Genomic DNA, 112,277 nt, shown 5'->3' with positions numbered 1-112,277 from the left:
CGCCGCCTCGCGCGCGGCGGCGACCGCCCGGCCGGGCGAATGCGTGCGGTCGAGCACCGCCAGCACGTGCGGCGCGGCCGACTGCATGCCCAGCGACATGCGGGTGTAGCCGGCGGACAGCAGCCGCGCGAAGAAGTCCGGTGACGTCGACTCCGGGTTCGCCTCGGTGGTCACCTCGGCGTCGGTTGCGAGGCGGAAATTGTCGCGGATCGCCGCCAGGACGGCGGTGAGGCGCTCGGCCCCGAGCAGCGACGGGGTGCCGCCGCCGACGAATACCGTGTCAACGGTGCGCGGGCCGACGTTCTCCGCGGCGAGCCGCAGCTCGATGCGCAGCGCGTGCAGCCAGGCGTCGGGATCGGCGCCGCCCAGTTCGGCCGGCGTGTAGGTGTTGAAGTCGCAGTAACCGCAGCGCGTGGCGCAGAACGGCACATGGACATAGATGCCGAACGGCCGACCCGTCATTCTGTGCAGTGTGCCGGGCCCGCGGGTTGTCATGCTCGCAGTCCGCCGAGACCGTTCAGGGCGGTGGCGATGCGACTGATGCCTTCCGCGTTGTCGACTTCGGTGGCTTGGTGGGCCTGGGCGGCGGCGACGATTTTGTCGCCGGTTTGCTGCAGCTCGTCGACGGTCGATGCGAAATGAGCCCGCAGATCGTCGTTGCAGGCGACGAGTTTCGGTCCCGTCGCGAAGTCGCGGTTGCCTGCGGCAGCCGCCTCTGCCGAATCGAATAGCGGTGCAACGGCTGATCGCGCCTCCTCCGCTTCAGCGGCAACGGTCGAACCCGCAGACGCGACCTGCTCAGGCGTAATCCGGATTTCGTCGCCGCTCATATCATCCGCCTCCGCATGAAATACCCGTTCCGTCGATGCCGTGTCCCATATCTATGTGTTGGGTGATCGTCTCGGTACTCGCCCACATGAGGAACATGATGACCGGTGTGAGGACCAAGGCGACGGTTGCGATGACCACCGTCGACCACCAACGTCCCCTCTCGGCCAGCAGGACGAGCGCCGACAATGCGCTGATCATGAAAGCGAATGACAGCACCAGAGCGATCCAGCCGAGGAGATGATTATCCGGCGCCGGAATATCATGTGCCGGGTGACACTTCTCGCGAACCACTGCGTCCACCCACGCTTGGGAGCGCTCCCCGGCAGTTCCCAGCGAGAGGTAGAGCCCAGCGAAGCTTCCGATGGCAATGAGACCCGCGAGCACTGCGAACCCATTACGGGTCAATTGGCGAGTCGTCTTCCTATCATTCATTTTCCGCCTTCGCATGAGTAATTTGTGGCGGTTGCTGGAAGCCGAGCACCGGGAGGTTCGCTGGCGTCAATCGCGCCAAAACCTCCAATCAACAACCCCATGACGGTCAGCATGCCGACGAGCAGAATCGCAGGCGCAACCAGCCACCATCGTCTCCTCCACACCGCCAGCGCGAGCGAACACCACACGCACAGGATGAAAAAATCCGGACAGTACGACCGTGAACCAGCCGATTACGTGGTTGTCGGGCGGTGGCAGTAGTGGGATGCGATGCCTGGCCCCCATGGCATCTTCCCAGGCCTGATATGGCTTCCCGGAAAATCCCGAGCGACAACCAGGCGCCAGCGCCATTAGCGATGGCAACGCAAGCCGATAGTGCTGCCAGCCGAATACGGGTCAGCTGGCTCACCACGCGCTCCTGCAGGGGACGCCTGACGAGTCGGCTGGAAAATGCGCGTCGCGCGGCTGGGAAGCTTCTAACGCACCGAAGCCCAGGAAGAAAAGACCGACTACCGTCAGAACAGCAGCAAGCACCAGGGCGAGCACGATGACCCACCACCGCCTCTTCCAGGCCGCCACACCGAGTGCCGCCCAGGCGCAGATGATGAAAATCGCAGATAACACGACGGCGAACCAGCCGACCGCATGATTGTCAGGCACAGGCGGCCAGGGAGGGTGACATTTTCGCCGGAGCATCTCGGCGTCCCAAGCATCGTTGTTCGCACCGGATATCCGTAGCGCTCGGTCGGCGCCGATGACGCAGGCGACGGCCACCACCCCCAGAAGTCCGGCGAGCCGGTTCCTGGTCAGCCAGCGAGCCGCTTCCGTGCCGCTCATCTCATCCGCTTCCGCACGGCAGACCACCGGTGTCCGCTGGAGCCAGGGCGTTGGCCGGATGAGTTACGTCGATTTGCCCGAATCTGACGAAAAAGAAGCCGATCAATGTGAGCACGCCGCACAACAGCAGGAGTGGAACCACTACCCACCACCGTCGCTTCCACATGGCCATGCCCAGTGCGCCCCACATGCACACGAGAAACACGCTCGAGGAGCCGATGGTGAACCATCCCATCGCCTGGTTGTCCGGAATAGGCAGTAATGGGTAGCAACGCCTGGCGACCATGGAATCAATCCATGCCCGATTACGCGTTCCTGTTACGTTCAGAGAGTACCCGGCGCAAGCACAACCGATGAGCGCTCCGAGGCTCAACAGCACAGCGAGGCGATTCCTGGTCAATCAGATCACCATGTTTGTTGCGGTCGCACGACTGTCACGGTTTGTGCGCCTTCCCCCTGCTCGATGATCGGCAGGCGGTCCTGGACATCGAGGTTGATAGCAGCCGGCGTGTGCTGGGTGTAGAGCACCTCGCCGTCAGGTAGGACAGCGGTGACGACGGCGGTACCGCCCTCGCCGAGCGCCTGGTCCTGCGCCGGGTTATTCGGTGCAGGGTCGCCCTGCGGATTCTGCTGCGCCGCCGGGTCACCCAGCGGCTGAGACCCACCGAGTACGGGCCAGACAGGTCCGCGGCTGGTGAATCCGATCGCCCGCAGTCCGGTAGCCGGATGCACGGGCAGGGTGGTGAGTAGTGACATGAGTTCTCCATCGCGGAGTCATCCGATCGGCCTCGCGCCGATACGGGGGTCTTTCGCCTTCAGTGGGGGCTGCAATCCGTCATCGACATGACGAAGCCCCGCTACCCGAACCGGGTGCGGGGCTTTTGCTGTGCCCGCTGTGGCTAGGTCGTTACGCTGCGGCGGAAGCTGAGATCAGCTTCTGGACGTCGGCTTTCGACGCGTCGCGGATGTGCGGATCCCAAACCATGTCGAGCGCCAGGTTGGGGTCGGAGATCCACTTAAGGCTGACCGCATTCCAGTACTCGACCACAGCATCAAGGTCGTCAAAGGGATCACCTGCAGAGCGGATCGCCATCGGGCAGTCCGCGTCGTGCTGGATCCAGTACTTCACGGCGCGATCATATCTCCGGCAGATCGTCGGGCCAAGGGACGGCGTCGAAGAGCTGCTCCTGCTGTCGGGCTAGCCGCTTGCGCTCAGAAATGCCTACGCCGGCCGCGCGCGCCCGCTCGTAGAGCGGATGAGCGCGCTCAGCGGCGTCGAGGCTCGCAGCGGTGTGCAACTGAACCTCAAACACCTGGCCGTCCTCAGATTGCAAGGTGACGTTGCGGCCTCGGTACCCACGACGGCGCCACCCGCCTGGATCGTCCACGATTCGGTTCCCCAACGCCGTCAGCGACTCCAGCATTGTGTTGCCGCCGACCCAGTAACCCTGGTCATTCAGCACCGCTGTGTATCGAAGGGCGTCCTCTATGAAACTGGCGGGACGGCCCCGAGCCTCGTTGCGCTGCGACGTTCGCTGAAGTTTCTCGGCAATCGAAGCGACAGTCTTGAGCCGCGTTTCGAAGCGCGTGAGGCGGCCGCCGGCCGCCGTCGCTGCAGCTGTTACCTGGGCGCTGACAACCGGCTCGTTCGCCGCCGCTTGCCTCCTGGAAGCCGATGACGGATTGGCGGGTGGCCGACCCGAACACGCCGTCAATGTCGAGGCCGTACGGGGTCGGGGGCCGGTTCATGGCGCGCTGCACGGCCGCCACCCGGCCGGGATCGTTGGCCGGATTCCCCTGGTAGGGCAGCCAGTCGGCGTACCGGTCTGGGTTGGTGCCGGGTGCCGGCACGGGCGGCAGCGGCGGCAGCGGCGGCGAGGCGACGCCGGTCAGCTCGGCGCTGATGTCGTCGAGGAACACGTTGATCGGGAAGTTCACGCCGGGGTCGGTGTGCCCGCCGCCCCACGCTCCGAAGTCGACGTGACCGCAGATGCCGTCGGCGCCCCACGGTGGCCGCCCGCGACCGCCGATCCATACCGCGGGGATGGGCCGGCCGAGGTCGTGTGACTTCTGAATCCAGTACGCGACCTGTTTCGCGCCCAGGCGTAGCGCCTCGCGCTCGTTGTAGCCGTCGGCCGGGTGCGGGTCGAGCCACTGATCCCGTGACCACGACGCGAACGAGGTGGCGAAGCAGTAATGCCAGGCGTACTTGTTCGCGCCGACCGCTGCCCACGGGGCATCGTCGTCGGCGACGGCCTCGATGATCTCGCGGTCGTCGCCGATCCGGTTGTAGGCGACCTCGTGAGCGCGGCAGCACTCGACCAGGCCGCGAGCCCTGTTGCGGCCCTCGCTGGTGTGGATACCGACCCACCGCGGGGACGGCATTTCGCGCGGGCGGTAGCTGTTCGGGATGATGATCGACGCCGACTTCGGGTCGGCCAATCTGCGCCCCGGAGCGTGGTGGCTCGACTCGCCGTTCCTGGGAGATTCGTAATTGGGGTACACGACATCGCCTGGCCGAGCGTTGGAGAGTCCGACGTCCGCGCCGCCGTTGTTCAGGAAAAACTCCCGCTGAGGGTCGGCGGCGGACCACGAATCTGAGTGCGTAGCCCGATCAGCATCGCGGCCACGAAATGTCAAATCCCGTGGGACATAATCGGATCCCGGCAGCTTGTACCACGCCTCCGCCTCACTGATATCGAACTTGCTGTCTAACCCGGCGGCCGCAAGTGTCTCCGACACAAAGTGAGCGCAGTTGAAAGGGAACCGGTCTATGCCTTCGTTATTCGCGTTTTGCATCGCCCACCGCACCGCCGCCAGAGGGTCGTAGCCCTGGCCGGTATTGCTCAGTTCGTCCTTGACCGCCTGCGGGATACCGGGCAGATCGTGCAATTCGACCGGCACGGCGCGCATCAGTTGCTGCTGCTGCTCTCTCGACAGCTTCGCCCACCAGGTGGCGACCTCGTCCGCGGGCAACCCATCGGGCAGCTGATCGCGCATCTCTTGGAGCGCATCCTTCACCGCCTGGGACTGCGCCGATTGCGCCTGATCGGTCGATACCGTGTCCGGATCGAGGCTCACCGTGTCGAGCGCATGGACGCACGGTTGGTCGGCCTGCGTGGCCGCCTCGACCGCGTCGTCGATCACCAGCTGAAGCTTCGCGGCCTTCAGCCCGTCTTCGACGAGGGTCAGCGAGTGCGGATTGAGGTGGATGCGTCCGTCGTCGCCCACCGTGAATCCGGCCGCGACCGCGTCGTCGACTGCGGCCAGCAGCTGCCGCTGCACCATCGCCACGGCGTCCTGCAGCGTGTCGACCGCAGAGGCAGCGCCGGAGGACAGCACGCCGATGTTCGTCATCCGATTGGCGTGCTTCACCAACTCGCCGCGCGCCAGGCTCCCGGTGCGATCCGGCCAACTCGAATCCAGCGGCTCCGCTCCGTTTGCGTGGATGTTGTCCGCAGTCCGATCCGCCTGCGACGCGACGGCCTTCAGATCATCCGCAGCAGTCTGCCAAAGGGCAGGTCGAGCGTCTCGCAACCCCGCAGATGAGACCACCCGACGACCCTAACCGGGTGTCGGGGCCGGGTCGGACACCAAAATCCGCAGGGCGTTCGGGCGCCGATCATGCGCACGTCGGACCCTTTCTGCTCAGCCTGATCGAAAATCTGGCCCGGTTAGGGACGCACCGGGGTTCGTGGCAGAATGGACAGGTGCCCGTCGCCAGCCCGCAGTTCAACGTTTCGTTGGTAGCGCGGCGGCATGTCGACTTCAAGCGCACCTGCAGCTGTTGCTGTCTGTCGTGAAGGCTTGATTTCGGAAGACCTGCCCACCTGTTTTCAGCTGGCAACCCGGGATCTGCGCCGCCGGACCAGCCCCCGGTGACATGCGCGCGGTCCTGCTGCCGGCTCCGTCCGAGGAGCATGACCGCCCCATGACCGAAACCCCGACCAAGCCCCGGGCCGTCAAGCGTCCGCGCGGCGAAGGCCAGTGGGCGCTGGGATACCGCGAGCCGCTCAACCCCAACGAGCAGTTCAAGAAGGACGACGACGCACTGAACGTGCGCTCGCGGATCATCGACATCTACTCCAAGCAGGGCTTCGACAGCATCGACAAGCAGGATCTTCGCGGCCGCATGCGGTGGATGGGTCTGTACACCCAGCGCGAGCAGGGCTACGACGGCACCTGGACCGGCGACGAGAACGCCGACCTGCTGGAGGCGCAGTACTTCATGATGCGGGTGCGCTGCGACGGTGGCGCGCTGAGCGCGCGGGCGCTGCGCACGCTCGGCGAGATCTCCACCGAGTTCGCCCGCGACACCGCCGACATCTCCGATCGCGAGAACGTCCAGTACCACTGGATCCGCATCGAGGACGTCCCCCAGATCTGGGAGCGGCTCGCTGAGGTCGGGTTGCAGACCACCGAAGCGTGCGGTGACTGCCCGCGTGTGGTGCTCGGCTCGCCGCTGGCCGGCGAGTCGCTCGACGAGGTGATCGACGGCACTCCGGCGTTGGAGGAGATCGTCCGCCGCTTCGTCGGCAACCCGTCGTTCTCGAACCTGCCACGCAAGTACAAGACCGCGATCTCCGGCCTGCAGGACGTGGCCCACGAGGTCAACGACATCGCGTTCATCGGCGTCAACCATCCCGAGCACGGCCCCGGATTCGACCTGTGGGTGGGCGGCGGCCTGTCGACGAACCCGATGCTCGCCCAGCGGCTCGGCGCCTGGGTGCCGCTGCACGAGGTGCCCGAGGTGTGGGAAGCCGTCACGTCGGTGTTCCGCGATTACGGCTACCGCCGGCTGCGCTCCAAGGCGCGGCTGAAGTTCCTCGTCAAGGACTGGGGTGTCGAGAAGTTCCGGCGCGTCGTCGAAGAGGAATATCTGGGCCGCCCGCTGCTCGACGGCCCGGCGCCCGAGCCGGTGAAGCATCCCATCGACCACGTCGGCGTGCAGAAGCAGAAGAACGGCCGCAATGCGGTCGGCGTCGCGCCGATCGCCGGCCGGGTGTCCGGCACCATCCTGCGCCGGGTCGCCGACCTCGCGGAGCGGGCCGGATCGGACCGGATCCGGTTCACGCCCTACCAGAAGCTCGTCATCCTCGACGTGGCCGACGACAAGCTCGACGAGCTGATCGTGGGTCTCGACGCCCTCGGGCTGCCGTCGCGGCCGTCGCACTGGCGCAAGAACCTGATGGCCTGCACGGGCATCGAGTACTGCAAGCTGTCGTTCGCCGAGACGCGCAACCGCTCGCAATCCCTGGTGCCCGAGCTGGAGCGCCGGCTGGAGGACATCTCAGGCGAGTTCGGGGCCCAGCTCGACGTGCCGATCACCGTCAACATCAACGGTTGCCCCAACTCGTGCGCCCGCATCCAGGTCGCTGACATCGGCTTCAAGGGCCAGATGGTGGACGACGGCAACGGCGGCTCGGTCGAGGGCTTCCAGGTGCATCTGGGCGGCAGCCTCGGCCTGGACAGCGGTTTCGGCCGCAAGTTGCGCCAGCACAAGGTCACCAGCGACGAGCTCGGCGACTACATCGACCGGGTGGTTCGCAACTTCGTGAAACAACGCGAGCGCGGTGAGCGTTTCGCCCAGTGGGCGATACGAGCCGACGAGGCGGATCTGCGATGAGCCGCTTGCGCGAAGAGAGAGGGCCGCGATGAGCCGCTTGCGCGAAGAGAGAGGGCCGCGATGAGCCGCTTGCGCGAAGAGAGAGGTCCGCGATGACAGATCTGATCTCCGAGACCGATCTACAGCAGCTGGCCGAGCGGGGGGCGGCGGAGCTCGGGCCGGACGCGAGCGCGCTCGACCTGCTGCGCTGGACCGACGAGAACTTCCGTGGCCACTATGTGGTGGCGTCGAACATGCAGGACGCGGTGCTCGTCGACATGGCGGCGAAGGTGCGCCCCGGTGTCGACGTCCTGTTCCTCGACACCGGCTATCACTTCGCCGAGACCATCGGCACCCGGGACGCCGTGGCGGCCGTCTACGACGTGAACGTGGTCAACGTCACCCCGGAGCGCACGGTCGCCGAGCAGGACGCGGTGTTCGGGAAGAACCTGTTCGCCCGCGAGCCCAACGAATGCTGCCGGATGCGCAAGGTCGAGCCGCTGTCCAAGGCGTTGCGCGGCTACTCCGCCTGGGTCACGGGCATCCGCCGCGTCGAGGCGCCCACCCGCGCGAACGCCCCGTTGATCAGCTGGGACAAGGCGTTCGGGCTGGTAAAGATCAACCCGCTGGCGGCCTGGTCGGATGACGACATGCAGGCCTACATCGAGGCGAACGGCGTGCTGGTCAACCCGCTCGTCGACGAGGGTTATCCGTCGATCGGCTGCGCGCCCTGCACCGCGAAGCCGCAGCTCGGCGCCGATCCTCGCAGCGGGCGGTGGCAGGGGCTCGCCAAAACTGAGTGCGGGCTGCACGCCTCGTAGTGTGAGCACTCTCGTCCTCACCGCGCACGGCAGCGCCGATCCCCGCGCCGCGGTCACCACCCGCGCGGTGGCCGACCGCCTGCAGGTCATGTCGCCGGGCCTGGACGTGCGCACCGCGTTCTGTGAGCGCACGGCGCCGGAGCTGCGGTCGACGCTCGCCGAGTTGGCCGTCCAGCGCCGGCGGGAGGCGGTCGTCGTGCCGTTCCTGCTGGCGAGCGCTTACCACGCGCGGGTGGACATTCCCCGGTTGATCGCCGAGTCGGGCGCCCGCGAGCGGGGGGTACGCATCCGCCGCGCCGACGCGCTCGGGGAGGACCGGGCGCTGATCCAGGTGCTGCGCGACCGGCTCGCGGAGCTGGGTACGTCGCGGCTCGACGGCGACCTGGGCGTCGTGGTGGTGGCGGTCGGCTCCTCGGACGCGGCGGCGAACGCCCGGACGGCACGGGTCTGCGAGGCGTTGGCGGCCGGTACCCGCTGGGCCACCGCGACCGCGTTCGTCACCGGGCCGCGTCCCACGCTCGCCGAGTCGACCGCCGTGCTGCGCGGCCAGGGCCGACGCGTGGTGATCGCGCCGTGGTTCTTGGCGCACGGGGTGCTGACCGATCGGATCGCGCGTTTCGCCGAGCAGCACGACCTGCCGGTCGCCGAGCCGTTGGGCGCGCACCGGCTGGTCGCCGCCACCGTACTGGACCGGTACGAAGCGGCACTGGAGGCCGGTTCGACGCTCCGGGCGTCCTGACCCGTCTGTGACATTCGGCTTGTCGGCGCGGCGCGTCGGGTAGCCGACAGGCCATGAGTGTTCTCGACCCCGCACGAAAGGTCGGCCAGTCGCTGGGCATGGTGGTGGGTGTCCGCACCGGCATCGAGGAGCCCGAGTACACCGTCATCGACCGGGTCGACGAGGTGGAGATCCGGCGCTACGGCGCCCGCATCGCCGCCGAGACCACGGTGGACGCCGACGCCGAACCCGCCCGCAACATCGGCTTCCGGCGACTGGCGCGCTACATCTTCGGCGGGAACCGGTCGCGCGACACGATCGCGATGACGGCGCCGGTCGCGCAGGCCGGCGACGGCCGGAGCTCGACCATCCGGTTCTTCATGCCGTCGACGTGGACACGCGCGGCGCTGCCCGAACCGAACGACGACACCGTGCGGCTGGTGGACGTCGAACCGGAGCTGATGGCCGTGCTGCGCTTCACCGGCGACCGCAGCGCCGACGCCGTCGACCGCAAGGTCGCCTCGCTGCGGAAGATACTGTCGCGCAGTCGGTTCGAGATCATCGGCGAGCCGGTTGCCTGGTTCTACGATCCGCCGATGACGCTGCCGTTCCGTCGTCGCAACGAAGTGGCCGTGCCCGTCGCCCGAAAGGACCAGTGAACACGATGGCAACCCTCGACACCCTGACCGCCGCGGTGACGTCGTCGCTACGCGCCGCCGTCGGCAGCCCGGGCGACCTCTTCGCCGGCACCGGCCCGCTGCGCGAGGCGAAGGTCGCGTTCGACGCCGACGGCCTGCCCGGCGTCGAGCTGTTCGCCGCGCCCACCCGGCGCGCCCTGGTGCGGCTCTCCCCCGACGCCGGCGGGTCGGCCATTCGCGCCGTGTGCCTGCGGTTCCCCGACCTCTACGGGCCGGGTCGCCACCAGGACCTGCTGCTGGCGTCCTCGGCCGACGGCATTCCGTTCCACCACTTCACGCTGCCCGCGTCGCGGCCCGACGAGCGGCTCTACAGCTCCTTGTGGCTCTACCTCGCCGGCCTGGCCCCGGTGGTGTTCGGGATGCGGGCGCCACGGTCCGCCGACGGCGACTGGGAGTTCCTGCTCGCCAGCGCGGTCAGCCGCTTCCGGCCGATCGGGACGGTGAGCCTGGGTGGGCCGGCCGACGGTGCGCCGGACGTCCGGTTCGCCGCCCGCAACACCGGCGGCGGCCTGCGCGCCCTGCCGCCGGTGCGGTCCTACTCCGGCTGATCAGGCGTTGCTGAGCGCTTCGTCCTCGTCGGCCTCGTCGGCCGCCGGCAGCTGCAGGTCGCCCGGGATGGCGGGCACCCGGGTGGCGCGCACGTAGACCGTGTCGCCGTCGCGCAGCCCTAAGGCCTCGGCGTCACCGCGGGTGATCTGGGCGGTGAACGGGCTGCCGGTCGCGGCGTTGGTCAATTCCACGCGCACCTCGAAGCCGAGCAGCACCACCCGGTCGATGGTGGCCTTGACGACGCCCGTGGCGCCGACGGCCTCGTTGCCGTGCAGCGGCAGATCCGGGTTGCGGCCCACACGGATGTCGTGCGGGCGCACCAGCACGCCGTTCAGCGACGACACCGCGCCGAGGAACGACATCACGAACGCGTTCGCCGGGGTGTCGTAGACCTCGGTCGGTGAGCCGACCTGCTCGATGCGGCCCTTGTTGAGCACCGCGATCCGGTCGGCGACGTCGAGCGCCTCGGACTGGTCGTGGGTGACCAGGACGGTCGTCACGTGCACCTCGTCGTGCAGCCGGCGCAGCCAGGCCCGCAGGTCGTCGCGCACCTTGGCGTCGAGCGCGCCGAACGGCTCGTCGAGCAGCAGCACCTGCGGGTCGACCGCCATGGCGCGGGCGAGCGCCATGCGCTGCCGCTGCCCGCCCGAGAGCTGGTTGGGATACCGGTTCTGGAAGCCGGCGAGCCCCACCACCTCCAGCAGGTTGTCGACCTTCTCGGCGATCTCCTGCTTGGGCCGCTTGCGGATCTTCAACCCGAACGCCACGTTCTCGCGGACCGTGAGGTGCTTGAACGCGGCGTAGTGCTGGAACACGAAGCCGATGCCGCGCCGCTGCGGCGGGACGTGGGTGACGTCGCGGCCGTTGATCGTGATGATGCCGCTGTCGGGCTGGTCGAGGCCGGCGATGGCCCGCAGCAAGGTCGACTTGCCCGAGCCGCTGGGCCCGAGCAGCGCGGTGAGCGACCCGGCCGGAACATCGAAGTCGATGTTGTCGAGGGCGGCGAAGTCGCCGTAGTGCTTGTTGGCGCCCCGCACGGTGATCGCGTTGCCCATGGTCTGCTCCTTACCCGGCTCTACTTGGTTTCCCGCGCCCGGCGGGCATCGAGTACCACCTGCACGACGAGAACGATGACGGCGACCGCCATCAGCAGCGTCGAGATGGCGTAGGCGCCGTACTCGGCGCCGCGGTTGTGGCGGTCGTAGACCAGCAGCGTCAGCGTCTGCGACACGCCCGGCAGCCCCGACGACACCATGATGACGGCGCCGAACTCGCCCAGCGTGCGGGCGACGGTCAGCACGACGCCGTAGGTGAGCCCCCACCGGATCGACGGCAGGGTGATCCGCCAGAACGTCTGCCACCACGTCGATCCGAGCGTGGCGGCGGCCTCCTCGGAGTCGGTGCCCAGCTCGTGCAGCACCGGTTCGACCTCACGGATGACGAACGGCACCGTCACGAAGATGCTCGCGAGCACGATGCCCGGGAAGCCGAAGATGATCTTGAGCCCCAGGTTGTTCTCGACGAACCCGAAGGCGCCGCCCGCACCCCACAGCAGGATCAGCGCGACACCGACCACCACCGGCGACACCGCGAACGGCAGGTCGATGACGGCCTGCAGCACGCCCTTGCCGCGAAACCGGTTGCGCGCCAGCACCAGTGCGGTCGGCACGCCGAACAGCACGTTGAGCGGCACCACGATCGCCACCACCAAGAGCGAGAGTTCCAGCGCCGACAGCGCGGCAGGCGTCGAGATGGACGCGACGAACTCGCCGAACCCCGGCGCGAACGTGCGGTAGAGGATCAGGCCGACCGGCACGATCAACAGCACCCCGAGGTAGGCCAGCGCCACGAAGCGCAGGACGTAGCGGGTCAGCGGGGACACCGTCATCGCGCCAACTCCTGCCGCTTGGCGGCCCGGGCGCCGATGGTCCGCAGGACGAACAGCACCACGAAGGAGAACACCAGCAGCACGATCGAGATCGCGGCGGCGCCGGTCCGGTCGTCGTTCTCGATCAACGTCCGGATCCACTGCGACGACACCTCGGTCTCGCCGGGCACCGCCCCGCCGATGAGCACCACCGAGCCGTACTCGCCGATCGCGCGCGAGAACGCCAGCCCCGCACCCGAGAGCAGGGCGGGAAGCAGTGCGGGCAGGATCACCCTGGTGAAGATGGTGACGTTGCCCGCGCCCAGCGACGCGGCCGCCTCCTCCACCTCGCGGTCCAGCTCGAGCAGCACCGGCTGCACCGACCGGACGACGAACGGGAGCGTCACGAACAGCAGCGCGACGCCCACGCCCCACGCGGTGTGCTGGATGTGGATCTGCACCGGGCTGGCCGGCCCGTAGAGCGCGAGCATGACCAGGCTGGCCACGATGGTCGGCAGCGCGAACGGCAGGTCGATCAGGGCGTCGACGATCCGCTTGGCCGGAAAGTCGTCGCGGGTGAGCACCCACGCCACGAGCAACCCGAAGAACAGGTTGACCACGGCGACGGCGACCGAGATCGTCAACGTCACCCGGAACGACTCGACGGCCGCGTTGGACGTCACCGCAAGCCGAAACGCCTCCCAGCCGCCGCCCGCGGACTGCCAGACGATCGCCGCCAGCGGCAGCAACACGATGACACTCAGCCAGATCGACGCCGCCCCGACCCGCAGCGACGTCGACCCGTAGCGGTTGCCCCCCAGCGGACGCCGCCCCGGACCGGTGTCACCGGTCGCGGGGTCGGTCGTCGCCGAGCCGGGCTGGGTGACGGTCGTCATCCAGTGGCCGCCTTGTAGATCTTCGTGATGGTGCCGTTGTCCTTGTCGAACAGCTCCTTGTCCACCGTGCTCCAGCCACCCAGGTCGGCGATGGTCCACAGCTTCTGCGGCGCCGGGAACTGGCCGGCGAAGTCCGCGGTGACGGCGGGATCCACCGGCCGGAACCCGGCCTCGGCCCACAGCCGCTGCGCCTCGGGCGTGTACTGGTAGGCGACGAACTTGCGGGCGAGGTCGACGTGCGCGCCGCCCTCGATCACGGCCACCGGGTTTTCGATCTTGAACGTCGTCGGCGGGTTGACGTGCTCGACGTCCTTGCCCAGCCGCTCGGTGTTGATCGCCTCGTTCTCGTAGCTCAGCAGCACGTCCCCGCTGCCCTGCAGGAACAGGTCGGTGGCCTCGCGGCCCGACGCCGGCCGGGTCTTGATGTGCTCGCTGACCAGCTTGGTGACGAAGTCGAGCCCGGCCTGCTTGTCGGTGCCGCCGTTCGACTTGGCGGCATACGGCGCGAGCAGGTTCCACTTCGCCGAGCCGGAGGACAGCGGGCTGGGGCTGATGACCTCCAGCCCGGGCTGCAGCAGGTCGTCCCAGTCGCGGATGTTCTTCGGGTTGCCCTTGCGGACCACGAACGTCACGACCGAACCGAACGGGATGCCCTTCGTGGCGCCGGCGTTCCAGTCCTGCGCCACCTTCCCGGCCTTGACCAGCCGGGTGATGTCCGGCTCGACGGAGAAGTTGACGACGTCGGCGGGCTTGCCCTCGGCGACGCCGCGGGACTGGTCGCCGGAGGCGCCGTAGGACTCGGTGACCGTGGTGCCCTTGCCCTCCGGGGTGGCCGCGAACGCGGGGATCACCTTCGCCCAGCCCGGCTGCGGCACCGCGTAGGCGACCAGCGTCAGCTGGGCGCCGCCGTCACCGCCGCCGCCGCTCTCACCAGCGACGTCACTGGAGCCACCGCCGCCGCAGCCGGCCACGAGTGCGGCGGATGCGGCCGCGGCCACGGCGACGCGCCATGCGGATCTGACCTTGTTACGCAATGTTGTGCCTTTCGGTGCGGGGGATCTCACGACGGAACCCGCCACCGGAAAGGCGCTCGTCAGCAAACAGCGAAAGGAGCCGACACCAAACCGCAGGCGGGGTTGGGTCAGCGACAACAGGAGACATCGGCGACAGCGCAGGCGCCCACGGCGATGAGCGCCAGGACATGGCACTCCGCGCTGGCGACCGCTGTTCGCATGGCGGGAAGCCTAACAGAACCGCTGACGCCCGCCACTCGAACCGTTTCTAGCGCGTGAGCAGCCACATCACGACGACGAGGACCAGTAATGCCACCAGCGCGAGAGTCACCAGCGACCGCGGCATCCGCGTCACGACGCGTCCTCTCCGCGGCCGCGGAACCGGCGCACCAGCGCGATGCCCTGCCCCAGACCGCCGTCGAGGACCACCGCCAGGATGTACGCCAGCACCAGCACGACCGGCATCACGATCACGGTCTGCAGGACGAATCCCAGCCCGGAGAGCCACAGCTCGACGCTGTCCCACCAGTTGAGGAAATCCGTCATCGCGTCCACCCTAGCCCCGGCAGCTAACACAGCGGTCACTTGAGTAGACGACGGGGTCGCTCGGAGCCGATGATGTTGCGCATGGTGTTGCACAGCGAGCCCGCATCCGCGGCAGCCTCAGCCGGCGACGCGGTGTCGTTTCCGCTTTCCGATCCGGTGACCGCCACCGGCGGGCCGCTGCGCAACCCGTTTCCGCCGATCGCCGACTACGCCTTTCTGTCGGACTGCGAAACCACCTGCCTGATCTCCTCGGCCGGGTCCATCGAGTGGCTGTGTGTGCCCCGACCGGATTCGCCCAGCGTGTTCGGCGCCATCCTCGACCGCGGCGCCGGCCACTTCCGGCTCGGGCCCTACGGCGTCTCGGTGCCGGCCGCCCGCCGCTACCTGCCGGGCAGCCTGATCCTGGAGACCACCTGGCAGACCCACACCGGTTGGTTGATCGTGCGCGACGCCCTGGTCATGGGCCCGTGGCACGACTTGGAGGTCCGGTCGCGCACGCACCGCCGGACGCCGATGGACTGGGACGCCGAGCACATCCTGCTGCGCACCGTGCGATGTGTGAGCGGCACGGTCGAGTTGATGCTCAACTGTGAACCGTCCTTCGACTACCACCGGGTGAGCGCCACCTGGGAGTACTCCTCGAACGCCTACGGCGAGGCCATCGCCCGCGCGCACAAGAATCCTGACGCCCATCCCACCCTGCGGCTCACCACCAACCTGCGGCTGGGACTGGAGGGGCACGAGGCGCGCGCCCGCACCCGGCTCAAGGAGGGCGACAACGTCTTCGTCGCGCTGTCGTGGTCGAAGCATCCCGCGCCGCAGACCTACGAGGAAGCCGCCGACAAGATGTGGCAGACGTCCGAGGCGTGGCGGCAGTGGATCAACATCGGCGAATTCCCCGACCATCCGTGGCGGGCATACCTGCAGCGCAGCGCACTGACCCTCAAAGGGCTGACCTACTCGCCGACCGGGGCGCTGCTGGCCGCCAGCACGACGTCGCTGCCCGAGACACCCCACGGCGAACGCAACTGGGACTACCGCTACGCCTGGGTGCGGGACTCCACGTTCGCCCTCTGGGGCCTCTACACCCTCGGGTTGGACCGCGAGGCCGACGACTTCTTCTCCTTCATCGCCGACGTGTCGGGCGCCAACAACGGCGAGCGGCACCCGCTGCAGGTGATGTACGGCGTCGGCGGCGAACGCAGCCTCGTCGAGGAGGAACTGCACCACCTGTCGGGCTACGACAATGCCCGGCCGGTGCGGATCGGCAACGGCGCCTACAACCAGATGCAGCACGACATCTGGGGCACCATGCTCGACTCGGTGTACCTGCACGCCCGGTCGCGCGAGCAGGTGCCGCCCACGCTGTGGCCGGTGCTGAAGAACCAGGTCGAAGAGGCGATCAAGCACTGGCGGGAACCCGACCGTGGCATCTGGGAGGTGCGCGGCGAACCACAGCACTTCACGTCCAGCAAGGTGATGTGCTGGGTGGCGCTCGACCGCGGCTCGAAGCTGGCCGAGCTGCAGGGTGAGCGCAGCTACGCCCAGCAGTGGCGCACCATCGCCGACGAGATCAAGGCCGACATCCTGAGCCACGGCGTCGACGACCGCGGCGTGCTCACCCAGCGCTACGGCTCCGACGCGCTGGACGCCTCGCTGCTGCTGGTGCCGCTGGTCCGCTTCCTGCCGCCCGACCACCCCGTGGTCCGCAACACCGTCCTGGCGATCGCCGACGAGCTCACCGAGGAGGGCCTGGTGCTGCGGTACCGGGTCGAGGAGACCGACGACGGGCTCACCGGCGAGGAGGGCACGTTCACGATCTGCTCGTTCTGGCTGGTGTCCGCGCTGGTCGAGATCGGCGAGGTGAGCCGCGCCCGGCACCTGTGCGAGCGGCTGCTGTCGTTCGCCAGCCCGCTGCACCTGTACGCGGAGGAGATCGAGCCGCGCACGGGCCGCCACCTGGGCAACTTCCCGCAGGCGTTCACGCATCTGGCGCTGATCAACGCGGTCGTGCACGTGATCCGCGCCGAAGGCGAAGCCGACAGTTCGGGCGTCTTCCAGCCCGCGAACGCCCCCTACTGAGCGGTTGACTCCCGGCGCGCCGGGGTACGGCACCACCGTGACCTCGCCGCGCACCAGCAACACCCGCGACCGGCTGCTGGCTGCGGCCGAGGACGCGTTCGGCGCCGAGGGGGTCGGCGCGTCGCTGGCGCACATCGCGAAGGCCGCCGGCGTCGGGGTCCGCACGCTGCAGAGCCACTTCCCCACCCGCGACGACCTGATCGCAGCGCTGGTGGTCGCCCGGCTCGACGCCGTCGTCACCCGCGGCCGCGAGTTGGCGGGCGGCCCGCCGCGCGCCGGGCTGATCGAGTGGCTCGGGGTGTTCGTCAGCGGCGCCTCGGCCTACCGGGGGCTGCCCGAGTCGGTGATCCGCACGCTCGACGAGCCCGGGTCGCCGCTCTACCCGGCGTGCCGGTCGGTGCTGGACACCTGCCGCGAGCTGCTGGGCGACGCGCAGCGGGCGGGTGCGGTGCGGGCCGACATCGACGCCACCGACCTGTTGACGCTGGCCGCCGGGGTGGCGGCGACGACGACGCAGCGCGGCGAGCACGCGCAGCGGCTGCTCGGCGTGGTGGTCGACGGCATCACGATCGGGCCGGTCAGTACGCCGGCGGCCGCGTCGCCGGCCTGATGCCGTGGTGGCGCTCGGCGACGTCCGGATGCGCCCGCGTGCGTGACTTCCACGCGTTCTCGCCGTAGGTGGCGAAGATCGGATTGGCCGGATCGGTCTCGACGCCCCGCGCCGCGGCGGCCAGCTCAGGCGGCAGCGGGATCAGCGGAACGGTCGCGTCGAGCGCGGGGTTGAGGAAGAACGGGATCGACACCCGGTCGCGGCCCGGCGGCGGCGCCAGCACCCGGTGTCGGGTCGCCCGCAGGTAGCCGCCCGTGGCGACCTCCAGCAGTTCGCCGATGTTGACGATGAACGCGTCCCGCCGCGCCGGCACGTCGATCCACTGCCCGCACGGCGACTCGACCTGCAGGCCCTCGGAGTCCGGCTCGACCAGCAACAGCGTCAGCACCCCGGAGTCCTTGTGCGCGCCCACGCCCTGGCGGGTGTCCGCGCTGCCCGGGTAGCGCACCACCTTGATCAGCGTCGCGGGGGCGTGGGCGAAGGCGTCGTCGAAGATGCCGGCGGGAGCGCCCAGCGACGCCGCCCAGTGCCGCAGCAGCCGCAGCCCGACCGCCGACAGCGCCGCGTCCCACCGCTCGAAGGCGGCGCGGAACCCGGCCGGCCGGCTCGGCCACAGGTTCGGGCCCTGCAGCCGCCAGAATCCCTCGGCGCCGGGGATGACGGGCCGCTCCGGTCCGATGTCGATCTGCTCGCGCCAGTCCACCTCGCCGTTGGTGAGCTCGCCGCCCAGCCGCGAGTAGCCCCGGAATTGCGGGCTGCGCAACTGGCTGATCTGGTCCTTCACCGCGGGCGGCAGCGCGAAGAACTGCCGGGCGAGCGTCAGGACCTCGGCGAGCAAACCCCCGTCGACGCCGTGGCCGACGAGGTAGAAGAAGCCGACGTCGTGCGCCGCCTCCCGCAGCCGGGCTCGGAAACCCGGCGGATCGTCGTCGGCCCCGGCGAGGTCGAGTTCGACGAGCATGTCGCCATTGTGTCGGTCCGGTCGCGGCCGGTCACGAGTGCGCATCAGCGTGAGCCGATATCTGGCGTCGGCGCGCGTCGCGGTCCGACCATGGCGCCATGATCTTCAGCACGCAGCAGCCCATCGGCTCCCGGCGGGTGATCGACATCGCCGTCGGCATCCTCATCGGCCGGCGCGGCTGCACGCCGCAGCAGGCGTTCGAGGAGATCGCGGGGGCCGTCCGCACCACCGGCAGCAGCCTCGGCCAGGTGACCGCGGCGCTCGTCGCCTACGCCTCCGACGCCTCCGACGGCGGCGACATCGCCCGGCTGTGGGCCGACCGGCTCGAAGCGCCGGCAGCATTGCGCCCGGTCGGCTAACCCTTCTTCGGCTTGTCACCCGCGGCGTCGGTGGACAACGCGGCGACGAAGGCCTCCTGCGGCACGTCGACCCGGCCGATGGTCTTCATGCGCTTCTTGCCCTCCTTTTGTTTTTCCAGCAGCTTGCGCTTACGGGTGATGTCGCCGCCGTAGCACTTGGACAACACGTCCTTGCGGATGGCGCGGATGTTCTCGCGGGCGATGATTTTCGACCCGATCGCCGCCTGCACCGGCACCTCGAACTGCTGGCGCGGGATCAGCTCCTTGAGCTTCGTCGTCATCTTGTTGCCGTAGGTCGCCGCGGCGTCCTTGTGGACGATCGCGCTGAACGCGTCGACGGGCTCGCCCTGCAGCAGGATGTCCACCTTCACCAGCGACGCCTCCTGCTCGCCGGCCTCCTCGTAGTCGAGGCTGGCATAACCGCGGGTGCGCGACTTCAGCGAATCGAAGAAGTCGAAGATGATCTCGCCGAGCGGCATCAGATAGCGCAGCTCCACCCGCTCCGGCGACAGGTAGTCCATGCCCTGCAGCTCGCCGCGGCGCGACTGGCACAGCTCCATGATGGTGCCGATGAACTCGCTCGGCGCGATCACCGTCGTCTTCACCACCGGCTCGTACACCTCGCGGACCTTGCCGTCGGGCCAGTCCGACGGATTGGTGACCACCAGCTCGGTCCCGTCGTCCTTGATCACCCGGTACACGACGTTGGGCGCCGTCGAGATCAGGTCGAGGTTGAACTCCCGCTCCAGCCGCTCCCGGGTGATCTCCATGTGCAACAACCCGAGGAAGCCGCAGCGGTAGCCGAAGCCGAGCGCCACCGAGGTCTCCGGCTCGTAGGTCAGCGCCGCGTCGTTGAGCCGCAGCTTGTCCAGCGCGTCCCGCAGCACCGGATAGTGCGAACCGTCCACCGGATACAGCCCCGAGTACACCATCGGCTTCGGCTCCCGGTAGCCGGTGAGCGCGTCGGCCGCGCCGTGGCGGGCCGTGGTGACGGTGTCGCCGACCTTCGACTGCCGGACGTCCTTCACCCCGGTGATCAGGTAGCCGACCTCCCCCACCCCCAGGCCGCCGCTCGGTTTCGGCTCCGGGGAGACGATGCCGACCTCGAGCAGTTCGTGGGTGGCGCCGGTCGACATCATCTTGATGCGCTCGCGGGGCATCACCTTGCCGTCGACGACCCGGACGTAGGTCACCACGCCGCGGTAGATGTCGTAGACCGAGTCGAAGATCATCGCCCGCGTCGGCGCGTCGGCGTCGCCGGTGGGCGCCGGCACCTGCCGCACCACCTCGTCCAGCAGCTGCGCCACGCCCTCGCCCGTCTTGCCCGACACCCGCAGCACGTCCGACGGCTCGCAACCGATGATATGGGCCAGCTCCCCGGCGTAGCGGTCCGGGTCGGCGGCGGGCAGGTCGATCTTGTTGAGCACCGGGATGATCGTCAGCTCGCGGTCGAGCGCCAGGTACAGGTTCGCCAGCGTCTGCGCCTCGATGCCTTGGGCGGCGTCGACCAGCAGCACCGCGCCCTCGCACGCCTCGAGCGCCCGCGACACCTCGTAGGTGAAGTCGACGTGCCCCGGCGTGTCGATCAGGTGCAGCACGAACTGTTCGCCGTTGACCTCCCACGGCAGCCGCACGTTCTGCGCCTTGATCGTGATGCCGCGTTCCCGCTCGATGTCCATGCGGTCGAGGTACTGCGCCCGCATGTCGCGTTCGGCGACCACGCCGGTGAGCTGCAGCATTCGGTCCGCCAGCGTCGACTTGCCGTGGTCGATGTGAGCGATGATGCAGAAGTTCCGAATCTGCGCCGGCGCGGTGAACGTCTGGTCGGCGAAACTGCTGATGGGGATCTCCTACGGGCGCGACGGCGGCGGTGGCTCAAGGGTATCGAGCGTCGAGCGCATGCTCACAATCGCCGAGGCGCCCGAGCCGACCCGTAAACTTTCACGCGTGGCGTCGCAATGGAAATCATTGCAGCGGCGACTGGGCAAGGCTGCCGAGCAGCTCGTGCGCAACGAAGGCCCGAAGCTGATCCGCCAGCTGCAGAACTCACCGACCGTGCAACGGACCCTCCAGCAGGGCGTGCAGCGGGGCGTCGACGCGCTGCTGTCGACCCAGCGGCCGCCGCAGCGGGAGATCGCGGCGGGTCGGCCCGTCACCCGCAGCAGCGTGCCGAGCGCCCAGCGCGCCCGCAAGGTGGTGTACGCGCCGGACCTCGACGGCCGGGCCGATCCCGGGGAGATCGTCTGGACCTGGGTGGCCTATGAGGACGACCCGTCGCAGGGCAAGGACCGGCCCGTACTGGTCGTCGGCCGGGACCGCCGCGTGCTGCTCGGGCTGATGCTGTCGAGCCGGGAATACCACGACGGCGACCAGCACTGGGTGGGCATCGGCCGCGGCGCGTGGGACGCCGAGGGCCGTGAGAGCTGGGTGCGGCTCGACCGCGTGCTCGACGTCCCCGAGGAGGGGATCCGCCGCGAGGGCGCGGTGCTCGACCGCACCCGCTTCGAGGTCATCGCGACCCGGCTGCGCGCCGACTACTCCTGGAGCTGACACCGCGCCCCTACCCCGCCGAAACCGACGCCTGGGCGCGGAAATACGAGTAGATCGCGGCATTTCGTCGATCTCGGCGGGCTAACCCGTCCGCGGCTGCCGCCACATCGCCCACAGCAGCGGCCCGTCCTCCGGCAGCGCGATCTCCCGCGTCACCGTGAAACCGAACCGCTCGTAGTACGGCACGTTGTCGGGCTTGCTCGACTCCAGATAGGCCGGTGCGCCCTCGGCGTCGCAGCGGTCCAGCCGCGACCGCATGAGCGCCTGCCCGTAGCCGCCGCCGCGCACCGTCGGGTCGCTGCCGATCACCCCGAGGTACCAGTGCGGCTCCTCGGGGTGCACCTTCTTCGTCGTCTCGGTCAGCAGCTGCCCGCGGCGGACGCGGCTGCGCATCGCGAACAGGAACGTCGGCAACATGCGCAGCCCCTGCCAGTCGGTCTGCTGCCACTTATTCGGCGGGTCCCACAGCGCCGCAGCCCCGATGCCCGCGGGTCCGGACGCCACCTCCACGCCGCCGTTGCCCAGGTAGTGGTGTCGCGTCATCGTCGCGAAGACCCGCGGCAACCGGGCGGCGCGCGCCCGGTCGTCGGGCATCATCCACCGCATCACCGGGTCGTCGAAAAAGGCGCGTCCCAGCACCTGCGACAGCGCCCGCAGGTCGGCCCGCGCCGCCGGGCGCACCGCGATCTCAGCCATCCGTACACCCTGGCACGTCACCCGGGTGTTCGTCAGGCACCCGGCGCCGCGGACTATGCGAGCCGGGTGATCTCCACGACCACGTCGAGATCGGTGGACCCGCCGCCGGAGTAGATGCCCTTCAGCGGCGACACGTCGGCGTAGTCGCGGCCGACGCCCACGCTGACGTATTGCTCGTTGATCCCCTTGTCGTTCGTGGGGTCGTAGTTCCACCAACCGCCGGTCCAGGCCTGCACCCAGGCGTGGCTCTGGCCCTCCACCGTGTCTCCGATCACCGCGTCGACCGCGGGGTGCAGGTAACCCGACACGTAGCGGGCGGGAATCCCCATGCTGCGCAACAGGATCAGCGACAGATGCGCGAAATCCTGGCAGACGCCCTTGCCTTCGCGGTGCGCGTCGAGTCCCGACGAGTGGACGCCGGTGGTGCCGGGCACGTAGTCGAGTTCGCTGCGCACCCACTTCGCGGCGGCGATCACGGCTTGCGCCGGGTCGCACTCCTTGGCGATCCGCCGGCCCACCGCCTGGATCCGCCGGCTGTGCGGGGTGTACCGCGTGGGGGTCAGCACCTCGTCGAACCGGTCGATGATCGTGGCGCTGCGCAACTCGTCCCAGCCGACGTGCTGCTCGGGCGCTTCGGCGACGTCGGTCTCCACCACCGACGACGCGGTGACCGCGAGCTCCTGGTGCGGAGCGTGCAGATCGAACGCCGTCACCGCCGTGCCCCAGTAGTCGATGTAGCGGTACGACCGCGTCGCCGGCACCGTCTCCACCCGGGAGAGGATCACGTTCTGCCGGTTGTCGCTGCGCGGTGTCAGCCGGGCCTCGTTGTACGACGCCGTGGCGGGCGCCTTGTAGGCGTAGCCGGTCTCGTGGATCACCCGCAAGCGCCACATCGGCGTCTCCTCATCCGACTCAGATCTCCCCGGTTTCGATCACCAGCTCCGCGCTGCGGCTGGCGTCGGTCCACGCCACCCACGGCGCGGCGTGAAAATACTGCAGCGCCACCGCCTCGCCGAAGTCCCGGCACATCTTCTGCAGGCCCGCCAGCCGTTCCTCCAGCGTCTCCAGCAGCACCCCGGGCCGCACGAACTCCAGCTCACTGCGGGCGCGGCCCAGCAGCCGCTGCGCCTCGGCGTTGGCCCCCACCCGGCTGTTCGGCCGATGGTCGAGCTCGTCGAGCTGATGCTCGGCCAGCCGCAGCGAGTAGAACACCGACCGCGGGAACAGCCGGTCCAGCAGCATGAACTCGACGACGCGGTTGGCGTCCAGCGCACCGCGGTAGGTCCGCAGGTAGGTGTCGTGCGCGCCGGCGGACCGCAGCACCGTCACCCACGCCGGTGACGAGGCGCTGTCCCCCACCCGCGACAACAGCAGCCGCACCGTCATGTCCACCCGTTCGATCGCGCGGCCGAGCACCATGAACCGGTAGCCGTCGTCGCGGCTCAGCGTCGAGTCGGCCAGGCCGGCGAACATCGCGGCCCGGCCCTCGACGAAGGAGAAGAACTCGTGCGGCCCCAGCCGTCGCGCCGCCCGCTCGCGTTCCGGCAGCGCGTTGTAGGTCGTGTTAAGGCACTCCCACATCTCCGACGAGGTGACCTCGCGCGCCGAGCGGGCGTTCTCCCGCGCGGCGGAGATCGAGTCGACGATGGAGTTGCCGCCGCTCTCGCGGCTGAACGCGACGAGGTCGGTGAGCGACCAGACGTCGAGCCGGTGCTCGGGCGGCTGAATGCCGAGCACCTGCAGCAGCACCCGCGACGTGTGGTCGGGGTCGACGCTGGAGTCCTCCAGCAGCTGATGCACGGTGACGTCGAGGATGCGTGCGGTGTCGTCGGCACGCTCGACGTAGCGTCCGATCCAGTACAGCGACTCGGCGTTACGGGCGAGCATCGGCGACGCCTCCCTGCTGCTGTTGCTGTTGCTGCTGTTGGGATGCCGAGAGCTCGGGGCCCTTGTCGACCGGGTGCTGGGCGTCGGCCTTGGGCAGCGACCGCACGATCTCCGCGGCGCCGAGCTCCCGGGCGGCCACCGAGGACCGCGGCGCCAGCACCCAGGTGTCCTTCGAGCCGCCGCCCTGGCTGGAGTTGACGACCAGCGAACCCTCGTTGAGCGCCACCCGCGTCAGCCCGCCGGGCAGCACCCACACGTCGTTGCCGTCGTTGACCGCGAACGGCCGCAGGTCGACGTGGCGCGGGGCGAGCCGGTCACCGACCTGCGTCGGCACGGTCGACAGCTGCACGACGGGCTGGGCGATCCAGCCGCGCGGATCGTTGCGGATCTTCTTCGCGGTGGCCGCGAGCTCCTTCTCCGACGCGTCGGGCCCGAACACGATGCCGTAGCCGCCCGACCCCTCCACCGGCTTGACCACCAGCTCGGCGATCCGGTCGAGCACCTCTTCGCGCTCGTCGTCGAGCCAGCAGCGCAGCGTGTCGACGTTGGCCAGCAGCGGCTTCTCGCCGAGGTAGTACTCGATGATGGTCGGCACGTAGGTGTAAACGAGCTTGTCATCGCCGACGCCGTTGCCCACGGCGCTGGCGATGACGACGTTGCCGGCGCGGGCGGCGTTGAGCAGGCCCGCCACCCCCAGCACCGAGTCCGGCCGGAACTGCATCGGGTCGAGGAACGCGTCGTCGATGCGCCGGTAGATGACGTCGACCTGCCGTTCCCCTTCGGTGGTGCGCATGTAGACGGTGTTGTCACGACAGAACAGGTCGCGGCCCTCCACCAGCTCGACGCCCATCTGCCGCGCCAGCAGCGAATGCTCGAAATAGGCCGAGTTGAACGGCCCCGGCGTCAGCACGACGACCGTCGGATCGGCTTCGTTGGTGGCCGCGGCGTTGCGCAGCGCGCGCAGCAGGTGCGACGAGTAGTCGCCGACCGCCCGCACCCGGTGGGTGGCGAACAGGTTCGGGAACACCCGCGCCATCGTGCGGCGGTTCTCCATGACATAGGACACGCCCGACGGCGAGCGCAGGTTGTCCTCGAGCACCCGGAACACGCCCTGGGCGTCGCGGATCAGGTCGATGCCGGCGACGTGGATGCGCACCCCGTTCGGCGGGTTGATGCCGTAGGCCTCGCGGTGAAAGTGCTCACACGACGTGATCAGCCGGCGCGGGATCACCTCGTCGCGCAGGATCTGCTGCTCGCCGTAGATGTCGTCGAGGTACAGCTCCAACGCCCGCACCCGCTGCGTGATGCCGCGTTCCAGCCGCGTCCACTCGGCCGCCGAGATCACCCGCGGCACCAGGTCCAGCGGGAACGGCCGCTCCTGACCTGAGAGCGAGAAGGTGACGCCTTGGTTGATGAACGCCCGGCCCAGTGCTTCGGCCCGAGCGGCGAGCTCCGAGGCGTCCGACGGCGCCAACTCGGCGAAAATGCCCTTGTAGGGTCCGCGGACGTTGCCCTGCGCGTCGAACATCTCGTCGAAGGCGCGCGCATAGGAGCCCGGCTGCTCGTAACCGGAGAAGATCCGCTCGAACGTACGGGCACCGTCGGTGCGGAATCGGCGACCGGTTTGCGGGCTCGCGGTTCTCAGGCTCACCGGGCTCATGCTGCCTGACGACCCGTGCTTCGGCAGTCCAGCGCCGCCGCTTTGGGCGTTGACCCTCGTCACTGGTAGCCTGGGCCACTGCCGCCCGTTGACCGGGCCCCATTTCTTGCCGTCATTTCAGCAGTCGATTTCGAAGGAACTCACGCGTGGCCAACATCAAGTCGCAGGAGAAGCGCAACCGCACCAACGAGCGCCGTCGGCTGCGCAACAAGTCGGTGAAGTCGTCGCTGCACACCGCGACGCGCAAGTTCCGCGAGGCGGCCGCCGCCGGTGACAAGGCCGTCGCCGAGGAGCTTCTCACCGCGACCTGCCGCCAGCTCGACAAGGCCGCCAGCAAGGGCGTCATCCACAAGAACCAGGCCGCCAACCGCAAGTCCGCGCTGACGCTGGCGTTCAACAAGCTCTGATCGCCGGGCGGGCCTACCGGTCAGCGGCCAGCTCCGCGACGCGGCGCACCGCGGTTTCCAGCGCGTAGTCGGCGCTCGCCGCGGCGCCCTTGACGTCGGCGTTGAGCGACGCGACCACCCGCACCGCCTCCGCCACCGAGTGGCGCGACCAGCGGCGGGCCTGCTTCTGCACCTTCTCCACCCGCCACGGCGGCATGCCCACCTCGCCGGCGAGTTGCTGCGCGCTGCCCGACAGCGGCCCGATGCGCGCGATCGCATGGACCGCTTCGGCCAGTGCGTCGGCCAGCACCACCTGCGGCTCACCGCCCACCATCGCCCAGCGCAGCGCCTCCGCGGCGCCCGCGACGTCCCCGGCGACCGCCTTGTCGGCGATGTCGAAGCCGCGGACCTCCGCTTTCCCGCTGTGGTAGCGCCGGACGGCGGCGACGTCGACGTGGCCGGCCGTGTCGGCGACCAGCTGCGAGCACGCCGCCGCCAGCTCCCGCAGGTCGAATCCGACGGCGTCGATCAGCGCCGTCACCGCGTCGGCATCCACCTTCACCTTGAGCGCCGCGAACTCGGCGCGCACGAAGTCGACCCGCTCGCGATGCCGGGTGATGCGCTTGCACGGGTGCTCCTGCGCGCCGATGGTCCGCAGCTGCCCGGCCAGCGCCTTGGCCCGCCCGCCACCGGAATGCACGACGACGAGCGTGGTGCCCGCGGGCAGGGCCGCAGCCGTATCGGCGACGAGCGCGGCAGCATCCTTTCCCGCCTCGTCCGCGGAATCGAGGACCACCACGCGCTCGTCGGCGAACAGCGACGGGCTGAGCAGCTCCGCCAGCTCGCCGGTGCCGACGTCTCCCGCCCGGCACCGGTCGACCGGTACCTCGGGCGTGCCCGCGCGTCGCCGCACCTCCTGCAACACCGCCGCGACCGCGCGCTCGACGAGGAGTTCCTCGTCCCCCAACACCAGGTGCAGTCCGGGCGCATTCACGCCTCGATGGTGCCACGCAGCGGTGACAACCCCGCACGCCGTCAGCCCAGCGCGCCGTCAGCCCAGCGCGTTGTCAGCTCAGGGCGCCGTCAGCGCAGGGCGCCGGCCACCGTCCACGCCGCGACGGTGAGTGTGACCCCCGCCGCCGGCCACCACAGCCACCGCGCCCGCCGCCAACGGACCACCGCCAGCGCGGCCGCGCCCAGCACCGCCGCCAGCGCCGCGCCGGCGAACCCGTGCGGCAGCGTCACCGCGGCGCCCGGCACGGCGGCCGCGGCGTCGGTCACGCCCAGCAGCCACCACAGCGCCGGGCCCGCGAACCGGATGAGCAACTCGGCGCCGAAGGGCCAGCCGGCGGCCAGCGTCGCGGCAGCGGTGCCGACCACCGTGATCACCGGGATCACCGGCGCCACCGCCACATTCGCCGCCACGGCCACCACGCTGAACTGTCCCGAGATGGCGGCGACCAGCGGCGCAGTGACCAGTTGCGCCGCCAGCGCCACGCTCAGCGCGTCGGCCACCGGTTTCGGCCACCCACGTGCCACCCACCGCGCCGACCACCTCGGGGCGAGGAGGATGAGCGCCGCGGTCGCCACGACCGATAACGCGAACCCGACGTCGACAGCCAGTTCCGGCGCGACGATCAGCAGCATCAGTACGCTCGCCGCCAGCGCCGGCAGCGCCTGCCGCCGCCGGTGCGTCACGATCGCCAACAACGCGATGGCACCCATCAACGCCGCGCGCAGCACCGAGGGCGACGGCTGCACGACGGTGACGAACGCCACCAGCGCCAACGCCGCGAGCCCCGCCGCCAGCCGCGGCCCGAGCGCTCCCGCCGCCAGCAGCACCGCGCCGCACACGATCGTCACGTTGGCACCCGAGACCGCCGTCAGATGCGTCAGGCCCGCGGTCCGGAACGCGGCCGTCGTGGTCGGCGGCACAGCCGTGGTGTCGCCGAGCACGAGCGCCGGGAGCAGCGCGGCCTGGTCGGCGGGTAGAACGGCGCGCGCCGCCGCCGCGGTGTCGGCGCGGACCCGCTGCGCGACCCGCTGGTGCCACGCCGCGGTCCCCAGCACCGGCTTGCCGCGCGCGGTCAGCGCCGCGACCGTCAGATCACGCCGCTGCGGCCGCCCGATGCTCGCACGAAACCGGGCCGGGCGCCCGGCGGTCAGCTCGACGAACCCGCGTGCTGGCGCGAAGACAATCACCCGGCCGGCGAGTTCACGACCCTCGGCGGCGACCAGCGTTGCCCGAAACATCACCCGTGCGCCGCCGGCGACCGGGCGCGGCGACTCCACCGCGGTGACCACGACCTCCGCGGTGGCACCGATCTCGCCGCGCAGGGGATGGGCCTCGACGGCCCGGACCCGCAGCGCGACGGCAAGGCCGAACCCGAGCCCGACGACCGCGGCCGCCGCGACCACCGCCGCCGCGGCGGCCGCCGCGCTGCCGGGCGGCGCCCGCCGGCGCGTGAGGACCGCCCCGGCGGCGGTGAGGACCGCCAGCACCACCGATGCCGGCCCGGCCCCCGGCGCCACGATGCCCGCGGCGGTGACCGCCCAGCCGGTGAGGGCCGCCGGCACCAGCCGGACGTCCAGGCCACCGGCGGACATCGGCGCATCGGGGTCAGGTCCGGCCGGCACCGCTCACACCCGCACGAGCTTGCGCAGCTTCTCCAGCCGTGCAGGTCCGATGCCGTCGACCTCACCGAGCTGGTCGACGCTGGTGAACCGACCGTGCTCCGCCCGCCACGCCACGATGGCCTGGGCGGTCACCGGGCCGACGCCCGGCAACTCGTCGAGCTGGTCGACCGTCGCCGCGTTGACGTCGATCGGTGCGCCGGCGGGCGCCCCGCCGGCAGGCGCTGCCGACGACGGATCCGGAGTCGTGGCGTGCGGATCCGCGGCGATCGAGCTGCCGAGGACCGGAGGCTGGCCCGGCGGCGGGGCGATGCCGACGATGATCTGCTCGCCGTCTGCGACCCGGCGCGCCATGTTCAGCCCGATGGTGTCTGCGCCGTCGAGCGTGCCGCCCGCGGCGGTGATCGCGTCGGCGATCCGGGCACCCGGCTCGAGCGTCACCAGACCCGGTTTGTGCACCAGGCCGACCACGCTGACCACCACCGGTGCGGTGGACACCGGCGCCGGTGGCGCGGCCGGAGCCGGTTGCCCGCCCGACCCCGGAGCTGACGAACCGACCGGCTGCACGGGCGGCAGCTTCGCGGCAACCACCGGCGCCGGCTGGTCGCGCACCAGCAGGAAGATGGTCACCAGCACCGCCAGTGCCGCCAGCCCGCCCAGCGCGACGGTGCCCGCCCGGCCCGGATCGGCCCGCAGGCGGGCCCACAGACCGGCGTTCTGACCGCCAGGATCGGCCGGAAGCCACCGCGAGAGGTCGGCCCCCGTGGTGTCTCCGGAATCGTCATCCGAGGCGGCGTCGTCGGCGTCGTCGGTGGGGTGCAGCCGGCGCTGCAGCCGCGCGGCGGGCGGTTCGGTGCGCATGGGCCGAACGCTAGGAGCGGCCTCCGACACCACGGCCGTCTCCGCCGGTGCCGCATCGCGAGCTGTGGAGGAACCTGCGGCTGGGGATCGATCGCGACCGCCGGCCACCGGCTCGGCGGTATACATGTCCGAACATCCGACGAGAGGACACCCATGACGAGCGCTGCACCGCTGCGCGTGATCCAGTGGACCACCGGCAACATCGGCCGGCGCTCGTTGCACGCGATCATCGGCCGACCCGACATGGAGCTGGTGGGGGTGTACGCCCACAGCCCGGACAAGGTCGGCGTGGACGCCGCGGCGCTGGCCGACTGGCCGAAGCCGACGGGCATCACCGCGACCGACGATGTCGGGCAGCTGCTGGCCCTCGGCGCCGACGCCTGCTGCTACAACCCGCTGTGGCCCGACGTCGACGAGCTGGTGGCGCTGCTGGCCGCCGGCGTCAACGTCTGCACCAGCGCCGCGTGGATCACCGGCGGCAAGCAGTCCGCGGCGGACCGCGAGCGCATCCGGACCGCCTGCGAGACCGGCCATTCGACGATCTTCGGCAGCGGCGCGCACCCGGGGATGACGAACGTGGTGGGGATGGTGCTCAGCGGCGCGTGCGAGCGTGTCGACGAGATCAGGATCACCGAATCCGTCGACTGCTCGACCTACGAGTCGGCGGGAACGCAGCGGGCGATGGGCTTCTCACAGGACCCCGACACCCCGGGCCTGGCCGAGAGCGTGCGCCGCGAGAGCGAGGTCTTCGCTGAGAGCGCTGCAATGATGGCCGACGCGATCGGCGCGGAGCTGGACCGCATGACGTTCGACGTGCAGTTCACCACGGCGACCGGCTCCACCGACCTCGGTTTCATGCAGATCCCGGCGGGCACCGTCGGCGGCGTCTACGGCTACCACCGCGGGTGGGTCGGCGACCGCAACGTCGTGAGCGTCGGGTTCAACTGGACCATGGGCGACCACGTCATCCCGCCCAAGCCGCTGGAGCACGGCCACGTCATCAGCGTGTTCGGTGTGCCGAACATGCGCACGGTGCTGCACTGCCTGCCCCCACGCGACTGGAACGAACCGGGCTTCATGGGGCTCGGGATGATCTACACCGCGATGCCGGTCACGAATGCGGTCCCCGCCGTGGTGGCCGCACCACCGGGCATCGTCACGCTGAAGGACCTGCCGCCGATCACCGGGCGGTCGTGGCCGCGCTAGCGTCATCCCCCAGGGCGACGATGACGCCCAGCGCGCCGGCACCGAGGTGCACCGCGAGCACCGGGCCCATGTCGGAGGTCGTCGCCGGCGCGCAGTGCGGCAGCCGCTGCTCCAGGGTCCCGGCGAGTGCCGCAGCCGCCGCCGGATCGGCGACATGGTGCACCGCCAGCTGCGCATCGCGCTCGCCGACCTCGTCGACCACGCGTTCCACCATCGCCGCAACGGATTTCGTGAGCGTGCGCACCCGCTGCACCAGCACCAACCGGCCGTCGGGATCGACCTGCAGCAGCGGCTTGATCGCCAGCGCCGAGCTCAACCACGTTGCCGCCGTGCCGATCCGGCCGCTGCGCCGCAGGTTGTCGAGCCGCGACACCACCACGAAGCCGCGTACCCGGGGGACGGCCCGCCGCGCGGCGTCCTCCACGCCGTCGAGGTCCGAGCCGTCTGCAGCGGACCGCGCTGCCGCCAGCGCCACGAAACCGACTCCCATGGCGGCGGACCGCGAGTTGACGACCCGCACCTTGGGGCCGAACCGGCGCGCCGCCTGCAGGCCCGCGCTGAAGGTGCTCGACAGCGCCGCCGAGATGTGCACCGCGACAACGCCGTCCCCGCCGCTGGCGGTCAGCGCGGCGTCGTAGGCGTCGGCGAGCTCGGTGGGCGTCGCGCCCGCGGTGGTGACATGACCGAAGTCGCAGATGTCGGGCGGGATCTCGTCGACGCCGTCGCTGAAGTCCGCGCCCTCGACCAGGACGTGCAACGGGACCTGCCGGATACCGTGTGCCGTCCGCGTTTCCGCGCACAACCGGGACGACGAATCGGTGACGACGACGACGGCCACCGCTCAGCCCGCGTTTCCGGCGGACACGCCCGCCTCGGCAAGCGCCTTGAGCATGAGGTCGGCGACGGCGCGGTGGGCCTCGAAGTTCCAGTGGATACCGTCGGGATTGCCGCGGCCGGCGAAGATCTCCTCGGCGACCGCCGCTTTCAGGTCGACCAGCGGCACCCGGTGCTCGGCCGCCCACGCCGTGATGGCGTCCGCGGTGCCCTGCCGGCCGCGGTGCGCGCGGCCGTAGGTGTCGGCGATGTGCACCGAGGGCAGCGACGCGACGACCGGGATGCCCGGCCGGTTGACATCGATGGCGCCGCGGGTCAGCTCCAGATATTCGACCGACAGGCGCGGCGGCAGCGCCGGCCGGGCGAATGGCGCCAGCCGCGGCTGCAGCCAGCCGTACCCGTCGCGCACCCAGCGCCGCACAGCCGGCGGCCGGACGTAGCGGATCAACTCCCGCAGCGCGGTCGGCCACACCGACGGCAGCGAGTCCATGCCGCCGGTGGCGAAGACGACGGCCCCGGCGCGGGGCAACGCCGCCCACGAGCGCGGGTCCTGCGTCGCGGCCCACCACACGTCGCGACAGGTCCAGCCGATCCGGCCGATCAGCTCGACGTCCCAGCCCAGCGCGCTGCCCACGAGGTTGGGCCAGATCCGCGGGTCGTCGGCGGGCAGTCCGCCCGTGGGTCCGTAGTAGGCGAGCGAGTCGGCGAAGATCAGCAGGACCGGGCGACGAGGCGACACGGGCTCAGAGCACATCGCCGGCGACCTGGGCCGAAGCGTTCCACACGTCGAGCCGCCAGCGCACGCCGCCGCCCGCGCCGGAGTGGCCGGCGAGCTGCGCCCAGCTCGCGTTGCCCATGCCGCCAAAGGCGGGCCAGTTGCTCACCGGCAGCTCGAGCAGGGCGGCGGTCAGCGCCGCGATCAAGCCGCCGTGGGCGACCAGGACGACGGGCCGGTGCGGCTCGTCGGCACCCCATTCGGCCAGGCTCGTCAGCAGTTCGGTCACCAGCGGAACGCTGCGGGCGGCGACGTCGACGCGGCTCTCGCCGCCGTGCGGCGCCCAGGTGGCGTCGTCGCGCCAGGCCAGCCGGGCGCCCGGCGCGGCCGCGTCGACCTCCAGGTGGGTCAGGCCCTGCCAGTCCCCCAGATGCGTCTCGCGCAGCCGGGTGTCGACCTCGACGGGCAGCCCGCAGCGCTGCCCGAGCGCCACCGCGGTGTCGTAGGCCCGCCGCAGGTCGGACGACACGACGGCGAGCGGCTGCCGCTTGGCCAACGCCTCGGCGGCCGCTGCGGCCTGCGCGTGCCCCAGCTCGGTGAGGTCGGTGTCGAGCTGGCCCTGCATGCGGCTGCCCGCGTTGTAATCGGTCTGGCCGTGGCGCAGCATCACCAACCGCCGGATCCGGGTCACGCCGTGTCCCCGTCGGTTCCCGGCGGGGAGTCGAGGTCCACCGGCAACACCGGGCAGTCGCGCCACAGCCGGTCCAGCGAATAGAACTCCCGCTCCTCGCGGTGCTGGACGTGGACGACGATGTCGACGTAGTCGAGCAGCACCCAGCGCCCCTCCCGCGTGCCCTCGCGGCGGGCGGGCTTCTGTCCCGCACGGCGCAGCCGCTCCTCCACCTCGTCGACGATGGCCGACAGCTGCCGGTCGTTGGCGGCCGAGGCGATGACGAAGCAGTCGGTGATGACCAGCTGCGCCGACACGTCGATCACGACGACGTCCTCGGCGAGCTTCGCGGCCGCGGCCTGGGCGGCGATCTCCGCCATCTGCACGGCTTCGGTCGAGGCGGTCATGGCTGCTCCCTGCCTGCCGCGTCGGCCGGCGGCCGCGGCGCTTCGTCGGTGAGGTGTCGGTAGAGCCCGCGTTTCGACACGTACTGCACCACCCCGTCGGGCACCAGGTACCAGATCGGCCGGGCCTCGGCGGCGCGGCGGCGGCAGTCGGTCGAGGAGATGGCGAGCGCCGGGATCTCCACGAGCGTCAGGGCGTCGTCGGCCAGTTCGGTCATGGCGGCGGCGATGTGGCGCCCGTCGAGTTCGTAGCCCGGGCGGCTCACCCCGACGAACCGCGCGAGCGCGAACAGCTCCGCCCAGTCCTGCCACGACAGGATGGACGCCAGCGCGTCGGCGCCGGTGATGAAGTACAGGTCGGTGTCGGCGTGCAGACGGCTGAGGTCGCGCAGCGTGTCGCGGGTGTAGGTGGGCCCGCCGCGCTCGATGTCGACGCGGCTCACCCAGAACTGCGGGTTCGACGCGGTCGCGATGACGGTCATGAGGTAGCGGTCCTCGGCGGGGGTGACGTCGCGTTTCTGCCACGGCTGGCCGGTGGGCACGAAGACCACCTCGTCGAGTGCGAACCGGTGAGCGACCTCGCTCGCGGCGACCAGGTGACCGTTGTGGATGGGATCGAAGGTCCCGCCCATCACGCCCAGCCGCCGCCTGCCCACGATTGGCCAGCTTATCGAAGCGCGACGCGCAGCTCAGACGGGCAGCAGCTGGTCGACGACCGCCGCGAGCTGCTTGGCGGAGCGGCATTCGTGCATCGTGATGACCTCGGCGTAGCGCGGCGCCGCCGAGTCGCCGCTGCCCCACAGGTGCCGGGGCTCGGGGTTCAGCCAGTGCGCGTGGCGGCTCGCGTCGACCAGATGCGCCAGCACGTCGACCGCCGGCGACCGGTAGTTGTTGCGGCCGTCGCCGAGCACCAGCAGCGAGCTGCGCGGCGACAGCACGCCCGGGAACTGCTCGGTGAAGCTGCGAAACGCGTGGCCGTAGTCGCTGTGGCCGTCGATGGTGTAGACCCCCGCCTCGCGGGTGATCCGCTGGATCGCGACCGCCAGGTCCGCCTCGGGCCCGAACAGGTGGGTCACCTCGTCGGTGGTGTCGATGAACGCAAAGACGCGCACCCGCGAGAACTGCTGGCGCAAGGCGCTCACGAGCAGCAGCGTGAAGTGGCTGAACCCGGCGACCGAACCCGACACGTCGCACAGCACGACGAGTTCCGGACGGGCGGGCCGCGGCTTGCGCAGCACCACGTCGATCGGCACCCCGCCGGTGGACATCGACCTGCGCAGCGTCTTGCGCAGGTCGATCTGGCCGGCGCGGGCACGGCGGCGCCGCGCCGCCAGCCGGGTGGCCAACATGCGGGCCAGCGGGGCGACCGTGCGCTGCATCTGCCGCAGCTGGTCGCCCGAGGCGCGCAGGAACTCGACGTTCTCCGCGAGCTGCGGCACGCCGTACATCTGGACGTGCTCGCGGCCCAATTGTTCGGCGGTGCGCCGCTTGGTCTCCGCCTCGATCCTGCGGCGCAGCTGCGACACCCGTTGCTTGGCGATCGCCGTGGCGATCTGCTCCTGGGTGGGCGTCGGCTCGTCGCCGTAGGGCGCCAGCAGGCCGGCGAGCAGCTTGCCCTCGATGTCGTCGAGCGCGACGGCCTTGAGCGCCTGATACGACGAGTACGACGGCCCGCGGCTGGAGTTGTAGCGGCCGTAGGCCTCGACGATCTTCGCGATCAGCTCGTCGAGCCGGTCGTCGGCGGTCGGGTCGGAGTCGGTGTCGGCGAGCAGCTGGGCCAGCAGCGCCCGCAGCTGATCGAGGTCCGCCACCGGGCTGTCCTCGGCGCCGGCTTCGTCCGCCGCCACCGCCGCGCGTGTCCCCAGCGCCGCCGGGAACCACAGGTCGTAGAGCGCGTCGTAGGTGTCGCGGTGTTCGCCGCGGCGCAGCACCGCGCACGCCAGCCCTTCGCGCAGCACCTCCCGGTCCCCGAGGCCCAGCGTCGCCATCACCCGGCCGGCGTCGACGGTCTCCGACGGCCCGACGTTGATGCCCTGGCCGCGCAGCGCCTCGACGAAACCGACCAGATGCCCCGGGATGCCGTGCGGGGCGAGCGGCTGCGCGGGGCGGGTGCGGCGGACGGCCATCAGTTGAGCCTCAGCTCCCCGGTCGCCTTGGTCTGGTCGGACTGGTGTTTCAGCACCACACCGAGCGTCTGGGCGATCACCTCGTCGTCGATGGTGTCCATTCCCAGCGCCAGGATGGTGCGGCCCCAGTCGATGGTCTCGGCGACCGACGGCAACTTCTTGAGCTGCATGCCGCGCAGCACGCCGATGATGCGGACCAGTTCGTCCGCGAGCGCCTCGGGCAGTTCCGGAACCCGCGACAGCAGGATCCGTCGTTCGAGCTCGGCGTCGGGGAAGTCGATGTGCAGGAACAGGCAGCGGCGTTTGAGCGCCTCGGACAGCTCGCGGGTGGCGTTGGAGGTCAGCACCACGAACGGCGGCCGGCTGGCGGTGATGGTGCCGAGCTCGGGCACGGTGACCGCGAAGTCGCTGAGCACCTCCAGCAGCAGGCCCTCGATCTCGATGTCGGCCTTGTCGGTCTCGTCGATGAGCAGCACCGTCGGGTCGGTGCGGCGGATCGCGGTGAGCAGCGGCCGCGACAGCAGGAATTCCTCGGAGAACACGTCGTCGCGGGTGGCATCCCAGTCGCTCCCACCGGCGGAGCCGGTAGATGCGGCACTGCCGGCCTGGATGCGCAAGATCTGCTTGGCGTGGTTCCACTCGTAGAGCGCGCGGGACTCGTCGACGCCCTCGTAGCACTGCAGCCGCACCAGCTCCGATCCCGTCGACTGCGCGACGGCGCGGGCCAGCTCGGTCTTCCCGACGCCCGCCGGGCCCTCCACCAGCAGCGGCTTGCCGAGCCGGTCGGCGAGGAACACCGCGGTGGCGGTGGCGGTGTCGGGCAGATAGCCGGTCTCGGCGAGCCGGCGGCCCACGTCGTCGATGTCGGCGAACAGCGGCGCCGGTTTGGCGGGAACGCTCACGGAGTCTCCTTCTGCACCGGTCAGGCCGGCCGGATGTGGCCGGTGCTGGGCGAGCCCCACACGATCCACTTGGTCGAGGTTAGTTCGGGCAGCCCCATCGGGCCGCGGGCGTGCAGCTTCTGGGTGGAGATGCCGATCTCGGCGCCGAACCCGAACTGCTCCCCGTCGGTGAACCCGGTCGACGCGTTCACCATCACCGCGGCGGCGTCCACCGCCTCGGTGAAGCGTTGCGCGGCAGCCAGATCCGTGGTGACGATGGCCTCGGTGTGGCCGGTGCCGTAGGTGTTGATGTGCTCGATGGCGCCTTCGACGCCGTCGACCACCGTCAGCGCGATCTCCATGGCCAGGTACTCGCGGCGCAGCTGGTCCTCGTCGGGATCCCCGTGCACCGTGACCCCCGCGTCCTCCAGCGCCTCGACCAGCTTCGGTAGGGCACTGTCGGCGATGGCCCGGTCGACCAGCACTGTCTCGGCCGCGTTGCACACGCTCGGCCGCCGGGTCTTCGAATTGAGCAGGATGCGTTGCGCGACGTGCAGATCGGCCGCTTCGTGGATGTAGACGTGGCAGTTGCCGACACCGGTTTCGATGGTCGGCACGGTGGCGTCGCGCACCACCGCGTCGATCAGCCCGGCACCGCCGCGGGGGATCACGACGTCCACCAGGCCGCGTGCCTGGATCAGGTGGGTGACGCTCGAGCGGTCGGAGCTCTCCAGCAGCTGGACGGCGTCGGCCGGCAGCCCGCCGTCGCTCAACGACCGCCGCAGCACCGCCACCAGCGCCGTGTTGGACTGTGCGGCCGACGAGCTGCCGCGCAGCAGCACCGCGTTGCCCGATTTGAGCGTCAGCCCGAACGCGTCGACCGTGACATTCGGCCGCCCCTCGTACACCATGCCGATCACGCCGAGCGGCACCCGCTGCTGCCGCAGCTGCAGGCCGTTGGGGAGGGTGCGGCCGCGCAGCACCTCGCCGATCGGGTCGGGCAGCGCGGCGACCTGCCGCAGCCCGGCGGCGATGCCGTCGAGCCGCTGCGGGTTGAGCGCCAGCCGGTCGAGCAGCGCGTCGGGCGTCGCGGCCGCCCGGGCGGCGTCGAGGTCCCGACGGTTGGCGGCCAGGATCTCGTCGGCGCTCGCCAGGACGGCGTCGGCGGCGGCGTGGAGCGCGGCGTCCTTGGCGGTGGTGGTCAGGTGCGCGAGCGTGCGGGCGGCCAGCCGCGCTCGTCGGGCCGCGTCGTGGACGTCGCGCCGCAGGTCGGCGGCGGCGCCGCGGCGTTGCGGTGCTTCCAGACTCATCCGGCCAGCGTATCGGCCAGACCGCGGCGGGGCCGGGGCGGGCGGACCGATCGGCGGGCCGGCCGGGCTAACGTAAGCCCCGTGCCGCGCGTGTGCGTCGTCGGCAGCGTGAACGCCGACCTGAGCTTCACGGTGCCGACGCTGCCCGGCCCCGGGGAGACCGTGCTGGCGACCTCGTTGACCACCGCGCCCGGCGGCAAGGGCGCCAACCAGGCGGTGGCCGCGGCCCGCGCGGGCGCGCAGGTGCAGTTCGTCGGCGCGGTCGGGGACGACGACGCCGGCGCCGCATTGCGGACGCACCTGCAGTGCAACGGGGTCGGGACCGACGGGCTGTCGACGCTGCCGGGTGCGAGCGGCACCGCCGTCGTGGTCGTCGACGACGCTGCCGAGAACCTGATCGTGGTGGCGCCGGGCGCGAACGGCGCGCTCACCCTCGACGACGCCGCCCGGTCCGTGGTGGCGGCATCCGATGTGCTGCTCCTGCAGCTGGAGATCCCGGTACCGACGGCGGTGGCGGCGGCCGAGGCGGCGCGGGCGGCGGGCGCGACCGTGATCCTCAACGCCTCGCCGGCCGGTGCCGAGGTGTCCGCGCTCGCCGGGCTCGTCGACGTCGTCGTGGTCAACGAGGCCGAGGACCGCGCCTGGCGGTGGCCCGTCGCGCACCGGGTGGTGACCCGTGGCGCCCGCGGCGCCGTCCACCACGCCGGCGAGGACACCGTGGAGGTGCCCGCGCCGCGCGTCGACGCGCACGACACCACCGGCGCCGGCGACGTCTTCGCCGGTGTGCTGGCGACCCACTGGCACCTCGGCCCGCGCGAGGCGCTGCGGCGGGCCTGCGCCGCCGGCGCCCTGGCCACCCTGACGCCCGGCGCGGGCAATTGCGCACCGACCGCCGACGCCATCGACCACGCACTGGAGGAGACGCCATGAACACCCAGGGACCGCGGCCGCCGGATGGCGACTGGCTCGGCACGGCGTTCCTGCGATTCGACCGCGAGGGTCCGTTCGGGGTCTGCACGCTCGACCGGCCCGAGGCCCGCAACGCCATGACGCCGGCGATGTACTTCGGCATCAGGTACGCGGTCAACCACGTCGGCTCCGACCCGGACCTCGCCGGCCTGCTGATCACCGGCACCGGCGACGTGTTCGCACCCGGCGGCGACATGGGCGGCGGCGGTGAGGACAACTGGCTGACGTTCGGATCCGCGCTCGGGATGGACGTGCTGCCGTTCGACACGCTGCGGCAGTCGGCGAAGCCGGTGGTGGCCGCGGTCAACGGGTTGTGCCAGGGCGGCGGGCTGCAGATCGCGCTGTGCGCCGACATGGCGGTGGTCAGCGAGCGGGCGACGTTCCGCGTGCCGGAGCTCTATCGCGGCATCGCCGACACCTACTACAGCCACATGCTCGCCCGGCTGATCGGCCCGGTGCGCACCCGTGACCTGATGTTCACCGGCCGCACGTTGACCGCGCAGGAAGCCCTCGACTGGGGCATGGTCGCCCGCGTCGTGCCGCACGACGAGCTGCCCGCCGCCGCCCGCGAGGTGCTCGCCCAGTGCTGCCGCACCGCCCCCGGAGCCCGCACGGTGGTCAAGTCGAGCATCGACAGCTACCTCGGGCTCTACGACCGCATCGGCATGCAGGCGAGCCTGCGCGCACCGGAGTCCGTCGAGGGGTTCCTGGCGTTCAAGGAGCGGCGCTCGCCGTCGTGGGTGCATCCGGCGCTGCGGATCGACGGCCGGCTGTAGCTCGGCCCCTGGTCGCCGGCTCTGCCCGCCGGCTTCTGTGCGAGATGCACCTTTGGCGGCGCGCCACTCGCACTTCCGCTGCGAAAGGTGCAGTTCGCCCGTGCTGTCGGAGGCCGGTGCCAGGCTGCCGTCATGTCCGAGGTGTTCATCGGCTCCGAGGCGATCGCCGCCGGACGCCTGACGCGTCACGAGCTGTCGCGCTGGTACCGGCCGGTCTTCCGGGGCGTCTACCTGCCCACGTCGGCCGTCCCGATGCTGCGTGACCGCACGACCGCCGCCTGGCTGGCCACCGATCGTCGCGGGGTGATCGCCGGGGTGGCCGCATCGGCGCTGCACGGCGCTTCCTGGGTCGACGACGACCACCCGATCGAGGTCATCGACACCCACCGGCGTCCGCAGCGCGGGCTGACCATCCGCAACGAGAGCCTGGCCGACGACGAGGTCACGCGCGTGGCCGGCCTACCCGTGACGACCCGTGCGCGGACCGCCTTCGACCTGGGCCGCCATCTCCCCCGCGACTCCGCTATCGGTCGGCTGGACGCGCTCAAGCGGGCGAGCGCCTACGACGATCGCCGCGTCGAGGAACTGCTGCGGCGTTACAGCGGCCTCCGTGGCACCCGACAGTTGCGCGAATTGCTCCCGCTGGTGGACAAGGACGCCGCATCGCCACCGGAAAGTCGGGTGCGGCTGCTGCTGATCGACGCCGGGCTACCGGCACCGCAGACGCAGATCCTTGTGGTCCACCGCTCCCGCCTGGTCGCGATGCTCGACATGGGCTGGGAAGCACTCAAGATCGCGGTGGAGTACGACGGCGACCATCACCGCACCGACCGCCGCCAGTACGCCCGGGACGTCCGTCGCTATGCCGAACTGGAGCGCCGCGGGTGGATCGTCATCCGCGTGCTCGCCGGTGACAAGCCCGCCGACATCCTGCGCCGCGTCGTCGACGCCTTCCGCCGGCGCGACATCCACCTTTCGCTGCGCGCTACCCGCACTTTCGCTGCATAACGTGCATCTCGCGCCGTCGCCGGAGCCCGCGCGAGCCGGCGGCTACTCCGACGGGACCTCGCGCTCGATCTCGTCGAGCCAGACGCGGGCGCTCATGTCCGACGGCGCCCGCCAGTCGCCGCGCGGCGACAGCGAGCCGCCGTGGCTGACCTTCGGGCCGTTGGGCAGCGCGGAGCGCTTGAACTGGCTGAACGAGTAGAACCGCTGCGCGAAGACGCTCAGCCAGTGCTTGATGTCGGCGATGGAGTACACCGGCCGCTCGTCCTCGGGAAAGCCGGGTGGCCAGTCGCCGCGGTCGGGGTCGCTCCAGGCGTGCCAGGCCAGGAAGGCCACCTTCGACGGCCGGAAACCGAACCGCAGCACCTGGAACAGTGAGAAGTCCTGCAGCGAGTACGGCCCCACCTTGGCCTCGCTGCTCTGGATCTCCTCGTCTTCCCCGGCGGGCACCAGCTCCGGGGTGATCTCGGTGTCGAGCACGTCCTGCAGGATGTCGCTGACCTCGCCCTCGAACAGGTCGGAGGTGATCACCCAGCGAATCAGGTGCTGCATCAACGTCTTCGGCACACCGCCGTTGACGTTGTAGTGCGACATCTGGTCGCCGACACCGTAGGTCGACCAGCCGAGCGCCAGCTCGGAGAGGTCGCCGGTGCCGAGCACGATCCCGCCGCGCTGATTGGCGATACGGAACAGGTAGTCCGTGCGCAACCCGGCCTGGACGTTCTCGAACGTGACGTCATAGACCTTCTCGCCCTTGGCGAACGGATGGCCGATCTCGCCGAGCATGGTCTCGGCGGTGCGGCGGATGTCGATCTCCTCGAACGTGACGCCGAGGGCCTCGGAGAGCCGGATCGCGTTGCGCTTGGTCCGCTCGCCGGTCGCGAAACCGGGCAGGGTGAACGCGAGGATGTCGCTGCGCGGCCGGCCCTCCCGGTCCATCGCGCGGGCGGCGACGATGAGCGCGTGCGTCGAGTCGAGGCCGCCCGAGACACCGATGACGACCTTCGGGTAGTTCAGCGCCCGCAGCCGCTGCTCCAGGCCGGCCACCTGGATGTTGTAGGCCTCGAAGCAATCCTGTTCCAGCCGTTCGCGATTGGACGGCACGAACGGGAAACGCTCGACCTCGCGCCGCAATCCGACGTCGCCGGTCGGCGGGTCGACGGTGAACGACACGGTGCGGAACGACTCGTCGATACCGCCGAAGTGCTTGCGGTTGTCGTCGAAGGTGCCCATCCGCGCGCGCTCCGAGCGCAGCAGGTCCAGGTCGACGTCGGCCACACAGCGCCGCTCCCCCTGCGGGAAGCGTTCGGTGTCGGCGAGCAGGTTGCCGTTCTCGAAGATCATGGTCTGCCCGTCCCAGGCCAGGTCGGTGGTCGACTCGCCGGCTCCGGCGGCAGCGTAGATGTAGGCGGCCAGGCAGCGCGCCGACGCCGAGCGCGCGAGCAGGCAGCGGTCCTCGGCGCGGCCGATGGTGATCGGGCTGCCCGACAGGTTGGCCAGCACCGTGGCGCCCGCCAGCGCCGCCCACGAGCCGGGCGTGACGGGAACGAACATGTCCTCGCAGATCTCGACGGCCAGCACCAGGCCGGGCACGTCGGTCGCGGCGAACAGCAGGTCGGTGCCGAACGGCACGTCAGCGCCGCCGACGCGGATGGTCCCGCCGCGCTCGAGATCACCCGCGGCCAGCTGGCGGTGCTCGTAGAACTCGCGGTAGGTCGGCAGATAGGACTTCGGCACGACGCCGAGGATGCGGCCCCGGTGGACGACGACGGCCGTGTTGTAGACCCGGTGCCGGTGGCGCAGCGGCGCCCCGATCACCAGCACCGGCAGCAGGTCCGCCGATCCGGCGACCACGTCGGCGACGGCGGCGTCGACGGCGTCGAGCAGCGCGTCCTGCAGCAGGATGTCCTCGATCGAGTAGCCGGACAGCGTCAGCTCCGGAAAGACCGCGATCGCGACGGCGTCGTCGCGGCATTCGCGCGCCAACCCCAGGACCGACTCGGCATTTCCCGCCGGGTCGGCGAGCGCCGTGTGATGGGTGCACGCGGCGACGCGGACAAAACCGTGCCGGTAGGCCGAGTAGAAGTTCATGCCGAGATTGTTGCCCGCATCGCGCCGTGGGTATGCACGCGGCATGACAAAGACCGCGGTGCTCGTCATCGACATGATGAACACCTACGACCACCCCGATGCCGACGCGCTGGCACCGCACGTCGGCGACATCATCGATCCGCTCGCCGGTCTCATCAGCGCGTCGCGCCGCCGTGACGACGTCGACCTGATCTACGTGAACGACAACTACGGCGACTTCAGCGCCGAGTTCAGCGACATCGTCCGGGGTGCGCTCGACGGCGCGCGCCCGGACCTCGTCAAACCGATCGTGCCGCAGCAGGGCTTCCGGGTCATGACGAAGGTGCGCCACAGCGCCTTTTACGCCACCTCGCTCGCCTATCTGCTGACGCAGCTGGAGCCCGAACGCGTCGTGCTCACCGGCCAGGTCACCGAGCAGTGCATCCTCTACACCGCGCTCGACGCCTACGTGCGGCACTTCTCGGTGGTGGTGCCGCCCGACGCGGTCGCCCACATCGATCCCGAGCTCGGCGACGCTGCGCTGAAGATGATGGAGAGCAACATGAACGCCGAGCTGGTGCCGGCCGCGGAGGCGCTGCACTGATCGCGGGCGGCGCTACCCTCGACATGGTGGATGCCCCCGAACTCGTCGAGGTGCTGGCCGGCCGCCGGCTGGCGGTGCTGACCGGCGCCGGGATGTCTACCGATTCCGGCATCCCCGACTACCGCGGGCCCGATTCGCCGCCCAGCAACCCGATGACCATCCGGCAGTTCACCACCGACCCGGTCTTCCGCCAGCGGTACTGGGCTCGCAACCACCTCGGCTGGCGGCACATGGCCGACACGCAGCCCAACGCCGGGCACCGCGCGCTCGCCGAGTTGGAGCGCCGCGGTCTGCTGACCGGGCTGATCACCCAGAACGTCGACCTGCTGCACACCAAGGCCGGCAGCCGCGACGTGGTGAACCTGCACGGCACCTACGCGCAGGTCATCTGTCTGGACTGCGGCCACACCATGACCCGTGCCGCGCTGGCCGACGAACTCGAGGCACGAAACCCCGGGTTCGCCGAGCGGGTCGGCGCCCACCACGGGATCGCCGTGGCGCCCGACGCCGACGCGGCGGTCGAGGACACCGCGTCGTTCCGCTACGTCGACTGCCCGCGCTGCGGCGGCATGCTCAAACCGGACATCGTCTACTTCGGCGAGAGCGTGCCGAAAGACCGTGTGGAACAGGCGTTTTCGCGTGTCGACGCGGCGGACGCCCTGCTGGTGGCGGGCTCGTCGCTGACGGTCTTCTCCGGGTACCGGTTCGTCCGCCACGCGGTCGCGCACCACAAGCCCGTCGCGATCATCAACCGGGGGCCGACCCGCGGCGACGAGCTGGCGACGGTGAAGGTCGACGCCGGCTGTTCGCCGCTGCTGCAGCTGCTCGCCGCGGAGCTGCCGGCGCTGGTCGCGTCGGCCTGACCTAGCCGGCCACCAGGTCGTCGGCGTGGACGACGGGCCGGCGCAGTTCGGCGGGCAGGTCGGACGTCGAGCGGCCGATCATCGTGGCCAGCTCCACCGCGTCGTACGCGACGACGCCGCGCGCCACCACCACCCCGGCCGGGTCGAGCAGTTCGACCACGTCGCCGCCGGAGAACCGGCCCGAACACCCCGTGATGCCGGCGGGCAGCAGCGAGCGCCGCTGGGTCACCACCGCACGTACCGCGCCCGCGTCCAGGGTGAGCGAGCCGGCGGTCTCGGCGGCGTAGCGCACCCAGAACCGCCGTGCGGACATCCGGGCGGGCCGGGCGGCGAACACGGTGCCCACCGAAGCGTCCGCCAGCGCGGGAGCGGCGTCCTTCGCGGCGGCCAGCAGCACCGGCACACCCGCGTCCGCGGCCAGCAGCGCGGACGACAGTTTCGACGTCATGCCGCCGGTGCCGAGGTGGCTGCCGCGGCCCGCGGTGACGCCCGCGAGGTCGTCGGGTCCGGCGACCTCGGGGATGAAGCGGGCCGGGCGGTCGGGCGTCGCCTTGCGGGGGTCGCCGTCGTACAGCCCGTCGATGTCGGACAGCAGGATCAGCGCGTCGGCCCCGACGAGGTGCGCGACCAGCGCCGAGAGCCGGTCGTTGTCACCGAACCGGATCTCGTTGGTCGCCACGGTGTCGTTCTCGTTGACGATCGCGATCGCGTGCAGGGACCGCAGCCGGTCGAGGGTGCGCTGGGCGTTGTTGTGCTGCACGCGCATCGCGATGTCGTGGGCGGTGAGCAGCACCTGCCCGACGGTGCGGCGGTAGCGGCCGAATGCGGCGCTCCAGGCGTTGACCAACGCCACCTGCCCCACCGACGCGGCGGCCTGTTTGGTCGCGAGATCCGTGGGCCGGCGGGTGAGGCCCAGCGGTTCCAGTCCGGCCGCGATGGCGCCCGAGGAGACGATGACGACGTCGGTGCCGGCGGTCATCCGCCGCTCGATCGCGTCGGAGAGCTCTTCGAGCCGTCCGACGTCGAACATGCCCGACGGGGTGGTCAGCGCGGTGGTGCCGATCTTGACGACGATGCTGCGCGCGGTGCGGACGGCCTCCCGGTGCGGTGAGCGCGTCATCCGTCAGAGCTCTCCCGCCGCTGCCGTCGCGCCTGCTTGCGTTCGGCGGCGCCGGTCCGGTCGATGCGGTCGATGCGCGTGTCGGTGCCGCGGCCGGACATCGTCACGTCGACACCGGCGGGGGTCTGCGGCTCCCAGTCGAAGGTGACGTCGCCGATCGTCACCGCGCACCCGGGCTTCGCGCCGCGCTTGATCAGCTCGTCCTCGACGCCCAACCGGGCCAGCCGGTCGCCGAGGTAGCCGACCGCCTCGTCGTTGTCGAAGTCCGTCTGGGCGATCCAGCGTTCCGGCCGCACGCCGCGGACCACGAAGCCACCCGGCACCTCCGGATCGGCCTCCACGGTGAAGCCGCGGTCGTCGCTGGGGATGGGCCGGATGACCGGCCGCCGCGGCACCACCTCGGGCTGCGCGGCCCGGTAGGCGGCCACCATCTCCCACAGCGCGAACGTCAACGGCCGCAACCCTTCCCGCGTCACCGTGGAGACCTCGAACACCGGCCAGCCGCGGCTCTCAACCTCGCCGCGGACGAAGTCGGCGAGCTCGCGGGCCTCCGGGACGTCGATCTTGTTGAGCACCACGGCCCGCGGCCGGTCCGACAGGTCGCCGAGCGTCGAATCCCCTTGCAGCGTGGGGATGTAGGCGGCGAGTTCGGCTTCGAGCGCGTCGATGTCGGACACCGGGTCGCGCGCGGGTTCCAGCGTCGCGCAGTCGACGACGTGGACCAGGACGGCGCAGCGCTCGAGGTGGCGCAGGAACTCCAGGCCGAGTCCGCGGCCTCGGGACGCACCGGGGATCAGGCCGGGGACGTCGGCGACGGTGTAGGTGTGCTCACCGGCCGACACCACGCCGAGGTTCGGCACCAGCGTGGTGAACGGGTAGTCGGCGATCTTCGGCTTCGCGGCGGACAGCACCGACACCAGCGACGACTTGCCTGCCGACGGGAATCCGATCAGTCCGACGTCGGCGACCGTCTTGAGCTCGAGGGTGAGGTCCCGCTGCTCACCCTTCTCCCCCAGCAGCGCAAACCCGGGCGCTTTGCGGGCGCGCGACGCCAGCGCGGCGTTGCCGAGTCCCCCGCGACCGCCCGCGGCGGCCTCGAAGCGGGTGCCCGCGCCCACCAGGTCGGCCAGCATCCGGCCGTTCTCGTCGAGCACGATGGTGCCGTCGGGCACCTTGATCTCCAGGTCGTCGCCGGCAGCGCCGTCGCGGTTGCCGCCGGCACCCTGCTTGCCGTTGGGCGCGGCGATGTGGGGATGGAAGTGGAAGTCGAGCAGCGTGTGCACCTGCGGATCGACCACCAGCACGACGCTGCCGCCGCGGCCGCCGTTGCCGCCGTCGGGCCCGCCGAGCGGCTTGAACTTCTCGCGGTGCACCGACGCACATCCGTTGCCGCCGTTACCGGCGCGGACGTGGATGACGACGCGGTCGACGAACCGGGGCATCGAGCTGTCCTCCTCCTATGCCGAAACCGACAAACGGGCGCGAAACTGCGAGAAGCCGGCGCCAGAACGTCGATCTCGGGGGCGGAGGTCAGGCTTCGGAAGCCGCTCCGGCGGCGACATCAGACCCGGCGCGCGGACGCGGGACGATGTTGACGAACTTGCGGCCGCGCTTGGTGCCGAACTCGACCGCGCCCGGCGCCGTCGCGAACAGCGTGTCGTCGCCGCCGCGGCCGACGTTCACGCCCGGATGGAAGTGGGTGCCGCGCTGCCGGACCAGGATCTCGCCGGCCTTGACCACCTGACCGCCGAACCGCTTGACGCCGAGGCGCTGGGCGTTGGAGTCACGACCGTTGCGCGAACTGGAAGCGCCCTTCTTGTGTGCCATGTCGTTCGCTCCCTTTCGACTACTGGATTCCGGTGACCTTGAGCACGGTCAGCTGCTGACGGTGCCCCTGCCGCTTGTGGTACCCGGTCTTGTTGCGGAACTTGTGGATGCGGATCTTGGGGCCCTTGGTGTGCTCCAGGATCTCGCCGGTGACGGCGACCTTCGCGAGCGCGTCGGCGTCGGTGGTGACGTTCGCGCCGTCGACGACCAGCGCCACGGGCAGCGAGACGGACGCGCCGGCTTCCGAGTCGAGCTTCTCCACCTTCACGATGTCTCCGACCGCGACCTTGTACTGCTTGCCGCCGGTCTTGACGATTGCGTAGCTCGCCATGTTTCCTCTTCGCTCGCGCGTTCTTCCTGGGCGCGCGCCACCGCGTACGGCGCGTGCGGGCTTGGGGTGCGGAGCCGGGTGGGGCTCCACGTCGCCGGCTGAGCCAGGCGACAACTGCTCAAGGTTACGTGACCAGCGGTTCGAGGGTCAAACCGCCTCAGCCGTCGCTGCTGGGCGGGCCGGCCGGTCGGGCCGCTGCTCGCCGCCGCCGCCGGCCCGGGGTGACCACCTCGGCCACCGGTTCGTCGCCGTCGGACTCATCGTCGCCGTCGGACTCATCGTCGCCGTCGGACTCATCGTCATCGCCGGAGTCCTCGGCGTCGATTTCCTCGATGTCGTCGTCGATCGCATCCTCGTCGTCGGAGTCGACGTCGATCTCGTCCTCGTCGAGCTCGTCCTCGTCGTCGGTGTCCTCGTCGTCGGTGTCCTCGTCGTCGGTGTCCTCGTCCTCGGTGTCCTCGTCGTCGGAGTCCAGGTCGTCGGTGTCCTCGGAGGTCACGTCGGCAGGCAACCGGTCGTCGGTCTGCTCGTCGTCGTCGGTGGTCGTCTCGTCGTCGTCGGTCGTCGTCTCGTCGTCGTCGGACTCGTCGTCTTCGGGCCGGCCGGTCGCGGCGGCCATGGCCTTGAACATCGGATGCTCGCCGGGGGTGTGGACGGGCACCTTGGCGACCTGCGGCTCCTCGGCGCGGGCCTTCTTCGCCCGCTTGCTGCGACGGCCGCCACCGCCGCCACCGCCGGACTCCGACTTGCGGCCGGGCGCGGCGGTGTCGACGGGGTCGGCGTGCAGCATGAAGCCTCGGCCGCCGCAGTGCGTGCACGTCGTGGAGAACGCCTCGAGCAGGCCGGTCCCGAGCCGCTTGCGGGTCAGCTGCACCAGGCCGAGCGAGGTCACCTCGGACACCTGGTGGCGGGTGCGGTCGCGGGCCAGTGCCTCGGTCAGCCGGCGCAGCACCAGATCCCGGTTCGACTCCAGCACCATGTCGATGAAGTCGATCACCACGATGCCGCCGATGTCGCGCAGCCGCAGCTGACGGACGATCTCCTCGGCGGCCTCGAGGTTGTTCTTGGTGACGGTCTCTTCGAGATTGCCGCCGGAGCCGGTGAACTTGCCGGTGTTGACGTCGACGACGGTCATCGCCTCGGTGCGGTCGATCACCAGCGTGCCGCCCGACGGCAGCCACACCTTACGGTCCATCGCCTTCGCGAGCTGCTCGTCGATGCGGTGGACGGCGAACACGTCGGGGCCGCCGTCGGCGGGCTCGTATTTCGTGAGCTTGGGCATCAGCTCGGGCGCCACCGAGCTGACGTAGTCGTTGATGGTGGCCCACGCGTCGTCGCCGGACACGATGAGCCCGGAGAAGTCCTCGTTGAAGAGGTCTCGGATCACCTTGACCAGCACATCGGGCTCTTCGTACAGGGCGACCGCGGCGCCGGCCTTCTTCTGGGTGATCTCGCCGGCCTTGGCCTCGATCTGCTGCCACCGCTCCTGCAACCGGTTGACGTCGGAGCGGATGTCGGACTCCTTGACGCCCTCGGACGCCGTGCGGATGATCACGCCGGCGTTCGACGGGACGACCTCGCGCAGGATCTCCTTCAGCCGCTGCCGTTCGGTGTCGGGCAGCTTGCGGCTGATGCCGGTCGACGACGCTCCCGGCACGTACACCAGATAGCGGCCGGCGAGCGAGACCTGCGTGGTGAGGCGCGCGCCCTTGTGCCCGACGGGGTCCTTGCTGACCTGCACGACGACGTAGTCACCCGGCTTGAGCGCCTGTTCGATCTTGCGCTGCGCGCCGCCGAGCCCGGCCGCTTCCCAGTTCACCTCGCCGGCGTAGAGCACGCCGTTGCGACCGCGGCCGATGTCGATGAACGCGGCCTCCATCGACGGCAGCACGTTCTGGACGATGCCGAGGTAGATGTTGCCGACCAGCGACGCGGACGCGGCGGAGGTGACGAAGTGCTCGACCACCACGCCGTCCTCGAGCACGGCGATCTGCGTGTAGCGGGCGCCTTCGTGCGGCGGCTCGGTGCGGACCTTGTCGCGCACCACCATGACCCGTTCCACCGATTCGCGGCGGGCGAGGAATTCGGCCTCGCTGAGGATCGGCGGGCGACGGCGACCGGCGTCGCGGCCGTCGCGGCGACGCTGCCGCTTGGCTTCCAGGCGCGTCGACCCGCTGATCCCCTGGATCTCGTTGTTGTCCTTCGCCGCCCGCGGGGCGCGCTCGTGGACGACGGTGTTCGGCGGATCGTCCGGCGCGTCGTCGCCGCCGTTGTCCTCGCCGCCCGAACCGCTCTTGCGCCGACGGCGCCGCCGCCGACGCCGGCTGCCGGCCTCGCCGCCGGTGGCGTCGTCGTCGCCCTCGTCGCCGTCGCCCTCGTCGCCGGCGGTCGCGTCGTCGTCGGTGTCGGGCGAGTCGTCGCCCTCAGCGGCGTTGTCCCCGGCGGCATCGCCGGCGGCGTCGGGGGCGTTGTCCCCGGGGGCACGCTCGCCGTCCGGGGATTTTGCACCGTCGGTGCCGTCGGTGCCGTCGGCGCCGCTCTGCTCGCCGCGGCCGCGGCCCCGGCCGCGGCGACCGCGACGCCGACGCCGGGCGGCGGGGCGGTCCTGACCGTCGCCGCCTTCCCGGCCGTCACCGCCTTCGAGCTCGTCGTCGCCGTCCTCGCCGTCGACAGTGTCCTCGTCGTCGGTGTCGTCGTCGTCGGAGTCCTCGTCGTCCGGTTCCCCGGCGGCGTCCTCGACGCGGGCCTGGCGGACCACCGGCTGCGGCGCGACGAACAGCGGCATGTAGTCGGGTAACGCGGGCGCCGGCTCGGCCGCTCCCGGCTCGACCTGCACCGCCTGCTCGGCCTGGACTTCCGGTGGCGCAGCGGCGGGCGCCGCATCGCCGGCGAGCACCTCGCGCACCTTGACGGCGTCATCGCGGTCGACGCTGGAGTGTGCGCTGCGGGTGCGGCCGTCGAGCTCCTTGAGCGCGTCGAGCACGCGTCGGCTCGTCGTTCCCAGCACCCGGGCCAGGGTGTGGACCCTCAGCCGGTCGGGCAGATCCTCCCCGGATGCGGTGTGCTGCGGTGAAGTCTGGTCATAGTCGGTCACGTAGTCTCCTCAGCCCCCGGGCGCGTCAACTGACGCGGCCACGCGGAGGGCTATCGCTATGCGCCCGGGTGAATCACCCGGGTTTGTAGGTCTCGCTCCGAGCGGCTCGGATGCAACCAACTCGGTGCCTGGCTGGAATGACGGCTGTGACGGTCGGCGCCGCACCGCCGGTTGACGATGGTCGCGCTCGTCTCAAATCTTCATCCGGGTGGCCGGCCCCGATCGGGCTGGGAAACGGCTACCCGGGGGCCAGTATCCCACACGCCACGGCGGGGTTACGCCGCGGTGGCTAAAGCCCCGGGAACCAGAGCGCGATCTCGCGCTGCGCGGACTCCGGCGAATCGGAGCCGTGCACGAGGTTGAACTGCGTCTCCAGGCCGAGATCGCCGCGGATGGTGCCCGGCGTCGCCTTCTCCACCGGATCGGTCCCGCCGGCGAGCTGGCGGAACGCGGCGATGGCGCGGGGGCCCTCCAATACCGCGCTCACCACGGGGCCGGAGGTGATGAACTCCAGCAGCGAATCGAAGAACGGCTTGCCCTCGTGCTCGGCGTAGTGCCGGCGGGCCAACTCGGCGTCGACCCGCTTCTGCTCCAACGCCACGAGCGTCAGACCCTTGTTCTCGATCCGTCGCAAGATCTCTCCCACGAGCCGGCGCTGCACACCGTCGGGCTTGATCAACACCAGCGTCCGCTCAGTCACGACGGACAGCGTAGCTTCCCCCCTCACGGCGGCGGTTGGCGCTGCCCGGGCAGCAAACCGCGCCGCTGCCGCCGCAGCACCTCGGACCGCAGGTAGGCGATGACGGCCCACACCACGGCGAACAGCACTCCGACGAAACCGATGGCCGGGTGGATGAACACCGCGGCCACCAGCACCGCCTGCAGCGCGAGGTTCACCCAGATGGCCCACGGCCGGCCCTGCATCCCCGACAGCAGGAGCAGCAGCACCGCGAAGCCGATCAGGAAGCCGCCCGAGGTGGCGGTCAGGCCGCCGGACAGCACGTTGACCACCGGGATCGCGAGGCCGATGACGATCGCCTCGAGGATCAGGGTGCCGGCCATCACGCCGCGGAAGCTCTTCCACGGGTCGGGGGCCTGGCTGGCCGGCTCGCTCATTGCGGGTCCTTTCCGAACAGCGTGCGCGCGGCGCCGGCGGTGACCACCGAACCCGTGACGACGACGCCGGTGCCGCCGTATCCGTCGCCCGCCTCGGCGGACTCCTCGACGATCGCGATGGCGGTCTCGATCGCGTCCGGCAGCGTCGCCGCGGTGACGACCCGCTCCTGACCGAACTGTTCGGCGGCGAGGTCGGCGAGCACGTCGACCTCCAGCGCGCGCGGCGACCCGTTGGCGGTGACGACCACGTGGTCGAACACCGGCTCCAGCGCCGCGAGGATCCCCGACACATCCTTGTCCGCCAGCACCGCCACCACACCCACCAGCATCCGGAAGTCGAACTCGCTGCGCAGGGCATCGGCGAGGGCCCGGGCGCCGGCGGGGTTGTGGGCGGCGTCGACGAACACGGACGGCGCCGTGCGGACCCGCTCGAGCCGGCCCGGGCTGGAGACGGCGGCGAACCCGGCCCGCACCGCGTCGGCGTCGAGCTGGCGCGCCGCGCCGGCGCCGAAGAACGCCTCCACCGCCGCCAGGGCGACGACCGCGTTGTGCGCCTGGTGTTCGCCGTGCAGCGGCAGGAAGATCTCCGGGTACACGCCGCCGAGCCCCTGCAACTGCAGCAGCTGACCGCCGACGGCGACCTGCCGCCCGAGCACCGCGAACTCCGAGTCCTCGCGGGCGACGGCGGCGTCGGCCTCGACGGCACGCCGCAGCAGCACCTCCATCGCCGCGGGCTGCTGGCGGGCGATCACCGCCACCGTGTCGACGGGCACCAGGCCGTCCGCGGCGCGCTTGATGATGCCCGCCTTCTCGCCGGCGATGGAAGCGACGTCGGGACCGAGGTATTCGGTGTGGTCGAGGCCGATGGGCGTGATCACCGCGACCGGCGCGTCGACGACGTTGGTGGCGTCCCACCGGCCACCGAGCCCCACCTCCACGACGGCGATGTCGACGGGCGCGTCGGCGAACGCCGCGAACGCCATCGCGGTGAGCACCTCGAACTTGCTCATCGCCGGCCCGCCGCCGGCCTGCGACTGCTCGTCGACCAGCGCCACGAACGGCTCCAGCTCGCGATACACCTCGACGTAGCGCGCCGGGCTGATCGGCGAGCCGTCGATCGCGATGCGTTCCACCGCCGACTGCAGGTGGGGGCTGGTGGTGCGCCCGGTGCGGCGGTGCAGCGCGGTCAGCAACGCGTCGACCATGCGGGCGACCGACGTCTTGCCGTTGGTGCCGGCGATGTGGATGGCCGGGTAGCTGCGCTGCGGCGAGCCGAGCAGCTCCATGAGCGCCGCGATCCGCGTCAGCGACGGCTCGATCTTGGTCTCCGGCCAGCGGGCGTCGAGCAGGTGCTCGACCTGCAGCAGCGCCGCGATCTCGTCGGGGGTGGGCTCCGGGGCGGTCACTTCGACAGCTCGGCCAGCCGGGCCGTGATGCGGTCGACCTCCTCGCGGGCCAGCGCGGCGCGGGCCCGGATATTGTCGACCACCTCGGTCGGAGCCTTGGCCAGGAACTTCTCGTTGCCGAGCTTCCCGCTGGTGCTCGCGAGCTCCTTTTCGGCCGCGGCGAGGTCCTTCTGCAGCCGCCGACGCTCGGCCTCGACGTCGACGGTGCCGGACGTGTCCAGCTCGACGACGACGGTGCCCCGCTGGAGCCGGACCTCGACGGACGCGGTGGGGGTGAACTGTTCGCCCGCCGGCTTGAGCCACGCCAGCGCGGTGACCGCCGCCGCCTGCTGCTGCAGGTCCGCGTCGTCGAGCGCGCTGAGCCGCGCGGGCACCCGCTGCCGGTCGGCGAGCCCCTGGTCGCTGCGGAAGCGGCGGATCTCGGTGACCAGCTTCTGGGTGTCGGCGATGCGCCGCGCGGCGGCGTCGTCCCAGCCGAGGCCCACCGGCGACGGCCACTCGGCGACGACCACCGACTCGCCGCCCGTCAGCGTCGTCCACAGCGTCTCGGTGACGAAGGGCATCACCGGATGCAGCAGGCGCAGCAGCGAGTCCAGCACGACGGCCAGCACCGCGTTGGTGTGCGCCTCCCCTTCGGCCAGCGCCACCTTGGCCAGTTCCAGGTACCAGTCGCAGACCTCGTCCCAGGCGAAGTGGTACAGCGCCTCGCAGGCCCGGTTGAACTCGTAGCTCTCGAACGCCGAGTCGACCTCGGCGAGCACCTGGTCGAGCCGGCCGAGGATCCAGCGGTCGGCGTCGGTGAGGTCGGCGGCGGCGGGCAGCGGCGCCGGGGCGGCGCCGTTGATCAACGCGAACCGGGTGGCGTTGAAGATCTTCGTCGCGAAGTTCCGCGACGCCCGAGCGTGGTCGTCACCCACCGACAGGTCACCGCCCGGGTTGGCGCCGCGCGCCAGCGTGAAGCGCAGCGCATCGGCGCCGTAGCGCTCCACCCAGTCGAGCGGGTCGATGCCGTTGCCGCGCGATTTGCTCATCTTGCGGCCGAACTCGTCGCGAATCAGCCCGTGTAAGAACACATTCCGGAACGGCACCTGCGGTTCGCGGGCACCGTCGAGGGTGATCGCGGCGTCGTCGGCGACGAACATGCCGAACATCATCATCCGGGCCACCCAGAAGAACAGGATGTCGTAACCGGTGACGAGAACGGTGGTGGGATAGAACTTCTCGAGCTCGGGCGTGCGGTCCGGCCAGCCCATCGTCGAGAACGGCCACAACGCCGACGAGAACCAGGTGTCGAGCACGTCGGGGTCCTGCTCCCAACCCTGCGGCGGCGTCTCGTCCGGTCCGACGCACACCTTTTCGCCGTTCGGGCCGTGCCAGATCGGGATGCGGTGACCCCACCAGAGCTGGCGCGAGATGCACCAGTCGTGCATGTTGTCGACCCAGCCGAACCAGCGCGGTTCCAGGCTTGCCGGGTGGATCACGGTGTCGCCGCGGCGAACCGCGTCGCCCGCCGCCTTCGCCAGCCCTTCGACGCGCACCCACCACTGCAGGCTCAGCCGCGGCTCGATCGGCTCGCCGCTGCGCTCGGAGTGCCCGACGCTGTGCAGGTACGGCCGCTTCTCGGCGACGATGCGGCCTTGTGCGGCAAGGGCTTCGCGCACCGCGACGCGCGCTTCGAAGCGGTCCAGCCCGTCGAACTCGGTGCCCGTCTGGGCGACGCGTCCCTTGGTGTCCATCATCGTCGGCATCGGCAGCGCGTGCCGGACGCCGATCTCGAAGTCGTTCGGGTCGTGCGCGGGAGTGACCTTGACGGCGCCGGTGCCGAATTCTGGATCCACGTGGGCGTCGGCGACGATGCGGATCTCGCGATCGACGAACGGATGCGGCAGCGTCTTGCCGACGAGGTGGTGGTAGCGCTGGTCCGCCGGGTGGACCGCGATCGCGGTGTCGGCGAGCATGGTCTCCAGGCGCGTGGTCGCGACGACGATGTGCGGCTCGTCGTCGTCCATGGAGCCGTACCGGAACGACACCAGCTCGCCTTCGACGTCGGAGTAGCGCACCTCGAGGTCGCTGATCGCGGTCTCCAGCACCGGCGACCAGTTGACCAGCCGTTCGGCCTGGTAGATCAGTCCGGCGTCGTAGAGCCGTTTGAAGATGGTGCGGACGGCGCGCGACAGGCCCTCGTCCATGGTGAACCGGTCGCGCGACCAGTCGACCCCGTCCCCCAGGCGGCGCATCTGCGCGCCGATGGTGCCGCCGGACTCCCGCTTCCAGTCCCACACCTTGTCGATGAAGCGCTCGCGGCCCAGGTCTTCCTTGGTTCTGCCGTCGGCCGCCAGCTGTTTCTCGACGACGGTCTGCGTCGCGATGCCGGCGTGGTCCATGCCGGGCAGCCACAGCACGTCGTAGCCCTGCATGCGCTTGCGCCGGGTGAGCGCGTCCATCAGCGTGTGGTCGAGCGCGTGCCCCATGTGCAGGCTGCCCGTGACGTTGGGCGGCGGCAGCACGATCGAGTAGGGCGGCTTGTCGCCGTCGAAGTCAGGGGTGAAGTAGCCGGCATCGACCCAGCGTTGGTACAGCTCGGCCTCGACCGCGGCCGGCTCCCACGTCTTGGGCAGGGCGTCGGGGGCTGTGGAGTCGGCGGTCACCGCTCAATTCTAGGAAGGGGGCTGCGGCGCCGGTCGGCTGGGCGATCGGGTGACCTGCGCCACCGGCAGCGGCGGTGCGCCCGCCGTCAGCTCCCGCCGTCGAGCCGGGTCACGCTCAGGGACACCCCCGCGTCGGGCAGCCTGGCCAGCAGCGCGTCCCCCATGGCCGCGGCGGGGGTCAAGACGCCGTACCGGTCGGCGAGCCGGTCACGGTCGAGGGCCAGCGCCAGCCCGCTCTCACCGAGCAGCACCGCGGTCGCCTTGTAGCCGGGGTCGCCGCGCTGCGCGATCTCGGCCCGGTACCGGGCGCCCGTCGAGGTGGTCGTGTAGGTCGCGGCGCGGTAATACCCGCGCTCGCGGGCGCGTTCGCTGGGTCCGCTGCCCGACGCGGGCGTCACCCGCTCGACGACGGCGCGGGGCAGGTAGCGGAAGAACCTGGAGCCCAGCGCGAAGGCCGCGATGCCGACGCCGGACACCGCCGCCGACAGCGCCGGGGCGGCCGGCGACGAGCCGACGCTCATGCTCTCGGTGTAGCGGAATCGTCGGCCGTAGGCGTAGTCCTGCAGGGCGTTGCTGCGGCGGACGATCCGGGTGTTGTAGGGCGCCATGAAGAAGCCCGCTGTCCACAGCCCGGCCAATTCGGGCGCGATGTCGGCGCCCCGTCGCCACGGCAGATCGGGTTGGCGGCCGAGGTCGGGCTCCGCCTCGCGGTCCGGGCTGAGCGTGTAGGGGTCGAACACCGCGCGGCGGGCGGCGGGGTCGGTGGAGGCCGTGCGCATCATCTCCACCGCCGACGCGGCCGTGCCGCCCGAGAGTCCGCCGGACATGCCGAGCACCACGAAATCGGTGTCCAGCAGGTCACCCGTACCGTCCTCGAGCGCGCGCCGGTGCAGGGCGTACACCGTGATGTCCGACGGGATGGAGTCGAACCCGCAGGAGTGCACGATCCGTGCGCCGGTGTCGAGCGCCTGCTCGTGGAAGTTGTCGATGCTGTTGCGGACGAACATCGGCTCGCCGGTCAGGTCGGCGTAGTCCGTGCCGGCGGCGGCGCAGGCCTCGACCACCGGCAGGCCGTAGCGGGTGTAGGGGCCCACCGTGGTGACGACGACCTGCGTGCGCGCCGCCATCGCGGCGAGCGTCGCCGGATCCGAGGTGTCCGCCGTCAGCACCGGCCAGTCCGCGGCCGCCGGCCCCAGCTCGTCGCGCACGGCGGCGAGCTTGTCCGGCGAGCGACCCGCGAGCGCGATCCGAGCGCCGCCCCGGCCGGCCAGGTACTGGGCGGTGAGCTTGCCGACGAATCCGGTCGCTCCGAACAGCACCAGGTCGAGTTCGCGCTCCGCTGCGGCCATGCCGTCAACGTACCGGCGCGGCCGTTGCGCCGTCGCGGTCCGGCGAGCACAGTGCAACCCATGGCTCAGCGCATCGTCGTCATCGGGGCCGGTATCGCCGGCCTGGCGACGGCGGTCGCGCTGCAGCGCCGCGGCCATGACGTCGCCGTGCTCGAGCAGCAGCTCGACACCTCGTCGGGCGCCGGCATCAGCATCTGGCCGAACGCGCTGGCCGCGCTGGACGAGCTCGGGGTGGGCGCGCAGGTGCGGGCGGTCGGGGGCGGCGTTTCCGGTGGCGCGATCCGGTGGCGCGACGGCCGGTGGCTGCGCCGCGGTTCGGCCGACCGGCTCGTCGCCAGCTTGGGCGAGCCGCTGTCGGTGGTGCGGCGCAGCCTGCTCACCCGGGCGCTGGCCGACGCGCTGGCGCCCGGCACCGTGCAGCGCGGCAGCGCCGTCGAGCGGCTGACGATCGTGGCCGGCGGCGTTCGCCTGCACCTGGGCGACGGCTCGGTGTGCGAGGCGACCGGGGTGGTCGGGGCCGACGGCGTGGGCTCGGTGGCCGCCCGTCATCTCAACGGCCCGCTCGGCGCGCGCTATGTCGGTTACACCGCCTGGCGTGGGGTGGCCGCGCATCGGCTCGACCCGGCGCTGGCGGGCGAGACACTCGGGCCGTCGGTCGAGTTCGGGCATGTGCCGCTGGGGCCGGACCACACCTACTGGTTCGCCAGCCGGCACGCGCCGGAGGGCGAAGTGTCGGCCGGCGGCGAGCTTCCTCATCTCCGGCAGCGCTTCGCCGACTGGGCGGAGCCCATCCCGACGCTGCTGGCGAGCACGGATCCCGCGGACGTATTGCGGCACGACGTCTATGACCGCGATGCGGCGCGGGTGTGGGCGCGCGGCCCGGTGGTACTGGTCGGGGACGCCGCGCACGCGATGCGTCCGCACCTCGGGCAGGGCGGCTGTCAGGCGCTCGAGGATGCGGCGATCCTCGGTGCGTTCGTCGACGGCGCGGGGACCCTGAGCGCCGCGTTCACCCGATTCGTCGCCTATCGGCGGCCCCGGGTCGCGGCGGTGGTGCGTGAGTCGAAGCTGGTGGGCCGGGCGCTGAACCTGCGTCCGGCGGCGCTGTCGAGCCTGCTGGCGCGCAGCACGGTGCTGATGCCCGACGCGCTCGTGGATCGCCACCTGGCGAGTGTCGCCTCGCGGGATGCGTTTCGGATGCCGTCGACGCGTGAGCTGGCGCCGGCATGACCGCACATCCGACGAGTCAGCTGGTCGCCAGCGGCTGAGGCGGCCGGTGCCGGGCCGCGGCCCGGCACCGGCGCTGCCGCGTCAGCCGTGGCCGCCGCAGACCGGCCAGGCGCCCAGGCCCTGCGAGTCGAGGACGTTCTCCGCGACGCGGATCTGCTCCTCGCGCGAGGCGTGCGCCGGGTTGCCCGAGCCGCCGTTGGCACGCCAGGTGCCCATGGTGAACTGCAGGCCGCCGTAGTAGCCGTTACCGGTGCTGATGCCCCAGTTGCCGCCGGACTCGCATGCGGCGACCGCGTCCCAGTTGACGCTGTCCGCATTCGCGGTGGCGCTGGACAGCCCGAACGGAACCGCCGCCAGGGCACCGGTGATCGAGGCCGTCACGAGCGTCTTGCGGATGCTTGGCACATTCTTCCTTTCGCCGAGCGCGCACCACCTGCAGCCGAGCGGGGTTTGGCGTCCCCGGCCGGTCGGGTACTTCAGGGGGGCGGTGGACCGTGCCGTCTCTGTCCGGCACAGCAGCGGAGGTCCTCGACCTCACCGGGAGCTTCCCCGGCCGCGGCGGCGTCAGTACGCCCGCCACGCGCTCACACGCAGTTTTTCGTGATGTGAACTTGTTTGCTCTTCACGAGCCGTTAGGGACCGTAGGCGGCGTTTTCGTGGAAGTCATCTCGCCGACTCGGCCATCTCGCGCCGATCACGAACCGATCTCGGCCGAACCTGAGAGGCGTCTGTGCAGGCCAGCTGAGAAATTCTGAGAAGCCTCGTCGAGGCTGCGGGATAAACCCGTCGTGACTCAACTCACGGTGTTTTTGTGAAGCGGGGCACAGGTTCACACGCGTGCACGCCTGCCGGTGAAAGCGCGGTTCACCAGCGAAGATCGGCCCGTGGCCGGTCCAGGGGTGACCAACGCCACATCACACCGGTTACCGGTTTGCTGTCAAAATACTTGCCGCGCAACTCGTTTGACGTGTTGCCCGCTCCGACTCCGGCCACTCGGACTCAAAGCCGCTGCGGCAGCAAAAGTTTCATCAAGAGCGACACGTTCGGAGCGCGGCAACCCCGCGACTGCCGATCGGTCGCCGCTCACCGACCCGGGGACGCGAGGCGCAACCGGCGCTAGCGTCGAATACCGCGCTGATATCGGCAGATGACGGAACCTGGACGTCCGCCACCGAACGCCGTTCGGCGGGTGAAGAGACGTCAGCAGTTTGCTGACAATGCCCGTGCGCTATCCGAGATCGGCCGGCGAGTTGACATTCGCCAGCACAGGCGTCCGCGCCATCACGATGCGCTGGGTCAGCGCGGCGTCCGCGAGGGCGCGCATGCTGCGCTCACCGCGAGCGATGAGGGCGTCGACGAGCGGCACCAGGGCGGTGGAGTAAATCGCCGCGAGGTAGTGGTCGCGGCCGTCCCACGGCAACACCACGTCCGCACCGCGGCGCCGCGCGAGGTCGTCGATCAGGTCGACGGTCAGGTGCGGCATGTCGACGGCGCACACGAACGCACGCTCGCAGCCGGCCGCGGCGGCTGCCCGCAGCCCGCGCCCGGTCGCGAGCAGCGGGCCCACGCCACGCACTTCGTCGCGCAGCACCGGCACCGGCAACTCCGGCAGCGGCTGCCCCTGGGCGGCCATGACGAAAACCGGATCGCACCGCTGGGCGACCACGGAGACCACATGCTCGACGAGCGTGACGGGTCCCGACCCGGCGTCGTAGAGCAGCGTCGCCTTGTCGCGGCCCATGCGCCGAGAAGCCCCACCGGCCAGCACGATGGCGGCCAATGGGGCTCCCGACGTCACGGGTGGAACGTTAGTCGACGGTCCAGGTGTCGCGGCCGCGAAGCAGCGACTGCAGTGCCGCCTGGTCGTGCGGCGTCTTCTCGCGCGCCACCTTGATCTGGTCGCGGGCCAGGTCGTCGTAGGTGGGACGGTTCACCTGCCGGAAGATCCCCATGACGGTGTGGTCCAGGTTCTGGTCCGACAGCCGGGACAGCGCGAACGCGTACGCCGAGTCGCGCTGCGCCGGATCGTGGACCACGATCTCGTCGCGGGACACCTCGGCCGTCTTGGCGACGTCCAGGCCGAAACCGGACTTCACAACGCAGTATTCGCCGTCGTTGCCGAACGTGATGGGTTCGCCGGCCCGGACGTTGATGACGCGCTCCTCCGAGCCTTCCTTGCGGAGCACGTCGAACGAGCCGTCGTTGAAGATCGGGCAGTCCTGCAGGATCTCCACCAGCGCCGACCCGCGATGCTGTGCGGCGGCGCGAAGCACTTCCGTGAGGCCCTTGCGGTCGGAATCGAGCGCCCGCCCGAAGAACGACGCCTCGGCGCCCAGCGCCAGGGACGCGGGGTTGAACGGGTAGTCCAGCGATCCCATCGGGGTCGACTTGGTGACCTTGCCGACCTCCGAGGTCGGCGAGTACTGGCCCTTGGTCAGCCCGTAGATCCGGTTGTTGAACAGCAGGATCTTGAGGTTGATGTTGCGCCGCAGCGCATGGATGAGGTGGTTGCCGCCGATGGACAGCGAGTCGCCGTCACCGGTGACCACCCACACCGACAGGTCCGGGCGGGCCAGCGCGAGCCCGGTCGCAATGGTGGGGGCGCGGCCGTGGATGGAGTGCAGGCCGTAGGTCTCCAGGTAGTACGGGAACCGGCTGGAGCAGCCGATGCCGCTGACGAACACCATGTTCTCGCGGCGCAGCCCCAGCTCCGGCAGGAAGTTCCGGATGGTGTTGAGGATGACGTAGTCACCGCAGCCCGGGCACCAGCGCACCTCCTGGTCGCTGGTGAAGTCCTTGCCCTTCTGCGGCGTGTCCGTCGTGGGGACACCGCTGATCCCGGTCAACCCGAGATCGGTACCGGCGAGGCCGCCGCTGATCAGGTCTGTCATACATCCGCTCCTACGCCAGTGCTCACGGTGGCTGCCGCCAGCCGCGCGAATTTGGCCTTGTCGCTTTCCTTTTCGGCCAGCGTCCCGTCGAGGGCGGCGGCGATGATGCCTTCCACCTCGTCGGCGAGGAACGCCATGCCTTCGACCTTGGTGACCGACTGCACGTCCACCAGGTACTTGGCGCGCAGCAGCATCGCCAGCTGGCCGAGGTTCATCTCCGGCGCCACCACCGTCGAGTAGCCGCGCAGCACGTCTCCGGTGTTTCGCGGCAGCGGATTCAGGTGGCGCAGGTGTGCGTGGGCGACCTTCATGCCGGCGCGGCGCGCACGCCGGCACGCCTCGCCGATGGGCCCGTAGCTGCTCCCCCAGCCGATGAGCAGCAGCTCCGCCTCACCCGACGGGTCGTCGACCTCGAGGTCGGGGACGGCGATGCCGTCGATCTTTGCCTGCCGCAGCCGGACCATGAGGTCGTGGTTCTTCGGCTCGTAGGAGATGTTGCCGGAGCCGTTCGCCTTCTCCAGGCCGCCGATGCGGTGCTCGAGGCCGGGCGTGCCCGGAATCGCGAACTGCCGGGCCAACGTCTCGGGGTCACGCGCGTAGGGCTGGAAATCCTCCCCGGCCGCGGCGACGGTGCGCTCGATGGGCGGGTAGGTCGACACGTCCGGGATCCGCCACGGCTCCGAGCCGTTGGCGATGGCGCCGTCGGACAGGATCATCACGGGCGTGCGGTAGGTGAGCGCGATGCGCGACGCCTCGACGGCGACCTCGAAGCAGTCCGACGGCGAGCGCGGCGCCAGCACGGCCACCGGCGATTCGCCGTTGCGGCCGAACAGCGCCTGCAGCAGATCGGCCTGTTCGGTCTTGGTGGGAAGTCCGGTCGACGGGCCGCCGCGCTGCACGTCGATGACGACGAGCGGCAACTCGGTCATCACCGCGAGGCCGATCGCCTCGGCCTTCAGCGCGATACCGGGCCCGGAGGTGCTCGTAACGCCCAGCGCACCGCCGTAGGACGCGCCGATGGCCGCACCGATACCGGCGATCTCGTCCTCGGCCTGGAAGGTGAGCACGTTGAACTGCTTGTGCTTCGACAGCTCGTGCAGGATGTCCGACGCGGGCGTGATCGGATAGGTGCCGAGCACCACCTGGGTGTCGGCGAGCTGGCCCGCCGCAACGATGCCGTAGGCCAGCGCGGTGTTGCCGGAGATCTGCCGGTATTCACCGGAGCGCAGCTTGGCGGGGGCCACCTCGAACGTGGTGCCGAAGGCCTCGGTGGTCTCGCCGTAGTTCCAGCCGGCGCGCAACGCGAGCACGTTGACCTCGGCGACCTCGGGCTTGCGCGCGAACTTCTCGCGGATGTAGATCTCCTGCGGCGCGATCTCGCGGCCGTACATCCAGGACAGCAGGCCGAGCGCGAACATGTTCTTCGCCCGCTGGCCGTCCTTCTTCGACGCGCCGATGACCTCGACGGCGCCCAGGGTCAGCGATGTCATCGCCACCGACTGCACGACGAAGTCGGAGAGCTCGCCGGTCTCCAGCGGGTTCGCGTCGTAGCCGACCTTGGCGAGGTTGCGCTTGGTGAACTCGTCGGAGTTGGCGATGACGAGCCCGCCGCGCGGCAGGTCCTTGATGTTGGCCTTCAGCGCGGCCGGGTTCATCGCCACGAGCACGTCGGGGCGGTCGCCGGCGGTGAGGATGTCGTAGTCGGCGATCTGGATCTGGAACGACGAAACGCCGGGCAGTGTGCCCTGCGGAGCCCGGATCTCGGCGGGATAGTTCGGCTGCGTCGCGAGGTCGTTGCCGAACAGCGCCGCCTCGGAGGTGAAGCGGTCACCGGTGAGCTGCATGCCGTCGCCGGAATCGCCCGCGAACCTGATGACGACCCGCTCGAGCCGCTGCCGGGTGCCTGCGTTCGTCCGCCCGGCCACTGCGGGATCGGGCTGCGCGCCGTTGCCGTTGGGCTCCAATGGATCCACCTTTCCCAGCATTCGACCGCTCCTCGCGGTCACCTCACGCGGCAGAGCGGCCCGGGACACCAAATTGATGTCACTCGCAGTACCGATTATTGCACTTTCCTTAGACACTTAGACACGGCGGCCGTCGGTGTCTCACAACCACTTTGCGACATCTGCGCTGCTCGCAACAGGTGTACCGGCGGGTAACCCGTCCGAATGTGGTATTGGTCACTTCTTCGAACGGCGATTTCTAAGGACCCGGTGCGTGTCAGCCACCCGTCATCGCACCGGATGCGTATCCGCTGCCGCGTCGGCTATCCGGTCGGCATGCGGATCGTCGTGTGCCACGCCGCCATCGCCTGCTGCCTCCTGGCAGGCTGCTCCCCGCCGTCGCCGGAGCCGGCGCAGCCCGCGGCGGCCCCGAGCGCCACCACCACCGGCCTGATCCCCTCGGGGGTTCCGACGACCGGCGCCAGGCCACCCACCGAGACCCTGCCGCCGCCGGCGGAACCGCAGCGGGCCCCGGCACCCGGACGGCCGCCTGCGGGCCGCACCGTGCCCGTCGGGGTCGCACCGGAGGGCGTCGCCGTCGACGCGCTCACCCGCACCGTCGCGGTGGCCACCCGCAACCCGAACGCACTGGTCCTGCTCGATGCGGACACCGGTGCCGTGAAGGCCCGCACGCCGCTGCCCGGTGTCGTCCGGCACCTGCAGCTCGCCGGCCCGGGCGGACCGGTGCTGGTGCCTGTCGAGAGCGCGAACGCGCTGGTCCGGGTCGACCTGCCCGGCGGCGCGGCGCACACCCAGATCCTCACCGGCACCGTCCCGCACGACGCCGCGCAGGCGCCCGACGGCACCGTGTTCGTCGCGAACGAGCTCGGCGGCACCGTCGCCGTCCTGCGCGGCGACGCCATCGTGCGAGTGTTCACCGACTCCGTGCAGCCGGCGGGGCTCGCGCCCGTCGGGACCTCGGTGGGCCTGCTCGACGTCCGCAAGAACGACCTGACCGTGTACGACACCCGTGACCTCTCGATCGTCGGGTCCACCCCTGCCGGTGCCGGACCTACCCACCTCGTCGCCGACCGCCACGGCCGGATGATCGCCGCCGACACCCGCGGCGACGCGGTGCGCGTGTTCGCGCCGCGGCCGCAACCCCGCGAGGTGGGCAGTGTTCGGCAACCCGGCGGGCCCTACGGCATCGCCTATGACGCCACCCGCGACCGGCTGTGGGTGGCGTCGTCGGGCACCAACGAGGTGGTCGGCTACGACATGGCCGCTGCGACGCCGCGCGAGGTCGCCCGCATACCGACGGTGCAGAACCCCTACACCGTGGGTGTCGATCCGCTCACTGGCCGGGTGTTCGTCGCGGGAGTGAGCGCGGGCGTCCTGCAGATCGTCGAATCACCCGCCTAGGCTGGGCCGATGGGCAGGGTCACCACGCGACGGCGGGCGCGTCACGTCACCGCCGACGCCGCGGTGTCGCGGCCCGAGACGCTCGCGGTGGAGGAGCCGCTGGAGATCCGGGTGAACGGTGCGCCGGTCACCGTGACCATGCGGACTCCCGGCGCCGACGTCCAACTGGCGCAGGGCTTCCTGCTCACCGAGGGCGTCATCGGCGCCCGCGACGACGTCGTGACGGTGCGGTACTGCCGCGGCGCCGGCGCGGACGGGCGAAACACCTACAACGTCCTCGACGTCACCCTCGCGCCGCACGTCGCACCGCCGGCGCTCGACGTCACGCGCCACTTCTACACGACCAGTTCGTGCGGGGTGTGTGGCAAGGCGTCACTCGACGCGGTGCGGCAGACCAGCCGCTACTGCCCCGGCGACGACCCGGTGGTCGTCGGCGCCACCACGCTGACCGGGCTCCCCGACCGGCTGCGCGCCGCGCAGAAGGTGTTCGCCAGCACCGGCGGGCTGCACGGGGCGGCGCTGTTCGCCGCGACGGGCGACCTGCTGGTGGTGCGGGAGGACGTCGGACGCCACAACGCCGTCGACAAGGTCATCGGCTGGGCGGTCGAGCAGGACCGGCTGCCGCTGGCGGGCGCGACGCTGCTGGTGAGCGGGCGAGCGTCGTTCGAGCTGACCCAGAAGGCGGTGATGGCCGGCATCCCGATCCTGGCCGCCGTGTCGGCGCCGTCGTCGCTGGCCGTCGACCTCGCCGCGCAGTCGGGCCTCACCCTCGTCGCGTTCCTGCGGGGCGAGTCGATGAACGTCTACACCCGGCCGGACCGGGTCGTGACTTAAGCGCTCTTGTCCCGGCGCTCCGGGCGGGCCGGCTTGCGCGGCACGATGGTCGGCAGCACGTTGTCCTGCACGGTCTCCTTGGTGACGACCACCTTCGCCACGTCGTCGCGGCTGGGAATGTCGTACATCACCGGCAGCAGGACTTCCTCCATGATGGCCCGCAGGCCACGGGCGCCGGTGCCGCGGTGGATCGCCTGGTCGGCGATGGCTTCGAGCGCCTCGGCGGTGAACTCCAGCTCCACGCCGTCCATCTCGAACAGCCGGGTGTACTGCTTCACCAGCGCGTTCTTCGGCTTCGAGAGGATCTGGACCAGCGAATCCTTGTCGAGGTTCGTCACCGACGCGACGATCGGCAGGCGGCCGATGAACTCCGGGATCAGGCCGAACTTGATGAGGTCCTCGGGCATGACGTCGGCGAAGTGGTCCTGCGTGTCGATCTCGGCCTTCGACCGCACCTCGGCGCCGAAGCCCAGGCCGCGCTTGCCGACGCGGTCGGACACGATCCGCTCCAACCCGGCAAACGCGCCCGCCACGATGAACAGCACGTTGGTCGTGTCGATCTGGATGAACTCCTGGTGGGGGTGCTTGCGGCCGCCCTGCGGCGGCACCGACGCCTGCGTGCCCTCCAGGATCTTCAGCAGCGCCTGCTGCACGCCCTCGCCGGAGACGTCGCGGGTGATCGACGGGTTCTCGCTCTTGCGGGCGATCTTGTCAACCTCGTCGATGTAGATGATGCCGGTCTCGGCCCGCTTGACGTCGTAGTCGGCGGCCTGGATCAGCTTCAGCAGGATGTTCTCGACGTCCTCACCCACATAGCCGGCTTCGGTGAGCGCCGTGGCGTCGGCGATGGCGAACGGGACGTTGAGCATCTTCGCCAGCGTCTGCGCCAGATAGGTCTTGCCGCAGCCGGTGGGGCCCAGCATCAGGATGTTGGACTTGGCGAGCTCCACCGGCTCGGACCGCGAGTCGCGGCTCTTCTCGCCCGCCTGGATGCGCTTGTAGTGGTTGTAGACCGCGACGGCCAGGGTCCGCTTGGCGTTGTCCTGCCCGATGACGTAGCCCTCGAGGAACTCGCGGATCTCGGCCGGTTTCGGCAGCTCATCGAGCTTTACGTCGTCGGCGTCGGCCAGCTCTTCCTCGATGATCTCGTTGCAGAGGTCGATGCACTCGTCGCAGATGTAGACGCCGGGACCGGCGATGAGCTTCTTGACCTGCTTCTGGCTCTTGCCGCAGAACGAGCACTTCAGCAGATCACCGCCGTCTCCGATGCGCGCCATGTGGATGCAGTCCTACTTCCTGTTCGCTGTCGCGGGTGGTTCCGACCAGCTGAGCTGGGTGTTGGTATCGACGCTACCCGCTTGTTCCGCCGGGTTGCGACCTATGACACGAATCGCGTCGGTGGTATTCGGAGTCTGTGTGTACTGCGGAGAACATAGCGCGAGAGACGTCCCCACAACGGCCAGGACACGGCACCGAATCGACGCCGTGTCCTGGTGGTACCGCTGCTGAGGCTGCCGAGCGCGCGGTCAGCCCTTCTGCGCCGACAGTTTGCGGTACTCCAGCACCGTGTCGATGATCCCGTAGTCGCGCGCCGCCTCGGCGGTGAGGATCTTGTCGCGGTCGGTGTCCTTGCGGATGGTGTCGGCGTCCTTGCCGGTGTGCCGCGCGAGGGTCACCTCCATCAGGGTGCGCATGCGCTCGATCTCCGCGGCCTGGATCTCCAGGTCGGAGAACTGGCCCTGGATGACGCCCCCGAGCGACGGCTGGTGGATGAGCACGCGGGCGTTCGGCAGCGCCAGCCGCTTGCCGGGGGTGCCGGCGGCCAGCAGCACCGCGGCCGCCGACGCGGCCTGGCCGAGGCAGACGGTCTGGATGTCGGCCCGGACGTACTGCATGGTGTCGTAGATCGCCATCAGCGAGGTGAACGAACCGCCCGGGGAGTTGATGTACATCGTGATGTCGCGGTCCGGGTCCTGCGACTCCAACACCAGCAGCTGCGCCATCACGTCGTTGGCGGACACGTCGTCGACCTGGGCGCCGAGGAAGATGATCCGCTCGTCGAAGAGCTTCGCGTAGGGGTCGACGATCCGCTCGCCGAGGTGCGTGCGCTCGCTGAACTGCGGCAGCACATACCGCGCCTGCGGCGCGATGCGAGGGTCGAGCTGGTCAGACATTGGAGACTCCGTTGAGTTCGGCGCGGGTGATGATGTGGTCGACGAAGCCGTATTCGAGGGCTTCGGAGGCGGTGAACCACCGGTCGCGGTCGGAGTCGGCCTCGATGCGCTCGATGGGCTGGCCGGTGAACTCGGCGTTGAGCCGGAACATCTCCTTCTTGATCAGCGCGAACTGCTCGGCCTGGATCGCGATGTCCGCGGCGCTGCCCGTCACACCGCCCAGCGGCTGATGCATCAGGATGCGGGCGTGCGGCAGGGCGTAGCGCTTGCCCTTCGTCCCGGCGGCGAGCAGGAACTCGCCCATCGACGCGGCCATGCCCATGGCGTAGGTCGCGACGTCGCACGGCGCGAGCACCATGGTGTCGTATATCGCCATGCCGGCGCTGATCGAGCCGCCGGGCGAGTTGATGTACAGCGAGATGTCCTTGGTCGGATCCTCGGCGGCGAGCAGCAGGATCTGCGCGCACAGCCGGTTGGCGACGTCGTCGTCGACCTGAGAACCCAGGAAGATGATCCGCTCGGCGAGCAGCCGCTCGAAGACGGAGTCGGTCAGATTGAGACCCTGCGTAGGCGAGCGCATGTCACTCACGAATTGGTACCTGCTTTCTCCACGATGCGTACTCCCCGAACACTAACCAACCCACGACGCCCGCGACCGGCAGGAACCGGCCCGTTCGCTCTCAGCGTCACGCCTCGCCGTCGGCGGCGTCGTCGGTGCTCTGAGGCTTGGAGTCCGCGGCGGCGTCGCCGGGTCCGAAGAACTCCTCGGTGTCGATGGCGTTGCCGGCGGTGTCGGTGACGGTTGCCTTGCGCACCACCGCGGCGAGCGCCTTGCCCCGCCGCACGTCGGCGAACATCGCGGGCAGCTGGTTGTTCTGCTGCAGAAAGGCCAGCAGCTGCTGCGGCTCGATGCCGTACTGCCGCGACTGCAGCACCAGCCGCTCGGTGACGTCCTCCTGGGTCACCTGGACGTCGAGCTCGTCGGCGAGCGCGTCGACCAGCAGCTGCACCTTGACCGCCTTCTCGGCGTTCTCGCGCGCGTCGGCGTCGAACTGCTCGCGGGTGGTGCCCTGCTCTTCGAGCGCCGCGGCGAACCGTTCCTCGTCGTGGTCCAGCCCGTGGATGGCGTTGTGCACGGTCTCGTCGACCTGCGCCTGCACGATCTTCTCCGGCACCGGCACGTCGACCTGCTCGAGCAGCGTCTCGAGCGCCTTGTCGCGGATCTGCTCGGCCTGCTGCGCCCGCTTCGCGCGGCTGACCTGCTCGACGAGGCTCTGCTTCAGCTCGTCGATGGTGTCGAACTCGCTGGCAAGCTGGGCGAAGTCGTCGTCGGGCTCGGGCAGCTCGCGTTCCTTGACCGACTGCACGGTGACGGTGACCTGCGCTTCCTTGCCGGCGTGCTCACCGGCGACGAGCGTCGTGGTGAACTGCTTGGTCTCGCCGGCCGACATGCCGAGCAGCGCCTCGTCGAGGCCGTCGATCAGCTGGCCGGAGCCCACCTCGTGCGAGAGCCCCTCGGTCGAGGCGTCGGGCACGTCCTGGCCGTCGACGGTGGCCGACAGGTCGAGGGAGACGAAGTCGCCGTTTTGCACCGGACGGTCGACACCGGTGAGGGTGCCGAAGCGCGCGCGCAGCGACTGCAGCTCGGCGTCGACCTCCTTGTCGGAGACCTCGATGGGGTCGACGGTGATGGTCAGGCCGGCAAGGTCCGGCAACGTCAGCTTCGGGCGAATGTCGACCTCGGCGGTGAAGACCAGTTCTTCGCCGTCCTCGATCTTGGTGATCTCGATCTCCGGCTGCCCGAGCGGCTGCACCTCGGAGGTGGTGACGGCCTCGCTGTAGCGCTGCGGCAGTGCGTCGTTGACAACCTGCTCCAGCACCGCGCCACGACCGATGCGCGCCTCCAGCAACTTCGCGGGCGCCTTGCCGGGCCGGAAGCCGGGCAGCCGCACCTGCTGTGCGAGCTGCTTGTACGCGCGGTCGAAATCGGGTTGGAGTTCGCTGAAGGGCACCTCCACGTTGATCCGAACCCGCGTGGGGCTCAGCTGCTCGACGGTGCTCTTCACAGATGTCTCCTCGTTGTCTGGGGTGGTCTTCGCACACCGGTGTCGGCGGTCGGGGTGACAGGATTTGAACCTGCGGCCTTCCGCTCCCAAAGCGGATGCGCTACCAAGCTGCGCTACACCCCGTGCTGGACGGTCACTGACCACGCGATCCTACGGGGCGGCGCTCGACGAGCAGCAGTCGGTTTCAGCGGAGCGGCGATTGGCTCCGCGCGGGGTGTCCGTCGTAAGGTTGCCCCTACATGCGGGCGTAGCTCAATGGTAGAGCCCTAGTCTTCCAAACTAGCTACGCGGGTTCGATTCCCGTCGCCCGCTCTCCGAGGTCAGCCGAGACCGAGCGCCTGAGCGGCCGCGGTGGCGATCGCCGCCCGGAGCGGCGTCATCGGCGGGCTGCCGCGCAGATGGATCGAGTTTGCGAGGATCACGACGTAGCTGTCGCTGCCCGGGTCCAGCCACAGCGACGCACCGGTGAACCCGGTGTGGCCGAAACTGCCGACGGGAAAGATCCTGCCCCGCGGCTGCGACTGCGGGGTGTCGATGTCCCAGCCGAAGCCGCGCAGGTTCTGCCCGCCGATGGCCGGGTAGTTCGCCGCCTGCATCGGGTCCCTGCTGCTGGGGCCGGCCGCATCGTCCGCGCGCCGCGCCGCATCGACCTGCTCGGTCGAATGGCCGGGCTGTTGGGGGCTCGTCATCAGCTGCAGCGTCGCCTGAGTCAGCGGGAACGGGCTCGGCCGCCCCGCGAGACGGTCCAGCAGGGCCTGGGCGTAGCGGCTGACGTCGTCGGCGGTGGCGAAGACACCGGCGTGACCCGCGACCCCGCCCATCCGCCGTGCGGTGGTGTCGTGCACGGTTCCCCGCAACAGACCGTCGAGGTCAGGATTCGCGGCCGGCTCACCCCGGCTCTCCTCGTCGCGGGCGGTCGGTGCGATGCGCGGCAGCAGCGCGGTGTTCCAGCTGAGCTCGGGACACTCGCCCGGCGACCCGCTCGTCGCGGCAGCCCCGGCGATCGCGGCACCCCGGACCGTGTGCGGACCGCATGCCTTCGCAAGCGGCAGAAAGCGGCTGTCCGCCATGCCGAGCGGTCCGAAGACCTCCCGCTGGACGTAGACGTCGAGGTCTTCCCCCGCAACCTTCTCCACGATCGCGCCGAGCAGGATGAAGTTGATGTCGGAATAGCGGAAGCGCTTCCCGGGATCCGACTCCAACGGTGTGGTGAGGGCACGACGGATGCCCTCCGCCTTGTCCGGCCTCGGCAGGCCCCACGGGTCGCCCAGGTTGACGTCGCCGGTCTCGCCGGAGGTATGAGTCAACAGCATCCGGACGGTGACCTTCGAACGCCGCGGATCGCCCGGCGCGTCGAACCCCGGCAGGTAGCGCTCGACCGGGTCGTCGAATTGGATCGAGCCGTGTTCGTGCAGCTGCATGACGGCGGTCGCCGTCGCGAGCACCTTCGTCAGCGAGGCGATGTCGAAGATGGTGTTCTCGGTCATCGGTTCCGCGGGCGCAGGCAGTCCGTCGAGCCCCGGCTCCCCGGCGGCTTTGCGCTCGCCGTACGCCTGTCGGAAGACGACCTTGCCGGCGTGTCCGACGACCACGACGGCTCCCGGGAGCCGTTGCGCGGCAATGGCATCGCGCACCAGGGCGGAGATCGGCGCGAACTCGGGCGCGGGCGCTGGATTGGGTGGGGCGGACGATGCGGTCGGTGGCGCAGCGGCCACCTGCGGAACCGGGGAGGCGGCGGTGCCGGCCGATCGCTCCGCCGGGCCACACGCCGACGCCGCGAGCACGATCGCGACCACCCCGACACGCAGGATCGTTCGCCCGATGTTCGTCATCATGGTGAACTCTCCCCCGCACTGCGTCCTGCGTCAGCTTAGGGCGAGCGTTCGACGTCTCGAACTCGATCCGCGTCGAGGTCGGGGTGGATACCATCGCGCGGTGCCGGAATCGACGTCGCCGCGCCACAGCTTGCGCCCTCGACCGCGGCGTGAGGTGCTGCGTGTGGCCGTGCTGGCGCCGTTGTCGGCGGTCATCGGCGCGGCGGCCACCACCCTGCGGCCGCTCACCGCTACGGCCGCACCGCGCATGCGGCTGATCGATTTCACGCATCGACTCGTGCCGGCCGCTGCGATCAGTTCCGCGGGATACGACGGCGCGCTGGTCTACGTGTCCGAACTCCGGCCGGGCGCCGACTTCGACTTCAAGCCCGTCACCCGCGAGTACGCCGACTCCCTGCGCGCCGAGGGCCTGCAGGTGGTGAGCTGCTACCAATACGGCAAACCGGGTTGGCCCACGCCGTCGGACTACACCCGGGGATTCGACGGTGGCGTATCCGATGCCCGGACCGCACTGCGACTGCACGCCGCCGCGGGTGGGCCGCCGTCGGCGCCGATCTTCTTCAGCGTCGACGAGGACATCGACCTCGACACTTGGAAAACCGTTGCCGTGCAATGGTTCCGGGGTATCAACTCGGTTCTGGGAACGTCGCGGACCGGGATCTACGGGCACGCGGGCGCGTGCGGGTGGGCGATCGAGAACAAGGTGATCGGCGCCTCGACCACCCCGGGTCACTGGTGGGCGTGGCAGACCGTGGCATGGTCCGGCGGAGAAATCGAGTCCAGGGCGGTGCTCTACCAGAACGTCGTCGTCAGCGGACCCGGGACCGGGATCGCCCTGGCCGGAACGCGGGTCGACTCCAATGACGTGCTGGCGAGCGATTTCGGGCAGTGGGGCCTGGCCAGGACCTGACACGCGCGTTGGACCGAGAGCCCGATGTCGCCAACCGGAGTATGTGGCGAAGGTGGTTGCCTTCGCCAGGAAGCTATCGCAAACGACGTGAACTGGTTATTCTTTGCCCATGCGGCGTCACTTCCGCACATACCGCAACGTCGGACATCGGCTGGTGGACGGCTGGATGTGCAGCGACGTGCTGTCGATGATCGAAGCCGTCGACGATGCGCAGCGAACCGCCGGCGTCACCGGCGCGGTCGCCGAGATCGGCGTCCACCACGGCAAGCTCTTCATCGGCCTCAAGCTGCTGCAAGACGGCGGGCGCGCGGTCGCGATCGACGTCTTCGAGGACCAGTCGCGCAACGTCGACGGGTCGGGCGAGGGCGACCGAACGCGGTTTCTCGCGAACGTGGCGCGGTGGTCGGACACCGACGGGCTGGTGGTGCACCAGGGTGATTCGACGCTGCTCGCACCACCGCAGCTGCGCGAGCTCGCCGGGGGGCCGGTGCGAATCATCAGTGTCGACGGCGGACACACCGCGGAGACGGTGCACAGCGACCTGCGCCTCGCCGAGGCGACGCTTGCCGACGGCGGCGTCGTGGTGGCCGACGACGTCTTCAACCACGAATGGCCCGGCGTCATCACCGGCACGCTCGCCTACCTCGAGGGCGGCGGTGCCGTGGCGCCGTTTGCGATCGGGTTCAACAAGGTGTTGTTCAGTCAGCCGCACCACTGCGCGCGGTATCGGGATGCCGTCGTCGCCGCCTTCGGCGACCGCCCGGGAGTTCATCGCAAGCGCTCGTACTTCGCAGGCCACGAGGTCGAGGTGCTCTCCCGTGCGACGCCCACCCCGCGTGAGGTGCTGCGCCGGAGCTCGGTGGCGCGCTCGGTCTACGAGCTGGCCGTTGCGTGCTCGACACATGCGAAGGGGCGTGCGCAACGGGTCCGGTACGCACGCCCCTCGTGACCGTGGGCGGTCGATCAGGATTCGCAGGCGATCCCGTCGCCGTCGCGGTCGCCGCCGGACCAATAGTCCGGGTCACCTTGCGGGATGTTCGACCGGCCGTCGGCATGCGCCTGTGAGCAATTCTTGTATTGGCCCTCCGCGAGGGCCGCCGGCGCGGCAGCAACGCCGGCGGCCATCAGCACAGCCGCCGTCGCCACCAGTACTCGAACGAACATGACCCGCTCCTTCACTTAATTGACGTCCCCGTAACCTAACGCGGACTGTAGCGGTTCCGTGATGTCGATCACAACTCCGGTCCGACGCGCCGGATCGGCGATTGATCGACAGGACCGGCCGGTGTGCGGAAGAGTTGCCCCATGACGCCTCCCCGGCTCCCGAAGGCCAGCGATGTGAAGAACGCCGCGCAGGCGGCCGTGGACGCCGCGCAGGAAGCGGCCGGTGGCGCGATGCGCATCCCGCCGGCGTCGGCTCAGCTGATCGCGCAGCTACCGGGTCTCATCGAGAACCTCGCTGCGGCCACCGAACGGCTCAACGCCACGCTCGACCGGGCCGAGCGGTATATGGCGCTGGCGGATCCCACGCTGCGCGCGATCGATCGGCTGCTGCCCCAGCTCGAGGCGCAGCTCGCTCGCGGCGACGACGTGCTGCGCACACTGCGGCAGGTGCCCGGCGTCAGCACCTTCGGTCGGTTGACCGGCCTCTCGCCGGAGGCAGCTGCCCAGGAGGGCCAGGCCGCGGACGAGAAGCCGAAGCGGCGTCCGCGGCGCGGCAATCGCTGATCGCCTCGCCGTTCGCCGGCGGGAGGCCGGCGTCGGGCCGGGTGTCCGGCGAACGTCGGCGTGTCGCCGAGGACACGCCGATATCGAGCGACGGGTAATCGACGTTCGGCGGGCGGGCGCCTAGATCCGGCTCTCCAGCCGCGCGGTGACGCCGGCCTCCTGCAGGTCGAGGCGCTCGAGCATGGCCCGGACGGACTCGTCGTCGATGCGGCCGGCGTCGCGTTCGGCGATGAGCGCGCAGCGCTGCGCGCACAGCACTTCGCGGTACAGCGCGGAGAACACCTCGGCCCGCAGCGTGTGGGCGTCGGGATCGGGCATCTCGTCGGCGTCCTGCGACTGCCGGGCGATGGTCGCGGTGATCTCGGCGAGCACCCTCGGGTCGAGCCCGCTCGGCGGGCGCTCGCGAAAGGCGGTCAGCACCTCCTCGGCCGCGTCGTGCACCACCTGCTCCGCCTTGGCGGTCTCCTGCGCGACGCGCTCGGCGTCCTCGTCGGACAGGTGCAGCCGGCGGATCAGCACCGGCAGCGTCCAGCCCTGGATGAGCAGCGTGCCGACGCTGACGACGAAGGCGATCGCCTGGATGGCGGCACGGTCGGGGAACGGTTCGCCGGTCTCGGTGACCAGCGGGATGCCCGAGGCGGCCGCGAGTGTCACCACGCCGCGCATGCCCGTCCACGAGACCACCACGTTCTCCCGCCACGTCAGCGCCCGGCGGTCCGTCACCGACGCCGGCCGACCGGGCGGGCCGCTGCGCCTGCGGGCGCCGAGCACGCCGCGGCCCTGCTCCGAGAGCACGCGGCGGGAGAACATCAGGAACACCGACACCGGCCGGATCACCAACACGATGACGAGCACCACCACCGACGCCACCGCCACCTCGGCGAGCGATTCGTGCGCCTCGCGCAGCTCGTCGATGGTGAAGCGCAGCTGCAGCCCGATGTAGGCGAAGACGAACGCCTCCAGCAGCACGTCGAGCGAATTCCACACGTAGCGTTCCTGCAGCCGGGTCTGGTAGCCGGCGTCCACCGACCCGTGTCCCACGACGAACCCGGCGACCACCACCGCCAACACGCCCGACGCGTGGATGTGCTCGGCCGCGATGAACGCCGCGAACGGCACGACGATGCCCTGGATGGTCTCCAGACCGGGGTTGTTGAGCCGCCGGCGGATCCACAGCGTCACGTAGCCGAGGGCTCCGCCGACGATCGGGCCGAGCACGGCGCTGTAGGAGAACAGCAGCAACGGGTTGCCGATGAACGCGTGGGTGCCGGCGACGTGGGCCACCGCGATCGTGAACAGTGACAGCGCGGCGGCGTCGTTGATCAGGCTCTCACCGGTGAGGATCGCCATGACCCGCTTGGGCAGCCCCAACTTGCGGCCGACCGCGACGGCGGTGACGGCGTCGGGCGGGGCGACGACGGCGCCGAGCACCAGGGCGGTGGCGAACGTCAGCGGCACCACCAGCCACGCCGCGATGGCGGCGACGGCGAACGCGGTGACGACGACCAGTCCGATGCCCAACCCCAGGATCGGGCGGATGTTGCGCAGGAACGTCGGCACCGAGAAGTTCAGCGCCGCGGAGTACAGCAGCGGCGGCAGCACCACCGACAGCAGGATGTCGGACTCGAGCTCGATGCCGTTGAATCCCGGCAGAAACGACACGACGAAGCCGACGACCACGATCACCAGCGCCGGTTCCAGGCCGCGGCGGTGCGCCAGGGCGGTGACGATGATGGCGCCGACGACGACGAGGATCAGTTCCACGGGCGCATTCTCTCGTCAACCGACAACCGGCGCAGGCGTCAGTCCGACTGGCAGTGGGGACACCAGTACAGGTTCCGGCCCTCCACCACGGCGGTGCGAATCGGCGTCGCGCAGATCCGGCACGGTTCGCCGGTGCGCCGGTACACGTAGTGGCGCGGGCCGCCCGGCCGCCACGACGGCGCGCCGCGGTCGTCCTCCGTGCGGATCGTGATGATCCTCCCCCGCCGCAGGCCGACCTTCATCAGTGCGACGAGATCGTCCCAGGCGGCGGCGAATTCGTCGGACGTGATCGACGTGCCCGGCCGGTAGGGGTTGATGCGGTGCCGGAAGAGCAGCTCGCTGCGGTAGACGTTGCCGACGCCGGCCAGCACCGACTGGTCCATCAGCAGCGCGGCGATCGGCCGGCGCGACTTCGCGATCTTCGACCATGCCGGCGTCGGGTCGGCGTCGGGTCGCAGCGGGTCGGGGCCGAGCCGGGCCAGGATGGCGTCGACCTCGTGCTGGTCGAGCACCTCGCACGCGGTCGGGCCGCGCAGGTCGGTGCCGTACTCGGCGCCGACCATCCGCATGCGGACCGCTCCCCGCGGCGCCGGCAGCGGGACGGCGTGCTCGGTGAAGGTGCCATAGAGCCCGAGGTGCACGTGCACGATCAGTCCCCCGTCGCCCCGGCCGGGCCGGGCCCCGTAGTGGTGGAACAGGTGCTTGCCCCACGCGTCGGCCTTCTTCAGCACCCGGCCGTCGACGGCCGCGGCGCCCTCGGCGAACCGGCCCTGCGGGCTCGACACGGCGACCGGCGCCCGCGCGTAGCGCCGCTGGTGCAGCCGCGCGAGCCGGTGCAGCGTGTGGCCCTCCGGCACGGCTAGCCCGGCGCTCCGGGCACCGGCGGCGCGATGTGGGTGCGTTCGTAGTCGGCGAGGATGTCGATGCGGCGTTGATGGCGGTCGGCCTGCGACCACGGTGTCGAGACGAAGGCGTCGACGATGGCCAGCGCCTCCTCCCGCGTGTGCATGCGACCACCGATGCCGATCAGCTGCGCGTTGTTGTGCTCGCGGGCGAGCGCAGCGGTCTCCACGCTCCACGCCAGCGCGCAGCGGACCCCCGGCACCTTGTTCGCCGCGATCTGCTCGCCGTTGCCCGATCCGCCGAGCACGATGCCCAGGCTGCCCGGATCGGCCACCGTGGCCGACGCGGCGGCGATGCAGAACGCCGGGTAGTCGTCGTCGGCGTCATAGGTGAAGGCGCCGCAGTCGACCGGTTCGTGGCCGGTATCGGTGAGGTGGGCGAAGATCGCCTGCTTGAGTTCGTAACCGGCGTGGTCGGCCCCGAGGTAGACGCGCATGGGGACCGATTGTGTCAGGAGAAGTCCGGCGCCTCGGTGCGGCTGCGCTTGAGCTCCCAGAAGTGCGGATACGACGCGAAGGTCACCGATGCGTCCCACAGTTTGCCGGCCTCTTCGCCGCGCGGGATCTTCGACAGCACGGGCCCGAAGAACGCGACGCCGTTGACGTGGATGGTCGGCGTGCCGACGTCGTCGCCGACGGCGTCCATCCCCTCGTGGTGGCTGGCCCGCAGCGCGTCGTCGTAGGCGTCCGTCGTCGCCGCCTCGGCGAGCTCGGCGGGCAGGCCCACCTCGGCCAGCGATTCGGCGATGACCTTCGAGAAGTCAGGGTCGCTCTCGCGGTAGTTCTGGTTGTGGATGCGGGTGCCCATGGCGGTGTACAGCGGGCGCAGCACCTCCCGGCCGTGCTGCTGCTCGGCGGCGATCGCGACGCGCACCGGACCCCACGCCGTCTTCATCATTTCCCGGTAGTGCTCCGGCAGGTCGCGGCCCTCGTTGAGCACCGCCAGGCTCATGACGCGGAAGTCGACGTCGATGTCGCGGACCTTCTCGACCTCCAGGATCCAGCGCGACGTGATCCAGCACCACGGACACAGCGGGTCGAACCAGAATCCGGCGACGTCTTTCCCGGGCATGAGACTTCCTTTCGCGGCGGCGGTGTGGGGCCCAACGATTCACGCAACCATGCGCACCGCGCCGGTGTTCCCGCCAGCCGATAGGTTTGAACGCGTGGCACTCCCCAACCTCACCCGCGACCAGGCCGCCGAGCGAGCCGGCCTGGTCACCGTGGACAGCTACCGCATCGACCTCGACCTGACCGACGGGCAGGGCGCTCCCGGCGAGCGCACCTTCCGCTCGGTCACCACGGTCGAGTTCAACGCGACTCCCGGCGCCGAGACCTACCTCGACATCGCCGCCGACCGCATCCGCAGCGCCTCCCTGAACGGCGAGCCGATCGACGTGTCGGGCTACGACGAGTCCACCGGCATCCCGCTGCGCGGCCTGGCGCAGAGCAACGTCGCCGTCGTCGACGCCGACTGCCGCTACTCGAACACCGGCGAAGGGCTGCACCGCTTCGTCGATCCGGTCGACGACGAGGTGTACCTCTATTCGCAGTTCGAGACCGCCGACGCCAAGCGGATGTTCGCCTGCTTCGACCAGCCCGACCTGAAGGCCGCGTTCGACGTGACCGTCACCGCACCGTCGCACTGGGAGGTGGTGTCCAACGGCGCCACCGCCGCGATCGAGGAGCACGGCACAGCGAGCCGGCACACGTTCACCACCACGCCGCGGATGAGCACCTACCTCGTCGCGCTGATCGCCGGGCCGTACGCCCGCTGGGACGACAGCTACACCGACGAGCACGGCGAGATCCCGCTCGGGCTGTTCTGCCGGCGTTCGCTGGCCGAGCACATGGACGCCGAGCGGCTGTTCACCGAGACCAAACAGGGCTTCGGCTTCTATCACCGCAACTTCGGGGTGCCGTATGCGTTCGGCAAGTACGACCAGCTGTTCGTCCCGGAGTTCAACGCCGGCGCCATGGAGAACGCCGGCGCGGTGACGTTCCTCGAGGACTACGTGTTCCGGTCGAAGGTGACGCGCGCGTCCTACGAGCGGCGCGCCGAGACCGTGCTGCACGAGATGGCGCACATGTGGTTCGGCGACCTGGTCACCATGCGGTGGTGGGACGACCTGTGGCTCAACGAGTCCTTCGCGACGTTCGCGTCGGTGCTCTGCCAGGCCGAAGCCACCGAATACCGCCAGGCGTGGACCACGTTCGCCAACGTCGAGAAGTCGTGGGCGTACCGGCAGGACCAGCTGCCGTCGACGCATCCGGTCGCCGCCGACATCCCGGACCTGCATGCCGTCGAGGTCAACTTCGACGGCATCACCTACGCCAAGGGCGCCAGTGTGCTCAAGCAGCTGGTGGCCTACGTCGGGCTGGAAGAGTTCCTGTCCGGGCTGCGGGACTACTTCCGCGACCACGCCTACGGCAACGCCACCTTCGGCGATCTGTTGGGCGCGCTGGAGAAGGCGTCGGGCCGCGACCTGTCCGGCTGGGGCCGGCAGTGGCTCAAGACCACCGGCCTCAACACGCTGCGGGCCGACTTCGACGTCGACGACAGCGGCGCCTTCACCCGGTTCGCCGTCACCCAGAGCGGGGCGGCGCCCGGCGAGGGCGAGACCCGGGTGCACCGGCTCGCCATCGGCATCTACGACGACGAGAAGGCCGGCTCCGGCAAGCTCGTCCGCGTCCACCGCCAGGAGCTCGACGTCGAGGGCGAGACCACCGATGTGCCCGCGCTGCGCGGGGTGTCGCGGGGTCAGCTGGTGTTGGTCAACGACGACGACCTGACCTACTGCTCGCTGCGGCTGGACCCGGATTCGCTGCAGACGCTGCTGCGGCGCATCGCCGACATCGCCGAGCCGCTCCCGCGCACCCTCGCCTGGTCGGCGGCGTGGGAGATGACCCGCGACGCCGAGCTCAAGGCCCGCGACTTCGTGGCCCTGGTGGCCGGCGGCGTCCACGCCGAAACCGAGGTCGGGGTGGCGCAGCGGCTGCTGTTGCAGGCGCAGACGGCGCTGGGCTCTTACGCGGAGCCGCAGTGGGCGAAGCAGACGGGCTGGCCGGACTTCGCTGACCGGCTGCTGGAGCTGGCCCGCGACGCCGGACCCGGCTCCGATCACCAGCTGGCGTTCGTCAACGCGCTGTGCACGTCGGTGCTGTCGCCACGGCACACCGAGGTGCTGCACGCGCTGCTCGACGGCAAGCCGGCGGACCAGGGCCTCGCGGGCCTCACGGTGGACACCGACCTGCGGTGGCGCATTGTCACCGCGCTGGCCAACGCCGGGGTGATCGACGCCGACGGCCCCGAGACGCCGTTCATCGACGCCGAAGCGCGGCGTGACCCGACCGCGGCCGGCCGGCGCCAGGCGGCGGCCGCGTCGGCTGCCCGCCCGCAGCAGCGGGTCAAGGAGGAGGCGTGGCGGCGGGTGATGGAGGACGACACGCTCGCCAACGTCACGACCCGCGCGATCGTCAGCGGCATCACCGCGCCCGGCCACGCCGAACTGCTCACGCCGTTCACGCCCCGGTACTTCGAGGCCATCCGCGGCGTGTGGGACCGGCGCTCGAGTGAGGTGGCGCAGACCGTCGTGATCGGGCTGTACCCCTCCTGGGACATCAGCGACGAGGGCCTCGCGGCCGCCGACGACTTCCTGTCCGGCGAGGTGCCGCCGGCGCTGCGCCGGCTGGTGCTCGAAGGCCGCGCGGGCGTCGAGCGGGCGCTGCGGGCCCGCCGGTTCGACGCCGGCTGAGACGCGAAGAGCCCCCGCCGCGCGGCGGGGGCTCTTGCGGTACCGCGGTAGATCAGCCGATGCCGACGACCTCCCGGGCGATGTCGGCGAGCTTGGTCTGCGCGGCCGAGACCACGCTGTGGCGGTTCTTGTGCGTCTCCTCGAACGCCACGATCGCGCGGATGTCCGACGGCTCGGTCAGCTCCTTGATGGCCGCCACGGCTTCGCTGACGTTGAGCACCTCGTAGTCGGCGATCGGCAGCTCCTCGGGCTCCAGCGAGCCGATGTTCGCCCGCAGCGAGTGCAGCGCGTCCGCCGCGCCGTCGGCGCCCTGCTCGCGGGTGACCTTCTCGGCCGTCTCGAGCGCGGCCTCGCGGGACGCGTTGAGCGCCTTGGCGGCGACGTCGCCGGCGGCGGCGGCGCGGCTGGTCAGCTCGTTGACCACCGGCGGGGTGTTGCGCAGCGCCTCGACGGCGCGGTCGACGCCGCGGGCGGTCAGCCACATCGGCAGGTTCACCAGCCGGACGGCGGCACCCGCGGCGGCCTGCAGCGGGGTGCGTCGCAGCGCGGCCGGGCCGCCGAGGGCGTCCTCGGCGAGCACGGTGGTCAGCCAGTCGACGGTCGCCGCGTGCGCGGTGATGAGCCGGTCGGCGAGCGCCTGCACGTCCCGCTCACCAGCGGCGACGGCCAGCGCCTTGACGTAGCGGGCCCGGTCGAGCAGCTGGTGCTCGAGAGCGAGGTCCCCGAGCAGGGCCTCGTCGAACGGCTGCGACTGCTCGGTGAGCGCCTTGACCGCAGCCGCCGCGCGGCCGAGGATGGGACCGATGACGTCGGGGTAGCCGCCGAGCGCGCGCAGCGCGTTCTCGATGGCCTCGGCGCGGGCGCGGCCGTTGGCGGCGTTCTGGCTGAGCTCGGTGCGGACCGCTTCGGTCCGGGCCTGGGCCACGCGGGTCTCGGCGACCTGGATCTCGGTGTTGGTCAGATCGAGCAGGGTGCGCAACTGCGTTATCAGCGTTGCGGTATCGGGTGTGGTCATGTGTTTCGCCCCTTCAGCGTTGACAGTGTCGTCGGCGCGAGGTGCACCAGGGAATCGGCTACCCGGCGCCCGCGAGGCAACAAACTGACGGGGGCGAAATGTGACGTATGTCTAACGCAGCGCGTGTCAGGGCGGGGAGACGCCGGCGCTCAGCACGCGGATGCCGCTGAGCAGGCCGTCGATGAGGTCGCCGCTCTCCTGGAACGCCGAGGCGGCCGCCGCGACGCCGAGCGGCGCCGCGGACTCGATGCCGCGACCCTTCACCGCGTCGCCGTACACCACCTCGATGGCGCGCTGGTTGGGCGACACCGCCAGCAACACGGCGTTCTCCGGCGTCGGGATGTGCGCGAACACCTCCCGCGCGCCCGCGGCGGTGTCCTCGCCGAGGTCGCCGATGTAGACGGCGAAGCGGGCCTTCGCGGCGCGCGACCCGTAGGTCAGCGCGTCATCGAGCATCACCAGCCGCTTGATTGGGAAGGGGTACTGCAGCGAGAGCTTGCCCGGCTCGGTGACTCCGGAGAGCCGGCCGCTCGAGGTGATGGCGTAGCCGGCGGGCAGGTCGGTGTCGCCGTAGCGGGTCAGCTCACCACGTTCCACTTGCGCCGCCTCCGATCCGAAGTTCGCCGCCCTCGTGATGAGGCGACTGGCCACCCTGCTCCTGCACGTGTCCGAACATGTGCTCGTCGACGGCCGCCCACAGGATCGGCGGGTGCTTCCATTCCTGGTCCAGCGTGTAGCTGTCGGGATGCGGACCCTTGCGGGAGAAGATCGGTACCGCCAGGGCTGCCGTCAACAGCGCCGCGGTCCCGACGGCGATGAGCATGGCCTCAACGAAAGTCACGCAGAGGAACTTATCGCAGCCGCTCTCAGGCCGCGCCCTCGCCCAGGTATCGCGCCCACGCCGGGTCGAGTTCCTTCACGCTGCTGAGCAACCGCCAGTGCTGGCCCTTCGGCGGCAGCGGCGCATGGCGCAGCGACCAGCCCAGCTCGCCGAGCAGCCGATCGGCCTTGCGGTGATTACACGTCGAACAGGCCGCGACGCAGTTCTCCCAGGTGTGTTCGCCGCCGCGGCTGCGGGGGACCACGTGGTCGACGGTGTCGGCCTTGGCGCCGCAGTACGCACAGCGGAACCCGTCGCGGTGCATCAGCGCCGCCCGCGTCATCGGGATCCGCGCCCGGTACGGCACCCGCACATAGGTCCGCAGCCGGATCACCGACGGCACCGCGATCGCCCGGCTCGCCGAGTGGATCACCGGGCCGGCGGGGTCGTCGTGCACCACGTCGGCCTTGCCGCACAGCAGCATCACCACGGCCCGCCGCAGGGGCAGCGCCGTCAGCGGTTCGTAGGTGGAGTTCAGCAGCAGCACCCGCCGCCGGCCCCAGACGGCGGTGTCGGCGGGCGCGGGAACGGAGGTCAGAGTCGGCACGGCGGTAGGCCGGGCGGTAGCCGTCGCGGTCGAGCGACCGCGATTCCGTGTGCGCTGCGCCATGAATCCTCCGCGCACAGTCCACCACGGATCGACCACGGTCGCACGGTATTTCTCCGCCGGGTCACAATGGTGGGGATGTCACAGGAAACGGCGGGAGCGACGTCCTTCTACGACGCGGTGGGTGGGCACGAGACCTTCCGGCGCATCGTCGGCTCGTTCTACGCGCAGGTGCGCGACGACGAGGTCCTGCGGCCGCTATATCCGGAGGAGGACCTGTACGCCGCCGAGGTGCGGCTGCTTCTGTTCTTGGAGCAGTACTGGGGCGGCCCGCGCACCTACTCCGAGCAACGCGGGCATCCGCGGCTGCGGATGCGGCATGCGCCGTTCCGGATCGGGCCGCTCGAGCGCGATGCGTGGCTGCGCTGCATGCACTCGGCGGTCGCCGAGATCGACCGCGACACCCTCGACGACGAGCACCGCCGCGAGCTGCTGGCCTATCTGGAGATGGCCGCGCACTCGATGGTGAACTCACCGTTCTGAGCGCCCCGATGAGCACACCCCTGCCCTGGTGGGCCGACGCCGTCTTCTACCAGGTGTATCCGCGCTCGTTCGCCGACAGTGACGGCGACGGGGTCGGCGACCTCGACGGCGTGGCCGCCCGCCTCGACCACCTCGTCGACCTGGGCGTTGACGCCATCTGGTTGAACCCGGTGATGGTGTCGCCGATGGCCGATCACGGCTACGACGTCGCCGACCCCCGCGACGTCGACCCGCTGTTCGGCGGGCTGGCCGCGCTCGACCGGTTGCTGGCGGCCGCCCACCGCCGCGGTATCCGGGTGACGATGGACCTGGTGCCGAACCACACCAGCTCGCAGCACCCCTGGTTCGTCGAGGCGCTCCGGTCACCGCCGGGAAGCCCCGCGCGGCAGCGCTACATCTTCCGCGACGGCGCGGGCGCGACCGGTGAGCGGCCGCCGAACAACTGGCGGTCGGTCTTCGGTGGTCCGGCGTGGACGCGCATCACCGAGGCCGACGGCAGCCCGGGGCAGTACTACCTCCACCTGTTCGACGCCGAACAGCCGGACCTGAATTGGGACAACCCGGAAGTGTTCGACGATCTCGCGGCCACGCTGCGGTTCTGGCTGGACCGCGGGGTCGACGGCTTCCGCATCGACGTCGCGCACGGCATGGCCAAGGCCGATGGCCTGCCCGACATGGACCTCGACGACTCGGACCTGCTGCGGATCTCCGACGACGATCCGCGGTTCAACAACCCGGGTGTGCACGCGATCCACCGCGACATCCGCCGGGTGCTCGACGAGTATCCGCAGGCGATGACGGTCGGCGAGGTGTGGGTCAACGACAACGCCCGCTTCGCCGAGTACATCCGCCCCGACGAGCTGCACCTCGGCTTCAACTTCCGGCTGCTGCAGGCCGACTTCGGCGCCGCGGCGGTGCGGGAGGCTATCGACCACTCGCTGGCCGCGGTGGCGCTGGCCGCCGGCGCGCCACCGACGTGGACGCTGGAGAACCACGACGCCGCCCGCACCGTCACCCGCTACGGCGGCGGCGCCGTCGGCCTGTCCCGCGCCCGCGCCATGGCGCTGGTGATGCTGGCGCTGCCGGGCGCCTGCTTCATCTACAACGGCCAGGAGCTGGGCCTGCCCAACGTCGACCTGCCCGACGAGGTGCTGCAGGACCCGATGTGGGAGCGGTCGGGCCGCACCGAGCGGGGCCGGGACGGCTGCCGCGTGCCGGTGCCCTGGGAGGGCGACGTCCCGCCGTTCGGCTTCTCGACGACCGCCGGCACCTGGCTGCCGATGCCGCCCGAATGGGCATCGCTGTCGGTCGACGCGCAGCGCGGCCGACCGGACTCCACGCTCGAGTTCTTCCGGACGGCGCTGCGGCTGCGCCGGATCCACCGCCGCCCGGGCGGCGAGGTCGCCTGGCGCGACGCTCCGCCGGACTGCCTGGTGTTCGACTGCGGCGGCGTCCGCACGGTGCTGAACGCGGGCAGCGTCCCGGTGGACCTGCCGGCCGGTGACGTGTTGTGCAGCAGCGCGCCGGTGGCCGGCCGGACCCTGGCGCCCGACACGGCGGCGTGGCTGTCGGCCGAACTCAGCTGAGCAGCAGCGGTCCGCCGCGGCGCCGGTACACCGAGCCGAACCGGGCGTCGATCCGCAGCCAGGCCGGCGTCACCCGCACCCGCACGATCTCGTCGCCGGGCGGCAGGAACCCCATGGCGGTGAGCGCGAAGACGCAGCGCATCGGGATGCCCACCTCGTCGTCGGCGCCGCTGACGTGCATGACCTCCTGGTCGAGCAGCGACACCGGCGGGCCGTGTGCGCCGGTGTGCTCCTTGGCGAGCGCCGCCCCCTGCTCGGCGAGTGCGTGCACGGCGCCGGCCGGCACGTCGTCGAGGTGGACGAAGCCGGTGTCGGGTGGCAGCGCGCTGCGCCAGGCGGAGTCCATCGGGAAGCCGGTGTCGATCCAGAGCCGGACGCCGCGGGCGGCCGCGAGCCCGCGAGCCAGCGCGTCGGCGCCGGCACACAGGTCGCCGGGCCGGACCGCGCCGAGCACCACCCGACTGGCCAGCACGTCGAAACCGGTGGCGGTCCAGGCGACCACGGCGGTGTCCGAGCGCCGGCGCAGTCGGATCACGGCGGCCTCGTCGAGCCGCAGCGCCCGCTCGACGAACCGCGCGAGGTCGTCGCGTTGCGCGGCGTCGGCCGGCAGCAGGCCGCGCTCTACCGCTGCCACCGCTGCAGATACTCCCGGTGGCTCGGCGAGAGCCGCACCAGCCGTTGCTCGTTGATGTCGAACGCCGCCAGCTGGCTGTCGGCGATCACGGCGGGGGGCGAGTCGGGGGCAGCGGACACCGACCGCACCTCATAGCCCAGCGTGAAGTCCACGGCGCGCAGGCGTTTCACCCAGATGGTGACTTGCAGGGGCGTGTCGGTCAGCCGCAGCTGCCCCTTGTACTTCACGGTCACCTCGGCGATCAGCAGGCCGACCTCGGTGATCGTCGCGCCGAACGCCTCGGCCAGGAAGGGCACGCGCGCCTCTTCGAGGATGGTCACCATGGTGGCGTGGTTGACGTGCTGGTACATGTCGATGTCCGACCAGCGCACCGGCACTTCGGCGACGAATCCCGCGGCGGCAGTTGTCATGTGGCGTTTCCTGTTCCGCTTCGGGTCATGCTGCGAATCTGGCGGGACGCCACCGACAGCGTCGCGAGGTCGGCGGTGTCGGCGGCGTAGATCTCACGCAGCGTGCGGCGCGCCCGGCCGATGCGGGAGCTGTTGGTGGCCTCCCATTCGGCGATCTTCTCCTCACCGGTCTCGTCGGGCTCGCCCGCCCGCAGCACGTCGAAACACAGCGTCCGCAGCGAGCTGTAGATGTCGTCGCGAATCGCCAAGCGCGCCAACGCATGCCAGCGATCGTCGCGCCGCAGCTCGGAGACGGCCGTCAGCAGCGCGTCGGTGTTGAGGTGATGCATCAGCGCGAAATAGGTGTCGGCGACTTCGGTGCCGTCGCGCTCGGAGATGTCGGCGATCTCGATGATGTCGAGCAGGCTGAACCGGTACAGGCCGACGGCCACCCGGTAGGCGAGGTCCTCGTCGACGCCCGCGTCGGTGAAGTCTCGGGTGGTGTCCTCGACGATGGCGCGGTCGTCGCCGCGCAACCACTCCGGCAGTTTCGGCGTGAGCTCCCGGACCGCGGCCGCGAACCGGTTGATCTCGGCGCCGACCGCGAGCGGCTGCGGCCGGTAGTTGAGCAGCCAGCGGGCGCTGCGGTCGAGCAGCCGGCGCAGGTCGAGCGTCATGCGGTCGGTGATGTCCACCGGCGCACCGGATTCGCGGATGCGCCGCCAGAGGTCGCTGCTCTCGAAGATCGCGTCGGTGGCGACGAACGTCCGGACCGCGTCGACCGACGAGACGCCGACGTCGTCGGTGATGCGGTAGGCATACGTGATTCCGCTGCAGTCGACGACGTCGTTGACGAGCGTGGTGGTGAGGATCTCGCGGCGCAGCTGATGCTGGCGGATGTCCGCGCCGAATTCGTCGCGCAGCCGGGCCGGGAAGTACCGCGGCAGCCGCGACGCGAACACATCCTGGTCGGGCAGGTCGGTGTCGAGCACGTCGTCCTTGAGCGCGAGCTTCACGTGCGCCATCAGCGTCGAGAGCTCCGGGGACGTCAGCCCGATGCGCTGTTCGGTGCGGCGGCGGATCTCCTTGGGCGACGGCAACGCCTCCAGCTCCCGGTGGAGCCCGCGCTGTTCCTCCAGCTCGCGGATCTGGCGGGCGTGCACCGACAGCAGGCTGGCGGCGTTGGCGCGGCTGGTGCCCATCAGGTCGTTCTGCCGGACGTTGTCGGACAGCACCAGGTGCGCAACGTCGTCGGTCATCGACTCGAGCAGCTCGGTGCGGTCCTCGGCCGCCACCTTGCCGGCGGTCACCAGCGAGTCGACGAGGATCTTGATGTTCACCTCGTGGTCCGAGCAGTCGACGCCGGCCGAGTTGTCCAGCGCGTCGGTGTTGATGTGGCCGCCCGCGAGGTCGTACTCGACACGGCCGAGCGGCGTCACCCCGAGGTTGCCGCCCTCGCCGACCACCTTGGCCCGCAGGTCTTTTCCGTTGACCCGCACCGCGTCATTGGCGCGGTCGCCGACGTCGGAGTTCGGCTCGGTCTCGGCTTTGACGTAGGTGCCGATGCCGCCGTTGAACAACAGGTCGACCGGGGCCAGCAGGATGGCCCGCACCAGCTGCGGCGGCGTCAGCTCGGAGACGTCGTCGGCCAGCCCCAGCGCGGTGCGGATCTGCTCGGTCAGCGCGATCGACTTGTGCTGTCGGCTGAACACGCCGCCGCCCTCGCTGATCAGCGACGTGTCGTAGTCCTCCCAGCTCGACCGCGGCTGGTCGAACAGCCGCTTGCGCTCACGGAACGACGCGGCCGCGTCCGGGTCGGGGTCGAGGAAGACGTGGCGGTGGTCGAACGCCGCGACGAGCTTGATGTGCTCCGACAGCAGCATCGCGTTGCCGAACACGTCGCCGCTCATGTCGCCGATGCCGGCGACGGTGAAGTCGTCGCGCTGGGTGTCGACGCCGAGCTCGCGGAAATGGCGTTTGACCGCCTCCCAGGCGCCCTTGGCGGTGATGCCCATCGCCTTGTGGTCGTAGCCGACCGACCCGCCGGAGGCGAACGCGTCACCCAGCCAGAACCCGTAGGACTGGGCGACCTCGTTGGCGATGTCGGAGAAGGTCGCCGTCCCCTTGTCGGCGGCCACCACCAGGTAGGCGTCGTCCTCGTCGCGGCGCACCACCCGCTGCGGGGCGACGATCTCGCCGGTGCCCTTGTCGACGTTGTCGGTGACGTCCAGCAAACCGGCGATGAACCTGCGGTAGCAGGCGACGCCCTCGTCGCGGGTGGCCTCCCGGTCCGCGGCATCGTCGCCGGTGAGCATCGGCGGCTGCTTGACGACGAAGCCGCCCTTGGCGCCCACCGGCACGATGACGGCGTTCTTGACAGCCTGGGCCTTGACCAGCCCGAGGATCTCCGTGCGGAAGTCCTCGCGGCGGTCACTCCAGCGCAGGCCGCCGCGGGCGACCGGCCCGAACCGCAGGTGCACCCCCTCCACCCGCGGCGAGTAGACGAAGATCTCGAATTGCGGTCGCGGCAGCGGAAGTTCGTCGATCAGCCCCGGGTTCAGCTTGACGGCCACCACGTCGAGTTCGCGCGCCGATCCGGTGCGGGTGACGAAATAGTTGGTCCGCAGCGTCGCCTGGATCAGCGACGCGAACGCCCGCAGCGCGCGGTCGGTGTCGAGGCTGGTCTGGGCGTCGATGTCCTCGGCGACCGCATCGGCGGCGGCTTGGGCGTCGTGCCGCTGCGCCTGTTCGGGGTCCGGGTCGAACAGCGCCTCGAACAGCGTGATCAGCGAGCACGCCGTGCGGGGGTTGGCGTTGAGCACGTTCTCCAGGTGGGTCTGGCTGTAGGGGAACCCGGTCTGCCGCAGGTATTTCGCGTAGGCCCGCAGCACCGTCACCTGCTGCCAGGTGAGGCCCGCCCGCATCACCAGCTCGTTGAAGTGGTCGATCTCGACGCGGCCGTGCCAGATCGCGGTCACCGTGTCGGCGAACCGGCGCGCGAGCTCGTCGGCCCCGGCGCCGTCGTCCTCGGGCAGCTCCGGCATCGTCGGGTGCGGCGAGATGCGGAACTGGTAGATCCAGGTGTCCAGCCCGTCGGGTCGGGTGACGGTGAAGGGGCGTTCGTCGAGCACCACCACCCCCATGGACTGCAGCATCGGCAACAGCTGCGACAGCGACGCCGACCGGCCGCCGAGGTACCAGGTGAGCCGCGCGACGCCGTCGCCGTCGCCGGGAGATCCTTGGCCGTCGCGTCGCGTGCCCCCGGCGAACTCGAGGTGCACCGCGCCGTCTTGCAGCTCTTCGATGATCGCGATGTCGGCCAGCGCGGCGGCGGGCTCCACGGCCTGCTTGTACGCCTCGGAGAAGGCGTCGGCGTAGTGCTCGGCGACGCGGCGCTCGATCCCGTCGGCGGTGTGCGCCTCCAGCAGCCGGTCGGCCCAGGTGCGGGCGGCCTCGGTGAGCAGCTGCTGAATGCGCAGCCGGTTCCCGTCGGACGTGTCGACGTCGCCGGGGCCGCTGCCCGGCGGCAGCCGGACGGTGAAATGCACCGCCGCCCAGGACGATTCGCTCACCCGCGCGGTGTATTCGATGCCGGTGCCGCCCAGCTCCGCGACGAGGATGTCCTGCATGTGCAGCCGCACGGCCGTGGTGTAGCGGTCGCGCGGCAGGTACACCAGGCACGACACGAAATGTCCGAGCTGGTCGGACCGCAGGAACAACACGGTGCGGCGCCGCGAGCCCGGTTCGGCGAGTGCGGTGGCCATCGCCAGCACGCGCTCGTCGGACAGCGAGAACAGCTCGGAGCGGGGAAAGGTCTGGATGACGTCCAGCAGCAGCTGCCCCGGCAACGCGCTCTCGTCGAGCCCCGAGCGGCGCAGCGCGGCGCGCACCCGGCCGGCCACGACCGGGATGTCCAGCACGTCGGTGTTCGCGGCGGCGACGGTGAACAATCCGACGAAGCGGTGTTCGAGCGCGGCGTCGCTGGTTTCCTCACGGACGACGACGACGTGCGGGAAGGTGCCGTAGCGCAGGAAGCTCGGAATGGTCGCCTGCACCAGCACCAGCACGTCGCCCGGACCGGTCAGTGGCGGGAAGACGTCCCGCCGGTGCCGCAGCACGCCGAGCCGGCTGGCACCGTCGACCACCGCCTCCCCATCGGACACCGTGCAGCGCTGATAGCCGGTGAGCACGAAGTTGCCGTCGCCCAGCCAGCGCAGCAGTGCCGCCACCTCGGCGCGGCTGGGCCCGTCGGAGTCGCCCTCGTCGGGGCCGGCGTCGAGCGTGTCGGCGACCGCGTGCAGCGCGTCGCGCATCGCGGTCGTGTCCTCGCCCACCAGGCGCGCATCGGCCAGGACGCCGGGCAGCTCCCGCGCGGCGGCGGCGGTGGCGTCCGGATCGGCCCCCGGCGCCAGCTGGACGTGGATCCACGCCTCGGCGTCACCGGGTCCGTCGGCGTCGAGGTCACGCAGGGCGCCGTCCTCGTCGCGGTCCGCGTGCAGCACCGGGCTCATCGTCGCGACGTAGGGCACCCCGCGCCGCTGCAGCAGCACGGTTACCGACTCGACCGCCATCGGCGAGGCGTCGGTGACGATCTGCAGCGCCGGCCCGAACCCGCTGTCGTCCCCGCGGACGGCGACGAGCGTCTCGCCCGGTTGCCGCCGCTCCCCCAGCTGGCGGTGCGCGTCGAGCAGCCGCGGTGACGCCTGCGGCTGCCCGTCCCCGCCGTCGGCGGTCAGGTCGTCGGCGTCGGGCGCCGCGTCCTGCGGCCCGCGGTAGGAGTCGGTGTACGCCGCGACGAGCCCCGGGCGCAGCCGACGATCATGGGTCTGCCGGTCAACCGTCATGCCTGGCGCTCCTGTGGTGCGGCGGCGTGCCGGCGTCGTCGCCGGGCACGCAGCCGACAACACTAGTCGCGGGTCAGCCTGCGGTGGGTGACTCGGTGCGGGCGGGCCGCCTCGGCGCCGAGCCGCTCGACCTTGTTCTCCTCGTAGGCACCGAAGTTGCCCTCGAACCAGAACCATTTCGCCGGGTTGCTGTCGTCACCCTCCCACGCCAGGATGTGCGTGCAGGTGCGGTCCAGGAACCACCGGTCGTGGCTGATCACCACGGCGCAGCCGGGGAACTTCTCCAGCGCGTTCTCCAGGGAGCTCAGCGTCTCGACGTCGAGGTCGTTGGTGGGCTCGTCGAGCAGGATCAGGTTGCCGCCCTCTTTGAGCGTCAGCGCCAGGTTGAGCCGGTTGCGCTCGCCACCCGACAGCACGCCCGCCGGCTTCTGCTGATCCGGGCCCTTGAACCCGAACGCCGACACGTAGGCGCGCGACGGGATCTCGTTCTGCCCGACCTCGATGTAGTCCAGGCCGTCGGAGACCACCTGCCAGACGGTCTTCTTCGGGTCGATGCCCGCGCGGCTCTGGTCGACGTAGCTGAGCTTGACCGTCTCGCCGACCTTGACCTCGCCGCTGTCGGGCTGTTCAAGCCCGACGATGGTCTTGAACAGCGTGGTCTTGCCGACGCCGTTGGGGCCGATGACCCCGACGATGCCGTTGCGCGGCAGGGTGAAGGAGAGGTCCTTGATCAGCGGCCGGCCGCCGAAGCCCTTGTCGAGGTGGGAGACCTCGACCACCACGTTACCCAGCCGCGGGCCCGTCGGGATCTGGATCTCCTCGAAGTCGAGCTTGCGGGTCTTCTCCGCTTCGGCGGCCATCTCCTCGTAGCGCCCCAGCCGCGCCTTGTTCTTGGCCTGCCGGGCCTTGGCGCCCGAGCGGACCCACGCCAACTCCTCCTGCAGCCGCTTCTGCAGCTTGGCGTCCTTGCGGCCCTGCACGGCGACCCGCTCGGCCTTCTTCTCCAGGTACGTGGAGTAGTTGCCCTCGTAGGGGTAGGCGCGGCCGCGATCGAGCTCGAGGATCCACTCGGCGACGTTGTCCAGGAAGTACCGGTCGTGGGTGACGGCCAGGATGGCGCCGGGGTAGTCGGCCAGGTGCTGCTCCAGCCACAGCACGCTCTCGGCGTCGAGGTGGTTCGTCGGCTCGTCGAGCAGGAGCAGGTCGGGTTTGCTCAGCAACAGCCGGCACAGCGCGACCCGCCGCCGCTCACCGCCGGACAGGTGTGTGACCGGCTCGTCGGGCGGCGGGCAGCGCAGCGCATCCATGGCCTGCTCGAGTTGCGAGTCGATGTCCCACGCGTCGGCGGCGTCGAGCTCCTCCTGCAGCCGGCCCATCTCCTCCATCAGCTCGTCGGAGTAGTCGGTGGCCATCAGCTCGGCGACCTCGTTGTACCGGTTGAGCTTGCCCTTGACCGCCACGCCCGCTTCGACGTTCTCGCGGACGGTCTTGTCGTCGTCGAGCTGCGGTTCCTGCATGAGGATGCCGACCGTCGCACCCGGCTGCAGGTAGGCGTCACCGTTGTTCGGCTGATCGAGGCCGGCCATGATCCGCAAGACGCTCGACTTGCCGGCACCGTTCGGTCCGACCACGCCGATCTTCGCGCCGGGGAGGAAGTTCAGCGTGACGTCGTCGAGGATGACCTTGTCGCCGTGCGCCTTGCGGACCTTCCGCATCGTGTAGATGAATTCAGCCATGCCGCGTCTGACACCTTTCTGGTCGCGGGCGGGGAAATGCTCGCGGACCATCCTAGGCGCGGCCTCGCGGGGTCAGGCCGACAGCGGCAGCGGCCCGGTCGAGTCGACGGGCTCGTCGACGTTCTCGGCGCCGTCGTCGGCCGGCGCCGCGGCGGGAGTCTCCGCGGTGGCCGCGATGCCCGGCTGGTCGCCGCGGCGCACCGGCACGATCTGCACGATGCTGCGCGCGAGGTCCGGTCCGACGGCGGTCGCCCGGATCTCCACCGTGGAGCGCCGCACGCCGTCGCTGCCGTCGTACTCGCTGGTGTAGACGTGGCCGACGACGATCACCGGCGACCCCTTGCCGAGCGCCGCGCCGCAGCCGGTGACCAGCCGGCCCCAGCAGTTCACGGTGACGTACAGCGAGTCGCCCGCCTCCCACTCGCCGTCGGCGGTGCGGCGGCGGGAGTTGCTCGCGACGCGGAACTTGAACAGCTCGGCGGCGCCGACGTGGCGGCGGACGGGGTCGGTGACGATGGCGCCGACGACGGTGATGGGTGTCTCGAACATGGCGGTGCTCCTGTGGTGGGGGTGGCGGCGGAAGCCGTCGTGCTTGTCAGGAGCCATTGACCGCCTCGGCACCGACAGCAGCGGGTCCGCGGGGACGGACGGAGCGCCGGCCTGTGGAGGAATGCGCGGCTGGGGATCAGTCGCCGCCGCGGCGGGACAGCTCGGCGAGCATCGCGTTGTACGCCGCGAGGTCGGCGTCCTCGTCGCGGTCGGCGGCCCGGTCGGTGCGGCGCGCGATCCGGTCGTCGCTGCGCCGCCACTGGATGAGCAGCGCGATCAGCACCACCATGAGCGGCACCTCGCCCGCCGACCATGCGATCGCCCCGCCCAGGCGCTGATCGCCCAGCAGGTCGGTGTGCCAGCCCAGCTGCAGCGACCGGTAGAACGGCTCGGCGAGCACGGTGTCGCTGCCCATCAGCACCACGCCGAAAAACGCGTGCAGCGGCAGCGACGCGAAGACCATGCCGATCTTCGCCAGGTGCGGGAGCGGCCGCGGGGTGGGGTCGATGCCGATAACCACCCAGTAGAAGAGGTAGCCGCTGAGCAGGAAGTGCGCGTTCATCGCCAGGTGCGCGGCGTGGCCGTCGGCCGCGGCGTCGAAAATCCCGCCGAAGTACAGCGCGTAGAAGCCGACGACGAACAGCACCGTCGCGACCACCGGATGGGTGAGCGCCCGGGACACCCGCGAGTGCAGCGCCAGCAGGATCCACTCGCGCAGTCCGGCCGGTTGCCCGCGGCCGGCGGCCGGCAGCGCACGCAGCGCCAACGTCACCCCGCCGCCCAGCGCCAGCAGAATCGGCGCCAGCATCGACAGCAGCATGTGCGCCACCATGTGCATGCTGAACATCGCGGGCATGTAGCGGCCGATGCCGCTGGAGGTCGCCACCAGCACGGTCGCGCAGCCCAGCAGCCAGGCCGCGGTCCGGCCGACCGGCCAGGAGTCGCCGCGGCGCCGCAACCGCCACACGCCGGCCAGGTACAGCCCGGCCATGACGACGGCGGCGGTGCCGAAGATGAGGTCGAACCGCCAGTCGAACAGCACGCGCGCGACGGTGGGCGGGCCGGCGAAGTCGTACCCGATGGCGACCTCGGTCACCGACGGATACCGTCCCGTCGCCGGCGGCGGAGTGCGGCCCAGTCCGACGGCGATGCCGAAGGTGATCCCGAAGATCACCGCCTCGAGCAGCGCCAACCGCAGCAGCGCGCCGCGATCGGTGCCGTCGTCGCGCAGCGCGGCCACGCCCCGGCGCCGCTGCTGCCAGCCGAGCACGCCGAGCAACACGAAGGCCGCCGCCTTGGCGAGCACCAGGCGGCCGTAGGCGGTGGAGAGCAGCTCGGCCGGTGAGATCCGCACGAGCGCGTTGATCACGCCGCTGCCGGCGATCGCGACGAAACACCAGCCCGCCAGGATCGAGAACCGCCGTGCGGCCAGGTGGCCGTCGCCGAGTCCGCGCCAGGTGTGCGCCAGCAGCGCGAGCAGTCCGCCGGCCCACAGCGCCGCCGCGACGAGGTGGATGAGCAAGCTGTTGGTGGCGAGGTCGTGGGCGCCGCCCGACGACGAGTGCCCGCTCAGCGCGAGCGGGATCAGGCTCGCCAGCGCCCCCGCGGTGAGCACCGGCGTCAGCGTCCACCGCAGCACCGGGAGGCTCACCAGGGCGACCACCGCGGCGATCACGGCGGTCCACCGCCAGGCGCCGGCCACCTCGACGATGCCGGCGAGCGACCACAGCTCGACGGGATCGAGCATCGCCGTGAACGGCCGCCCGGACAGGTCGGACAGCGTCAGGGGCACCAGCAGCGCTGCGCACACCGCCCACACCCCGGACGCGACGGTGCCGGCGCGCAGCGCGCGGTATCCGGCGGCGTCCAGCACGCCGCTTTGTTGTGGCGCGACGAGGAACGCCGCGGCCAGGAACGATCCGACGGCGACGACGGCCGCGATCTCCCCCGCCGCCCGCACGAACGGGAGCCCGTAATTGGTGACGGGCCCGGGCGAGGGCAGGCCGGTCGCGGTGAGTGCGTCGGCCAGCGACAGCGCACCGATGGCGGCGGCCGTCACTCCCGCCAGGACGGCGACGCCCAGCAGCAGCGGGGCCGCCGGCCGGGTGCGCGTCGGAGCGAGGGTCACCACTCCAGGGTAGGGATGCGGCCCAGGCGGGCCGCTTCGCGCTCGGCGAACTGGGTGCGGGCGAGCTGCTCGATGTCGTCGACGTCGGCCATGATCGTGCGCAGCTCGGCGAGGAACGCCCGCCGGCGTTCGGCGAGGTCCGGCGCCGGCGTCAGCAGACCCTGGTCGGCCACCACCTGCCGGGCGGTGGCGAACAGCAGCGCCGACACCGACTCGTTGCTGCGCACCCGCCCCTGGGCCAGGTACTGCTTGCCGAGCCCGAGTGCGACGCGGGTGAGCTCCTTGTCGTCCACCTCGGCGTCGGCGTCCAGGAGCGCGTCGGCGACGATCGCGTAGGACTCGAAGAAGGTGCGCAGCATCGCGTGTGCCATCAGCGGCTTCTTGGCGTGCAGCAGCTCGCGGACCTGGTCGCCGCCCGCGCGCACGTGGCGCTCCCAGGAGGCCTGCCAGTTCATCTCCTCGGCGAGATTGGCGCGGAACTCGCTCGACTCGGCGAAATAGAACTCGAACTTCAGCAGGTCGCGGATCCGCATGGCATGCGCCCAGAACGCCGCCACCCGGTCGCCGTCGGCGCGCGCGGCATGGGCCAGCGCCAGCTCGACGATGGACGTCTCCAGAAAGGCGTGGATGACCGAGTTGCGGTAGAAGGCGGCCTCGTGCTCGTGCTGCGGCAGCACCTGCCACACCGTCTCGCGGCCCCCGTCGACGCGGGTGACGGGATGGCCGCCCGACAATGCGTCCACCGCGGCGCACACCCCGTCGGTGGTGCGCAGCCGTTCGGCGCTGGCCGTCAGCGGCGTGTGCTTGCGCTCGAGGTAGTCCAGCGAGTCCTGCAGCGTGTGGTGCAGCTGTTCGAGCGTCAGCCCGACGCCGCGGGTGCTCAGCAGCAGCGCCGAGAGCAGGGCCGTGGCGTTGACCGGGGTGGCGCGCTGGATGCGCCACGCGACCTCGAACGCCATCTTCTGCATGGCGAGGCGTTTGGCGGCGGGGTCGGACGCCAGCGGGCCGTGCGGCGCGCCCAGGTACTGCCGCATGGACACCGCTTCGGGGAAGCGCACGTGGATGCGGCCGAAGTTGCGGTCGCCCTGGGCCTTGATGAATTTGTACAGCCAGCTCGGACCCTCGGGCGTCTTCTCGCCGCCGCGGGCGTAGGCGGCGTACTCGGCGGTCTCGTGCAACTGGTCGAAGCTGATGCTCACCGGCTGCAGCAGGATGTCGTCGGAGCGGCCGTCGAGGTAGGCGTCGGCGACGTAGCTCATCAGTCCGAGCTTGGGCGGCAACATCTTTCCGGTCCGCGACCGGGTGCCCTCGATGGACCAGCTGAGGTTGAACCGCTTCTCGACGATGTAGCCCACGAACTGCCGCAGCACGTATTTGTACAGCGGGTCGTCGAGCTTGCGGCGGATGAAGATGACGCCCGAGCGCCGCATCAGCGGCCCCATGAAGCCGAAGGACAGGTTGATGCCGGCAAAGGTGTGCACGGGCGGTAACCCGTTCTCCTGCATCGCGACCGGCACGATCACGCCGTCGAGGTACGACCGGTGCGAGAACAGCAGCACGGCGGGATAGCGCTCGAGCGCGTGTCGCATCGCCTCGATCTGTTCGCGGTCGTAGTCGATGTCGGGGTCGAAGCCGCGGCTGAAGATCGCGCGGCCCAGCGTCGGGATCAGGTCGACCGAGAAGCGGCTCCAGCCGGTGCTGAGCTCGTCGAGCATCTCGCCGGCCTTTTCCAGCGTCGCGCCGGGGATCTCGGCGAGACCCTCGCGAAAGCGTGTCGACGCCAACAGTTCCGGCTTGATCAGCCGCGGCGACTTGTACTCCGGCCCGAGCAGTCGCAGCTCCACGCGCTCGATGGCGAGTGCGGCGCGGCGGAGCACGAATCGGGCGAAATCGCGCGGGTTCTCGGCGACGGTGGTGTCGTGCCACTGTTGGCGCAGCTCCGAGACTTTCGCGGGTTCGCCGGCCACCACCACCGCCCGCGACGGGTCCCGCTTCAAGATCCGCGACTGCAGGATCTCCGGCGGCCGGTAGGTGTCGCGGCCGGAGATCAGCGCCGCGATCTTCGAGCGCGTGGGCAGCCCACCGGGTCGCCAGAACACCCGCACCGGCACCACCAGCCGGTCGTCGTCGGCCTCCAGCAGCCCGACGAGCTGCGCCAGCACACCGGGCTCGGGATCGTCGTGCGGCAGCTCCAGCACTTCGACCGTCGCGTCGGGGTGGTCGCGGCGCTGCTGCGCCAACCAGTCGGTCAGCAGGTGGGCCTCGGCGACTGACGACACCGAGGCGAGCACCAGCGCGTCGTCCTCGGCCGTGAACGGCGTCACCGAGACACGCCCCGTCGCTTCGCTCGCCCCGCCTGTCATGTGCGCCCCTTTCCGCCGGACCGCTTGGCGCTCGACCGTTTCCGGGGGGCGCGTTTCGGTGCGGCCGGCCGGTCGTAGATCGGGTGGCGGACGTCGTCGTCGGTGAGCGGCCACGCCCGCAGCGTGTCGAGGTAGAGCTGGCGGACGTCGGCGATGCGTTCCGTCAGGTCGTCGGGGGTCCAGTCGGTCACCGGAAGCGGCGGGAACACCGCGACGTCGACGGTGCCGGGATGCAGGGTCGAGGAGTCCCGCGCCGCGATCACCTCCGCGTTGCGGATGACGATCGGCACGATCGGGATGCCCACCGACATCGCGATGCGGAAAGCACCTTTCTTGAACGGCCCGACCTCGGTGGTGTCCAGCCGCGTTCCCTCCGGCGCGATGACGATCGAGATGCCTTTGCGGGCAAGCTCTTCCACCTTGTGCAGGCCCTCGACCGCCGCCGCCGGGTTGTCGCGGTCGATGAACGCGGCGTCGATGATGCGGCCGAGATTGCCGACCAGCGGGTCGGATTCGAGCTCCTTCTTGGCGACCGACGTGAAGTTGTCGCGGACCAGGCTGCACGCGATGATCGGGTCGAAATTGTTGCGGTGGTTGAACAGGAACACCGCGGGCCGCTGCGCCCACAGGTTGTCCTCGCCGACCACGTTGAGCTTCACACCGCCGGCCGCCAGCAGCAGGTGCGGCCAGTTCGACGTGAAGAAGTTGACGCCGCGGCGCCGGTCGCCGGCGAGCAGCCCGACGCCGACGGCGCCGGCCGCGACCGGCAGCAGCGAGCCGACCCCGGCCAGGGTGCGCAGCTGGCCGAAGAGCCCGCCGCCGCCGCGGCTCGTGAACCGCAGGATCGGCCAGCCCCGCTTGCGGGCGACCGCCGCCATCTTGCCCTCGGGGTTGGTTGGCCGGGGATTGCCGACCAGGTACATCAGCGCGACGTCCTCGTCGCCGTCGGCGTAGAAGTAGCTGTCGCGCAGGTCGATGCCGTGGTCGGCGGCGAACGCCTGCACCGCGCTGGCCTTGCCGGGTCCCCACAGGATGGGCTTGACGATGTTGCCGGTCAGCACACCGTTGTCGTCCACCTCGAAACGGTTGGTCAGCGTGTTCGGGATGCCGAGGAACCGGGCGACGGGCTCCACCTGGATGGTCAGCGCCGACGAGCTGAGGACGACCGTGTGTCCGCGCGCCAGGTGAGCGCGCACCAGCTGCCGCATCTCGGGATAGATGCGTTTCTCCACCTGCTGGCGGAACAGCCGCTCGCCGATCTCGTCGAGGTCGCTGAGGTGGCGGCCGCGCAGCGCGGCGGCGACCTTGGTGATGAGCCCCTCGAACTCCAGCCGGCCCAGCTGGTGGTTGAGACCGGCGAGGATCATCGTGATCAGTTCGCCGACGCCCATGTCGCGGCGCCGGAACCGGTCCTGGGTGAGCATGACGCCGGTGAACCCGGCGACGAGCGTGCCGTCCATGTCGAAGAAGGCCCCGATGTGCGGGCCCTCGGGGCTGGCCATGACCTCGGCCACCGAGCCGGGCAACCGCAGGTCGTGCGGCGACGTCACGGGTGCTCCTCGTCGCCGAAGGACGCCGGCGTCACCCGCGGCGGCGGGTCGCCCGCCAGCGCGAGCACCTCGTCGAACCCCTCCTGCAGGCAGCGCGCGAACAGCCCCTCCTTGGTCACCGCCGCGCGGTCGTAACGCACCGTCACCGTGCACACCCCTCCTCGGGACAGCAGCACCACCATCATCGCCACCCCTGGCAGCGGCCCGATGCCGTATTGCCGCAGGATCTTCGCGCCGGCGACGAAGGTGTCCCCTTGATACACCGGCACGTTGCTGGCTTGGACGTCGGCGGAGATGACCGACCCGGTCATCGCCTCGAGCACCGCGGCGGGCAGCACGCTCAGCACCGGCGCGACCGAACCGATGACGTCGAGCGCGCGCTCCTCGCGCCGCTGCGTCATCTGGCGGCGCACCTTGGTGATGCGGACCGCCGGGTCCGCCTCACCGATCGGCGCGGCGATGTTGACGCCGGCGAACCGGTTGCCGCCGGCGGCGTCGTCCTCGGCGCGCAGGTTCACCGGGACCGCCATCGGCAGCGTGGCGATCGGCACGCCGAGCGCGACGTGGTAGCGGCGCAACGCCCCGCAGAGGCCCGCGAGGTAGGCGTCGTTGACGGACCCGCCGGCGGCCTTGGCGGCGCGGTGGAGGTCGCCGAGGTCCATGTCGATCGCCTCGCTGCGGCTGGCGAGGCTGCGGCGGCGCAGGAGCGGCGACGGCTCGGCGGCCTGCGTCACCACCCGCGCCCCCGACCGCGCATAGTCGATGGCGCCGCCGACGAGCGAGCCCGGCGCGCGCACCGACCGGCCGACCGCCTTCGCCGTGCCGACCACTGCGCCGGCGACCCCGCCGGCCAGGGTGAGCGGCAACCGGCCGATGCCCTCGCGCATCAGGTCGCGCGGCGACAGGTCCTGCGGCACCGGTGCGGGCGGCAGTCGCCGCTGCGGCGGGTCGCGCTCCAGGTCGTACAGGTGGGCGAACATCTCCACGCCGCCGAGTCCGTCGGTGACGGCGTGACTGAAGTGCAGGATCGACGCGGCCTGGCCGCCCGCGAGCCCTTCGACCAGGGTCGCGGTCCACAGCGGCCGGGAGATGTCGAGCGGTGACTGCACGCCGATCTCGGCGATGTCGAGGACCTGGCGCAGCCGGCCGGGCTCGGGGACGCGCATGCGGCGTACGTGGTAGTCGAGGCTGAAGTCCGGATCCACCACCCAGCGCGGCGACGTCGTCGGCAGCGTCGGCGTCACCACCTTCTGCCGCAGCCGGACCACCTGGCGCGACGCCACCTCGAAGCAGCGCCGGTAGCGCTCCCAGTCCGGTGTGACGTCCAGGATCTCGACGGTGGTGATGCCGGAGCGGGTACGGGGGTTGGCCTCGCCGCGGTGCATCAGCACGTCCACGGCGCCCAGCTCGTCGGACCGGCGACGGTCGGCAGCGGCATCGCTCATGATCGCCAACGCTAGTCGGGCGGGCGGCACGCCGGGCCGCGTTAGACTGACCGGCGCACTGGCCTCCGTAGCTCAGCTGGATAGAGCAAGAGCCTTCTAATCTCTAGGTCGCACGTTCGAGTCGTGCCGGGGGCGCTCGGGCCGGAACGCCTCGGCAGCCTGGCCGAGCGCCACGGCCATGGCCGTCCCGATCGGGCCGCACGTGTCGAACAGCGTGGCGGTGCCGGTCGCGACGCCCGCCGCGCTGTGGTGGGTGTAGGCGGCGAGCCCGATGTGCTCGCCCTCGGGCAGCCGGCTCAGCGTGATCGTGTAGTCGGCGTTGATGTAGCGCAGCCCGCCCGTGCCGAAGTGGGTCAGCGGGCTGGTGACCTCGCCGCACATCACCGCCCGGGTGAACGGCGTGACCTCGTGGTCCGCGATCAGCGGGCGAACCTGCCGGACCCAGGCGAATTTCGGGTGCTCGGCCTGCTGCCAGGCGCCGGCGTCGAAGCTGCCGGCGTCGGCGCCGAACGCCCACAGCGCCATCGGCGCATCCGGCGGCAGGTCCGCCGGCTCGGCGGGCAGCGGCGGCATGGCGACCGGCGTCGACCACACGCGGGTGTCCGGCTCCTCGCCGCGCCGCAGGAACACCGCGCTGGCGCGCGAGACCACCTCGTCGCGCTGCGTCAGCGTCACGTCGGCGACCTTGATCCGCCGGCCCTCCCGCTGCACCGTCGTGGTCACCCGGACCGGCTCCAGGAAGGTGGGCCGCAGCAGGTCGACGGTCAACCGGGCGGGCAGCAACTCCGGTTGGCCGGCGTCGCGTTCGACGGCCCAGCCGAGCAGGCCGCTCACCAGCTGGCCGCCGACGGTGGGACCCCACGGGCCGCGTGCCAGCGGACCCGGCTCGAAGGTCTTGCCGTCAGCGGTGGTGAAGAAGGCGTCGCCGGAGCTGCTCACCCGCGTCACCTTAAGCGGGTTGGAGGAGATGACCGGGATCTGACGAGTCGTTTCCGCCGATCGATCCCGGGTAGCCGAGCAGGGATGAACGCGCAACTTCCCACATCCCCGGCCGTCGTGATCACCGGCGCCTCCAGCGGCATCGGCAGGGCGACGGCGCTGCACTTCGCGCGGCTGAACGCCCGCATCGCGCTCGCCGCCCGCACCGAGGACGCGCTGCTGGAGGTGGCCGACGAGTGCGTCAAGGCCGGCGCGGCGGAGGTGATGGTCCATTCGACCGACATCGCCGAGCACGACCAAGTCGATTCCCTGTTCGAGGCGGCCATCGACCGATTCGGGCGGGTGGACATCGCGGTGCAGTCGGCGGCCATCACCGCGTTCGGCCGGTTCGAGGACGTGCCGGTCGACGTGTTCGACAGGATCGTGCGCACGAATCTGTTGGGCGCGGCGAACGTCGCGCGCGCCGCGCTGCAGCACTTCCAGGCCCATGGCAACGGTCACCTCGTGCTCGTCGGGTCGCTGCTCGGGACCACGGCGGTGCCGTTCCAATCCGCCTACGTCGTCAGCAAGTTCGGGCTGAACGGGCTGGTCCGTACGCTGCGCCAGGAGAACCACCAGCTGCCGGGCGTCCGGATCCACGGCATCTACCCGGGCCCGGTCGACACGCCGGTGTACGGGACGGCGGGCAACTATCTCGGCCGCGCGCCGAAGGTGCCGCCCACCGCCGACGCGCCGGAGACCATCGCCGCCGCCATCGTCCGCGCGACGCGACGCCGACGCAGCAGCGAACGCCAGGTCGGCTGGTTCAACTGGGCGGCCATCGCCGCGTACCGGTTGGCGCCGCCGCTGTTCGACGCGTTCATCACCCCGTTCGTGCGCGCCGTCTCGTTCACCGACGAGACCGACGAGCACAGCGAGGGCAACGTGGCGAACGCCGCGGCCCGCTAGGACTGTTCGGAGCGCCGGGCCCGCGCCCGCCGCTTCCCCTCGTGCATGGCGGCCACCCGGGCGACCGGAATCGTGTGCCCCTGCGCGATCAGGTCGTCGGGCAGTCGCTGCGGCGCCGGCATGGTCGTCGCCCACGGGTCACCGCCCGCGAGCGCGTCGACCGCGGTGTGCACGGTGAAATCCGTTGGCTTGACCTGGTCGAGGTCGGACCACGCGAGCGGAAAGGACACCGGCAGCCCCGGACGCAGGCGTGGGCTGTAGGCGGCGGCGACGGTCGCACCGCCGGAGCGGGTGGAGTCGACGAATACCTTGCCGGCGCGGTCGGCGACGATGTAGGCGGTGGTTGCTCGCTCGGGATCGAGCGCCTCGGTGCGGGCGGCCAGCGCCCGCGTGGCCGCCGCGACGTCCTCCACCGGCGTCGCCCCGCCGATCGGCACGAACACGTGAATTCCCTTGGCGCCGCTGGTTTTCACCGCCCCGGCCAAGCCGCAGTCGCCGAGCGCTCGCCGCACCAGGTGGGCGACGGTCACGACTGCCGTGAAGTCGCCGCCCGCGGGCGGGTCGAGGTCCAGGATCAGGTGCGTGGGCCGGTGCAGGTCGGCGGCGAGCCCGAGCGCGGGGTGGTATTCGACGGCGCGCTGGTTGGCCAGCCAGCGCAACGTCCGTCGGTCGTTGCACAGCAGATAGCGCACCTCGCGGTGAGACGCCGCGGACCAGATCGGCACGGTCGGAATCCAGTCCGGCGTGTACTTGGGCGCGTTCTTCTGCATGAACGGCGCCTGACCCCGCAGGATCCGCAGCACGGTCAGCGGCCGGCCGGCGAGCACCGGCACCAGCCGGTCGGCGACCGCGTCGAGATAGTCGACGAGGTCACGCTTGGTGGCGCCGGCGTCGGGGCTCAGCGGTTCGTCGAGATTGGTGAGCGTGACGCCGTCTTGTCCTGCGCTGGTGGCCACCGATCAATCCTGCACGTCGCCGGTGCGCACGTGCACCCGTTCGCCGTGCGCGCCGAAGATCGCCACCGCCTCCACCGCGCCGAACCAGTGGGGCGTCCAGGTGCTGAATTCGGCCGCCTGCCCCGGTTCGACGACGAATTCCGCGTCGCCGAGGAGCAGTCGCAACCGCCCGGACAACACGTACATCCACTCGCGGCCGTCGTGCACCGGGAGCTCGGCGGGCGGTGTGCGCCGTTGCGGGCTGATGCGAATCTTGAACGCCTGCAAGCCGGTTGCCGAACCCTCGCGGGTGAGCGGCCAGAACGTGATCTGGTTGTGGCGGAACGCCGACCCGCGGACGCGGGGGTCGGGCTGGTCGGGTGCGCGCAGCAGGTCGTCGATGGTCACCGACAGCGCCTCGGCCAGCCGCGGCAGGTGATCGAGCGCCAGCCGGCGTTTCCCCGATTCGAGCCGGCTCAGCGTCGACACGTCGATCCCGGCGCGCCGGGACACCTCGTCGAGCGTCAAGCCGCGATCGGACCGCAGTGCGCGCAGCCGCCGCCGCACCCGCTGGTCGAGATCGCCGTTTGCCTGCATGGCAAGAAAGCTTGGCAGGCGCCGGTGGCGTCGGCAAGGTCGACGTCATGGACGACTACCCCATGGACGACTACGACGCCGCCACCTGGTGGGAGCAGCGCTACGCCGAACGCGACAGGATCTGGAGTGGGCGACCGAACGCCCGGCTCGTCGAATTCGCGGCCGGCCTGCCGCCGGGACGGGCGCTCGATCTGGGCTGCGGCGAGGGCGGCGACGCGGTGTGGCTGGCCGCGCGGGGCTGGCAGGTGGTCGCCACCGACATCGCGGCCGAGGCGATCCGGCGGGCGTCAGCGGCGGCCGAGCGGGCAAACGTGGCTCACCGCATCGACTTTCGCCGCATCGATCTCGCTGCGGACTTCCCTGCGGGACCGTTCGACCTGGTGTCCGCGCACTTCTTACAGGCGCCGGTGGAATGGGACCGCGGCGCGGTGCTCCGCCGCGCCGCCGCCACGATCGCGCCCACCGGAACGCTGCTCGTCGTCGACCACGGCGCCGCCCCGTCGTGGGCGGAGCACCTGCACGACCACCGGTTCCCCACCGTCGACGAGGTGCTCGACGGGGTGGCGCTCGACGCCGCGTGCTGGGAGACCGTGCACGCGGGACCCGCCGAGCGCGAGGCGACCGGCCCCGACGGCCAGCACGGGACGCTGGTCGACAACATCATCGTGCTGCGGCGGCGGCCGACCTGATGCGCGCGCCGGGTCAGGCGGTGGCGCCCGCCGCGGCGCAGGCGAACTGCGCCTGCTCGGTGTCGTTGTTCAGCTCCGTGGCCTTGGCGTTGATCGACTCCGGCGTCTCGCGGACGCCCATGCCGACCAGCAGCTTGGTGGCGTCCCACGACCACGCCCGCATCGGGTTGGCGATGTCGGGCGCAAGCCCCGGGGTGTTCGCGGCACTGAGCGCCTGTCCCGCGGCCTGCCGTAGGGCGGTGCGCCCCACGGTGTTGGTCTCGGTGAGCCACTGATCGTTGTAGTCGCCCTCCTGGTCGGCGAGGGCGTCGGCGAAGTTGCCGTAATGCGTGGCGGCGACGTCCAGGGCTTCGGCGAACGACGCACACGCGGCGGCCGCTTCGGGCGCCGGCGCACCCGCTGCCGCGGGCTGCGCCGGCGGCGGGCCGACCACGACATCCTCGGCCGGGTCCGCTCCGGCCAACGGGGCGAATGCCACCGTCACCGCCGCGGCAGCCGTCGCCACGATGCCACTGGGCGTTGCCTTCATTGCGTCCTCCCGACCGATCAATCGCCGACAGAGCCGTCGGCGCGTCCATAGTGATGTGCGTCGGGGCTGCCGTCAATTCTTTGATTCATCGCGAAGAAATCCTGTGGCGCAACGCAAGTCACCGCGTACGGTCCTGCTGCGCGCCGGCCGCCGCAGCCCGGCGCCGGCCCGCCCGAACCTGGACGGCAGTTGTTTTCATGCCGTTTACCGTCCGGCAATCCGTCCACCTGAGTATTCGACCCGCAACCTGATTCCCAGCGGACCTTGGAAAGGCGCTCAAACATGCACATTCGTTCCGCCACGGCGGCTGCCTGCATGGTGCTGTCGGTAGGACTCGCGCCCGTCGCGCTGGCCGATCCGCCGCCCCCGCCCGCCGTCCCCCTGGCCGCTGACGGCGGCGCACCGCCACCCCCGTCCGGGCCGGCCCTGCCGCAGGGGCCCATCGAATCGGCGCCCGCCGGCGTGCTGAACACGCCGGACGGCTGGACGGTCACCGTCGCGGGCAGCGCCGAATCGATGGAGCCGGTGGCACCGCTCACCACGGCGCTGTCCTCGCGCGAGTACCTGGTCGACGGCAGCTTCACCGGGAACATCACGGGCAAGGGCAAGACCAAGCTCGCGGGCGGCTCGCTGGAAGCCGGCTACCGGATCGGCTGCGGCATCAACGGTGGCCCCGTCGAACTGCAGGGTGGTATCGGCATCACCCCGGGCCTCACCGGTCTCGGCCCGAACCTGAACGCCGGCGGCAACTTCGGCGGCACCCTCGTCAGCGGCCAGATCAAGATCAACCTCAAGCCCGGCACCGTGAACATCGTTCCGGTGGACAAGAAGTCGTTCAAGGGCACGTCCACGCGCATCAACATCACGGGCTTCCGCGTCAAGGTCGACAACTGCGTCGGCCAGTCGTTCATCCAGTCGTACGCGACGCTGACGAGCTCGACCGACAACTCCGACGACGTGATCACCTACCTCGGCGTCGTCCGGGCCATCTGACCACCGCATCCCCAGCCGAATCACACGAGAGGCCCCACCATCATGGTCAACCGACTCGCCGCGGTCGCCGCGTGCATGCTGATCCCGATCGCCGTCGCGCCCTCGGCGCTGGCGGACCCACCGGGGGACCCCGCGCCCGCCGTTCCGCTCGCCGGCGAGGCCCCGCCGCCGCCGGACACCGGAGCCGTCGCCTCGGAGGTTCCCGGCATCGCCAACTCCCCCGACGGCTGGAACCTCAAGGTCTTCGGCAAGGACGAGACCCAACTGGCGGTGCCGCCGTTGACGACCGCCCTGTCGTCCCGCGAATACCTGGTGGGTGGCACGTTCACCGGCGAGGTGACGGGCAAGGGCAAGACCACGCTGAGCGGCGGGACGCTGGAGGTCGGCTACCAGATCGGCTGCGGCATCTCGCTCAACGTCGTCAAGCTGAACGGCTCGGTGGGCCTGGGCATCCCCACGACCGCACTCGGTGCGGTGCCGACCGGCCTGACGTTCCCGATCCAGGGACAGATCGAGGTGCATCCGCAGCCCGGTGAGGTCACCAACGTGTCGGTGACCAAGAAGTCGTTCAAGGCGGCGCCGGTGCGGGTCACCGTGAAGGACATCCACGTCAAGGTGGACGGCTGCGTCGGCCAGTCGTTCCTGCGGTCGTACGCGGTGCTCACCAGCTCGAGCACCGACAACGATGACGTCGTCGCCTACTACGGCGTGGCCAAGGTCGTCTGAGCCATGACATCGTCTGCGCGCACGGGCCGCCACCGGCGGGAACCCCGTCCCGTCGGTGGGGCCGTCGCGCGGGCGGTGGCCGCCGGTGCGCTGGTGGTCGGCGGCGCGCTCGCGGCCGCTGCCACCTCCACCGCTGATCCACTGCCCGCCGATCCGCTGCCCGCCCCGCCCGTCGACGGCCCACCGGATCCGGCGGCTCCGCCCGCGGCCGTCCCGCCGAGCGCGTCGCTCACCAATCCGCTGGCGCAGGCGGGGACGCCGGGGACGGGCGGGCTGGCCGGCGCGGGCGGACTGCCCGGCGGCATCCCCGACCTCTCCGGCAACACGAACAACGAGTTCGTGCTGGCGCAGAACGCCGTGCCGTCCGCGCCGGGCGGCCTCGGCGACACCCATCCCGAACTGTCGCCGTTCAACAACGGCTATCTGCTCGAGCAGAACCTGGCGCCGGCCGCGCCCGGACACGGTGTGGTCTACGACGTGCCGGCCGGCCAGGAGAACGCGCCGATCGGGCCGTACGACTGGATCATGCGGTTCCACCACATGCACGTCGACGGCTATCTCGACGGCGGCATGCTCGGGCAGCGGCCGCTCGAGACGCTCTACGAGCCGCTGCCCGGCACCGTCCTCCCCCCGGGCACGGGGACGCCCCAGGCGCCGACCGGCTGACGCAGGCCCGCCGGGTCAGGAACTCGACGCCAGGGCGTGCAGCGTCTCGGCGGTGGTGTACTTCGGCGTCCAGCCCAACGTCTGCTTGGCCTTGCTCGTGTCCATGACGACCGACGTGCGCGCGATGTGCAGCCATTCCAGCGGCGACGGCACGAACGGGATGCGCGCGATCACGGCCGACGCCGCGGTGGCCGCGACGGCCGGCACCTTGACGGGCCGGGCGTCGAACGCCGACACCACCTCCGAGATCGACACCTCGCCGTCGCCGGCGATGTTGTAGGCCCCGGGCGGCGCATCCGTGGTGGCGGCAAGCGCGATCGCCGACGCCACGTCGTCATGGTGGACCAGCTGCAGCGGATGCCCCGGATCGGGGATGGGCGGCTTGAGCAGCGGCACCTTCCTGATGGTCTGCCGCACCGCGTCGGGCAGGTGGGTCCACGGCATGGCGTCGCGCAGGGCGGGCGCCTTGGGGCCGGCGACGATGCACGGCCGCAGCACGTACACCTCGAGGTCGCTGCCCGCGGTGATCTCCTGCAGCGCGGCCTCCAGCGTCGCCTTCTGCTGGCTGTAGTAGTGCTCGGGCGAGCCGCGCGGCGGAACGTCCTCGGTGAGCGGGACGGGATTGTCCGGGTGGTAGCCGTACGCGGCCACCGACGAGGTGTACACGAGGCGGCGGGGACGCGACGCCGCGACGGTCGCCGCGAACACGTTGCGGGTGCCGGCAAGGTTGACGCGCTCACTCTCGCTGCGCGACCCCATGATGATGAAGGCCAGGTGGATCACCACGTCGGCGTCGGCCACCAGCGCGTCCACCGCGTCGCGGTCGAGGATGTCCCCCTGCCGGTACACCGTCTTGCGCCAGCCGTGCGCCGCGGGATCGAAGGGGCGCCTTGCCATTCCGATGATCCGGTCGACATCGGGATGCGCTTCGAGCGCCGTCACTGTCGAAATACCGATCTCACCCGTCGGTCCGGTCACCGCCACCGTCATCGCCACCGGGGGTGCATTCCCGTCGATGGCGGCGCGGAAACTCAGTGCAGCTAAACGTTTGTGGGAGACGCCATCGGGGACTACAAAGGAGGCGACCGCGCCGACCAGGAGTGCCGATGAAGCTGATCTCACCGACCGATTCCATGTTCCTGCTCGCCGAGTCCCGCGAGCACCCGATGCACGTCGGCTCGCTACAGCTGTTCGAACCGCCCGAGAACGCCGGCGAGGATTTCGCCCGCGAGGCCTACGACGCGATGATCCACTGCGACGACGTCCAGCCGACGTTCCGGAAGCACCCGGCGAACATCCTCGGCGGCATCACCCCGCTGGCGTGGTCCTTCGACGACAGCATCGATTTCGAATACCACCTGCGTCGCTCCGCCCTGCCCCGGCCGGGCCGCGTGCGGGAGCTGCTCGAGCTGGTGTCGCGGTTGCACGGCGGGCTGCTCGACCGGCACCGGCCGCTGTGGGAGACGCACCTCATCGAAGGCCTCGCCGATGGCCGCCTGGCCGTCTACACCAAGTTCCACCACTCGCTGATCGACGGCGTCTCCGCCGCCAAACTGCTGCAGCGCTCGCTGACCACCGACCCACAAGACATGGAGGCCCGAGCGATGTGGGCGCTGGGTCCGCGTCACCGCGATAAGCAGACACAGCAGCCGTCGCGCCTGCAGACGCTGACCCGGACGGCCGGCGCGGTGGCGGGCCTTGCGCCGTCGACGCTGTCGCTGGCGCGTGCGGCCTTGCTCGAACAGCAGCTGACGCTCCCGTTCCGGGCGCCGAAGACGATGTTCAACGTGCCGATCGGCGGGGCCCGCCGGGTGGCCGCGCAGTCGTGGGCGTTGGAGCGGATCCGCAACGTCAAGGTGGCGGCCGGGGTGACCGTCAACGACGTCGTGCTCGCCATGTGCGCCGGCGCGCTCCGGCTCTACCTCGACGAACACCACGCGCTGCCCGACACTCCGCTCGTCGCGATGGTTCCGGTGAACATGCGCTCCGAGCACGAGACCGAGGGCGGCGGCAACATGGTCGGCGCGCTGCTGTGCAACCTCGCCACCCACCTGGAGGATCCCGCCGATCGGCTGGATGCCATCGCCCACTCGATGCGCAGCAACAAGAAGGTGTTCTCCGAGCTCCCGCGCACGCAGGCGCTCGCGGTGTCCGCGTTCAACATCGCGGCGCTCGGACTCGGCGCGGTGCCCGGCTGGGTGACGTCGACGCCGCCGCCGTTCAACCTGGTGATCTCGAACGTGCCCGGGCCGCGGGAGCCGATGTACTGGCGGGGCGCCCGCCTCGACGGCAACTATCCGCTGTCGATCGCGCTCGACGGTCAGGCGCTGAACATCACGCTGTCGAACAACGCCGACAACCTCGACTTCGGGCTCGTCGGCGCCCGCCGCGAAGTCCCGTCCTTGCAGCGCCTGCTCGGCCACCTCGAAGAATCGCTGAAAGACCTCGAACGGGCCGTCGGCGCGTAGCGGCGGGCCGCTACGCCCATTCCGGCAGCGGGCCGCGCGGCGCCGGATCGTGGGCACCGGCCTCGTAATCGACGAACCGGCGCTTCATCGGGCCTTCCGCCGCGGCGCTGCGTGGTCACGATCTGGACCGCACGAAACGGTCAGCGCAGCCGCGCGGCCGCACGGCCCGCGACCAGCGGCAGGTCGAGTGAGGTCACGATCCCGGGCGCCGCGGCGCACACGTACGGCACGGCGTTGACGCAGTGGGCAGCGGTGGCCTCGATGCCCGGGTTGCTCGTGAGCCCGGCCTCGACGGTCTCCGGTTGCCAGCCCTTGATGACCACGTGGGTGTCCGGCACCCCGCGGACCTCGATCTCGTAGCGTTCACCGCCGTCGCCGAACGTCCAGGGCGGGTCGAGGTGCTCGTCGCCCATCAGCCAGTGCACACCGATGCGGGCCACCACGTCACCGGCGACGACGGCCTCCCAACAGAACCGCTGACCGGCCACTTGGCCCGGCGCGATGGTGCCGATCGGGGAGTCGATGGGTGCGGTCGCCACCGCGACGTCGTGCACCGTGCGCACCTCGGCGTCGGCGATCCCCAGCGCGTCGAGCAGCATGCGCATCGACTGGACGAACCCGCCGGTGAGCAGCTTGCGCATCGGGCCCTGCTCGGCCTCCTCGCGCGTGCCGCCGAAGCACATGATGTGGCGGACGACGTCCGGCGCCCCGTAGGTGCGAATGTCCGAGAACTCCTCACCGCGGACGAACGTGACCTCCGACGACATCGCGGACAGCATGAGCGGGAACACCTCGACCGCGCCCCCCGGATTGATGCCGGTGCCGTGGAGGCTGGCCTGTCCGGCGTCGCACGCCGCCTCGAGCGGCGCCGACTCGCGTTCGTGCGGGTAGAACCACCCCACCGGTGTCACCACGTTCTTGCCCGACTGCAGCAGTGCGGCCACCTCGCCGGCGTTCGGCAGCAGCGGCGCGTACACCACCGCGTCGGCGTCGGCGCGCAGGATCTCGTCTACGTCCGCCGTCGCCGCCACACCGATCGGCGGGATGCCCAGGAGCTCACCGACATCGCGGCCGGCCTTGTCGGCCGAATGCACCCAGCAGCCGACCAATTCGAGCTCCGGGTGGGCAAGGATCGCCCTGATCGCCGACCGTCCCACCGATCCGGTCGCCCACTGGATGACCCGCAACGCCATGTCGACTCCTCCGCTCTCGCGCCTGACCCTAAGGCGCCGGGTGCTCAGGCAGCGTGGAGCCGCGCGAATTCGATGGCGATGCGGGTCTCGACTCGGCTGATCATGGTCTGGCGTGATCCGGGCAGCGGTGGGGCGGTCGATCGATGGCGCGCGCCGGTGGGTGTCACGAATTCGACGATGTGCACGTCGGTGTCGTCGGCTTTGCCGCGTACCCGCCAACCCGGCGCCTCCTTGGCGTAGTTGCACCGCTCGCAGCAGCCTCGACCGTTGACCGCCGTCGATGCACCGCCTCCGCGCGCCGGTTCGGCGTGGTCGGTGTGACGTATCGGCGCGTCGCAGTACGGGGTGCGACAGCGTTGGTCGCGCAGGGCGATGAAGGTCGCCAGCCCTTTCGGGAATCTGCGGCTGCGAGACTCGCACGCCACCAGGGCGCCGGACACCGGATGGCGGTAGAGCCGCCGCAGGGTGGCACGAGAGCGACGGTCGCCTAACGCATCGCCGACCAGCTGGCGGGCGATCGCCGCGGGCACCGGGCCGTAACCAGTGACGACACCGGGCTCGTCGTCACCGGCGAGCAACGTCTCATCGGTGAGCACCAGGTTGACCGCGACGGGGACGGGGGCGTCGGCGGGTCGGCCGGTGAGGCGTTCGACGAGGGTGTCGGCCATGACCTGGCCGCGGGAGCGGTGGTCGTAGGTGATGTCGGCGGCCCGTTTCAGTGCCGCGTACACCGCCACGCCCTGTGCCATGGGGAGCAGGGCGGTCAGGTAGGTCATGGTGTCGGGCGCGGGCCGGAGGGTGACGCAGCGATCGGCCGGGGCGTTGGCGGCGCGATCGACCACGGCGTGCGGGTCGAGCCGGTAGGCGATCTTCTTGGCCTCGGCCGCCACCCGCCGATCACCCCAGCCGGTCAGCGCGGCGGGGTCGGCGCACAGTTCGGCGTCCAGTGCGCGGCGGTGCTCGACGGTCAGGCACGCCGATTCCCGCACGATGAGGGTGGCGCGCCATTCCGACAGCGCCCCGGCCGCCAAGGCGGCCAGGGTGTGGGGCATTTCGTGGACCAGTGCGGTGGCCACGCCGAGGTGTTGGCCGCCGCGGACCGGGGACT

Annotated in this window: 106 protein-coding genes, 3 tRNA genes and 1 pseudogene (1 of these 110 running past the window's edge); 33 read left to right on the top strand and 77 right to left on the bottom strand. The window is 70.8% G+C overall.

The window, feature by feature from the left end; genetic code table 11:
- The 8 genes from hemW to LV457_RS09505 all read right to left on the bottom strand — a co-directional run.
- Nucleotides 1-495 carry the 5' end (the start) of a radical SAM family heme chaperone HemW gene (gene hemW, locus LV457_RS09540; protein ID WP_374198788.1) on the bottom strand. The gene continues 666 nt to the left of window position 1, outside the view, so the window shows 495 of its 1,161 coding nt (coding positions 1-495); its start codon is at nucleotides 493-495; its stop codon lies off the left edge, out of view.
- Entirely contained in the window at nucleotides 492-830 is a 339-nt protein-coding gene (locus tag LV457_RS09535; protein WP_232170555.1) for a hypothetical protein, read from the bottom strand. The genes hemW and LV457_RS09535 overlap by 4 nt, the downstream gene beginning before the upstream one ends.
- A 1-nt stretch (nucleotide 831) precedes the next feature.
- Nucleotides 832-1,263: a hypothetical protein gene (locus LV457_RS09530; RefSeq protein ID WP_232170554.1), complete on the bottom strand. Its 432-nt coding sequence runs from the start codon at nucleotides 1,261-1,263 to the stop codon at nucleotides 832-834.
- A gap of 405 nt (nucleotides 1,264-1,668) precedes the next feature.
- Nucleotides 1,669-2,100 (bottom strand): hypothetical protein, encoded by a 432-nt coding sequence (locus LV457_RS09525; RefSeq protein WP_232170553.1) that lies wholly within the window; start codon nucleotides 2,098-2,100, stop codon nucleotides 1,669-1,671.
- Between the two features lie 405 nt (nucleotides 2,101-2,505).
- On the bottom strand, nucleotides 2,506-2,856 hold the full coding sequence (locus tag LV457_RS09520; RefSeq protein WP_232170552.1) for a hypothetical protein: 351 nt from the start codon (nucleotides 2,854-2,856) through the stop codon (nucleotides 2,506-2,508).
- A gap of 151 nt (nucleotides 2,857-3,007) precedes the next feature.
- Nucleotides 3,008-3,229 (bottom strand): hypothetical protein, encoded by a 222-nt coding sequence (locus LV457_RS09515; RefSeq protein ID WP_232170551.1) that lies wholly within the window; start codon nucleotides 3,227-3,229, stop codon nucleotides 3,008-3,010.
- Nucleotides 3,230-3,236: 7 nt separating this feature from the next.
- On the bottom strand, nucleotides 3,237-3,563 hold the full coding sequence (locus LV457_RS09510; RefSeq protein WP_232170550.1) for a hypothetical protein: 327 nt from the start codon (nucleotides 3,561-3,563) through the stop codon (nucleotides 3,237-3,239).
- Entirely contained in the window at nucleotides 3,553-5,655 is a 2,103-nt protein-coding gene (locus tag LV457_RS09505) for an amidase domain-containing protein (protein ID WP_232170549.1), read from the bottom strand. The genes LV457_RS09510 and LV457_RS09505 overlap by 11 nt, the downstream gene beginning before the upstream one ends.
- 376 nt (nucleotides 5,656-6,031) lie before the next feature.
- Here LV457_RS09505 and LV457_RS09500 point away from each other — a divergent pair, with 376 nt between their 5' ends.
- The 5 genes from LV457_RS09500 (at nucleotide 6,032) to LV457_RS09480 (ending at nucleotide 10,490) form a co-directional block, all read left to right on the top strand.
- Complete coding sequence (locus tag LV457_RS09500; protein ID WP_232170548.1) at nucleotides 6,032-7,726, top strand: nitrite/sulfite reductase; 1,695 nt, start codon at nucleotides 6,032-6,034, stop codon at nucleotides 7,724-7,726.
- Between the two features lie 92 nt (nucleotides 7,727-7,818).
- Nucleotides 7,819-8,526, top strand: coding sequence for a phosphoadenylyl-sulfate reductase (locus LV457_RS09495; RefSeq protein WP_232170547.1), 708 nt, complete (start codon nucleotides 7,819-7,821; stop codon nucleotides 8,524-8,526).
- Between the two features lies 1 nt (nucleotide 8,527).
- Nucleotides 8,528-9,265, top strand: coding sequence for a sirohydrochlorin chelatase (locus tag LV457_RS09490; protein WP_232170546.1), 738 nt, complete (start codon nucleotides 8,528-8,530; stop codon nucleotides 9,263-9,265).
- Between the two features lie 53 nt (nucleotides 9,266-9,318).
- The gene (locus tag LV457_RS09485) at nucleotides 9,319-9,903 is read left to right on the top strand and encodes a heme-binding protein (protein ID WP_232170545.1); all 585 of its coding nucleotides are present in this window, start codon (nucleotides 9,319-9,321) and stop codon (nucleotides 9,901-9,903) included.
- A 5-nt stretch (nucleotides 9,904-9,908) separates the two neighbouring features.
- Nucleotides 9,909-10,490 (top strand): hypothetical protein, encoded by a 582-nt coding sequence (locus LV457_RS09480; RefSeq protein WP_232170544.1) that lies wholly within the window; start codon nucleotides 9,909-9,911, stop codon nucleotides 10,488-10,490.
- Here LV457_RS09480 and LV457_RS09475 read toward each other — a convergent pair whose 3' ends face one another.
- From LV457_RS09475 to LV457_RS09455, 6 genes are all read right to left on the bottom strand, one after another.
- Nucleotides 10,491-11,546 (bottom strand): sulfate/molybdate ABC transporter ATP-binding protein, encoded by a 1,056-nt coding sequence (locus LV457_RS09475; RefSeq protein WP_232170543.1) that lies wholly within the window; start codon nucleotides 11,544-11,546, stop codon nucleotides 10,491-10,493.
- 20 nt (nucleotides 11,547-11,566) lie between these two features.
- Nucleotides 11,567-12,379, bottom strand: coding sequence for a sulfate ABC transporter permease subunit CysW (gene cysW, locus LV457_RS09470; protein ID WP_232170542.1), 813 nt, complete (start codon nucleotides 12,377-12,379; stop codon nucleotides 11,567-11,569).
- The gene (gene cysT / locus LV457_RS09465; protein ID WP_232170541.1) at nucleotides 12,376-13,254 is read right to left on the bottom strand and encodes a sulfate ABC transporter permease subunit CysT; all 879 of its coding nucleotides are present in this window, start codon (nucleotides 13,252-13,254) and stop codon (nucleotides 12,376-12,378) included. The genes cysW and cysT overlap by 4 nt, the downstream gene beginning before the upstream one ends.
- Nucleotides 13,251-14,252, bottom strand: coding sequence for a sulfate ABC transporter substrate-binding protein (locus tag LV457_RS09460; protein ID WP_374198787.1), 1,002 nt, complete (start codon nucleotides 14,250-14,252; stop codon nucleotides 13,251-13,253). The genes cysT and LV457_RS09460 overlap by 4 nt, the downstream gene beginning before the upstream one ends.
- Before the next feature lie 143 nt (nucleotides 14,253-14,395).
- On the bottom strand, nucleotides 14,396-14,488 hold the full coding sequence (locus tag LV457_RS20275) for an Ms4533A family Cys-rich leader peptide (protein ID WP_374198786.1): 93 nt from the start codon (nucleotides 14,486-14,488) through the stop codon (nucleotides 14,396-14,398).
- Between the two features lie 130 nt (nucleotides 14,489-14,618).
- A complete protein-coding gene (locus LV457_RS09455) occupies nucleotides 14,619-14,813 on the bottom strand; it encodes a hypothetical protein (RefSeq protein WP_232170539.1) in 195 nt (64 codons plus the stop codon).
- 81 nt (nucleotides 14,814-14,894) lie between these two features.
- On the opposite strand from LV457_RS09455, the gene LV457_RS09450 reads away from it, so the two are divergent.
- Both LV457_RS09450 and LV457_RS09445 read left to right on the top strand, forming a co-directional pair.
- Nucleotides 14,895-16,895, top strand: a complete 2,001-nt coding sequence (locus LV457_RS09450) for a glycoside hydrolase family 15 protein (protein WP_232170538.1) — start codon at nucleotides 14,895-14,897, stop codon at nucleotides 16,893-16,895.
- Between the two features lie 37 nt (nucleotides 16,896-16,932).
- Entirely contained in the window at nucleotides 16,933-17,505 is a 573-nt protein-coding gene (locus LV457_RS09445) for a TetR/AcrR family transcriptional regulator (protein ID WP_232170537.1), read from the top strand.
- On the opposite strand, the gene LV457_RS09440 is transcribed toward LV457_RS09445, so the two are convergent.
- A complete protein-coding gene (locus LV457_RS09440; protein ID WP_232170536.1) occupies nucleotides 17,474-18,466 on the bottom strand; it encodes an isopenicillin N synthase family oxygenase in 993 nt (330 codons plus the stop codon). The two genes, LV457_RS09445 and LV457_RS09440, sit on opposite strands and share 32 nt — an antisense overlap.
- A 98-nt stretch (nucleotides 18,467-18,564) precedes the next feature.
- On the opposite strand from LV457_RS09440, the gene LV457_RS09435 reads away from it, so the two are divergent.
- A complete protein-coding gene (locus LV457_RS09435) occupies nucleotides 18,565-18,825 on the top strand; it encodes an ANTAR domain-containing protein (RefSeq protein WP_232170535.1) in 261 nt (86 codons plus the stop codon).
- On the opposite strand, the gene lepA is transcribed toward LV457_RS09435, so the two are convergent.
- Nucleotides 18,822-20,672: a translation elongation factor 4 gene (gene lepA, locus LV457_RS09430; protein ID WP_232170932.1), complete on the bottom strand. Its 1,851-nt coding sequence runs from the start codon at nucleotides 20,670-20,672 to the stop codon at nucleotides 18,822-18,824. The genes LV457_RS09435 and lepA overlap by 4 nt on opposite strands.
- A 52-nt stretch (nucleotides 20,673-20,724) precedes the next feature.
- Between lepA and LV457_RS09425 the strand changes: the two genes are divergently transcribed.
- Nucleotides 20,725-21,375 carry a type II toxin-antitoxin system PemK/MazF family toxin gene (locus tag LV457_RS09425; RefSeq protein WP_232170929.1) on the top strand — a complete coding sequence of 217 codons (651 nt, stop codon included), beginning with the start codon at nucleotides 20,725-20,727 and terminating at the stop codon, nucleotides 21,373-21,375.
- An 81-nt stretch (nucleotides 21,376-21,456) separates the two neighbouring features.
- Here LV457_RS09425 and LV457_RS09420 read toward each other — a convergent pair whose 3' ends face one another.
- From LV457_RS09420 to LV457_RS09405, 4 genes are read right to left on the bottom strand one after another with little or no spacing between them, the layout of a single operon-like run.
- A complete protein-coding gene (locus tag LV457_RS09420; protein WP_232170534.1) occupies nucleotides 21,457-22,071 on the bottom strand; it encodes a GNAT family N-acetyltransferase in 615 nt (204 codons plus the stop codon).
- Nucleotides 22,072-22,124: 53 nt separating this feature from the next.
- The gene (locus LV457_RS09415) at nucleotides 22,125-22,964 is read right to left on the bottom strand and encodes a transglutaminase family protein (protein ID WP_232170533.1); all 840 of its coding nucleotides are present in this window, start codon (nucleotides 22,962-22,964) and stop codon (nucleotides 22,125-22,127) included.
- Nucleotides 22,965-22,983: 19 nt separating this feature from the next.
- Complete coding sequence (locus LV457_RS09410) at nucleotides 22,984-23,958, bottom strand: alpha-E domain-containing protein (RefSeq protein ID WP_232170532.1); 975 nt, start codon at nucleotides 23,956-23,958, stop codon at nucleotides 22,984-22,986.
- Nucleotides 23,945-25,618 (bottom strand): circularly permuted type 2 ATP-grasp protein, encoded by a 1,674-nt coding sequence (locus tag LV457_RS09405; RefSeq protein ID WP_374198785.1) that lies wholly within the window; start codon nucleotides 25,616-25,618, stop codon nucleotides 23,945-23,947. The genes LV457_RS09410 and LV457_RS09405 overlap by 14 nt, the downstream gene beginning before the upstream one ends.
- Before the next feature lie 146 nt (nucleotides 25,619-25,764).
- Between LV457_RS09405 and rpsT the strand changes: the two genes are divergently transcribed.
- Nucleotides 25,765-26,025 (top strand): 30S ribosomal protein S20, encoded by a 261-nt coding sequence (gene rpsT / locus LV457_RS09400; RefSeq protein WP_232170531.1) that lies wholly within the window; start codon nucleotides 25,765-25,767, stop codon nucleotides 26,023-26,025.
- 13 nt (nucleotides 26,026-26,038) lie between these two features.
- Here rpsT and holA read toward each other — a convergent pair whose 3' ends face one another.
- The 3 genes from holA to LV457_RS09385 form a co-directional block, all read right to left on the bottom strand.
- A complete protein-coding gene (holA, locus tag LV457_RS09395; RefSeq protein ID WP_232170923.1) occupies nucleotides 26,039-26,983 on the bottom strand; it encodes a DNA polymerase III subunit delta in 945 nt (314 codons plus the stop codon).
- Between the two features lie 104 nt (nucleotides 26,984-27,087).
- The gene (locus LV457_RS09390) at nucleotides 27,088-28,611 is read right to left on the bottom strand and encodes a ComEC/Rec2 family competence protein (RefSeq protein WP_232170919.1); all 1,524 of its coding nucleotides are present in this window, start codon (nucleotides 28,609-28,611) and stop codon (nucleotides 27,088-27,090) included.
- A 33-nt stretch (nucleotides 28,612-28,644) separates the two neighbouring features.
- Complete coding sequence (locus tag LV457_RS09385; RefSeq protein WP_232170530.1) at nucleotides 28,645-29,499, bottom strand: ComEA family DNA-binding protein; 855 nt, start codon at nucleotides 29,497-29,499, stop codon at nucleotides 28,645-28,647.
- 153 nt (nucleotides 29,500-29,652) lie between these two features.
- Between LV457_RS09385 and LV457_RS09380 the strand changes: the two genes are divergently transcribed.
- Complete coding sequence (locus LV457_RS09380; RefSeq protein WP_232170529.1) at nucleotides 29,653-30,705, top strand: dihydrodipicolinate reductase; 1,053 nt, start codon at nucleotides 29,653-29,655, stop codon at nucleotides 30,703-30,705.
- Here LV457_RS09380 and LV457_RS09375 read toward each other — a convergent pair.
- From LV457_RS09375 to LV457_RS09340, 8 genes are read right to left on the bottom strand one after another with little or no spacing between them, the layout of a single operon-like run.
- Nucleotides 30,680-31,543 carry a DegV family protein gene (locus tag LV457_RS09375; protein ID WP_232170528.1) on the bottom strand — a complete coding sequence of 288 codons (864 nt, stop codon included), beginning with the start codon at nucleotides 31,541-31,543 and terminating at the stop codon, nucleotides 30,680-30,682. The two genes, LV457_RS09380 and LV457_RS09375, sit on opposite strands and share 26 nt — an antisense overlap.
- 3 nt (nucleotides 31,544-31,546) lie before the next feature.
- A complete protein-coding gene (gene octT / locus LV457_RS09370; RefSeq protein WP_232170527.1) occupies nucleotides 31,547-32,293 on the bottom strand; it encodes a diglucosylglycerate octanoyltransferase in 747 nt (248 codons plus the stop codon).
- The gene (gene gpgP / locus LV457_RS09365; protein WP_232170916.1) at nucleotides 32,283-32,921 is read right to left on the bottom strand and encodes a glucosyl-3-phosphoglycerate phosphatase; all 639 of its coding nucleotides are present in this window, start codon (nucleotides 32,919-32,921) and stop codon (nucleotides 32,283-32,285) included. The genes octT and gpgP overlap by 11 nt, the downstream gene beginning before the upstream one ends.
- 20 nt (nucleotides 32,922-32,941) lie before the next feature.
- Nucleotides 32,942-33,331, bottom strand: coding sequence for a ribosome silencing factor (rsfS, locus tag LV457_RS09360; protein WP_232170526.1), 390 nt, complete (start codon nucleotides 33,329-33,331; stop codon nucleotides 32,942-32,944).
- A complete protein-coding gene (gene nadD / locus LV457_RS09355; protein WP_308192186.1) occupies nucleotides 33,328-33,987 on the bottom strand; it encodes a nicotinate-nucleotide adenylyltransferase in 660 nt (219 codons plus the stop codon). Before nadD ends, rsfS begins: the two co-directional genes overlap by 4 nt.
- Nucleotides 33,988-34,017: 30 nt before the next feature.
- A complete protein-coding gene (locus LV457_RS09350; RefSeq protein ID WP_232170525.1) occupies nucleotides 34,018-35,454 on the bottom strand; it encodes a VWA domain-containing protein in 1,437 nt (478 codons plus the stop codon).
- Entirely contained in the window at nucleotides 35,454-36,356 is a 903-nt protein-coding gene (locus LV457_RS09345; protein ID WP_232170524.1) for a MoxR family ATPase, read from the bottom strand. The genes LV457_RS09350 and LV457_RS09345 overlap by 1 nt, the downstream gene beginning before the upstream one ends.
- Nucleotides 36,357-36,376: 20 nt before the next feature.
- The gene (locus LV457_RS09340; protein ID WP_232170523.1) at nucleotides 36,377-37,645 is read right to left on the bottom strand and encodes a glutamate-5-semialdehyde dehydrogenase; all 1,269 of its coding nucleotides are present in this window, start codon (nucleotides 37,643-37,645) and stop codon (nucleotides 36,377-36,379) included.
- Between the two features lie 81 nt (nucleotides 37,646-37,726).
- Here LV457_RS09340 and LV457_RS09335 point away from each other — a divergent pair, with 81 nt between their 5' ends.
- The 3 genes from LV457_RS09335 to LV457_RS09325 all read left to right on the top strand — a co-directional run bounded on the left by LV457_RS09335 (nucleotide 37,727) and on the right by LV457_RS09325 (nucleotide 40,398).
- Nucleotides 37,727-38,575, top strand: coding sequence for a ribokinase (locus LV457_RS09335; protein ID WP_232170522.1), 849 nt, complete (start codon nucleotides 37,727-37,729; stop codon nucleotides 38,573-38,575).
- The gene (locus LV457_RS09330; RefSeq protein ID WP_232170521.1) at nucleotides 38,572-39,390 is read left to right on the top strand and encodes an enoyl-CoA hydratase/isomerase family protein; all 819 of its coding nucleotides are present in this window, start codon (nucleotides 38,572-38,574) and stop codon (nucleotides 39,388-39,390) included. The genes LV457_RS09335 and LV457_RS09330 overlap by 4 nt, the downstream gene beginning before the upstream one ends.
- A gap of 132 nt (nucleotides 39,391-39,522) precedes the next feature.
- Nucleotides 39,523-40,398 carry a hypothetical protein gene (locus tag LV457_RS09325; protein WP_232170520.1) on the top strand — a complete coding sequence of 292 codons (876 nt, stop codon included), beginning with the start codon at nucleotides 39,523-39,525 and terminating at the stop codon, nucleotides 40,396-40,398.
- Nucleotides 40,399-40,440: 42 nt separating this feature from the next.
- On the opposite strand, the gene LV457_RS09320 is transcribed toward LV457_RS09325, so the two are convergent.
- Nucleotides 40,441-42,486, bottom strand: coding sequence for an NAD(+) synthase (locus tag LV457_RS09320; RefSeq protein ID WP_232170519.1), 2,046 nt, complete (start codon nucleotides 42,484-42,486; stop codon nucleotides 40,441-40,443).
- A 43-nt stretch (nucleotides 42,487-42,529) separates the two neighbouring features.
- Between LV457_RS09320 and LV457_RS09315 the strand changes: the two genes are divergently transcribed.
- Complete coding sequence (locus LV457_RS09315; RefSeq protein ID WP_232170518.1) at nucleotides 42,530-43,069, top strand: cysteine hydrolase family protein; 540 nt, start codon at nucleotides 42,530-42,532, stop codon at nucleotides 43,067-43,069.
- Between the two features lie 26 nt (nucleotides 43,070-43,095).
- A complete protein-coding gene (locus LV457_RS09310) occupies nucleotides 43,096-43,932 on the top strand; it encodes an NAD-dependent protein deacetylase (RefSeq protein WP_232170517.1) in 837 nt (278 codons plus the stop codon).
- A 1-nt stretch (nucleotide 43,933) separates the two neighbouring features.
- Here LV457_RS09310 and proB read toward each other — a convergent pair whose 3' ends face one another.
- From proB to LV457_RS09260, 10 genes are all read right to left on the bottom strand, one after another.
- On the bottom strand, nucleotides 43,934-45,052 hold the full coding sequence (gene proB, locus LV457_RS09305) for a glutamate 5-kinase (RefSeq protein WP_232170516.1): 1,119 nt from the start codon (nucleotides 45,050-45,052) through the stop codon (nucleotides 43,934-43,936).
- Nucleotides 45,049-46,494 (bottom strand): GTPase ObgE, encoded by a 1,446-nt coding sequence (gene obgE, locus LV457_RS09300; protein WP_232170515.1) that lies wholly within the window; start codon nucleotides 46,492-46,494, stop codon nucleotides 45,049-45,051. The genes proB and obgE overlap by 4 nt, the downstream gene beginning before the upstream one ends.
- An 88-nt stretch (nucleotides 46,495-46,582) precedes the next feature.
- On the bottom strand, nucleotides 46,583-46,879 hold the full coding sequence (gene rpmA, locus LV457_RS09295; RefSeq protein WP_232170514.1) for a 50S ribosomal protein L27: 297 nt from the start codon (nucleotides 46,877-46,879) through the stop codon (nucleotides 46,583-46,585).
- A gap of 19 nt (nucleotides 46,880-46,898) precedes the next feature.
- Entirely contained in the window at nucleotides 46,899-47,210 is a 312-nt protein-coding gene (gene rplU, locus LV457_RS09290) for a 50S ribosomal protein L21 (RefSeq protein WP_232170513.1), read from the bottom strand.
- A 157-nt stretch (nucleotides 47,211-47,367) separates the two neighbouring features.
- Nucleotides 47,368-50,304 (bottom strand): Rne/Rng family ribonuclease, encoded by a 2,937-nt coding sequence (locus tag LV457_RS09285; protein ID WP_232170512.1) that lies wholly within the window; start codon nucleotides 50,302-50,304, stop codon nucleotides 47,368-47,370.
- 289 nt (nucleotides 50,305-50,593) lie between these two features.
- The gene (ndk, locus tag LV457_RS09280) at nucleotides 50,594-51,004 is read right to left on the bottom strand and encodes a nucleoside-diphosphate kinase (protein ID WP_232170511.1); all 411 of its coding nucleotides are present in this window, start codon (nucleotides 51,002-51,004) and stop codon (nucleotides 50,594-50,596) included.
- 23 nt (nucleotides 51,005-51,027) lie between these two features.
- Nucleotides 51,028-51,420, bottom strand: coding sequence for a DUF4233 domain-containing protein (locus LV457_RS09275; RefSeq protein ID WP_232170510.1), 393 nt, complete (start codon nucleotides 51,418-51,420; stop codon nucleotides 51,028-51,030).
- Complete coding sequence (locus LV457_RS09270; RefSeq protein ID WP_232170509.1) at nucleotides 51,417-52,826, bottom strand: folylpolyglutamate synthase/dihydrofolate synthase family protein; 1,410 nt, start codon at nucleotides 52,824-52,826, stop codon at nucleotides 51,417-51,419. The genes LV457_RS09275 and LV457_RS09270 overlap by 4 nt, the downstream gene beginning before the upstream one ends.
- Nucleotides 52,823-55,474: a valine--tRNA ligase gene (locus tag LV457_RS09265; protein WP_232170508.1), complete on the bottom strand. Its 2,652-nt coding sequence runs from the start codon at nucleotides 55,472-55,474 to the stop codon at nucleotides 52,823-52,825. Before LV457_RS09265 ends, LV457_RS09270 begins: the two co-directional genes overlap by 4 nt.
- An 86-nt stretch (nucleotides 55,475-55,560) precedes the next feature.
- Nucleotides 55,561-56,823: a trans-acting enoyl reductase family protein gene (locus LV457_RS09260; RefSeq protein ID WP_232170507.1), complete on the bottom strand. Its 1,263-nt coding sequence runs from the start codon at nucleotides 56,821-56,823 to the stop codon at nucleotides 55,561-55,563.
- 60 nt (nucleotides 56,824-56,883) lie between these two features.
- Here LV457_RS09260 and LV457_RS09255 point away from each other — a divergent pair, with 60 nt between their 5' ends.
- Nucleotides 56,884-58,053, top strand: coding sequence for an FAD-dependent oxidoreductase (locus LV457_RS09255; RefSeq protein ID WP_232170506.1), 1,170 nt, complete (start codon nucleotides 56,884-56,886; stop codon nucleotides 58,051-58,053).
- A gap of 81 nt (nucleotides 58,054-58,134) precedes the next feature.
- Here LV457_RS09255 and LV457_RS09250 read toward each other — a convergent pair.
- The 4 genes and pseudogenes from LV457_RS09250 to LV457_RS09235 all read right to left on the bottom strand — a co-directional run.
- Nucleotides 58,135-58,368 (bottom strand): annotated as a pseudogene (locus LV457_RS09250) (transglycosylase family protein); the annotation flags it as partial.
- Between the two features lie 913 nt (nucleotides 58,369-59,281).
- On the bottom strand, nucleotides 59,282-59,851 hold the full coding sequence (gene mobA, locus LV457_RS09245; protein ID WP_308192181.1) for a molybdenum cofactor guanylyltransferase: 570 nt from the start codon (nucleotides 59,849-59,851) through the stop codon (nucleotides 59,282-59,284).
- Nucleotides 59,852-59,861: 10 nt separating this feature from the next.
- Nucleotides 59,862-60,944: a 2-oxoacid:ferredoxin oxidoreductase subunit beta gene (locus tag LV457_RS09240; RefSeq protein WP_232170505.1), complete on the bottom strand. Its 1,083-nt coding sequence runs from the start codon at nucleotides 60,942-60,944 to the stop codon at nucleotides 59,862-59,864.
- Complete coding sequence (locus LV457_RS09235; protein ID WP_232170908.1) at nucleotides 60,941-62,908, bottom strand: 2-oxoacid:acceptor oxidoreductase subunit alpha; 1,968 nt, start codon at nucleotides 62,906-62,908, stop codon at nucleotides 60,941-60,943. Before LV457_RS09235 ends, LV457_RS09240 begins: the two co-directional genes overlap by 4 nt.
- A gap of 279 nt (nucleotides 62,909-63,187) precedes the next feature.
- Here LV457_RS09235 and LV457_RS09230 point away from each other — a divergent pair, with 279 nt between their 5' ends.
- Together LV457_RS09230 and fdhD are read left to right on the top strand one after the other, a co-directional pair.
- Nucleotides 63,188-64,309 carry a YncE family protein gene (locus LV457_RS09230; RefSeq protein ID WP_232170504.1) on the top strand — a complete coding sequence of 374 codons (1,122 nt, stop codon included), beginning with the start codon at nucleotides 63,188-63,190 and terminating at the stop codon, nucleotides 64,307-64,309.
- 9 nt (nucleotides 64,310-64,318) lie between these two features.
- Nucleotides 64,319-65,143 carry a formate dehydrogenase accessory sulfurtransferase FdhD gene (gene fdhD, locus LV457_RS09225; RefSeq protein WP_232170503.1) on the top strand — a complete coding sequence of 275 codons (825 nt, stop codon included), beginning with the start codon at nucleotides 64,319-64,321 and terminating at the stop codon, nucleotides 65,141-65,143.
- Here fdhD and clpX read toward each other — a convergent pair.
- The 5 genes from clpX to LV457_RS09200 all read right to left on the bottom strand — a co-directional run bounded on the left by clpX (nucleotide 65,140) and on the right by LV457_RS09200 (nucleotide 69,506).
- Nucleotides 65,140-66,420, bottom strand: a complete 1,281-nt coding sequence (gene clpX, locus LV457_RS09220) for an ATP-dependent Clp protease ATP-binding subunit ClpX (RefSeq protein ID WP_232170502.1) — start codon at nucleotides 66,418-66,420, stop codon at nucleotides 65,140-65,142. The genes fdhD and clpX overlap by 4 nt on opposite strands.
- Nucleotides 66,421-66,669: 249 nt before the next feature.
- Nucleotides 66,670-67,317, bottom strand: a complete 648-nt coding sequence (locus tag LV457_RS09215) for an ATP-dependent Clp protease proteolytic subunit (RefSeq protein WP_232170501.1) — start codon at nucleotides 67,315-67,317, stop codon at nucleotides 66,670-66,672.
- Complete coding sequence (locus LV457_RS09210) at nucleotides 67,310-67,897, bottom strand: ATP-dependent Clp protease proteolytic subunit (protein ID WP_232170906.1); 588 nt, start codon at nucleotides 67,895-67,897, stop codon at nucleotides 67,310-67,312. The genes LV457_RS09215 and LV457_RS09210 overlap by 8 nt, the downstream gene beginning before the upstream one ends.
- Before the next feature lie 106 nt (nucleotides 67,898-68,003).
- The gene (gene tig, locus LV457_RS09205; RefSeq protein WP_232170500.1) at nucleotides 68,004-69,383 is read right to left on the bottom strand and encodes a trigger factor; all 1,380 of its coding nucleotides are present in this window, start codon (nucleotides 69,381-69,383) and stop codon (nucleotides 68,004-68,006) included.
- A gap of 49 nt (nucleotides 69,384-69,432) precedes the next feature.
- Nucleotides 69,433-69,506, bottom strand: a tRNA-Pro gene (locus LV457_RS09200).
- Between the two features lie 118 nt (nucleotides 69,507-69,624).
- Between LV457_RS09200 and LV457_RS09195 the strand changes: the two genes are divergently transcribed.
- Nucleotides 69,625-69,695, top strand: a tRNA-Gly gene (locus tag LV457_RS09195).
- A gap of 8 nt (nucleotides 69,696-69,703) precedes the next feature.
- On the opposite strand, the gene LV457_RS09190 is transcribed toward LV457_RS09195, so the two are convergent.
- Nucleotides 69,704-71,218: a serine hydrolase gene (locus tag LV457_RS09190; protein WP_232170499.1), complete on the bottom strand. Its 1,515-nt coding sequence runs from the start codon at nucleotides 71,216-71,218 to the stop codon at nucleotides 69,704-69,706.
- A 247-nt stretch (nucleotides 71,219-71,465) separates the two neighbouring features.
- Here LV457_RS09190 and LV457_RS09185 point away from each other — a divergent pair, with 247 nt between their 5' ends.
- Nucleotides 71,466-72,128: a DUF1906 domain-containing protein gene (locus LV457_RS09185; RefSeq protein WP_232170904.1), complete on the top strand. Its 663-nt coding sequence runs from the start codon at nucleotides 71,466-71,468 to the stop codon at nucleotides 72,126-72,128.
- 109 nt (nucleotides 72,129-72,237) lie between these two features.
- The gene (locus tag LV457_RS09180; RefSeq protein WP_232170498.1) at nucleotides 72,238-73,077 is read left to right on the top strand and encodes a class I SAM-dependent methyltransferase; all 840 of its coding nucleotides are present in this window, start codon (nucleotides 72,238-72,240) and stop codon (nucleotides 73,075-73,077) included.
- A 14-nt stretch (nucleotides 73,078-73,091) separates the two neighbouring features.
- On the opposite strand, the gene LV457_RS09175 is transcribed toward LV457_RS09180, so the two are convergent.
- Nucleotides 73,092-73,307, bottom strand: coding sequence for an excalibur calcium-binding domain-containing protein (locus LV457_RS09175; RefSeq protein ID WP_374198784.1), 216 nt, complete (start codon nucleotides 73,305-73,307; stop codon nucleotides 73,092-73,094).
- A 126-nt stretch (nucleotides 73,308-73,433) separates the two neighbouring features.
- Here LV457_RS09175 and LV457_RS09170 point away from each other — a divergent pair, with 126 nt between their 5' ends.
- Nucleotides 73,434-73,856, top strand: a complete 423-nt coding sequence (locus LV457_RS09170) for a hypothetical protein (RefSeq protein WP_232170497.1) — start codon at nucleotides 73,434-73,436, stop codon at nucleotides 73,854-73,856.
- Between the two features lie 120 nt (nucleotides 73,857-73,976).
- Here the strand turns inward: LV457_RS09170 and LV457_RS09165 are convergent, their stop codons facing one another.
- Genes LV457_RS09165 through LV457_RS09150 form a run of 4 tightly spaced genes read right to left on the bottom strand, consistent with a single transcriptional unit; the run spans nucleotide 73,977 to nucleotide 77,594 of the window.
- Nucleotides 73,977-75,620 (bottom strand): Na+/H+ antiporter, encoded by a 1,644-nt coding sequence (locus LV457_RS09165; RefSeq protein WP_232170496.1) that lies wholly within the window; start codon nucleotides 75,618-75,620, stop codon nucleotides 73,977-73,979.
- Between the two features lie 38 nt (nucleotides 75,621-75,658).
- A complete protein-coding gene (locus LV457_RS09160; protein WP_232170495.1) occupies nucleotides 75,659-76,477 on the bottom strand; it encodes a zinc finger domain-containing protein in 819 nt (272 codons plus the stop codon).
- A 2-nt stretch (nucleotides 76,478-76,479) separates the two neighbouring features.
- On the bottom strand, nucleotides 76,480-76,959 hold the full coding sequence (locus LV457_RS09155; protein WP_232170494.1) for a ribose-5-phosphate isomerase: 480 nt from the start codon (nucleotides 76,957-76,959) through the stop codon (nucleotides 76,480-76,482).
- A gap of 14 nt (nucleotides 76,960-76,973) precedes the next feature.
- The gene (locus LV457_RS09150; RefSeq protein ID WP_232170493.1) at nucleotides 76,974-77,594 is read right to left on the bottom strand and encodes a DsbA family protein; all 621 of its coding nucleotides are present in this window, start codon (nucleotides 77,592-77,594) and stop codon (nucleotides 76,974-76,976) included.
- Between the two features lie 94 nt (nucleotides 77,595-77,688).
- Between LV457_RS09150 and pepN the strand changes: the two genes are divergently transcribed.
- Nucleotides 77,689-80,277: an aminopeptidase N gene (gene pepN / locus LV457_RS09145; protein ID WP_232170492.1), complete on the top strand. Its 2,589-nt coding sequence runs from the start codon at nucleotides 77,689-77,691 to the stop codon at nucleotides 80,275-80,277.
- 52 nt (nucleotides 80,278-80,329) lie between these two features.
- On the opposite strand, the gene LV457_RS09140 is transcribed toward pepN, so the two are convergent.
- The 4 genes from LV457_RS09140 to LV457_RS09125 form a co-directional block, all read right to left on the bottom strand.
- Nucleotides 80,330-81,292, bottom strand: a complete 963-nt coding sequence (locus tag LV457_RS09140; protein ID WP_232170491.1) for a ferritin-like domain-containing protein — start codon at nucleotides 81,290-81,292, stop codon at nucleotides 80,330-80,332.
- Nucleotides 81,293-81,418: 126 nt separating this feature from the next.
- Entirely contained in the window at nucleotides 81,419-81,889 is a 471-nt protein-coding gene (locus LV457_RS09135; RefSeq protein WP_232170490.1) for a DUF5130 domain-containing protein, read from the bottom strand.
- Nucleotides 81,876-82,115: a hypothetical protein gene (locus LV457_RS09130; protein WP_232170900.1), complete on the bottom strand. Its 240-nt coding sequence runs from the start codon at nucleotides 82,113-82,115 to the stop codon at nucleotides 81,876-81,878. Before LV457_RS09130 ends, LV457_RS09135 begins: the two co-directional genes overlap by 14 nt.
- Nucleotides 82,116-82,158: 43 nt before the next feature.
- A complete protein-coding gene (locus tag LV457_RS09125; protein WP_232170489.1) occupies nucleotides 82,159-82,782 on the bottom strand; it encodes an HNH endonuclease in 624 nt (207 codons plus the stop codon).
- A 66-nt stretch (nucleotides 82,783-82,848) separates the two neighbouring features.
- On the opposite strand from LV457_RS09125, the gene LV457_RS09120 reads away from it, so the two are divergent.
- Both LV457_RS09120 and LV457_RS09115 read left to right on the top strand, forming a co-directional pair.
- Entirely contained in the window at nucleotides 82,849-83,262 is a 414-nt protein-coding gene (locus tag LV457_RS09120) for a globin (protein WP_374198782.1), read from the top strand.
- A gap of 8 nt (nucleotides 83,263-83,270) precedes the next feature.
- Nucleotides 83,271-84,848: a glycoside hydrolase family 13 protein gene (locus LV457_RS09115; protein WP_232170487.1), complete on the top strand. Its 1,578-nt coding sequence runs from the start codon at nucleotides 83,271-83,273 to the stop codon at nucleotides 84,846-84,848.
- Here LV457_RS09115 and LV457_RS09110 read toward each other — a convergent pair.
- The 9 genes from LV457_RS09110 to LV457_RS09070 all read right to left on the bottom strand — a co-directional run bounded on the left by LV457_RS09110 (nucleotide 84,841) and on the right by LV457_RS09070 (nucleotide 100,486).
- Entirely contained in the window at nucleotides 84,841-85,482 is a 642-nt protein-coding gene (locus LV457_RS09110) for a hypothetical protein (RefSeq protein ID WP_232170486.1), read from the bottom strand. The genes LV457_RS09115 and LV457_RS09110 overlap by 8 nt on opposite strands.
- Complete coding sequence (locus LV457_RS09105) at nucleotides 85,470-85,892, bottom strand: acyl-CoA thioesterase (protein ID WP_374198781.1); 423 nt, start codon at nucleotides 85,890-85,892, stop codon at nucleotides 85,470-85,472. Before LV457_RS09105 ends, LV457_RS09110 begins: the two co-directional genes overlap by 13 nt.
- Complete coding sequence (locus LV457_RS09100; RefSeq protein WP_232170485.1) at nucleotides 85,889-90,715, bottom strand: NAD-glutamate dehydrogenase; 4,827 nt, start codon at nucleotides 90,713-90,715, stop codon at nucleotides 85,889-85,891. The genes LV457_RS09105 and LV457_RS09100 overlap by 4 nt, the downstream gene beginning before the upstream one ends.
- 62 nt (nucleotides 90,716-90,777) lie before the next feature.
- Nucleotides 90,778-92,451 carry an energy-dependent translational throttle protein EttA gene (gene ettA, locus LV457_RS09095; protein ID WP_232170484.1) on the bottom strand — a complete coding sequence of 558 codons (1,674 nt, stop codon included), beginning with the start codon at nucleotides 92,449-92,451 and terminating at the stop codon, nucleotides 90,778-90,780.
- A gap of 72 nt (nucleotides 92,452-92,523) precedes the next feature.
- A complete protein-coding gene (locus LV457_RS09090) occupies nucleotides 92,524-93,000 on the bottom strand; it encodes a single-stranded DNA-binding protein (protein ID WP_232170483.1) in 477 nt (158 codons plus the stop codon).
- 136 nt (nucleotides 93,001-93,136) lie between these two features.
- The gene (locus tag LV457_RS09085; protein WP_374198778.1) at nucleotides 93,137-95,128 is read right to left on the bottom strand and encodes a cytochrome c oxidase assembly protein; all 1,992 of its coding nucleotides are present in this window, start codon (nucleotides 95,126-95,128) and stop codon (nucleotides 93,137-93,139) included.
- On the bottom strand, nucleotides 95,125-97,491 hold the full coding sequence (locus LV457_RS09080; protein WP_232170481.1) for a glycerol-3-phosphate 1-O-acyltransferase: 2,367 nt from the start codon (nucleotides 97,489-97,491) through the stop codon (nucleotides 95,125-95,127). The genes LV457_RS09085 and LV457_RS09080 overlap by 4 nt, the downstream gene beginning before the upstream one ends.
- Nucleotides 97,488-98,993 (bottom strand): HAD-IB family hydrolase/lysophospholipid acyltransferase family protein, encoded by a 1,506-nt coding sequence (locus LV457_RS09075; protein WP_232170897.1) that lies wholly within the window; start codon nucleotides 98,991-98,993, stop codon nucleotides 97,488-97,490. Before LV457_RS09075 ends, LV457_RS09080 begins: the two co-directional genes overlap by 4 nt.
- A 44-nt stretch (nucleotides 98,994-99,037) precedes the next feature.
- A complete protein-coding gene (locus tag LV457_RS09070) occupies nucleotides 99,038-100,486 on the bottom strand; it encodes a wax ester/triacylglycerol synthase family O-acyltransferase (protein WP_232170480.1) in 1,449 nt (482 codons plus the stop codon).
- A gap of 61 nt (nucleotides 100,487-100,547) precedes the next feature.
- Here LV457_RS09070 and LV457_RS09065 point away from each other — a divergent pair.
- Nucleotides 100,548-100,621: transfer RNA gene (locus LV457_RS09065), tRNA-Arg, on the top strand.
- Here the strand turns inward: LV457_RS09065 and LV457_RS09060 are convergent.
- Nucleotides 100,583-101,434 carry a thioesterase family protein gene (locus LV457_RS09060; RefSeq protein ID WP_232170895.1) on the bottom strand — a complete coding sequence of 284 codons (852 nt, stop codon included), beginning with the start codon at nucleotides 101,432-101,434 and terminating at the stop codon, nucleotides 100,583-100,585. The two genes, LV457_RS09065 and LV457_RS09060, sit on opposite strands and share 39 nt — an antisense overlap.
- 75 nt (nucleotides 101,435-101,509) lie before the next feature.
- Between LV457_RS09060 and LV457_RS09055 the strand changes: the two genes are divergently transcribed.
- Complete coding sequence (locus LV457_RS09055) at nucleotides 101,510-102,373, top strand: SDR family oxidoreductase (RefSeq protein ID WP_232170894.1); 864 nt, start codon at nucleotides 101,510-101,512, stop codon at nucleotides 102,371-102,373.
- Here LV457_RS09055 and LV457_RS09050 read toward each other — a convergent pair.
- Together LV457_RS09050 and LV457_RS09045 are read right to left on the bottom strand one after the other, a co-directional pair.
- Complete coding sequence (locus LV457_RS09050; protein WP_232170479.1) at nucleotides 102,370-103,329, bottom strand: DNA polymerase domain-containing protein; 960 nt, start codon at nucleotides 103,327-103,329, stop codon at nucleotides 102,370-102,372. The two genes, LV457_RS09055 and LV457_RS09050, sit on opposite strands and share 4 nt — an antisense overlap.
- A 3-nt stretch (nucleotides 103,330-103,332) precedes the next feature.
- Nucleotides 103,333-103,905, bottom strand: a complete 573-nt coding sequence (locus LV457_RS09045; protein ID WP_232170478.1) for a helix-turn-helix domain-containing protein — start codon at nucleotides 103,903-103,905, stop codon at nucleotides 103,333-103,335.
- Between the two features lie 47 nt (nucleotides 103,906-103,952).
- Here LV457_RS09045 and LV457_RS09040 point away from each other — a divergent pair, with 47 nt between their 5' ends.
- Nucleotides 103,953-104,594, top strand: a complete 642-nt coding sequence (locus LV457_RS09040; RefSeq protein ID WP_232170477.1) for a bifunctional 2-polyprenyl-6-hydroxyphenol methylase/3-demethylubiquinol 3-O-methyltransferase UbiG — start codon at nucleotides 103,953-103,955, stop codon at nucleotides 104,592-104,594.
- Between the two features lie 13 nt (nucleotides 104,595-104,607).
- On the opposite strand, the gene LV457_RS09035 is transcribed toward LV457_RS09040, so the two are convergent.
- Nucleotides 104,608-105,123, bottom strand: coding sequence for a hypothetical protein (locus LV457_RS09035; RefSeq protein ID WP_232170476.1), 516 nt, complete (start codon nucleotides 105,121-105,123; stop codon nucleotides 104,608-104,610).
- A gap of 282 nt (nucleotides 105,124-105,405) precedes the next feature.
- On the opposite strand from LV457_RS09035, the gene LV457_RS09030 reads away from it, so the two are divergent.
- From LV457_RS09030 to LV457_RS09020, 3 genes are read left to right on the top strand one after another with little or no spacing between them, the layout of a single operon-like run.
- Nucleotides 105,406-106,116 carry an MspA family porin gene (locus LV457_RS09030; protein WP_232170475.1) on the top strand — a complete coding sequence of 237 codons (711 nt, stop codon included), beginning with the start codon at nucleotides 105,406-105,408 and terminating at the stop codon, nucleotides 106,114-106,116.
- A 42-nt stretch (nucleotides 106,117-106,158) separates the two neighbouring features.
- Nucleotides 106,159-106,842: an MspA family porin gene (locus LV457_RS09025; protein WP_232170474.1), complete on the top strand. Its 684-nt coding sequence runs from the start codon at nucleotides 106,159-106,161 to the stop codon at nucleotides 106,840-106,842.
- 3 nt (nucleotides 106,843-106,845) lie between these two features.
- The gene (locus tag LV457_RS09020; protein ID WP_232170473.1) at nucleotides 106,846-107,508 is read left to right on the top strand and encodes a hypothetical protein; all 663 of its coding nucleotides are present in this window, start codon (nucleotides 106,846-106,848) and stop codon (nucleotides 107,506-107,508) included.
- Between the two features lie 15 nt (nucleotides 107,509-107,523).
- On the opposite strand, the gene LV457_RS09015 is transcribed toward LV457_RS09020, so the two are convergent.
- Complete coding sequence (locus tag LV457_RS09015; protein ID WP_232170472.1) at nucleotides 107,524-108,504, bottom strand: NAD-dependent epimerase/dehydratase family protein; 981 nt, start codon at nucleotides 108,502-108,504, stop codon at nucleotides 107,524-107,526.
- A 110-nt stretch (nucleotides 108,505-108,614) separates the two neighbouring features.
- Here LV457_RS09015 and LV457_RS09010 point away from each other — a divergent pair, with 110 nt between their 5' ends.
- Nucleotides 108,615-109,976, top strand: coding sequence for a wax ester/triacylglycerol synthase family O-acyltransferase (locus LV457_RS09010; RefSeq protein ID WP_232170471.1), 1,362 nt, complete (start codon nucleotides 108,615-108,617; stop codon nucleotides 109,974-109,976).
- A 140-nt stretch (nucleotides 109,977-110,116) separates the two neighbouring features.
- Here LV457_RS09010 and LV457_RS09005 read toward each other — a convergent pair whose 3' ends face one another.
- Nucleotides 110,117-111,169: a dihydrodipicolinate reductase gene (locus LV457_RS09005; RefSeq protein ID WP_232170470.1), complete on the bottom strand. Its 1,053-nt coding sequence runs from the start codon at nucleotides 111,167-111,169 to the stop codon at nucleotides 110,117-110,119.
- A gap of 44 nt (nucleotides 111,170-111,213) precedes the next feature.
- The coding region (locus tag LV457_RS09000) for a DUF222 domain-containing protein (protein ID WP_232170469.1) at nucleotides 111,214-112,277 on the bottom strand (1,064 nt) is incomplete at its 5' end.

The sequence above is a fragment of the Mycobacterium sp. MYCO198283 genome (assembly GCF_021213805.1).
GTDB lineage: Bacteria > Actinomycetota > Actinomycetes > Mycobacteriales > Mycobacteriaceae > Mycobacterium.
The sequence above is the reverse complement of the archived record's forward strand: the minus strand, read 5'-3'. Positions and strand labels throughout refer to the sequence as shown.

Excerpts from the sequence above, each read along its gene's own strand:
- LV457_RS09005 (WP_232170470.1), bottom strand. The coding sequence starts at position 111,169 with ATGGCGTTGCGGGTCATCCAGTGGGCGACCGGATCGGTGGGACGGTCG.
- LV457_RS09485 (WP_232170545.1), top strand. The coding sequence starts at position 9,319 with ATGAGTGTTCTCGACCCCGCACGAAAGGTCGGCCAGTCGCTGGGCATG.
- LV457_RS09525 (WP_232170553.1), bottom strand. The coding sequence starts at position 2,100 with ATGAGCGGCACGGAAGCGGCTCGCTGGCTGACCAGGAACCGGCTCGCC.
- LV457_RS09075 (WP_232170897.1), bottom strand. The coding sequence starts at position 98,993 with ATGGCCAGCCCCGAGGGCCCGCACATCGGGGCCTTCTTCGACATGGAC.
- LV457_RS09090 (WP_232170483.1), bottom strand. The coding sequence starts at position 93,000 with ATGTTCGAGACACCCATCACCGTCGTCGGCGCCATCGTCACCGACCCC.
- LV457_RS09320 (WP_232170519.1), bottom strand. The coding sequence starts at position 42,486 with ATGAACTTCTACTCGGCCTACCGGCACGGTTTTGTCCGCGTCGCCGCG.
- LV457_RS09100 (WP_232170485.1), bottom strand. The coding sequence starts at position 90,715 with ATGACGGTTGACCGGCAGACCCATGATCGTCGGCTGCGCCCGGGGCTC.
- LV457_RS09040 (WP_232170477.1), top strand. The coding sequence starts at position 103,953 with ATGGACGACTACCCCATGGACGACTACGACGCCGCCACCTGGTGGGAG.
- LV457_RS09045 (WP_232170478.1), bottom strand. The coding sequence starts at position 103,905 with ATGCAGGCAAACGGCGATCTCGACCAGCGGGTGCGGCGGCGGCTGCGC.
- LV457_RS09260 (WP_232170507.1), bottom strand. The coding sequence starts at position 56,823 with ATGGCCGCAGCGGAGCGCGAACTCGACCTGGTGCTGTTCGGAGCGACC.
- LV457_RS09330 (WP_232170521.1), top strand. The coding sequence starts at position 38,572 with ATGAACACCCAGGGACCGCGGCCGCCGGATGGCGACTGGCTCGGCACG.
- LV457_RS09390 (WP_232170919.1), bottom strand. The coding sequence starts at position 28,611 with ATGTCCGCCGGTGGCCTGGACGTCCGGCTGGTGCCGGCGGCCCTCACC.
- LV457_RS09425 (WP_232170929.1), top strand. The coding sequence starts at position 20,725 with ATGCTCACAATCGCCGAGGCGCCCGAGCCGACCCGTAAACTTTCACGC.
- LV457_RS09450 (WP_232170538.1), top strand. The coding sequence starts at position 14,895 with ATGGTGTTGCACAGCGAGCCCGCATCCGCGGCAGCCTCAGCCGGCGAC.
- LV457_RS09130 (WP_232170900.1), bottom strand. The coding sequence starts at position 82,115 with ATGCTCATCGCCGTCGGGACCGCGGCGCTGTTGACGGCAGCCCTGGCG.
- LV457_RS09520 (WP_232170552.1), bottom strand. The coding sequence starts at position 2,856 with ATGTCACTACTCACCACCCTGCCCGTGCATCCGGCTACCGGACTGCGG.
- rpmA (WP_232170514.1), bottom strand. The coding sequence starts at position 46,879 with ATGGCACACAAGAAGGGCGCTTCCAGTTCGCGCAACGGTCGTGACTCC.
- LV457_RS09010 (WP_232170471.1), top strand. The coding sequence starts at position 108,615 with ATGAAGCTGATCTCACCGACCGATTCCATGTTCCTGCTCGCCGAGTCC.
- LV457_RS20275 (WP_374198786.1), bottom strand. The coding sequence starts at position 14,488 with ATGCGAACAGCGGTCGCCAGCGCGGAGTGCCATGTCCTGGCGCTCATC.
- LV457_RS09230 (WP_232170504.1), top strand. The coding sequence starts at position 63,188 with ATGCGTATCCGCTGCCGCGTCGGCTATCCGGTCGGCATGCGGATCGTC.
- LV457_RS09240 (WP_232170505.1), bottom strand. The coding sequence starts at position 60,944 with ATGACAGACCTGATCAGCGGCGGCCTCGCCGGTACCGATCTCGGGTTG.
- LV457_RS09500 (WP_232170548.1), top strand. The coding sequence starts at position 6,032 with ATGACCGAAACCCCGACCAAGCCCCGGGCCGTCAAGCGTCCGCGCGGC.
- LV457_RS09070 (WP_232170480.1), bottom strand. The coding sequence starts at position 100,486 with ATGAGCGATGCCGCTGCCGACCGTCGCCGGTCCGACGAGCTGGGCGCC.
- LV457_RS09055 (WP_232170894.1), top strand. The coding sequence starts at position 101,510 with ATGAACGCGCAACTTCCCACATCCCCGGCCGTCGTGATCACCGGCGCC.
- LV457_RS09140 (WP_232170491.1), bottom strand. The coding sequence starts at position 81,292 with ATGACCACACCCGATACCGCAACGCTGATAACGCAGTTGCGCACCCTG.
- LV457_RS09475 (WP_232170543.1), bottom strand. The coding sequence starts at position 11,546 with ATGGGCAACGCGATCACCGTGCGGGGCGCCAACAAGCACTACGGCGAC.
- octT (WP_232170527.1), bottom strand. The coding sequence starts at position 32,293 with ATGTGCTCTGAGCCCGTGTCGCCTCGTCGCCCGGTCCTGCTGATCTTC.
- LV457_RS09080 (WP_232170481.1), bottom strand. The coding sequence starts at position 97,491 with ATGACAGGCGGGGCGAGCGAAGCGACGGGGCGTGTCTCGGTGACGCCG.
- LV457_RS09350 (WP_232170525.1), bottom strand. The coding sequence starts at position 35,454 with ATGGCCGTCCGCCGCACCCGCCCCGCGCAGCCGCTCGCCCCGCACGGC.
- LV457_RS09035 (WP_232170476.1), bottom strand. The coding sequence starts at position 105,123 with ATGAAGGCAACGCCCAGTGGCATCGTGGCGACGGCTGCCGCGGCGGTG.
- rplU (WP_232170513.1), bottom strand. The coding sequence starts at position 47,210 with ATGGCGAGCTACGCAATCGTCAAGACCGGCGGCAAGCAGTACAAGGTC.
- LV457_RS09155 (WP_232170494.1), bottom strand. The coding sequence starts at position 76,959 with ATGCGCGTCTACCTCGGGGCCGACCACGCCGGTTACGAACTCAAGCAG.
- rsfS (WP_232170526.1), bottom strand. The coding sequence starts at position 33,331 with ATGACCGCCTCGACCGAAGCCGTGCAGATGGCGGAGATCGCCGCCCAG.
- LV457_RS09115 (WP_232170487.1), top strand. The coding sequence starts at position 83,271 with ATGAGCACACCCCTGCCCTGGTGGGCCGACGCCGTCTTCTACCAGGTG.
- LV457_RS09210 (WP_232170906.1), bottom strand. The coding sequence starts at position 67,897 with ATGCGCTCGCCTACGCAGGGTCTCAATCTGACCGACTCCGTCTTCGAG.
- LV457_RS09025 (WP_232170474.1), top strand. The coding sequence starts at position 106,159 with ATGGTCAACCGACTCGCCGCGGTCGCCGCGTGCATGCTGATCCCGATC.
- LV457_RS09415 (WP_232170533.1), bottom strand. The coding sequence starts at position 22,964 with ATGTGGCGCTTGCGGGTGATCCACGAGACCGGCTACGCCTACAAGGCG.
- LV457_RS09480 (WP_232170544.1), top strand. The coding sequence starts at position 9,909 with ATGGCAACCCTCGACACCCTGACCGCCGCGGTGACGTCGTCGCTACGC.
- LV457_RS09185 (WP_232170904.1), top strand. The coding sequence starts at position 71,466 with ATGCGGCTGATCGATTTCACGCATCGACTCGTGCCGGCCGCTGCGATC.
- LV457_RS09190 (WP_232170499.1), bottom strand. The coding sequence starts at position 71,218 with ATGATGACGAACATCGGGCGAACGATCCTGCGTGTCGGGGTGGTCGCG.
- gpgP (WP_232170916.1), bottom strand. The coding sequence starts at position 32,921 with ATGCTGCGCCACGGCCAGACCGATTACAACGCGGGCAGCCGCATGCAG.
- LV457_RS09275 (WP_232170510.1), bottom strand. The coding sequence starts at position 51,420 with ATGAGCGAGCCGGCCAGCCAGGCCCCCGACCCGTGGAAGAGCTTCCGC.
- cysW (WP_232170542.1), bottom strand. The coding sequence starts at position 12,379 with ATGACGGTGTCCCCGCTGACCCGCTACGTCCTGCGCTTCGTGGCGCTG.
- LV457_RS09410 (WP_232170532.1), bottom strand. The coding sequence starts at position 23,958 with ATGCTCGCCCGTAACGCCGAGTCGCTGTACTGGATCGGACGCTACGTC.
- fdhD (WP_232170503.1), top strand. The coding sequence starts at position 64,319 with ATGGGCAGGGTCACCACGCGACGGCGGGCGCGTCACGTCACCGCCGAC.
- LV457_RS09120 (WP_374198782.1), top strand. The coding sequence starts at position 82,849 with ATGGTGGGGATGTCACAGGAAACGGCGGGAGCGACGTCCTTCTACGAC.
- obgE (WP_232170515.1), bottom strand. The coding sequence starts at position 46,494 with ATGCCCCGGTTCGTCGACCGCGTCGTCATCCACGTCCGCGCCGGTAAC.
- LV457_RS09455 (WP_232170539.1), bottom strand. The coding sequence starts at position 14,813 with ATGACGGATTTCCTCAACTGGTGGGACAGCGTCGAGCTGTGGCTCTCC.
- LV457_RS09530 (WP_232170554.1), bottom strand. The coding sequence starts at position 1,263 with ATGAATGATAGGAAGACGACTCGCCAATTGACCCGTAATGGGTTCGCA.
- LV457_RS09535 (WP_232170555.1), bottom strand. The coding sequence starts at position 830 with ATGAGCGGCGACGAAATCCGGATTACGCCTGAGCAGGTCGCGTCTGCG.
- LV457_RS09405 (WP_374198785.1), bottom strand. The coding sequence starts at position 25,618 with ATGAGCCCGGTGAGCCTGAGAACCGCGAGCCCGCAAACCGGTCGCCGA.
- LV457_RS09255 (WP_232170506.1), top strand. The coding sequence starts at position 56,884 with ATGGCTCAGCGCATCGTCGTCATCGGGGCCGGTATCGCCGGCCTGGCG.
- LV457_RS09420 (WP_232170534.1), bottom strand. The coding sequence starts at position 22,071 with ATGGCTGAGATCGCGGTGCGCCCGGCGGCGCGGGCCGACCTGCGGGCG.
- LV457_RS09495 (WP_232170547.1), top strand. The coding sequence starts at position 7,819 with ATGACAGATCTGATCTCCGAGACCGATCTACAGCAGCTGGCCGAGCGG.
- LV457_RS09325 (WP_232170520.1), top strand. The coding sequence starts at position 39,523 with ATGTCCGAGGTGTTCATCGGCTCCGAGGCGATCGCCGCCGGACGCCTG.
- LV457_RS09150 (WP_232170493.1), bottom strand. The coding sequence starts at position 77,594 with ATGCCCGGGAAAGACGTCGCCGGATTCTGGTTCGACCCGCTGTGTCCG.
- LV457_RS09385 (WP_232170530.1), bottom strand. The coding sequence starts at position 29,499 with ATGCGCACCGAACCGCCCGCCGCGCGGCTGCAGCGCCGGCTGCACCCC.
- LV457_RS09180 (WP_232170498.1), top strand. The coding sequence starts at position 72,238 with ATGCGGCGTCACTTCCGCACATACCGCAACGTCGGACATCGGCTGGTG.
- LV457_RS09315 (WP_232170518.1), top strand. The coding sequence starts at position 42,530 with ATGACAAAGACCGCGGTGCTCGTCATCGACATGATGAACACCTACGAC.
- LV457_RS09435 (WP_232170535.1), top strand. The coding sequence starts at position 18,565 with ATGATCTTCAGCACGCAGCAGCCCATCGGCTCCCGGCGGGTGATCGAC.
- LV457_RS09380 (WP_232170529.1), top strand. The coding sequence starts at position 29,653 with ATGACGAGCGCTGCACCGCTGCGCGTGATCCAGTGGACCACCGGCAAC.
- LV457_RS09340 (WP_232170523.1), bottom strand. The coding sequence starts at position 37,645 with ATGAGTCTGGAAGCACCGCAACGCCGCGGCGCCGCCGCCGACCTGCGG.
- LV457_RS09215 (WP_232170501.1), bottom strand. The coding sequence starts at position 67,317 with ATGTCTGACCAGCTCGACCCTCGCATCGCGCCGCAGGCGCGGTATGTG.
- proB (WP_232170516.1), bottom strand. The coding sequence starts at position 45,052 with ATGACGCGCTCACCGCACCGGGAGGCCGTCCGCACCGCGCGCAGCATC.
- LV457_RS09030 (WP_232170475.1), top strand. The coding sequence starts at position 105,406 with ATGCACATTCGTTCCGCCACGGCGGCTGCCTGCATGGTGCTGTCGGTA.
- LV457_RS09125 (WP_232170489.1), bottom strand. The coding sequence starts at position 82,782 with ATGGCGCAGCGCACACGGAATCGCGGTCGCTCGACCGCGACGGCTACC.
- ettA (WP_232170484.1), bottom strand. The coding sequence starts at position 92,451 with ATGGCTGAATTCATCTACACGATGCGGAAGGTCCGCAAGGCGCACGGC.
- LV457_RS09020 (WP_232170473.1), top strand. The coding sequence starts at position 106,846 with ATGACATCGTCTGCGCGCACGGGCCGCCACCGGCGGGAACCCCGTCCC.
- cysT (WP_232170541.1), bottom strand. The coding sequence starts at position 13,254 with ATGACGACCGTCACCCAGCCCGGCTCGGCGACGACCGACCCCGCGACC.
- LV457_RS09440 (WP_232170536.1), bottom strand. The coding sequence starts at position 18,466 with ATGCTCGTCGAACTCGACCTCGCCGGGGCCGACGACGATCCGCCGGGT.
- LV457_RS09170 (WP_232170497.1), top strand. The coding sequence starts at position 73,434 with ATGACGCCTCCCCGGCTCCCGAAGGCCAGCGATGTGAAGAACGCCGCG.
- LV457_RS09105 (WP_374198781.1), bottom strand. The coding sequence starts at position 85,892 with ATGACAACTGCCGCCGCGGGATTCGTCGCCGAAGTGCCGGTGCGCTGG.
- clpX (WP_232170502.1), bottom strand. The coding sequence starts at position 66,420 with ATGGCGCGCATCGGAGACGGCGGTGATCTGCTGAAGTGCTCGTTCTGC.